Origin of the sequence: Paenibacillus sp. PvR098 (genome assembly GCF_017833255.1) — a bacterium.
GTDB lineage: Bacteria > Bacillota > Bacilli > Paenibacillales > NBRC-103111 > Paenibacillus_G.
In genome coordinates, this window is the sequence record NZ_JAFIBU010000001.1 from 2,635,001 (window position 1) to 2,750,343 (window position 115,343).

Consider the following 115,343-nt stretch of genomic DNA (forward strand, 5'->3'; position numbering starts at 1 on the left):
GATAATCGCGTCTTCCTTATTATCAGTATAATATCCCCGGCGAACACCTACGGAGCGGAATCCCTTCTTCTCGTACAGCCGTTGGGCAATCACATTGGACGGTCGCACCTCAAGCGTCATCCGGACCGCACCGTAGAAGCTCGCGGTTCTCTGCATTTCTGTCAGAAGCCGCTCTCCAAGCTTGCGTCCGCGGTACTTCTCCCGAATAGCAATATTAGTGACGTGCGCCTCTTCCAGAATAAGCCACATCCCGCCGTAACCGGCAATCTCCCCGTCATGCTCAATCACAAGATACTGAGCGAACTGATTGCTGGCAAGCTCGTTCTCAAACGCCCCGGCTGTCCAAGGCGTCGTAAACGACTCCCGTTCGATCTCACAGATGACCGGGATATCCTCATCCCGCATCGCTCTAAACTGCACGGCATTTTCAGGGATAGGTTCCGTTACATGCTTACGTTCCATGGCGGACTGTCCTCCTCTACGATCGTTTGGCGAGAAGCTTGGCTTCGGCCTCTGCCAGCTGCGTATAGTTCGGAACCAACCCGTGAACATCCTCGGTTTCCCCCCGCTCCCATCGAATACGACCGAGCTCGGCGATATGGCGGGCCCGCAAGCCGTGAACTGTTTCCTCCACACATCCCGTACTACGGGATGCGAACGATCGAATCGCCTCCGAATGCTGTTCCAGCTCTCCGGTAAACACGATCCTGCCCGGTTTGCGTTCAGCTGCAAGCTGCAGCAGTTCCTCCGTCCAAGCGGCAGTAAGCCGGATGCTGTCGGGAACCGCACAACTCCAACCGGAAGGCCCCGCTTCGTATAAAGCCGTGAACGCCTGACCCCTCCGCGCATCGATGAGCGGAATCAGCCACATCGTCTCCCCGGACTTAATCGTCTCGCCCAAAACGCGATCCATCCCGCCCAATCCGCCTTCATGGACCTCCACCGTTTCCTCGGCCAAGCCGAACGATACTCCGCTCACGGCTGCTTCCGCCCCTCCGAGCGCCATGGCTTCCAATGAAGACACTCCGAGCAGCCCCAGCTTATGCGTCCATGCAAACGTCTTGGCTACCGTCACCCCGATGCGTACCCCGGTGTAAGATCCCGGACCGACACCCACGGCAAACCCGTCAAGCTCCATCGGCCTTACACCGGCCTCCGCCATCAGACGCTGCAGCATGGGTACTAAGTACAGTGAATGATTTCTCTCCGCTCTCGACGTAATCTCTCCCACAAGCACATCACCACGGGTCAGTGCTGTTGTCATGCAAGCCGTAGATGTATCCACAGAAAGCATTAGCTTGGCATTTTGATATGTTTGATCCGTTCCCGTTCTAGTCATCATATATATCCGTTCTCCTTCAGCTTCAGGCACCATTCTTCGTAAGGAGCGCCATAGGGAATCAACTGGAATCGCCGACCCTCCGCTCCGTCATGCTCGATCCGCAGAGCCAGCCGCTCGGGCGGCAGCAGCTCCTCGATGATGGATGCCCATTCGATCAGCGTCACTCCCTGACCGTAAAAATAGTCGTCCAACCCGAGCTCGTCTGCCTCCTCTACAGTCAAGCGGTATACATCCATATGGTAAAAAGGGAGCCGCTCCCCTTCATATTCTTTAATGATAGTAAAGGTAGGACTGTTTACAATTCCCTTTACACCAAGCGATTTGGCCACCGATTGGGAGAACGTTGTTTTCCCTGCTCCCAAATCCCCGTCCAACGTCAGTACCGTGCCGGGAATAAACAACGAAGCCAAGTGTTCCGCAAGCTGAGACGTATCCCCCACGCCGCGAGAAATATATTCATATAAGGGCATGATTCAAACCTCCGTCTCTTTCAGCTGCCAAAATGATTGTACCCCCGTTTGCCCAGAGGTACCACACTGCCGCCGCTATGCACCAGTCGAACGCCTTGATGCTCTGCATTGACATAACCGATTAGATAAAGCGGCAGTCCCGCTGCCTGAAACGTCATCTGCAGCTCCAGGAAATGCTCGGCAGGGGCCGTTCCAACTAGTTGATAGTCTTCGCCACCGTACAAGATATAGTCCAGCGGGTCTTTGTTTACCCTCATAGCATACGTTAACAGTTCTTCCGCAACGGGAATTCGATCCTTGATCAGATCGATCCCGACGCCGGAGGCTTCGGCAATCTCCCAAGCTTCGCTGGCCAATCCATCGCTCACGTCATTCAGCGCATGACGAAGCCCCGACCGCCGGAGCAGCTCTCCAGCTTTTACTTGAGGCTCGGGTCGGCAGTGTGCTTGCACCAGCGACCGGTAGGTCTCCAATTCAGGCAAAGCCTCCCATGCGTCGGATGGTTGTCCGAGCCCGAGCAAATACTCCAATCCTGCGGCAGATCGGCCCAAATGACCTGTGGCAAAAACAACGTCGCCAGCGCGCGCCGCGGACCTCAGCAGCGCTTTGTCCGCTTCGGTTTCACCGATGACCGTAACCGTTAGAGTAACCCCTCCGGCACTTGAAGTGGTATCCCCTCCTACGATCGCAACGCCGTAGCGAGACGCGCAATCATATAATCCTTCATACATCGCATGAACCCGCTCTACCGGCGTACCCTTCGGCATGCTGAGAGCGATCAGCGCAAACCGCGGCGTTCCGCCCATGGCGGCAATATCACTTACAGATGATGCCATAGCCTTATACCCGACGTCCGTATCCCGCATCGTTACGCGCTTAAAATGGATTTCTTCCGTCATCGTATCGCAAGTCAGAATCAACCTGCTTCCATTCGAGACATGAACTACGGCCGCATCGTCGCCAATTCCCGTTTCTACGCCGCTCTCCTTCTGGAAAGCAGCCGATTGCTTACCGCCGGTCAGCAGTCGAATCAAGGCAAATTCCTCGATCGAGCTCAAAGCCATCCGCCTCCGCTTATGTTTTGACCATTATTATAGCCCTACCGTCTTTCCGTAGCAACAAAAAAGCTTTCCCTTGCGCCTCCTCCCCCCTGAAAAGGTGGCAGATGCTTAGGGAAAGCTCTTCCTTCACTTCACTTCCTGAAGCTCCTTCACCGGTACCACACGGGTATCAGCTGGTTGATGCTCCGCATGTACCTTTGCGGTTTCCTCCTCCGCATTGATACTGTCAATCCATACGGATACTCCGTTCAGCTCTACGTCAAATTTCTCATCCGCACTCAAAATTTGCTGCGCACGATACAGATTCATTTCGCATCACCACCGTCCATAACCGACTCCGGATGATCCATCGTATCGGTGGTGCTCTCCTCGATCAATCCGTTATGCGCACTGACCGTGCCGCCTCCCAGACCTTCGTTAATCATACGGTCGATATCCATAAAGCTGCTGTCCCGTCCTTCATGCGTTGTATCGCTCGTGTAATTCCCACCTGACGTATTAGCATCCGTCAACGTCGTTCCCTCCCATATCTATAGATAAGGTTGGCGCCTTTATGTCCGAACGCCACCCGTCTCCTATAGGATGTCCCAACCGCACAGGACTCCATACAACCAAGTCCAGGGCTTCATGAATCCCGCTCCATTTGCACATACTATGATAAAAGAGGACCCTAATCCCTTGGGAGGTATCCATCATGCATACAGTCTGGAAAGGCGCCATCAGCTTTGGTTTGGTACACGTACCTGTAAAGATGTTCTCCGCCACCGAAGACAAAGACATCTCCATGCGAATGATTCATAAAGAGTGCAATACCCCGCTAAATTTCGTGCGCAAATGCCTGCATTGCGAGCGTGATGTGGAATGGGCAGAAATTGCCCGAGGCTACGAATACGAGCCTGGCTCCTTTGTACTTTTTGAAAAGGATGAACTGGAGAATTTAACCGGCGAGGTGACGAAGGAAATCAAAATTCTTGACTTTGTCGATCTCTCCGACATTGATCCCATTTATTATCAGAAAACGTATTTTCTCTCCCCTAATGAAACTGGCGCCGGCGCATATAACCTGCTGCTCGAAGCGATGAGGCAAACCGGTAAAATCGGTATCGCCAAAGTGTCAATCCGTTCCAAAAGCAGTCTGGCCGCCATTCGGATCATCGACCGATGCATAGCGATGGAGACCATATTTTATCCTGATGAAATCCGTTCAGTTGAGCAGGTGCCCGGCTTGCCGGAGCAAATCAGCGTGAACGAGAAAGAGCTGGACATGGCCAAATTGCTCATTAACCAGCTTTCGACGGAATTCGAACCGGAAAAATATAAGGATGATTACCGCGCCGCAGTGCTGCAGGCGATCGAACAAAAAATATCCGGACAGCAGATACGGGTTGCGCCGGAGCAGCACAAAACCAATGTGATTGACCTGATGTCGGCGCTCCAGGCCAGCTTGGAGGCTGTAAAGCCGGTGACGACCGACCCCACGCCTGCTGCTGCAGCGGGCAAGCCTAAAGCGACCGGCAAAGGAAAAAGCAAAGCCAAAGCTAGGGTAAAAGAAACTGTCGGTTCCTAAATGAGCATTTCTTCAAACACCAAGGTTACTGTCGTGCGAAGTTACGCGGCGGTAGCCTTTTTAATGGATGAACTCTTGTTTATTCTATAGAGACCGCATTGCGCTCTTCGCAGGCCGCTTTTTTCATATGGCTAAGCTCATGCTCGAATTTTCCCTCAATCCTTTTCCTGCTTCCGTACAAAATGATCATATCCCCTTCATGAATAAACAAATTGCGAAGGCGGGGATTGCGAATTTTCTCATGTCCTCTTTGAATTAATAAAACCAAAATATCCTCTTCAGGCCCGATGATGTCATCCAGCTTTTGATCCGAAAACTTAGAATCCCTGCAAATCTCGACTTGGGTGATCCAATCATCGTCTCCCGTATATAAAACCTCTTGAAGCGGCAGTTCGTGTAATGCAAACTCCTCTTGGAGACGCCCATGAAACACACGGGTTAGTTTATGATGAATCGCTTTGATTTTAACCAATCCCAAGACCAATCCGAAGCAAAGCGAGACCCCCAGCAGCTGCGGAACACGGAAGCTTTCCGCCATCATATTGCTAATCGTTGAGATGATAACAGCCAAAGAAAAAACGCCGAACAAGATAAGAAACACAGCAATATTCCGACGAACGGGATGCCGCAGAATCAATTCCGATTCCTTGGTGGTGAAGCCGGTCGCTGTCAGCATAGAAACCGCCTGAAATCTGGCAATCTCCTTCTTGAGCCCGCTTATAACAAAAAGCTCTGCCGAGATTTCCAGCACGATAACAATAAATACGAAATAAATCAAAATAAAGAGGAAGCCCACATCTATGCCCCTCCTTTGTCAGAGATTTCTTGACCATATTTACCACTACTGCGCCGATATGAACCTTTTTAGCTGATTGGCACTCGCTCAAAAAGTGTATTAATAAGTAAAAAAGGAGATCTGTTCATGATTCAAGCCCTTGAAGAAAAGCAACTCCAATCCGCTATTTTCCAGTTCGTGTTCCCCTTCTCGCTCAACAGCAATTGCCAAAGCAAGCTAAAGCTTCAGCTCAACCAGGATGGCTATGAGTTTTTCCATCTTAAAAAGGAGCATCTCGAGGCCGCTTACTATGGACCGGGCCATCGTGTGTCACACCGCAATTTGGAACGCTACTATTTACCGTTTGCCAGCAACATCATGTTCCCGCATGAGGAGAACGACCAATCATTTCAGCGGTATTCCAAACGACTGGATTTGACTTGTAAGCTGGAAACCGTGCATACGTCCTCCATGTTTCAGGTTCATTCGGCGGATGTTTTACTTGCGCCCTTCGATCTCGGATTCATTACCATTCGAACGGAATTATCGGGTGAGGATTTAACGTATACACAAGCACTGGAATTTGCTAGCCGGTTCCGGACGCTCCAAAATTTAAAAGCGGTTGATGATAGCACAAGAATTGTGTGGGAAGAGCAAACCTTCGAGGAAACGGAGCCGTTTATTTTTAACGCCATTGTACCGGGCATGCTGCCATTCTTGGATACGGCCGATTTGAAAGAGACTTATTTTGAGAAGCTTCCGTTTTTCGTGGATGAAAGCATGTATGTACAAGCGTTTATTGCTTTTGCAGAGGAGACGGACATCCGTCCAGAGGATCAGTACCGCGCAGCTCGAATGGATGGGATGGATTCGGAAGGAAAGCCGTATATCAGCTCAACCAACCTTGAATATATCCAAAGGTACTGTCAAAAGCACATATATGACCGATGGGGACCTGATACTTATTACACTATTGACGAAACCTCTTTCGTCTGTTTGACGATACACCAATCCGATGTGGCCGTGAAGCTGGCTAACCACATGTATGGCGAATATTATTACGGACTGCTGATGAACTTATTTCAAAAAATCGTGCTGCTGCTGCTGTCCAAGCAATATTCTCATGTGCAGCTGGACCAAAATCCGAAGGAGATTGAGGACCTGATTCGCTCCATCACAACCTTTTCCGCCAAATATTACTTTCTGGAGGTCGTTTCACAGCCCCAAGGAAAAGAAATATTCAATAAATTGCGGGTACAATTGGAGATCGACGATTTGTACGAAGATGTCAAGCAAACGCTAGCCGATTTATTTAAATATCAAGGCAATTTCACATCCAAGCGGTCCAACTATTTGCTGCAGATTCTTACGATTTACACCGTGATCAGCGGTATCTATGGAATGAATCAAGTCATTGAAGACTTTAAAGCTCCCATCCAGTGGGAAAAAGTCGCAGAGTATTCCGTCTTCGAATACATCGCATTGACTGTCGGAGCAACGGGCATTGGCATCTCTTTCGTGCTAGGCGTCTTGGCGCTGATTCATTTGATCGGTGACCTGAAAAAGAAGATTCGGTCATGACAGGCGGTGCTGCGCCATCACAACGTTCCGTCAAACACGCACGCCTCAGGGGGCACATCGACAAAAGCCTGTATGGAGGGCTGCCTTAAGGTGCGTCCCTCTTGCCATCTCCATTCCGCAAACTGAAGCTTGACCGCAAGCCCAGGCTTCACCCAATAAGCCCCTTTCATTTCCGGATGCTCATTATTAAAGGGCTTATCCGTGATCGTGGCCGGCTTCAGCTTGGCCGTTAACTCAACCCAATCGGACTTCTTCAGCTTGCCGGTTCCGACATGACCGATATACAATAACTTTCCTTCAGGATTGTACACCCCGACTAGCACGGCATTCACGATGCCTCCGTTTAACGTATAACCCCCGATGACAGCTATGATGTCCCCATAATTTTTGACCTTAACCCATCGTCTGTCTTTCCCGTTAATGCTGTACGTGCTGTGAAGCTCCTTGCTGACAATTCCCTCCATCCCCTGCTGCTGCATCAATTGAAAAAGAGCTTCACCGTCCGGGTACGAAGGCACAATCTGAACCATGGGGCTCGGAGCAATCATTTGGCTCAGCAGCTCCAACCGGCTGCTTAGCGTTCTGTCCAAAACCCACTCACCGTCATAATACAACAAATCGAAGATCATATAGACTGCGGACACATGCTTCATAGCATATGGCACACGATCCAGTCTACGTATGCCGTCCCGCTTCATGACCTCATGAAACGAGGGCTTTCCGTCCGTGCCCAGAGCGATGATCTCCCCGTCCAAAATAACAGAATCCGCCCGGCAATACTCACGTATATCGGTAAGCTCAGGATACTGATAGGTTCTTTCATTCAATTTACGATTATATAAACGGCACTGCTGTCCATCGTAGTAAGTCAACATGCGGACGCCGTCCCATTTGACTTGATGAATCCACCGGTCCCCGGAAGGAACTTGGCTATCGGACACCGGCTCAAAAGGAATAACAGGTTTCATCGGGCACATCCCAGCCACCGCCTACCTTTCTTCAATGGATACAATGCCCCAATGCGCGAGAAGCTATGAATACTGCTCAAGAAGGAAGTGACGCCACCCATGCCCGTGACATCAAAGCATCAAAGAACAAAAGGAACCCTCGTCGTGGAGGGCCATGAATTGACCATTACCAATCCCGACAAGCCCCTTTGGCCGGAGAAAGGGATCACCAAAGCCATGTATTTGGAGAAGTTGGTACAACTCTCACCCTACTTGCTGACCTACTGCAGAAATCGTTATTTAACGACCATCCGTTTCCCTCATGGCTGGAACGATAAATCGTTTTACCAGAAAAATGCACCGGAGCCTACACCCGATTTTGTGAAAACCGCAGCACTCGAATCAATTCATTACGTGCATCTCGACTCTCTGCCGACGCTTCTGTGGCTTGGGAATTTAGCCGCTCTGGAGTTTCATCCCTCCTTCCACCGGATAGGAGAGACGCTGCCCGCCGAATGGCTGATCGATATTGATCCGAGCGTCGACCCTGAGCCGCGCATCATGGAGGCCGCGGAAATCATCGGAGACATTCTCCATGGCATGAACATCAAGTCCGTGCCCAAAACCTCTGGAGCCACCGGCGTGCAAATTTACGTTCCGATCCCTCCAGAGCGCGGGTATACGTTCGAGGAGCTGCGAAGTATCGGGCAGTTCGTCGCCTCTTATGCGGTACAGAAGCACCCGAAGCTGTTTACAGTGGAACGGCTGAAAAAGGATCGCGATACTTTGATATACATCGACTACCTGCAGCATTGGTACGGTAAAACACTCTCCGCTCCCTATACGCCCCGTGCCCGCAAGGATGCTACCGTCTCGACACCGCTTACCTGGGAGGAGGTGACCTTGCGCTGCGATCCGCGCGACTTCCACTTGCTGAACATCATCGAACGCCTGCAGCACAAAGGGGACCTGATAGCTCAGCTCCCCCCGCAAAATCTCGATCACGTGTTGTCGTTTATACGCAAATGAAGCACAGAAGACGAGCTCCTGCTCCAAAGCTTCTCCCCCTCTCAGCACGAACGGTTTCTTTAAAACAGTTCCACCTGAGCGAGGGAGATCATGGCCAAAGTGGCTTTGAACGCTAATCCTATACCCGTAAGGCGAGCGAGACCCTAAAACAGCGGCGACAGCATCCGCCCTATAACCTCCTTGGCTTTCTGCCAGCGGGACCGCTTCTCGAATGCATCCAGCTTCACCTCGCGGCAATCCTTCAGGTCAAGCAAGAAATCGGACTCCAGCCGCTGCAGCGTTTCCTTATCAAACACCACGGCGTTCAGCTCGAAATTATTGTAAAAGCTTCGCATGTCCATATTAGCCGTCCCCACGGTTCCAAGCAAATCGTCCATCAGCATCACCTTGGCGTGAACAAACCCTTTTTGATAAGCGTAAAATCGGACTCCAGCCTGCAATAATTCTTCAAAATAAGACATCGAAGCATAATTCACAATACGGGAGTCGGACTTCTGAGGGTAAATAATACGAACGTCAACTCCGCTGATCGCCGCCGTCTTGAGTCCCATACAGAGGCTGGCGTCCGGGATAAAATATGGCGTTGTGATATAGATCCTTTTTTTCGCCGCCGTGATCGCTCCAAAATACATTTCCAGAATAGCGTCCCAGTGCGCATCGGGTCCGCTGTCTATGATCTGCGCCGGCTTCCGGCCGCAGCAATCATGCTCGGGGAATAGGCTTGCGTCCGTAAGACGATGACCGCTGACAAACAACCAATCGATCGAAAACGTATGCTGCAGGGAATACACCGCATCGCCCTCCAGCTTTAAATGGGTGTCCCGCCAAAACCCAAGCTTTGGGTTGCCCCCCAAATATTCATCTCCGATATTGATACCGCCAAGGAACCCTGTGAGTCCATCGACCACCACGATTTTACGATGATTTCTGTAATTCATCCGCTTATTGAAGAATGCGATCATAGCCGGCAAAAAAAAGTACACTTCGCAGCCAGCCTGCTTCAGCTCTTCAACAAACATGCTGCTCAATTGGTAGCTGCCGATTCCGTCAAAAATACAGCGAACTTTTACACCCTCCCGCGCCTTGCGGATCAAGATATCTTGAAATTGTTTTCCCGTCTCGTCATCACGGATGGTATAAAATTCAAAATGAATGTGATCTCTTGCCTGCTCCATCGCCTCGAGCATCGCCGGGTAGGCCGCGCTGGCATTGGTCAGCACTTCGACCTCGTTGCGGTACGTGATTTGCGAGCCGGGAATATTGTTCAACAGCGTGAACAATCTTGGCTCATGCCTCCATCCTTTGAAGCTCTCTTCATCCCAATCCGGGTCTGACGCTTTTTGTTTTTTCCCTACATGACGAATATCGTTTATCGGGCGCAACCCTTTACGCCGCACCTTTCTTCTCCGGGTGTATTCTTTTGCCAGAAAATAGTACATGACAAAACCCACGACCGGAATAATAAACAAAATAATAAGCCAGGCCATCGCTTTGGACGGATGCCGAAACTCACTGATCAGAATGGTTAATATCTGCAGAATGAACAACAACAACGCAATGACAAGCCACAGCAAGCTAGCCCCCCCTTACCGATACGTTTCTATCTTTTACCTGTCTGTACGGACCTATTCCCCCTGATTGTAACCAGCTGAAACAAGATTGTCATAATTTTTCGCATTTGGAGAAAAATATACCGGACACCCCCCGGCAAAGCTTGGGTAGTATTCGGTGGGGAAGGGAGGTCGTTACGGTGATGATGAAAAGCAACCGTAAAAAAATAAAGGCAAAAGATGAGAACCGGCTGCAAAAACTGGATTTCCATTTTCTCGACGAGCTCCGCTCCGTGCCGGTGTTCCTGAATCTTGAGGAGAATAAGCAATATTTGAAAGAGCTGTTCAAGGACAGCTCCGATTTTGTTATTCGTGAATTTAAGCTCGAGCAAAGCTTGGATGCTATTCTATTCTTCGTTGACGGCATGACCAATACCGAGCTCGTCAATGAAGCCATGAAGTCGCTCATGATTCTAGAGGGTGATGAGCAGCTTATCGATAACATCTCGAAATCGGTGCTCCCGGTTTCACAAATCCAGAAAGCGAACAACTATGCGGATCTGCTGCTATCGGTGCTCGGCGGGGACACGGGACTGATCGTCGACCGGAATAATGAAGCTCTGCTGCTGGGCATTCGGGGGGCGGAGAAACGTTCGATCAACGAGCCGGAGACGGAGACCGTGGTGCGCGGGCCTAGAGAAGGCTTTGTTGAAAATTTACGGACCAACACCTCCATGATCCGCCGCAAGCTCAAAACACCGCACCTGAAGATGAAGCCGATGACGATCGGGCGCAAAAGCAATACTAGTGTCGTAATCACTTATTTGGAGGATCTGGCGGACCCTAAGATCGTCGAAGAGGTCATCGGACGCCTGGAGAAAATCGATATAGACGCCATCTTGGAATCGGGCTATATCGAGGAGCTGATTCAGGACTCAGCCTATTCACCGTTTCCACAAGTGCAGTATACGGAACGGCCGGACACGGTAGCGGCCGCTCTGCTCCAAGGGCGGGTAGGCATCATGATGGACGGAACACCATTCGTACTTATCGTACCGTTCGTGTTCGCGGAAATCATGCAAGCCGGCGAGGATTACTACGAACGGTTTCAAATCGCTACGCTGTTAAGGTGGCTGCGCTATTTTTTCATGATCCTCTCGCTGCTGACACCTGGCTTGTACGTAGCCATTACAACCTACCATCAGGATTTGCTGCCGACTACGCTTCTTCTCTCCGTCGCTGCGGCCCGCGAAGCCATTCCTTTTCCAGCTGTAGTAGAGGCTTTTATCATGGAGGTTACCTTCGAAGCGCTGCGAGAAGCCGGCATCCGTCTGCCGAAGGCGGTCGGCTCGGCCGTCAGTATCTTAGGAGCGTTAGTCGTCGGTCAAGCTGCCGTGCAGGCGGGGATCGTCTCCGCTCCAATGGTTATTGTGGTTTCCATTACAGGGATCGCCTCATTCACCATCCCGAGGTTTAACGGGGCGATCGCCATCCGGATGCTGCGGTTTCCTATCATTATCGCCGCTGCGCTGTTCGGCATGTACGGCATTATGATCTCCGTTCTTCTCATCATAGGTCACATGGCAAACTTGCGCTCATTCGGCGTTCCCTACTTGTCGCCGATCGGTCCATTGTCAGCAAGTGACCTGAAGGACGTTGTCATCCGCTCGCCTTGGTGGGCGATGAAGGAGCGATCGGCTTATATGCCACTGCAGGATCAAAAGAGAATGGGAGAAGCGCTGCCTCAGGAAATTATGGAACAGGCCGGTCAGAAAGGAAAAGAAATTGAACACGAGTCCACAGAGGTGAAAACGGAATGAGAAAAGCTCTAACCCGACTGCCTCTCCTGATGCTAGCGCTGCTTTCCCTTTCCGGCTGCTGGGATCGGACGGAAATCAACGACCTGGCTTTTATACTCACCACAGCCATTGATCTAGAAGAGGACGGCTCCATTCGTTACAGCGTGCTCGTCCCCCTCCCTGGCTCGATGGGAGGAGCTTCCGGCGGCGGAGGCGGTACGGCTGGCGATAAAAGGTATTACATCGATTCGGAGGTCGGGGATACATTCAGAGACGCACAGGCTAAGCTGCAGAAGAGAATGTCCAGACGAATGTTCCTAGCCCACCGCAGAACGCTCGTGGTTGGTGCAGAATACGCCAAAAAAGGGATTCGAGATCTATTTGACGCCTCGGCTCGTGCGGCTGAAAGCCGGATGTCCACTTATTTAATCGTCTCCAAGGGGAAAGCGTATGAGCTTCTGCAAGCGAATCCGCAGTTTGAAATGTTTCCTTCCGAGGCGATCCGGGAGCTAGTGAAAGCGAGAACCGTTATCGATATGAACATCAAGGACATTGCTTTATCGCTCAGCACCCCCGGCAGCGACCCGGTGGTTGTATATCTTGGCGTAAAAGAATCTGAAGAAAGCAGCAAGCGATCGAAAGAAGTCGAATTTATCGGTTATTCTCAGTTTAGGGATGACAAAATGGTCGGCACTCTGGAAGGGCGTTCCGCAGTCGGATTGGCTCTGCTAAAAAACGAATCCGTGACTTCATATGTCACCATCCCCTTAGAGGAGAAAAAGCAAATTACCGCCAGCATTTATGAGAGCCGCAGCAGGATAAAAACAAAACTTACAGGCGGCAAGCTCACCTATGACATTAAGGTGGAGACCAAATCCAAGGTTGTTGAGAGCACCGACTATTACGATCTTAGCCAAAAGAAAAAAATCGATAAGGTGGAGCAGTTGATTGCGGCCCATTTGAAAAATTCTATAGAAGAGACCTTGAAAAAAGAGATAAATAAAGAGGCCGATTCCGCAAATTTTGGATCACACTTATGGAGAACCTACCCGAGGGTGTGGAAGCAAACATACGAGAAAGATTGGCCGCAAGGGCTAAAAGAAGCCGAATTCCACATCCACGTCAAAAACACGCTTTCGGAGACTGGACTGATCTTTGAGAATGTGACAAAAGGGGGGAGCAGCAAATGAACAACCAATTTCTGGTTTGTTTTGCGCTGCTAATGCTGGTTCTTCTATTCCTGGATGTCAAACGCTGGCCGCATCAATCCAAAGATGTAAAACGAACATATGTTTTGCTCTATGCCGCTGTGTTTGCTCTCTATATTAGCGTGATGTTTGGCTATACCCCCCCGATGCCGACGCAGTATTTTGTTGAAACGGTGTCTCCATGGGTTTTCTCCATTATCCATCCGCAGTGAAAAAACGCGGCGAATGAAAGCGGGTGAATGAACAATGAAGTCCATTCAAGTCATTAATGAGCGACAATTTGCATGGTTGATCGGATCTTTGTTAGCCGGAGGAGGTCTGCTCAGCCTCCAGAATGAACTGGTCCGGACTGCACATATGGACGCTTGGTTTAGTTATCTGATCCCTACAATGTATGTTTTGCTTATCGGCTACGTGTTCGTACAGCTTAGCATGCGGTTTCCTAAAAAACATTTGTTTGAGATCATTTTCGTGCTGTTCGGGAGGCTCTTCGGCACGGTCATTAACTTGCTGCTTGTAGTGCACCTCTGGCTAATCCTAATGAGGGATTTGCGGTCTTTCGGCAAATTTATCGGTACGATTCTGCTCCCCAATACCCCGGAAGAAATACTGGTGCTGCTGCTTATGCTGGTGCTTATGTTCTACGGACGCACAAGCGTCGAAGTGATCGCCCGGGTGAATGATTTGTTTTTTCCTATTTTTTTCTTGTTGGTGCTCTTGCTGCCGTTCTTGTTATCCAACGAAGTGGACCTGCAATTAATTCAACCCATTTTATCGGTTCCGGCAATCAACTTCTGGTATGCCAACGTCCTTGGCATCGGTTGGTTCGGCGATATCTTAGTCGCAGGCGCTTTTCTGCATACGATCTGGAATGGCAAACAAGTCCAATCCGGCCTTCGACATGGGATCATGATGGCTACCCTGCTGCTGACGATCTTTCAATTTCTTCAGGTTCTCGTCCTTGGACCGAGCATTCCCGGCAATATGATCTATCCTAGTTATAGCTTGGTGCAGCAGATTCATATTACGGACTTTCTCGATCGGATCGACTTGTTCATCTTAAGCATCTGGTATCCGGTGATGGCTTGCAGGGTGATCTTAGTCTATCTGGCTTTCCTGATCGGTGTGGCCAGCCTGCTGAAGAAGAGGGATTATACGGTTCTGAACTCACCGGTTAGTCTCATTTTGCTCCTCACTACCATTCTCGCCTTTAAAAACACGACAGAGGTGTTCAGCTTCGGCAATTTCAGTTCGCCCGTCCTTGTTCTGGCCTATCAGCCTGTGCTGATGATTGCCCTCTGGATTAGGATGAGACGGTTCCCTATACGCAGCGCGGGAGAAAACCAAAACGGCTCAAAAAACGATGAGACGGGAGAAGAGCCTCGGAAGCCTCAGGACAGGCAGCGGGATCAAAGCCCAGGCAAGCATATATGGAGCCGGCTGACGAGGGCTTCCCTTCAGACGTTGGTACGGATCGGGAACCTCCTGTTTTGCCTATGTATCGGCTTCGTCATCTTAGGACTCGCCATCAGCTCGGATTACTCATTCGTCGGCATGCTCTGCGCGCTTGGCTATTGGATTTGTCTAATCGGGGTAGTCGTGACTTCGCATATGGAGATGCGACGATCCGCCCAACACTTGGTGAAGAAGCCTTCCGATTCTGTCTCCTAGCCGATTACAGCGTCTCAATGCCGATCATTTTGTTTAAGGGGACGAGTACGCAAAGCTCTTCTTCCTCTTCCGGTCTATTGACGGCCAGTTCGACAAAGTCCTGCCCGGTGCAGATCAATGCTGCTTCAAACCGATCTGCATAAAAGGTGCGAATATTCACTCTGGTTCCGGTTCCTTTACGCGGGACACCGAGCAGCACGATTTCTTGCATGGACGAAGGAACATAATAATGTTCGTCCACCCGTATGAATCGTTTGCCGACGTTATTCAGTACGCCAGGCTCGCCGTCAAAACCTGCAGCTTGCAGCGAGATTTCTTTCTTTAAGTGCAAAGCCAACCGTTCCATTACGTTCATCCGGACGGAATTTAACAATGACAAGTTCATCCCTCCACATTCAGATAAGTCTCCATACTACCTATGTGTATGAAGGAGAACGTCAAGAACAGAACCGAAAGGAGTCGTCATGAATTTCAAGTGGTTTCAAAACAAGCTGACGTTCGTTATCATTCCCGAAGCGAATGAAAGCGTGGTTCGGGTCAAGCTGTCCCGCGGCGCTCTATGGGGGGCCGCAGCCGCCTTGCTTTTGCTAGTGAGCACATCCTGCTCAATCTACCTGCATCACATGCACACCGCTGCTGCCTCGTATTTACAAAGGACGGCGCTGCACGGCAAAACGGCGAAACTCGAGCAAGACTTGCTGAGCAAAAACGCTGCGATCGAGCAGCTTCAAAATGAAATTTTTGAACTGTCCAAACAGGCGGCGGAAGTACATAACAAAATGGAAGAAATAAAGCGCCTTGAGCAGGATTTGCAGAAGCTCACGGCCGGGGCCGTCGGAAGCAGCGGATCTGCCGTTGAGACGGAAGCGCCTGTGACCAGTTCCATAGCTGCCTTTCATGGCTTAGGGGGGCCGGAATCCCCCGTCACCACCGCTGAAATCAGAGAGTTTGCAAGCGCCACAGGCGCCCGCTATACCGCGCTGCAGACGGAGATGAATGAGCTCCAGAACCGCTTTTCTACTTCCAAGAAGCTGCTGCAAGAAAAACTGGAGCGCCAGCGGCGAACGCCGAATATATGGCCTACGCATTCGCGGATCGTAACCTCTCCTTACGGCTATCGGAAAGATCCGTTTACGAAAAAGCTCAGTTTTCATCGCGGCATCGATATTGCCGGCAGGCTTGGCGATCCCGTGTATGCCGCAGCCGGGGGAATTGTGGATTCGGTAGGCTACGACAAGCTGCACGGTCACAATATTATTGTGGAGCATGCCCAAGGCTTGCGAACATGGTATATGCATTTGAACAGCTCCGATGTTCGCAAAGGGGAGCCTGTAGATAAAGGACAGCCGATCGGTAAGCTGGGAACGACCGGCCGAAGCACCGGCCCCCATCTGCACTACGAAGTGCTCATGGGTGGGAAGAGCTCGGATCCGGCACCTTACTTACCATCGTCTTCGTAGAAAGGAGATGTCTACTTCATGATTCGCTTATCCCGCAAAGGCTGTGTTCCCTCCAAATCTCACGGTGCCGTTTCGTTAATCGGAGCAGGCAGCGTCTTCGAAGGCGTTCTGCGCACTGAAGCCGATCTACGTATCGAAGGGGCGTTCAAGGGCGTCCTGCAAACATCGGGAGAAGTCGCTATCGGGGAGGAGGGCTGCGTCCGCTCTACCGAGCTTCGTGCCCGTGACGTGATTATTGCCGGCCATCTGGAAGGACGGGTTCAGGCCGACGGCTTCGTTCGCATCACCTCTACCGAAACCCTCATCGGCACGGTTCGGGCGGCCTCGCTGATGATCGAGCAGGGCGCTATTTTCCAAGGTCAGAGCGAAATGTGCGAGTCGCATCCACTGCAGGAGGAGGTGACGATCGCTATCGCCATGCTATAATGATAGGAAGCTAATAGAGAGAGTAGGAGATACATGTGAGAAAACAGACGATACTGTTTGATATGGACGATACGCTCATTTATTGCAATAAATTTTTTGATTTGGTAATCGACCAGTTTGCGGATCAGATGGAGACCTGGTTTAACGGATACCCGTTTTCCATTGAAGAAATGAAGAAAAAGCAGGCCGAAATCGATCTTGAGCGAGTGCTGGTAAGCGGCTTTTCGCCGGATCATTTTCCCCAATCGTTCATCGATACGTATGAATACTTCACAGATCTCACGGGACGTACCAAGAGCCAAGAGGAAGTCGAGCGTTTGCTTACGCTCGGCGCTTCCGTTTATGGACATAGTATTGAGCCTTATGCTTATATGGAAGAAACGCTAAGAGAACTTCAAGGGGACGGTCACGAGCTCCATCTCTACACAGGGGGCGATCCGGCGATACAAATGCGCAAAGTGACAGAGGCGGGGATTGAACGTTATTTTGCCGACCGGATTCATATTACGAGGCACAAGAACGCAGAATTCCTTAACGGATTAATCCGAGCTTACGGATTTGACCGAAGGGACACCTGGATGATTGGCAATTCCCTGCGCACCGATATCCTTCCTGCGCTGAAAAACGGCATTCACGCCATATTTATGCCTGTCGAAAGGGAATGGGCATATAATCTGGTAGAAATCGATGTTGAGCCGTCTGGCGCTTTTTTCACCTTAACATCATTAAGCCAAATTCCGGAAACGATTCGCGGGTACGCAATCTCGAAGTATGCATCAGGCTCTTAAGTCCCGGCACGATTACAAGCTCTTCCCCATACAATGTTTGGGGAGAGGAGTTGGGCGAATGAACAATACCGAAGCGGTAGAAACCGCCATGAATCGTTTGGCAAAAGGATTGCTGAAGCAGCAATCCCCGGACGGCTCGTGGCGTTTTTGCTTTGAAAACGGGATATTAACGGATGCTTATACGATCATATTATTAAGATCATTAAAGATTAACGATGAGCATCTTATACGGCGTTTAGCTTCCCGCATACTGGACAAACAAAGGCCCGAGGGCTATTGGACATGGTACCATGACGACGAAAATGGACATCTGTCGGCTACGGTCGAGGCTTATTACGCATTGCTGTTTTCGGGAGTGGCGGCTAAGACTGATGTGGTTATACAGAAGGCCAAAAGATATATCCTACGCAAAGGAGGGCTCGGGAATGTCAGCGGACTGCTCACCAAGGTGATGCTGGCCATGACCGGACAGGTTCCTTGGCCCCGGTTTAACAAAATCCCTATTGAAATCATGCTGCTCCCTTCTTCCCTCCCAATCAGCTTCCACGATTTATCCAGCTATGCTCGGGTCCATCTGGCCCCCGTTCTAGTGATGGCTGACCTCAAGTTTGCATTTCGCACCGAATCTTCACCCGATCTCTCTGACCTCTTGGTGAGCGGTCCGGGTGCTGTGATGCGGGAACCTGAGGAGGAGTCACGATGGTTTCCATTGGCTGAGGAAATTAAGGCGGGCATTCAGAAGTTCGCCCTGCTCCCTGAGGAGCTTCATCAACAGGCCTTGCAGCGCGCGGAACGCTACATGCTTGATCGGATCGAGCCGAACGGAACCCTATACAGCTATGCCTCCAGCACCTTATTGATGATCTATGCGCTGCTCGCGCTCCGATACGACACCGATCATCCTGTCATCCAGAATGCCGTACAAGGCTTGAAATCCTTAGCTTGTGAGACGGAAGGGCAGCTTCATATCCAGAATTCCCCATCCACTGTTTGGGATACAGCCCTGATCAGCCACTCGCTGCAGGAATCCGGATATTCCGCAGAACATCCGGCGATTGTCCGAGCGGATGCTTACCTTCTCTCCCGCCAGCACACAAAATCCGGAGATTGGAGCTTGAACCTCGAACACCCACTGCCGGGCGGCTGGGGCTTCTCTGATGTCAATACCATCATTCCGGATGTCGATGATACGACGGCAGCGCTAAGGGCCTTGCGTCAGACCGCTGCGCGTTCCGGCCCCCCGTTTCGTGAGGCTCGGGACCGTGGGCTGAGCTGGGTGCTGTCCATGCAGAACAAGGACGGCGGCTGGCCTGCTTTCGAGAAGGGGAAGGATCACCCCCTTCTCACCCGCCTGCCCGTCGACGGCGCCGATGCCGCGGCGATCGATCCGTCTACAGCAGACCTTACCGGGCGGACGCTGGAGTATTTAGGCAATGAAGCGGCACTTGATCTCACTCACCCGTTCGTTCTCCACGGCGCGGACTGGCTAATCCGTCATCAGAAGCCGGATGGTTCTTGGTACGGACGTTGGGGGATCTGTTATATTTACGGGACGTGGGCCGCTTTAACCGGGCTTATGGCTGTCGGCGTATCAGCGCAGCATGCCTCTGCCCAACAAGCGGCGAGCTGGCTAACCTCGATCCAAAATCCCGATGGCGGCTGGGGTGAATCGTGCCGCAGCGATCAGGTGAAGGCCTACGTCCCATTGAAGGCCAGTACCCTCTCGCAAACCGCATGGGCGCTAGATGCGCTCGTGGCCGTACACCCGGAACCCACGGACTGCATTCAGAAAGGAATTCTTGCTCTGGCGGACATGGCTCAGAGCGGGCATAACGGATGGACAGCCGAATACCCGACAGGGGCAGGACTGCCAGGCAATTTCTATACCCGCTATCACAGCTACAATTATATATGGCCGCTGCTGACGCTCGCGCATTACAAAAAAAAGTATGGTTGATCGAGAAGAACTAAGTCGGTTGATCCCGCTTATTTTACATCCAGCGCCTTGCGCGCCCTCCAAACGGATAAGTTGAACTCCGTCCACGATTCCGATTGACGATACTGGAGGCTGGCCCGAAAGCCCTCCAGAGCATCGTCCACCCCTTGTGCTTCGGGATGCCGGCGCTTAAGCTCGAGCAGATAGGGTACGGCCTCGTAGCTTAAGCTGCCCAGATAAGCCGCATCGATCTCTCCTGTTGCCTCATACCTTTGAATGTTATTGCGGGCGATCAACGCGTCGATATTAACGTAGTTCAAGGAGATATAGCTTGTCATTGCCGCAAACATATACCATTGGAACAGCGGCAAAATCTCTTTGCACGTCTGTACGATGACCAAAAGCGGTACTGCCAGCGAGTTGAGCACGAGAAGAAGAACGTTCGAATACCATACATAAGTAAGCGATAGCAGCAGCATTCCCTTTTTTGTTTCCTCTATTTTAAAAGGCTAAAAAAACACTCTACCATTCCTCCGTCCAAGGCATTGCACTTGACTCTCTCGACTGGGTGCAGTTCAAAAACATTTGGTTTAAGCCATAAATAGCCTCTTATATGAATAAGGTATAATCAGAAAGAGAGCGAAAGGAGATCGGTAAGACGTGAAGAAGCCGAACCAGTTCGTATATCGTAATGACAGATACGGATTTACGCTGCGGTTTCCCTCCTGGTGGAGAAATTATTGCGTCGTCGGTGCAAGAAAACAAGATCGCGATACCGAGTATGAGCTGCATTTTCGCTTCAAGTATAAGGGAAAGTTGTATGAAGATATTTTTACGATAATGGTGTACCGGATGACACGAGAGGAATGGGTGAAGCAGGGCTATATAGAGTCGCCCCTTGCGTTTATTGCGGAGGTGGAGGGCCGAGTGTTTGCCTATTTGACCCCAGGAGAGCTGCCATATACTTTCTACGACAGTAAAGCCGGGGATTATGACTACAAAAAGTACAGAGCCGCTATTGAGCTGCTGAAAAGGATGGTTAATCAGGATGTTCCGCGAATCGTGCAGTCGCTCCGCTTCCCCGGCCGGGCGATCACGATGACATCAACTCCTTATCGCGTAAAAAAAGTCTGCTTATGCCTTACCCACAAACGTGTAAAGCGCAGATAATATAGGCTAACCAGTCTGATGCCGCAAGGGCATGGACCGGTTTGTTTAATTCCTTGCGCGCTAAGAAAACCGTCCGGAAAGGCCATCGGACGGTCCATTGGCGTGCTAATCCCCCTCTGCTACGTTGATTTTCAGCTTAACAGATCACGCGTTCCCCGAGTTCCTACCTCACATGCTAGCTACTACGCTGAAAATCAGCCTTACGGCGCCGGGTCGAGCCTTGCTTGATCGTACTTACGCCGCATGCCCTTACGGCAGGTTTGTGGAACCCATCAGGTAGCGGTCCACCTCCCGGGCGGCTTCCCTGCCTTCATTGATCGCCCAAACGACAAGGCTCTGTCCTCGGCGCATATCGCCGGGGACGAAGGCTCCTTCCACACTCGTAGCGTAGCGTCCGTACTCCGCCTTGGCATTAGAGCGTTCATCCCTCTCCACGCCGAGCTGCTCCATCACAGGGCTCTCCGGTCCCATGAAACCCATAGCGAGCAGCACCAGCTGAGCAGGATACACCGTCTCGCTACCTGGCACCTCCACCGGCACGAACCGGCCTTGGTCGTCCTGCTTTTACTGTGACAATTCTATGAACTGAAGATAATATGTTTAATCTTAGCATTCCATTTTAGCAATTTAAAATAAAGAGATTTTTAGATTCGTTTTGACCCTTTTGGACCGATGGAAAGGAGGTTTATGTAGATTTTTGACGAATGTTATCAGCAACAGGAAAAAGGGAGGGAAGTCCTACCCATGAACGACGGAATCGTACCCGCAAACCTCTCCGAAAAGCTTCTTCTCGATGCGACAAAGGGGGAGACCCATCTGCTTGCCGATTTGGCTCTGAAAAGCTTCACTACCTCTCAATCCGGAACGATCCTGCTCGATGCAGACTGCAACCTGCTGTTCATAAACGACAGACTCGCCTCCAGACTCGGTTATACGGCGGGGCAGCTGACCAAAATGAATCTCCAGGCACTCGTGCATCCGGGCGAGCTTCTTCTCTGTATGCATCACTTAAGCCAGTTGATCTCGGGGGAGCTTCCCCGCTACGAAACAGACATGCGCTGGATTCGCACAGACGGGGAAATCGTATGGATGAACGTTCATGCTTTTGAAGTGAAGAGAGAGAATGGATCACCCCATTATATCTGTATGCATTCTCAAGAAATTAGCGCCCTGAAGCAAACGGAAGCCGCCTTGCGGGAATCGCAGCTGATCATGGCCTCTATGCTTGAAACGATCGCTGATGCCTATCTTATGCTTGATCGGAACGGCAGATTCATCTATGTGAACCGCAGTGCAGAAATGCTGCTCCAGCGAAGTCGTGCGGAGCTTCTTGGAAGAACATTGAGCATGGCCCTGCCGGAGTGGATCGGTTCCAGTCTTTATAAAGCTTGTCAGAGGGCCATGGAGGACGCTTCTCCCGTATTTGTGCAGGAATATTATGCTCATACCAACCGGTGGATTGAAGCGAACTGTTCTCCTTGCAAGCCTGGGGTGTCCGTCTTTATTCGGGACGTAACCCTGCTGAAGGAGCAGGAGGAAACACTAAGGACGACCAAGCAGCAGCTGGATTCGATGATCGAGCACACAGCCGACCACATCGCCATTCTCGACTCGGAGTTCAAATTAGTCAGAGTGAACCGCGCATTTATCCGCTCGTCCGGATTTTCCGAACAGGAGCTCATCGGACAGCGGTTGCCCACCATACCGGAGGAGCTGTGGATCGAAACGGAGCTTCTGTTCCGGCAAGCGTTCCAAGGTAAGCAAATCAGCCAATTCGAAACCGTCCGGCGGTGCAAGAACGGCTCGATTCTGGATATTAGCCTGACCCTTTCTCCGATTGTCGGACCGGAGCACGATATTACCGGAATCTGCATGATCGGGCGGGATATCAGTGAACACAAAAAAACCGAAGAGCATCTGCGCAATTCGGAGAAGCTTGCGGTTGCCGGCCAGCTTGCGGCAGGCGTCGCTCATGAAATCCGCAATCCGCTGACTTCATTGAAAGGGTTTACACAGTTTTTGAAATCGGGGGCGAAGTATAAAGACCAGTATCTGGACATCATGATCTCGGAGCTGGAGAGGATTGACGACATCATCGGGGAGCTGCTCATGCTGGCCAGACCCCCGTCGGCCGTCTTCCAGAACAATCCGATTAGCCCAATTCTCACCCATGTCATATCGCTGTTGGAGCCAGGGGCTCACTTGAATAACGTTCAATTCACTACATACCTCGCACCGGACCTGCCCATGATCTACTGTGAGGAAAATCAATTAAAGCAGGTATTCATCAACATCCTGAAAAATGCTATCGAAGCGATGCCGCGGGGAGGAAACGTCGACATCACCGCAGGCATAAACAGCCATGGGGAGCTGTCCCTCACATTCCGCGACGAAGGCGAAGGTATTCCTGCAGAATTGGTTAAGCGGCTGGGAGAACCTTTTTACACGACCAAAGCGGGCGGCTCCGGACTCGGGTTAATGGTCAGCCAAAAAATCATTACCGAGCATAACGGGCGTTTATCGATTGAGAGCACTCCGGGCCAAGGCACCATTGTCGCTATGACTATACCGACGGCCGCGGAGGACTTTTCAGAGCTGTAGCCCCCTGTACCTCACTGTTATCTTGTGCTATGATAGCTTCGTTACTTCTTGGAGAGGACGAGCATTCAACGTGGCCAAGCTATATTTTCGTTACGGTACCATGAATAGCGGCAAATCAATTGAAGTGCTGCGTGTAGCGCATAATTACGAGGAACAAGGAAAGAAAGTACTGCTCTTTACTCCTGCGGTAGATCACCGGGAAGGCGTTGGAACGGTAGCATCCCGCATCGGCATGCGAAAAGACGGCATCGTCATCGATGACCATCTCGACATGGTGGCACTAGCCGCCAAAGAAAGACCGAACTGCATTCTGATTGACGAAGCGCAGTTCCTGAACAAAGGGCAGGTGCTGCAGCTGACGGAAATTACCGATACGCTGGGAATTCCCGTAATTGCATACGGGCTTCGAGCAGACTTCATGGCCCAGCTGTTCGAAGGCAGCTATCATCTGCTAGCACTGGCGGATCAAATTGAGGAAATCAAGACGGTCTGCTGGTACTGCGACAGGAAGGCAACCATGAATATGCGCTGCGAGGACGGGCGGCCGGTATTCGAAGGCGAACAAATACAGATCGGCGGTAATGAAAGCTATTTGCCGGTCTGCCGTAAATGTTACTCATTAAAAAAGAAACAAGCTCATAACCTGTAACTAGGATATCCACATCCAAAGAACGGAGTGAAGAAGCGCGGACGGCTTCGCTCCGTTCTTTTTTTTGCGGGTTCGAGACGGCAGTCTAGCCCTACAGGGCCCAGTTGCCGTTCCTAATCAACGGCTCCCGATGACCGTCCGAAGTTATACCGTCTACATTTATTTCCCCGGAACCAATCATGAAATCGACATGGATCAGGCTCTTGTTGACACCGCTGTTTGCAAGCTCCTGTTCGTCCATTTCGGTTCCTCCTTGAAGGTTCACCTGATAGGCTTGCCCGAAAGCCAAATGACTGGAGGCGTTCTCGTCAAACAACGTATTGTAAAAAATCAGATTCGAGCTTGAGATCGGCGATTGATGCGGAACCAACGCAATTTCGCCCAGGCGCCCCGCTCCATCATCCGTTTCCAGCAACCGTTTCAGCGTATCGTAGCCTTTATCAGCCGAGAAGTCGACGACTTTGCCGTCTTTAAACGTAAGGGTAAAGCCGTCGATGATTTGTCCGGCGTAATTGAGCGGCTTCGTGCTGCGTACCACACCGTTCACGCCGTCCTTATGAGGCATGGTAAACACTTCCTCTGTCGGCATATTCGGATTAAACCAAATGCCCTTGTTGTTCTCTTTCGCTCCCCCCAGCCAAACATGCTTCTCCGGCAGGTCAACGGTCAGGTTCGTTCCGGGTCCTTCATATATTAGCTGCTTATACCGTTTGTTATTTAGCAGCTCAACGGTTTGAGCCAGTTGCGCATTGTGCTTAGTCCACGCTTCAATCGGGTTCTCCGTATCGACCCGGGTCGCCTCAAAAATACGATTCCATAACGCTTCCACAGCCGCATTCGACGGCAGATCCGGAAATACTTTTTGCGCCCATTCTTCGGTAGCGATCGAGATCAGCGACCACGCAACCTTGTGCGCCATGATATAGCCTCGGTAGGTCTGTAATGCCGAGGCATTGGTCTTCGTTGCTGTAGCGATCCGGTCCGGATCGACATCCTTCATGAGGTCCGGGCTTGGCGAATAGATCGAAAGAAATGCCGCACCGTTCTCTGCGAGCTCCGTCAAGCCTTGAGCCTTCCACATTGGATACTCCCGGAACGCATCCATTGGAGCCAGCTTATATTTGATATGCGCGAGCTTCTCGTCGCTCCACTCCACGTGGACATGCTTCGCTCCTGCTTCGTAGGCTTTGGTGGCAATGTGCCGTACCAACTCGACTGCTTGAAGCGGTGCGTTCACTACCAGTGTTTGCCCCTTCTGCACATTCACCCCGGCATGAACAGCCAACGCCGCATACTTCTCCAATTGCTCTAGTGTTGGAACCATAGCACCCTCCCTAATGGTGGTCGTTTTCTACAGTATAACCTTTTCGGACACCGGCACCAAATCTTTTCCAAAAAAGAAAACCGCCTTATCGGACGGTTTCTTCACGCTATCCTATAAATACAGTGACGCCTAAGATTTTCTAGGCTTGGCACCTGCCACTTCCGAGTCTTTGTTGTTGCCGGGCGCTTGTTTTTTGCCGTTGTTGTTGGCGTTATCTCGTGACATCGATGTCTTCCCCCTTTCCATTGAGGATCAGGGGTAGTGTTTCCTAAAGCGCGGTCAGGCATTCGATTAAAAAGTCATTTTCTACCTTCGTCTCCACCGTAACACGCATATGCTCCGGAAGCCCCCAAGCGCCTCCATAACGTACAATGACTCCAAGGCGAGTAATCGCTCGTATCGGTTTGCCGCGTCAACGTCGAAGACGGTGCGACCTTTAATGCGTTGCCAAAGTAAAGTGATATTATTGAAGACAACCCTTGCTTTCTAATGATTTTCTATAGGGGAAAAAAAGAAACTATTGTGCGGAGTAAAAAAAGTTATACTGCTGACAATAATAGACAACATTTTCAGACTCTCTGATATATTATGTAAGAGTTGATTCCATCTTATATATAGAATTCCCAAATTTAGGAGCTATGTGATTCTTATGATTAACCTTTCGGAACGCATATCGGCATCCAAAAAAAGATGCCAAACCCTCGGTTTGAACCCCATCCTGGTTCCAAAGCCGTCCAGTAGACTGACAACCATCGAGCTGCAAAACAGAAGGGTCAGATTTGACGAACTCCTATCGGTCATGAGCTTGTTTGCCGGTCGAATCATGCATCTGCTGAACAGCACCCCTCTTCTGTTGGTGCTTACCGACGAAAGAGGATATATTCTGGAGATGTACGGCGATCAATTAATCAAAAAAATTGTGTCGGAGCTGGGCATCGTTAAAGGAATCCATTACAGCGAAGAATCCATGGGAACCAATTCAATTCATATGGCCTTGACGGAACATTCTCCGGTTTCACTGGTCGGTCAAGAGCATTATCACGAGGCTTTGCATCAATCGGCTTGCTACAGCGTCCCCTTTCAATTCACCAGCATTCATAATCTTTCAGGCACCATATCCCTGCTAACTACGATCGAACATCAAAATCCGATCTTTATCGCTCTTCTATCCAATATCGTTGACTCCATCGAACGAGAGCTCCTACTTTCCAGGAACAACCACCAACTGGATTTTCTGAACCGGATTTTAATTAAAAACATGCGGCACGGCATTATCATTACCGACCCCTACGGAAGAGTTACCGAATGTAATCCTTTTGCCGAACAAATCACCAATTGCAAGAAGCAGGACCTGCTCGGAAGCTCCATCTTTGACATTCAACCGTTCGGAAAATATATGTACAAAGTACTGGAACACCGGAAATCTTACGAGAACGTGGAGCTAGCCTTCGGCAATCTTCAAAATGGAGGCATCGTATGCCAGTTTGACAGCTATGCGATCTACGACGATAAAAACAGGATCATCGGCGCCTATGCCCAGTTTCGCGACATAACGGAGCGTTTTTTATTGGAACGACAAGTGATCACAGCGGAGAAGTTCTCCGTGATCGGCAAGCTGGCCGCCGGCCTTGCACATGAGATTCGTAATCCGCTAACCTCCATTACCGGGTTTATCAAAATACTAAAAACCAGTGAACATCCGGCGGAAAAAGAACAAAAATATATTGAAATTGTATATAACGAGCTGCTTCATCTGAATAAACTGATTTCCCAATTTGTGCTGATGGCGAAGCCCAGTTTCCCCGACCGTAAACCATTCAATATCCAAGAGCTGGTTCAAGAAACGCTGCTTTTTATGGAGAGCCAGTTTATTATGAAGAACGTATCAGCACAATTACTCCACGATAACTGCCCCATTATGCTGTATGCCGACCCTCTCCAAATCAAACAAGTACTGATCAACATCCTGCAGAATGCGTTGGAAGCCGTTGACGAAAAAGGAAGGATTCAGGTTTCCCTTGAATCCGTTTCGTTCCATGTAAAAATCAAGATTGAGGATAACGGCATTGGCCTGGATAAGGACGAGCTCGCTCAAATCTTAAACCCTTTCTTCACAACGAAGGAAAACGGACTGGGGCTCGGCCTGTCGGTTAGCTACAGAATTATTGAAAATCACGGCGGCACGATTGACATTACTTCTAACAAGCATGCGGGAACCACCATGATAATAACGTTACCCTTATTACAGACTTGAAACTAAACAGGAGGTCGCTTTTTCAAGCGCCCTCCTGTATTGAACCTTCCATAAGCGCTGCCGCTGTGGGAGGTTTTCATATTTGAACTCCTCTTTCTTTGAAAATACGCATCACTACGCCCAGCGCAGCAATAGCTTTCGGGAAACCTACGTATGCCGAGCAATGAAGCACCAATTCCACGATCTCCGTTGGGCTTAATCCAACATTCAGAGCAGCATGAATATGAAAATCGAGTTGATCCGCAGCCCCCTGCGTGATCAACGAAGACAGGGTAACGAGCTCACGCTGCTTGACATCCAGTCCTGGACGGGTATATACATCTGCAAACCCGTTGCTCACGATAAAGTCGGCGAAAGCTGGATAAAAGCTCCGAATCGCTTCGAGCGGTGGAAAATCCTCCGAACCGTTCAATTCCTTTAACACCTTAAGCCCCTGCTCATACCTTCCGTTTGCCATATTCAATCTCCTTTCCATTGGAATAAAGTGTGTCCCGCTCAGGTTAATCCAGGGTTAGCAGTCTGGTGAGAATTGGAGGAATTTCCTCAGGGTCGACCATGATTTCAATGACGGTAGGCCCATTCGAATGCAGCGCTGTCTTCACCGCATCCTGAATGTCTTCCGCCGTTCGGCAGCATATTCCCTCCGCTCCCATGGAGCGTGCGAACATAGCGGCATCCAGTGGCGTTGCATATACGGCTCCTACGCTGCGTCCGGTATTGTAAGACATCCCCTTGTCGACCATGTCCAACCTTCCGTTATTCAAAACAACGAACAAGACAGGCAGTCGATGGTTTACGGCGGTGGCAATCTCCGTTCCGTGCATCATGGCGCATCCGTCCCCAGTAAGGCACACAATGGTGCGGTCCGGCAAGGCCGCTTTGGCTCCGATCGCGTAGCCGATGGCATGACCCATAGCTCCAAAAACATCGTCGAAATAAAAGGTGCCCGGTTGATGAATGTCAAAATGCCGGATCGCATAGAACGTATGACTACCATCATCCCCGAACAGGATCGCATCGTCCGGCAAAGAGGCGCGAAGCGCCAGAATCGCCACCTCTGCAGAAAGAACGCTCGCCTCCTTCGCTACCTCGGGTAACTCCTCCAGTTCCGTGGTCGCTGCCGCTTCATAGACCTGGCTTGTCGCTTGGGCCACATCGATCAGTCTGGCTAAATTCGTCTTGGCATCCCCAAGAATGACGCAGGTAGGAACCGGAAGCGCCTTGCCCACGAACGTCACATCATAATCGAAATGAATGACCTGCTTCGGCATCATCTGCGAAGTAAATCCGGACAAGGTCATATCGCTCAGCTTGGTTCCAACTGCAATCAGCAGGTCAACGCCTGATTTCATATATTCAAGCGCCTGCGCCGTCCCCCCGAGTCCGAAATTTCCCAGGCTGAGCGGATGGTTAGTGGGGAAAGCCCCCTTACCTCCAGGGGTCATAATCACCGGGATGTTCCAGTGTTCGGCCAATATCCGGACTTCATCGAAAGCTTCCGCCGCCATGACGCCTTTACCGATAAACAGTACGGGCCTTCTTGCGGCATTGAGCAGCGGAATGGCTTCCTCCACATTCGGCGAAATCATCTGAGGAATATGATCGGGCAGTTCAATGGTGAACGGCTCTACCTGCGACATCAGAACATCAAAAGGAATGCAGAGGTGCACTGGTCCTTTGGCACCTGTGTATGCCTTCTCTATTGCGTGTTGAAGGTAACGCTGTACAAGGTCTGGCCGCTCGATTCTTGCGCTGAACAGGGTAACCGGTTCAAACATTTTGACCAAATCGGTGCCAAAGCTGCTGGAATCTTGACCTAGCGCTTTACCCGAATCCGAAGCTGATGGCTGGCCGGTAATGATGAGCAGCGGCAAATTATAAGCCTTGGCTTGGCCGGCCGCGGTCAGCAGATTGGTGCCCCCGGGCCCGGATGTGCCTATGGCTACCCCCAGCTTCTTGTTTCCCAGCGCGTAGCCCGCCGCGGCAAAACCCGCACCTGCTTCGTGTCTGGTCAACACAAATTCCACCCCGGTGCTGTCAAAATCAAGCATCAAAGGGGATATCGATTTCCCAGGTATGCCGAATACGTGATTTATCCCCCATCGTTTCACATTGTCCGCCAATATTTGCGACAAGCGCATCGTCTCTCACCATCCTATTTCAAACTGTGATTCATTTAAAGTATAGGGTCTCCAATTCCTCAGCAGGCATTGGAGGACTGTAATAATAGCCTTGGACCTCATCGCACTGCTGCTCTTTCAAAAAAACCATCTGTTCTTGGGTCTCTACACCCTCTGCAATGACTTGCAAGCCCAAATGATGCGCCATCGAAATAATGGCCCCTACAATCCGCGCATTGCTGTCATCGCTTGCGATGTCCTTAATGAACGATTTGTCGATTTTCAGGCGATGAATCGAAAATTGCTTCAAATAATTCAAAGAACTGTAGCCTGTACCAAAGTCGTCGATGCTGATTTGGACACCGAGCTCGCTAAGTTCATCCAATATCGTACTCGCTTTATCCACATCCATGGTCATCGTTTCGGTAATCTCCAGCTCCAAATACTGAGGATCCAGTCCGGTTTCCTTAAGAATGCTCTCTACTGTTCGGCACAAATTTTTCTTCATGAATTGTGCGGTGGATAAATTGACGGCGACTCGGACCTTGGGGAAGCCAGCATCTTGCCAGAGCTTATTTTGCAAACAAGCTTCCTTCAGAACCCACTCCCCCATCGGGACAATCAATCCTGTTTCTTCCGCAAGGGGGATAAATTCGCTTGGAGGAATCAGCTTATATAAGGGGTGCTCCCAACGAATCAGAGCCTCTACACCGGTGATAAGGCCGGTATTTATATCGATCTGCGGCTGGTAGTGAAGAACCCACTCCTCACGCTCCACCGCTTTACGCAGTGCATTCTCAAGCGCCAGCTTCTCATGCGATGATTGATCCATCGAAGGCGCGTACAGCACATACGTGTTTCGTCCCGTTTCCTTAGCTTTATAAAGGGCAGTATCGGCGTGAATCATCAAGGTTTCCGCATCTTGGCCGTCATCCGGGTAGTATGAAATGCCGACGCTCGCCGAGATATGAAATTCCTGCCCATGGATGATAAAGCTGCGTTCAAAATTGTTCAGGATCGTCTCCGCTGCAATGACAGCCGCACCCGCTCCGGCGCTTTGAGGCACGATAATCGTAAATTCATCTCCGCCCATTCTCGACAGGAAACCGTCGGTGGGGAGTCTGTCCTTCAGCCGTTCAGCAGCCTCACACAGCAGCATATCCCCATTCTGATGGCCGAACGTATCATTCACCATTTTGAATCGGTCGAGATCAATGTACATAACAGCGAACGTGCTGTCGTTGTGTCTGGCTGTCTCAAACATTTCACCGAGCTGCTTATAAAACATTCTTCGGTTCGGCAATCCTGTCAAGTCATCATGATAAGCCAGGTGATTGTATTTTTCCTCGGCTTCGTAGAGACGTGTCACGTCCCTGAACTGCCCAATCGCACCGATGATTTGATAATGCTCGTCGTAAATCGGGAGCGCATCGAACAAACAGACAAAGTTAGATTTGGTCTTCTTTCTTTCGAAGATCAGTTGAATGTTCTCGTACTTGCTTCCTTTCTCGATAACATCCGAGATGTACTGTCCCATGGGTCTGAATATACGCACCACTTGATTTCGGTTCAGACCCTTGCTTAGGCCCGTAAGCTGCTCGGCAACTTCGTTCATCTCCACAATGGTGCCTTCTTTGTCCGTCATGATGATCCCGTTACGAGTGGTATTGATCATAATTTGGTTCAGTACGTTCAATCTTTGGTTCTGCTTGATAAGAAGCAGCTCGCGCTCAATGGAATCGACGGCCAAATCCAGCAGATTAAGATAAAAGGGGTTTGCCAAATCAATTGAGGTCATAATGGAAATCGTTCCGAGCAGATCATTATGATCTCTGTACTGAAAGGGCACCGCATAACATGCATTGGAAAATAAATAAGTATGATAATGATCTTCCCCGATCAGCTCTACCGGGTGCCGCTCAATCAGGCTCAAATTAATCACATTCGTACCGCAGGAGTCTTCGGTAAACCGTACTCCGATTTGAATCCCGAGCTGATTGACCGTTTGCTTGATCGTCTCATCCCCTTCCATATCCAGAATAACACCCGTTTCATCGGATATAACGATTAGGATGGGACTGCCTTTGGAAGACAGCAGCAGCTTCTTCACAAAGAATCGTACGACGGAAAGCACGTTCTCATACTCGCCTAATTTGCGGGTCAGCTCGGAAGGCGACAGTTTTTCTTTGAACACGGGCATGGTGTAAGGGCTGATTTGAGCTTCCTGACTTCTTCGCTTTGATTCCATGATATATTGCATCCTGGATATCTTCATGTCGTTCTCCCTTGTTACGCTTTTTCCCAAGCCTCCCGTTTCTTCGTTACTTTGACTATCCATCATCATAATCAACATCCCTTATGTAAAATAAGAACGAAAAATAGGTAAAATATGAGAATGGGCGTTACCTAATCTTCCACACGGACCCGAGGATATCCTGCACAAAATGACACAAAAAAACTGTAGAGTACCTACATTTTTTACACGTAGTACTTAAGAACTAATTGTAAACGTCTTCGCAATGTGCTGCACCTCTATTTTGTACGCCTATGAGCATGATCACCCATACCTTTTGGCCTCTTTTGGAATATGCTGTTCTACATCTGTAAGGGAGGGCGGTTTTGATGTTTCCCAAAGATCAATGGTACAAGCTCGGGGTGCTTACTTATTTATTGGTTTGGTTTACAGGCAGCTTCTGGATGGGAGGAATGATTAAAAGCGGCGCTGTCAGCCACTGGCTCGGCGTAGAGCTGCGAGTTGTAGAAGAGTATGCTTTCTACGCGCTTGCTGGGGCGATCGGAGGTACTCTGTACGCGATGCGGCTGTTCCATGAGTTCTATGATCAAATGTCGGACCGGTGGATTCTGTGGTATTTATTGAGGCCGATCAAATGCGCGGGAGCTTCGATGATGACGATCGTGCTGTTCCAAAGCGGTATCATGCTGCTGCAAACCGGGACCTCAATGGAAGCAAAAATAGGCATCGCTTTTTTGGTCGGCTTCGGCTACGGCAAGCTGATGGAAAAGCTGAAGACTTTAACGGAAGCGCTGTTCAACGGCAACGGGAATCACGAAAAAACGGAGGATCATTCGCCGAAATAGCCGTTCCGAACTCTCGGCGGCGAATTCGACATGAGATGCGGGAAGTACCTACGGATCGAATGCTGGCCAGAAGAAAAAATACGGACATATGCACAAAAAAGACCATTTGATACTTCCAAATGGTCTGGTTGCCCATTCACGGTCGAGGCTCCGCTTCGCACCTATGGCTAGATATGCGTTTCTTCTTGTTCGGCAACCGGCAGCATCGCTTCTGCCAAGTGCGGCAATTCCATATCCGGCCTTAGGGAGCGGTTGTGGGAGATCCCCTCCTGCTGCCGGGTAACCCACATGCGAATGATATCATTCATGCGCTTCGCTTCCTTCGTCGGAATCTGATGTGTTGCGTTCCCCAGAATATAAAGCGAGCTAATCGGCAAATGCTTCTGCAAAATACGGACATAACGTTTGAATCTCTTATCCTTTTGCCCGTATAACAGCAGGATGGGAGCACGGATCTCCTTCAGATGCTTCGTACAATTATATTTCGAGCTAAAGCGGTAGTATTGATGCAGGTTCCGAATATCTCCTTGTATGGAGGACCGATACAGCTGTTTAAACGTCTGCAGGCTGTCGGCATTACCCGCTGTAATGGCAGCCGCAAGCAATCGCTTAGCTCCTGCTGCCGAAAGGGCGGAGGCTAGCCAGATTTCCGTCTTGAGTACGGGGCTGCTAACCTCCGACAAAGCACTGACGAGGATCCCCCCCAGGAAGCGTTCCGGGTAATTCAGCATCGCCTCCAGTGCTATCGATCCGCCGGTGGAGTACCCGCAAAGGTACGCTTTTCGAATGCCCAAGACATCCAACAACTGCCGTATGTCTTCGGCTATAAGCGGGTACGTAATAGGCTCTTTGGAATAAGGACTTTGGCCATGGCCGCGGATGTCGAACGTGATCACTTGATAATGATCCGCTAGCTGATGCTGTTGATAAGCAAATGTGTGTCCCGTCATCAAAGGCGGATGCAAGAACAGGATAGGCACACCCTGCCCCTTGAGCTGGTAATATAGCTTGGTTCCGTTGATGTCGGCATAAGGCATGTCGGCCATCCCCTTTTAGTATCGTCCTGAACTGAATCGCATTTATCCTTTCCAAGACTTGGGGAAGTTATGCAAATATGGCTGACCTCATGACCATCCTCTTACGGACTGCCTATTCCTCCAAGATCAAAGTAAGACCGCATGATGGGCATTCCCGGTCCGCTGCACGCACCCTCGCCAGGCAGGCAGGACACTGTTCATCCATTCGGATAGCAGCGCCTTCACTTTTAAGGCTCGACTCTTCTTTCGCTAGCGGTTCATACAAACGATCTATACTTACTCCGTCCATCTCCAGCACCTGCAGCTCTTCCGTCTCAAACCATCGAATGTGGCCCTGCGCGTCGCAAACGGCGGCCGCCATGATTTCTCCCGCTTCTTCATGCGGAAATAAATCACCGCCAAGAACGCTGGCTCTCGTCGCTTTGTACGCACCAAAGCCCGTACCCAGGAAAATGTATTTCTCCCCGCTGGGCTTATGCAGCACGATTGTTGCCATTCGGGCATCCCCCTTAAACATAATGGCCGAACACTTAATGATCATGGCTCCCTGACAGCGGTTCTATGAATGAGAATCACGGTCCAGGCACAGCTGTGTGAACCTTCCATTCTCCAACAATTTCTTTCACCAGGTTGCCAATCGTAATATCCATATGTTCGGACGAATCAATAAACGTACGATCCACGAACATGCCGAACGTTCGCCCTCCGCTTCCCCTCTGACCAAAGCGCCCGGGTTCTCCCCGTTCGTTAACCGCCGTCACAAGCATTGGCAGCCTTTCGTCATTACTCGCTTGTGAAGGAGAATTGGGCGTATGTGCCAGAAGGCGGATGAACGGTTTTTTCGGCCATTTCTTCTCCTCATACACGATCGTAAAATGGATGCCCCGCTGGTCGTAATACAAGCCTTTCAAATAAACATGCGTGTTCTCCAGCGCAGCCAGCTTGCTGTGCTTCTCCTGATCGTACGTATCATCCTGCTTCCGGATATAATCCTTGAACTCTCTGGCATTCAGCTGAAATTGCAGCCGATTGTTGCGATCCATCAGACGGACCGTTTCCAGAATAATACTCACTCCTGCAGGATGGCTGTCAAACGGAGGAAATGCAGCAGAGAGCCTTCCTCCCCCATCCGTCTCAGGACCGTATTCCCCATAAAATCTCCGCTCCTCACCTCCATCCGTGAGGACCCTTCCGGATACACCCAACAGGGTCTCGCTGTCGCCGACCGTAAGGAAGCGAAAATAAAGGTGGTTCATGGATGTCCCGAGATCCAGCCGTTCGTAATGGATTCTTCTCTCTAATATCGAGTGCGAATGATTCAAAGAGACTTTCACGATCTGCTCGCTGTTCATGTCTACATTCATTGGCAGCCGCAGCTCCGGGACAGGATACGTATGTTCACCCCACCGCACCGATACTTGCCTAAGTACAATCTCTTTAATTCTGGAAACGAGAGCTTTACGATCCTTCTCAAGAAAGGGAGAGATTGCAGAACGTTGATGGTATTTCCCTTGATGCTGTGCTCCTTCCCATGGTGGCCAGTTTAACGAGTAAGACTCTTGATCTGGGGCATTCTCCGTATTCCCGGGCAACGTCGCTTGAAAAGACAAAACGGGCGCCTCCCGATCCTTCAGATGTTTACCGAAGCTTCCCTCGGTCCGCTCGAAGCTGTAGAAAAAATAAACGTGCTCTTGGTTATACCAGACTTCGTAAAGGGACAAAAAAAGGTCGGTTTCGGGTACAGGCACCTTGATGTGGAAGCTTCGGGTTAATCCCAGCTCCTCCGCACGTTTAAGTCCAGGTGTTTTCCCATATTGATATGCCTTTACCCGATCCCAACTGGTCGCGTGCACGATTTGAGCGCCGTCCTTCCTGAATCCTACCCCGATGACCGTGAGGAACAAAACAAGGGTGACCACGACAGCGATCAGGAGCGGTTTGGGAAGTAACATAGAGTTCATCTCATCACCTACGTTTCCAGAAAAGAAATGAATACCTTTTTATACCAAAAAAGCGCTTACAAGTTGCGGTGTAGGTTAATTTTTACGCAAAAAAGCTGCCGACACTTACGCATCGACAGCCTTCCATGTGCATTAATGATTAAAATGCGTCTGATACACCTGCTGCTGCTGCTGGGACGGCTGAACGGCCTCGATCATGGTGCGCATCGTGTGATCTGCGAGCTGAGGCGCTTGGTAGTAGCCTTTGTAATTCATGTATTGGAACATCTCCCAGGCCATCTCCTGACATATATTGGACGATGTGGCGTGGTATTGACGGATTTGCGGATCAACGCACTCACAAGCCCACAGCATACTTATTGCTGAGCCGGTTTTATGCATGTTCAAGGCGATCGTGGCAATGGAGAAGTCCGAGAGCTGCGAGGCGTTCGGGTTCGGAGCCGGTATCGCCGGCTGCTGCAGGCCGGTTTGCGGTCTTTCGTAGATGCGCAGCTCCGGGGTGTGCGGCGGCATCATGTTCATGCCCCGGCCTTGGAGAAGCTGAACGCCGAAGTTGTAGCCATCAAGCATTCTTCTTTGCTGATTGAACAAGATGTCTTTCAAATGCGTATCCTGCGCCATCGAAAAAAGAACACCATACAACTCGAGATGTGCAGCCTTAGTACGCACCGCTTCTTGGGTTTCCAAAAATTCATGGGCGGCAAAACGTTGTTCCATGTACATTAGAACCTCCTGATATCGTTTAAAGGATGGATGTAACATGGATAGGATATCCAAACTTCATATCCCTATGTATTGGAGCTGATTCATAATCAACAGCCGGCTCCGATAGGATGCCGGCTGTTATCATTATTCCGCAGACAATACTTCACTTGTAGAGCCGTCGGGATAAACGATATAGCTGGATACGTTACTGGTACCGTTACCGGCGTTAGTGGAACTCCACATTTCATACCGGTCGACTTGACCGTTAGAGTTCCAGTTGATGAACAGCTGTGCCTTAAGGTCGCCGCGGCGTATCCCTTCCACATCCGCGTTCAATCCTCCGTTTTGGTAATCCTCCTTAGCCCCAAAATCATAACGCCAGACTTGCTGCTTCGAGCTTTCGATCAGTGTCAGGAAGGACGGGTCACCTAACTCCGCTTTGACTTCCTTCTGATGCATGCCCCGCTCCAAACGATACTTGGCAGCCCAGATGCTGCGCTGCACATCGCCCGCGTCCTTCGGCTCAGAAACGACGGAGACCGTACGTGTTTTCGCATCATAGACAGCCCCTGCACCGAGGTTCTCAGCCATGAACCTGAGTGGTACGTAAGTATGGCCTTCGTAATTCAACACAGAGAAGCGCGAGCCTACTTCCTGGCTCGCGCCGTTAAATTGAAATTTTACAGGAAACAGCAGCGCCTGGATTTCATCAGATGCATAAATCGTAGTGGAAGCGGTCAGTACTGCGCCGCAAAACAGCCCCACAATGAACCTTTTCATGATAGTCCCTCCTCGGATGCTCTTCAGCCTATGACTCTATCATACTAGGTTTCAAGCTGATGGGGCGTTGAAATATTATCCACTGCTACCTAATAGAAAGACCTCCCTAGCAGGGAGGCCTCCATTCCTTGTCTAATCATCCGCCGATTGAGCCAGAAAATCGACGAGATGCATCGCTTTATCGTATCGCTGCGGCGGCGGTGCTTCTTTATTACAGGTCTACGGAAGCGCCTCTTTCCTGTCATTCAACCACTCGCAGGTGTCCGCACATGCACACAACGCTTTTTTGACGGAACACCACGACCGCTTGGCATAGTAAATCGGCACTTCCTGCTCTTTGGCCTGCTGCTTGATCGCTTTCGTCAAATTATGATTGACATAGTCGGTGAGCACCAGCACCGCATCGACCTTGTCTGGAATGCCCTTTCTTACCATTTGACACTTCCGACCTGACATATGCATGACTTCGTCAAACCCAATATCCGCTAAATGTTCGGGCATATTGCCCAAGTGATCGGCTCCTACAACCAAGATCGATGCCATATGAACGTTCTCCTTTATAATATAGTTTTATGTCTATGAGATATGTGTTCAGCCAATAATCGAGTATGCCCTCTGTCCGGGACATCCCCATCGTTTTCAACTATGTATGGAGCATGCATTAGTAAACGCACGACCAAGATAAGATGTAGGGTAACGAATAATATTATGATAATGATTCTCAATTTCATCTATAATGTTAATGATAATGTTTCTCATTCTTATTGTCAACTTTTTTGATATATACTTCTTTTCATAAAAGAGGGCTTTATTGAATCATCCACTATTTGCCGACCGGGTGCTTACAAATGAGCTGAAAACTGAATACCGCACTGTAAAATCATAGCTGAGAAGCTCGCAACACCGTAGGCTCAAAAACAAAGCCGGCCACCCTTAGGAGAACCGACTTTGCTTCACCTTCCTTTTTCATTGATGCACGCCAAAGAAACCGCCAGCTCGTCAGAGCTTCACGAGGCAGCGGCGGGGAAATACTTATTGTTAGAGCATTGTATCCAGTCTTGTGCGTTCATTGAAGCCCATGTTACCGGTGGAGTCTGTCTGGCGAATTCTTACTTCGGGCGGCTACCCTGTACCGGTTACAGTACGATTTGCGGCATAGATAAGAGCCGCGGCCTCCGAGACGAAAAGGTGAAATACGAACGACCAGCCAAATTGCTCAGCTTCGATCACCTAGCCGGTTGCCGTCAATCTCTCTAGATCTACTTTTTGAGTTGGACGATAAGCAGCATCACAAATGAAATGACGATAATGGAACCTGTCCACCACCAGGCCAACTCCAGACGACCCGATTCCACCGCCATGTAAATCGCAGTGGGTACCGTCTGTGTCTTGTTCGGGATATTCCCTGCAATCATTAAAGTTGCTCCAAACTCACCAAGCGCCCGTGCAAATCCAAGAACGTAAGCAATCATCAGTGCGCGCCAAGCAAGCGGGAGCGTAATGAAACGAAGCACCTGCCATTCGCTTGCTCCCATCGACCGGCCGGCATCCTCCAAATCCCGATCCACGGATGTAAAGCCTACTTTCATCGTTTGATATACCAAAGGAAAGGCGACAACGACCGAGGCGATGACAGCGGCCCACCAAGTAAAAATAATCGTCTGTGCAAACCAGCTTTCGAAAAAAAGGCCAAGCCAGCTTTTCTTGCCCAGCATCATCAGCAGTATAAAACCAACAACGGTCGGCGGGAGCACCATCGGAAGCATCAGGACGGTTTCCAGCACTGTTTTCCCCTTGAAGGTTCTCCGAGAAAGCGCCCAAGCCCCAGCGATACCAAGCAAAAACACGATTAAGCTTGCTGTCAATGATACCTTCACCGAAAGCAGGATGGGTGCCGCGAACTCACTCCATGAAATGGTAAGCATAAATTCCTATTTCCCCCCAGGAACGGAAAAGCCGTATTTGATGAAGACATCCGCTGCTTCCCTGCTTTGTAAATATTGATAAAAATCCTCGGCTTCCTTGCTGTGCTTGGTCATTTTGATAATTCCCACAGGGTATTCGATCGGCGGATAGCTTTGGGGATCAATGACAGAGGCAATGTTAACCTGTTGGGAAGTTAACGCATCTGTTTTATAGGCGAAACCTGCCTCCGCATTGCCGGATTCCACATAAGTGAGCACTTGTCTTACATCCTTGGAGAACACGAATTTCGGCTCAAGGGCATCCCATAGCTTGGCATGGATGAGCGCTTCTTTGGCATAGCCCCCCGCCGGTACGCTTTGTGGCTCGCCTATAGCGATATGATGGATCTCCTGGCTTGTAAGGTCCTCCGGCTTGGTGAACTTCGCTGCTCCTTCAACTGAAGCCGGCACTACTAAAACCAGCTCGTTCATCAACAAAACCGTGTGCTCCTCCGCATCGATAAGCTGCTGTTGCACAAGCGCTTTCATATTTTCCGCGGCCGCGGAGATGAACACATCCACAGGAGCCCCTTGCTCGATCTGCTGCTGTAGTGAACCGGATGCGCCAAAATTTAAATTCAGCTTGACGCTGCTGTTATGCGTCTCGTACCCGGCTTGAATTTCTTTCAGCACGTCCGTTAAGCTAGCGGCCGCCGACACTGTAAGATCAATCTTAGCGCCGTTTTCCGAGGTATTCGATACTTCGCCGCAGCCCGTCATGGCCAGCATCGCTCCTATGAGCATAAGCAGAGACCATAACGGACGATATTTGATTCTTCTCCTCATCCAATCACCTATTTACATTTGTTATGCTCTATTATATCGAGCTTAAGATCTATAAAGCAAAGCATTTGTCCTACATCTCTCCATATACCGTCCACCATCGAACAAAAAAAGCCTCGGGCAAGGTTGGTTATTCCCTGCCCAAGGCATTGTTACATATTCACTGATTCTTCCCGGCTTTCGTTTGAGTCAGTTTCCGCATCTGGCGTGCCGTGCTTCACGACCTCCAATTTGCGGATACGATGCTCTTCTTTTTCACGTATAACGAAGGTGAGGTTCTCGTACTGCCATTTTTGACCTTCCTCCAAATCCGGATTCTGCCGGTACAACCAGCCGCCAATCGTATCCAGCTCCTCACTGGTAATATCCGTATTCAAAAGGTCATTTAAGTGGGTCAATGTCACCTTGCCGTCTACGATCAGATGGCCCTCACCCAACTTTTCCACTTCGATCGGCTCCTCGGCGTCGAACTCGTCTCGGATTTCACCGACGATTTCCTCCAGTACGTCTTCGATGGATACCATACCGGACGTACCGCCAAATTCATCAACCAGGATGGCAATATGGGCTCGCTCCTGCTGCAACTTCTTCAGCAGTGTTTTGACCGGCATGGCTTCCGAGACGGTCATCACCGGATGGATCAGCTCGGATAGCTCGATGCCAGGTTCGTCATCTTGACGCAGAAAATACTGTTTTGTATTAATCATCCCGACCACGTGGTCCTTACTTTCTTTCACCACCGGAAATCGGGTGTATTGTTCTTCTTTAATAATACGAAGGTTCTCTTCCGGCGTATTGTTGAGATACAGGCAAACCATATCCGTCCGGGGAACCATGATTTCTCTAGCTAGCAGATCGTCAAACGCGAAGATCCGGTTCACATACCCGTACTCCGTCACGTTGATATTACCGCTAGTGTAGCTTTCGGTCAGAATGATGCGCAGCTCTTCCTCCGTATGCGCTTCTTCATGCTCCTTGGCCGGCCTCAAACCGAAGAGCCTCACTAATGCGTTCGCCGATCCATTCAAAACCCAGATAAACGGATACATCACTTTATAAAAGAAAATAATCGGCTTCGCTGTCATTATGCTAACCCACTCAGCCTTTTGAATGGCTACCGATTTCGGGGCAAGCTCACCGAGCACCACATGCAAATAAGTGATGGAAATGAAGGCGATTGCGAAAGAAAGAAGAGAAGTAATCTCTCCCGGCAGCTCGAAACGTTCAAACACCGGATGGAGTATTTTCTCCACCGTCGGCTCTCCTAACCAACCGAGTCCTAGCGCGGTAATGGTAATCCCTAACTGACAAGCGGACAAATATCCGTCCAAATTGCTGGTGACCTTTTTCACGGCAAGCGCATTTTTGCGGCCCTCCATCACCATTTGATCCACCCGACTGGATCGAAGTTTAACGATGGCGAATTCCGTAGCCACGAAAAAAGCCGTAGCCACGATGAGCACTGCTACCATAAACAAGTTTAAGGCGTACATTGGATTCTCCTCATTTATTAGGATGTAATATATATAACCACCAACATATAAAGTTCTTATGAACTTATCATAGACCTTAATGTACTGACACTGCAAAGTCCGTATTTCATCATTTTGGTTTATATTGAAGCAATTTATGCTTAAAATACACCTGTGCATGTGGTATTCTTTTCTTATTAGAAGCTTTGACTTTATTACGAAATAATCTTATGATAAGTTCATATGAACTTCAAATCGAGAAGGAAGAAATCCTATGGAACTGTTCTACTTGACGAGAAAGCAAATGGCAGCTCTTTTATTATCACTGCAGGGAATGAGCTGTAAGACACCGTTGGCCGTCCTTCAGGAAGCGTGGGCCAAATCACATAGGGCCGAGATTCAAGGTGGCAAATCGTTCGGCGCCTTCATCTCCACGTCACTCCCGCCGATTTTCGAAAAAATCATCAAGACAAAGTATCAAAGCGACGGCTTTTCCCTGACGGAAATCGTCTCGCTGGGCAATCAGATCGAATATACTCACTTCTCTATTACCACCGTGCAGAACTGGGTGAAACGGGACTTTAAAGATTTAGTTGGCCCCCCCCAACTTGGAAAAAAATATTCGATCAAGCAGACCGCCGTTCTATTCATCATTGAAGATTTGAAGGCCACTCTGGATTTCGAATCGATCCGTAAGCTGTTGACGCTTCTGTTTCAAAGCCCGGATGACGACACGGACGATTTGATCAGCCCGCTCCGGCTGTATTCGTTATATTCTTCGATCTTCGAGGAGATGGATCAAAACAACGACCAAGTATTGGACCTCTCCGGACATGACATTGGTATCCGAAACCACGACCACATGCTGGAACAGCTGATTAAGCAAAAAGCGGATGATTTTGCGGATTCGCTCGACGGGTTAAGCGAGGAGCAAAAGGAAGCCGTGAGTAATACGATCTTTATTGCGATGGTCTCGGTGCAAACCACGTATTTTCAATCGCTGGCCAGACGCTTCTTGAACGCAACCTTGTTCCTGCAGGATCTGCAATCGTAGATGAAAAGAAAAGCCGAAGGCTCTTCGAATCCGTTTCAGCAACGGCTTCCGGTAGCTTTCGGCTTGTTTTGTTTTACATAAACAAAATAAAGAAGAAAATGGCGGCCAAAGCAAAACGGTAGTAGGCAAACCATGACAGCTTCAGACGTTTGATCAGATTCAAAAAGGTAACTACCGCAATCATCGCGACGACGAACGCCGCAACCAAGCCTGCGATAAACATCCCTAGGTCATCCATTGCCAAGTGATCTCGGCTCTTATATAGATCAAGAATCGTGGCGGCAAACATGATCGGCACGGAGACAATAAATGTGAATTCCGCAGCAGCTTTCTGGCTCGTTCCGAGCAGCATGCCCCCGGAGATAGTAGAGCCTGATCTCGAAAAGCCGGGCCACAGCGCAAGGCATTGAAACACTCCGATCCCAAACGCCTGCTTATACGTAATGTCGTCCACGTTCTCTGCCGTTACCCTTCTCCTGGATTTTTCAGCCACGATCATCAGAATACCTCCGGCGACCAAGCCGATCAATACGGTTTCGGGTCCGAATAAATATTTCTTAATTAAGCTGTGCAGAGCGAGACCGATGACAACCGCTGGAGCCATCGCGAGGGCCACATGAACAATGTTGACACGACGTTCCTGCATGAAACCCGGTTTGATACGCAGCATGCCAAAAAAACGGCGCCAGTATAATACGAACACGGCCAGCACCGCTCCAAGCTGTATGACGATTTCGAACGTTTTGGCCTTCTCGCCCGTAAAGCCGAGCAAATGAGCCGTAAGAATCATATGCCCCGTTGACGATACGGGTAAAAATTCCGTTAAGCCTTCTACAATCCCCATAATGATGGCGATCAGTATATCACTCAATGTTCTCCCTCTCTCCTGTCTCTACTTCTTACAAACTCCATTATAGTTGATTCCCCTAGAAAGATAAAAGCGAACAAAGACGGATATTCGTGGAAAATACCGTGGCACTTCCGGGTGTTTGCCTAATGCAAAGGTAGGTCGGTGCGCATAAAGTATGTATGAATACCTATAAACTCTGTAAAAGGAGAATTGAGTTCATGGCCTACCGAATCATCGTCGACCTGTCAACCCGTCAGCTGCACTTGTTGAATGACAACATCGTCGTCCATTCCTATCCTGTTGCCATCGGAAAAATATTGACGCAATCTCCTGTCGGAGAATATACCATCATCAATAAGGCCCCGAACCCCGGCGGCCCTTTCGGAGCGTTCTGGATGGGCTTGTCGAGACCCCATTACGGGATTCACGGCACAAATAATCCGGCGTCTATCGGCCAAGCCGTCTCTCACGGCTGCATTCGTATGTACAACTCGGACGTTCTCGCTTTAGCCCGGCTCGTTCCGATCGGGACGCGGGTCACGATCAGGGTTTAACCTGCCTTGGCAGCCTGTCTGTTCATTTAATAGCCTTGCTTCGGATTCACCAAATTTATCGGCAGTCGGCAACCTTCTTCGATCATGGTCAGCGTATCGATGAAGCTCTGCATCGCTTCTTCCGGTGTGGTGACCGCAGAGATATGGGGCGTGATCACTATTCCCTGTTCGTTCCAGAGCGGCGATTCCGCGGGAAGAGGCTCCTCTGCGAACACATCGAGCACAGCGAGCCTAACGTGCCCTTCCTTCACTGCGGCTATCAAAGCATCTTCTCGTACCGAGGCCCCTCGGCCAACATTAATAAAGCCGCAGTGCCGCAGTGTGTAGAATAAGTCGGCATCGAACAAGCCTATCGTATCCATTGTGAGAGGCAGCGTGTTGATCACCCAGTCGGCTTCGGATAATACTTCACTGTTCTCTTTCCAAGCCACATTTTGCGCAAAAAACGGCTGCTTGGTTCCGCTTCGGGATACTCCGCTTACGATCACTCCAAACGCGCTTAAGGTTCGAGCGATTTCTTGACCAATCTCCCCTGTGCCGCAAATGACAACCTTTTGCCCGCTCAGAGGCTTGGGCGTCAACGGGTTCCACTTCCTTTGTTCAGCGTTATGCCTAAGCTCCTTATGGACCTGCAGCTCCGATAGCATATAGCTCAAGCAGTACTCGCTGATTTTCCTTCCGAACGGACCTGTAGTTCGAGTGAGCAGCACATCCTCCTTCCACTCCCGCCCGTGCAGGAAGGCGTCCACCCCCGCACCCATCGCATGTACCCATTGCAAATGGCCGAACCGAAAGTTCACGGTCGGTTTGAACGCCACATAGGCATCCGCCCAAACGAAGTCGGCTTCGCTCACTTCATGATCAGGTAGAAATCGGAATTCCTTGTCGCTGCGGCCAGCCATCAAGCGCTTCATCTCTTCGTACAGACGACCGGTTACTAAAATCTTGTGTATTTTCATATCGTTGTTCACCCATATTGTTTTTTTGTCATCATGCTGTCCTCTGATTAGCAACATAATCACAAACTGCGGCCCCTGTCAACCGAGTTGACAGTAAAGAGTAATGCGAGTGAACAACCCAAAGGGCTTGACCTCTCCATAAGAGGTAACAAGCCCTTTGGTTTTTACCGCCTGCGTCGGTTCTTGGCCGCGAGCAACCGGTTCATCGTTTCCGTGCTGCGGTCCGTTTCCTTTGGGGCAGACGACGTAGGCTTACCGGCTTCTACCGATGGTATCTCTGTCGCTTCGACCGTCACCGTCACTGCATCCTGCTCCAGCAGCGATAAGCCGCCGGGGGACCGAACGGCAGCTGGCTCGCTTGCGTCTGTTCCCCGGTAGAACGCGCCGACCTTGCGCTTGCGATCCCGCAGACGTTCCATCGCAGCTTCCGCGGCAGGCACCTTCGGCGGAGCACTCCCGCGCCGCAGTACATTCGGCAGTGCGGCAAGGCGCTCCAACGGCAGGGACAGACGGCGCACGGCGATGTCCAGCACCCAGAGAAGCACAGCTAAGATCAGCAGTGAGCGCGTCAGATCGTGCAGCTGCTTCTTCTGCACGACCTCCCTTTGGAACACTTCTTCGGGGCGATCCATGCTGAGTATTCTGCCGCCTGTCATGTCGGCCAACTGCTGCAATTTGGCCGTCGGGTCGCCCGAGCTAGTGCCGATGCGGTACTCCGGCGAATAGGGCAGCACGAAGCCCGTGGTAAAGCTGCCGATGGTGCGGCTTGGATCCTGCTCATCCAGCATGTCGATATTCATCAGGAAGACGCCCGGCTTGGAGATGTCCATCCTTGCCTCGTACTTTCCCGGAGCGGTCGGCGTTACCTGCAGCGACTCGGTTTGCAGCGTTTCATCTGTTACGGATGCGCGAAGCTCGCCTTTGAAATCGGCTGCATGACTTTTCATGTCTATCTTCACTTCACTGCCGTTCAACTGAGTCGTCAGCTCGAGCGGCATGTCTTGAAACTGCGGAAACGTCCATTTGACGATCTGGCTAAATACCTGCGGGAATGCATCCCACGCTACCCAATCGCGCGACCATTTACCCGTGACATCGCTCGTCCAAGCGACCGTACGCCCCGATCCATACTGCCAACGGGCGAGCAGAGGATCCGGCTCCGGACTCACCAGAGCCACCTCTGCCGTTTGCTTCGCCGTCGCGGCTACGTAAGCGTTGATTTGAGGCACTCCTCTTCCGAATAGCGCCCCCCAATCCCCCGGCTGGCCTAATGAGGGCACAAACGGCTGATCCACGATATACGTTCGCGACATCATGACTGCCTCCCGGCTGAAAATCGCCGGTATCGTACTCTGATCGTTCGTGTAGTAAAACCGTCCCTTGGCCAGCTTGGCGATCGTCTCAAGAAGCGCCACGTCCGCCCCTTCTCCAACGGCTACAGAAGACAGCGTCATGTTGTTTTCGACCATGCTCGCTGCAAGCTGCTCATAACTTTGGTTCGTAGAAGACTGACCGTCCGTAAGCAGTATGATATGCTTGCGCTGTGCCTCTACCTTGAGCAGCTGCTGGTAAGCGTCCTGCACGGCCGTATAAACTTCCGTCCCTCCGGCCGGTTGTATGGATTGAATTTGGTTCAGCACTTTTTTCTTATCCGTTAGCTTCTGCGGCTCCACGACCCACCAAGGCGTGGAATCGAAGGCGACAACTCCCACGCTGTCCTTCTCCCGCATCAGCTCGACCGTCCGCATAGCGGCCTCCTTGGCAAGCTCCATTTTGCCGCCGTCCATACTCCCGGACCGGTCGATGACAAGAATAAGACCAAGCGAAGGGATTTCCCGTTTGCCCTCCAGCTCCATCGACACGGGAAGCGCTCGTTCGATCGGTGTTTTGAAATAGCCTCCCATGCCGTAACTGTCCTCGCCGCCAGCCATCACCATACCGATGCCGTGATCTTTGACCGCTTTCTCGATCATCTCCATTTGTAAACCCGACATCCGCGTAGCGGAGACGTTATTCAAAATGATGCTGTCATACCCGGTATAATCCGCCATCTCGAGCGGAAGCATCTCGGGCGCAATCGTTTCGTAACCGATCAGGCCGGAAGCCATGACCGATTCCAGGTTGCCGGAGGAACCCGTCGCTCCTTCCACGATCAGCACCTTCGGAGGGCCGCTCACCCGACTGAACGCATAGCCGGCATTGTTCACCGCCTGCTCATCGCCCTCAAAATAGATCTCAGCCCGATACCGATGAAAGCCCGGTTCCTTGGCCAAGCCCTGCAACGCAAAACGGTTGTCTCCCCGTTCTACAGACACGCTTTGCCTCGTCAGCTCCCGGTTATCCTCGTATACCCGCAGCTCACCTGTGCCGGCAAAGGTACTGGAAAGCTGTACTTCCAACGCATACTTTTCCGCTTGATACAGCTTCTCCGGCAGCTTGAGGCTTTCGATGGCCACATCTTTGCGCGCGGGTGCCGGAATGGGCAGTACATCGACGGCAATCCCCTTATCCTTCAATAGCTCCCCTTGGCGCAGCAGGTCGCCGGCATTCTCCCGTCCGTCCGTAATCAAAACGATGCGCGACGCTGCTTCCTCAGGCAGCAACCCTGCCGCCAGCTGCATGCCCTGCGCCATGTTCGTAAACTGCCGGTTCACTTCGCTGGAGAACGAGAACTGCCTCAAATCTTGTAAAGAGAGGGTACGCTCAACAGCGGCGTTACCGCCGGCAGAGATGACGCCGACTTGATCTTGATCCTCTCTGGCTTCGGCAGATGCCTGCAGCCATTGCTCATAAGACTGGCTTCCTGCAGGCATACTGTCCGAGCGGTCCACGAGGTAAAACACGGCTTGCCGATCCAGCGTCACGAACCACTGCATACCGGATAGCGCGGCAACAAGCAGCAGAAGGAGAAGCGTCCGCAGACCTACCGCCAGCCGCTTACGGCCGCCTTCCATACGAAGCTTGGAGCGCCAGGCCCATACGGCAAAGCCCGCGAGCGGAATCAGCAGCAGCAAAAACCAAGGCTCACGAAACTGAATTCCCACGGTGATACACCCCCCATTCTGCCACAACGATCAGCGTAACCAATGCAATAATCCATGGAAGCAGCGGATAGGGCGACTCTCCCTCACGTTCTTCAAGCTGAACCTGGGACCCGGAATCTCCTGAGCCCAGTGGCTTCAGATTTCCCGCAGTAGGTCTGGCAAACTCCAGTTCCTTACGCTCTGTTATCGCTGACTCTCTTGGATCAGCCGATACCTCCAAATACGTTTTCCGCTCGCCCCCGTCTTCGTCTTTCTCTACAAATTGATACAGCCCCGGCCGATTCGGCACGGTTTGACCGCTGAGGACAGCTCCTTCTGCCTCTTCGGCTGGAACCGGAGATTGCCCTGCAGCTTGCACCTTACCTGTAACCGATCCTGAGGATGCCCCCGTCCCTGCGAGTTCTATCGGCAACCACTGAGCCGATACGGTTTGGGCAGAAACCGGTATGTCCGTCTTCTCCCCCGCAATGACACGTCCTAAGCTTGCACGTTGAGTGCTTCCCAGCCAATCGACCGCATTTTGCACCAGAATCGGAAATTCCGGACGCAGAGGCAGGTCGGACTGCTGCAGATCAAAGGTAAATAGCAAACGCGGCTGCCCATTCTCCAATCCTGCAAAAATTAACGGCTGCAAACCGGCCGATACGATCGGCTCACCCCAAGCCGCTTGATCCTTAGGCTCCACGTGTAAGATTTTGGCGATATGCGTATCCTGAAAACGAATATACTTGGTTACGGGATGCTCGCTGATTTGGTAATCGGCCTGAGGCGGATTTGTTTCCGTCCCTTGATAACCGCTGCGAATGGACCAGACCGGCTTCTCGCGAAGCAGCCGCTGCCAAGCCTCTCCGGTAATGGCGCCGCTTTGCAGCCGATCCAGAACGACCAGGTCGAACTCGCCTTGGGGTGGCGCTGTCATCCCTTCCGCCTGTACTTTAATAACCTCTGCCCGTGCGAGCTGCAGCGCTTTTTCCAGAAACAAATTCCCTTCAGTCAGCAGAAGCACCTTGCGGTTTTGGTCACCGGACAAGAAAGCAAACGCTTCGTTATCTGCCGCATAATCGTCTTTGGCTTCCATCGACAGCTTGTAAACATCCGAGCTTCGTATATTGTCAAAATGGAGCGTTCTCTGCTCGCCCGGTTCGAGCCGGATCCGTGCCGTTTCCGCTGCAGCGCTATCCGCATACAGCGTAACGTCAGTTTCCAGGATCGAGTTTCCCGTGTTTTTTAAAGCGGCAACACCGTTAGCAACTGAGCCTGCGGCTGCTCCGTTCCTGACGCCGAACTGTACGATCGCAATATTGTTCAACGGGGCATCCCCAACAGGTTCCACCCGGACTGGCACACGGAATGTCAGCCCTTCCGTTCCATCACTCCATCCTGCATCCGTTAGCACGCGAATTTCCGCGTCCGTATCGTCCTGCGTCAAAGCCGCCGCCAGGGACATCGTTTCCTTGTAAGCGGTTCTTCCATAGGAAGGCTCCACACTCTGTAAAGCAGCCAATACCGAATCCGTCTTTCTTTCCCGCGATACCAGCACCTCCGGCTGTCCGCCCATCGAGATGACCGTGACAGCACTGCCGGACGCTTCGCCCTGGACTACATCGGCCGCCATGCGCTTGGCCAGTTCGAGTCTTGTCAGCTTCTGCTGCGAGTCCTCTGGATCGGGGGTGAGCGCATCCATGCTGGCCGACCGGTCCAGCACGAGCACGAGGTGCCCTTTCACGCCGCTTTTGGCCCATACCCACGGCTGCATCAGCGCAAGCACCAGCAGCACTGCAATGAGAAGCTGCAGAATCAGCAGCAGCTGATTGCGCAGCCGCTGCCAAGGACGGTTCGCTTCAAGGTTACGCAGCACCCGGTTCCACAGAAGATGGCTCGGCACCTCGGTATCGACATATTTGCGTTTAAGTAAATACATCAGAACGATAGCAGGCAGCGTCAAGCCAAACCATAGGCTGACAAGCGATTGAAACTGCATCTGGTTGTCACCTCCATTCGCGATGTTGATCTTTATGGGTATAAAGCGTCACTGGGAGCCGCCTGCTCTGAACAATTTACAGCAACAGTCCGTTCACCCGAAGCGAGCGCTGAACGGTATCGGCTACCGGGACGTCGGTCGTCGCAAGCAGGTAGATCATCCCCCGCTCATGGCAAAATCGCCGCAAGCTCTGCGTATACTGTCTGACCGCTGAACGGTACGCTTCGATCACCCTGCCGGTGACGGCCACCTCTTTGCCCGTACCGAACTCACTGTCAATCAGCCTTAGATCCCCGGACAACACGGGTCGTACTTCTTCCTCCGAGAGCACCTGAACGACGACAACCTCTTGACGGGCCGCGAGCAGGAAGCTTAACGTCTCTTCAATCCCGGTTTCATACAAAAAATCGGAGAATATCCACGTCATCCCTGGCTGCCGGGGAATGGCTCCCGACTTCATTACAGCATCAGCTATATCTCCTCCAGATACCGCTTCCGCCTCTGACAAAAACTGGAATAGACGATGTGCGGAGCCTTTGCCCCTCAGCATCGGGAGCTCCCGTTCGACCCGGTCACTGAACAGGCGCGCGCTCACCCGGTCATAGCCGGACAACGCAATGAAGCCCACACAAGCCGCCAGCTGCTGAGCATACAACAGCTTGTTCCTCGCAGCATCATCCTTCGGAAAGCCCATCGAACGCGAGACGTCGATATACAAGTTCACCTGCAGCTCCTGTTCATCCATGAACTGCTTGATGAACGGCTTGCCTGTACGGGCGTATGCGCCCCAATCGAACCGGCGGATGTCGTCGCCCGGCGCGTACATGCGGTAATCGGCAAACTCCAGCGAGGCGCCGAGCTGCTTGGAGCCCCGTTTGCCCTGCATCGTACCTCGGATGCGCCGCTTGGCTGCTAGCGACATCTGCTCGAGCCGCAGCAGCAGCTTCGGATCGAGCCCTAAATTCGGCGCGCTCATCTTCGTTTCTCCATTGCGGTCAAGATATCCTCAATCACCGCATCGGTCCCCACACCCAACGCCTGTCCTTCAAAGTTCAGGAAGATCCGGTGGCGAAGCGCCGGAACGGCCACCTTCTGAATATCGTTGACCGACACGTGCAGCCTCCCCGCAATCAGCGCCCTTACCTTCGCCACAGAAATGATCGACTGCAGACCACGCGGTCCGGAGCCGAAACGCACATATTGTTTGACCGAATCCGGTACGTCCTGCTCTCCCGGATGTGTCATCATCATCAGTTGAACGGCGTAATCCAGCACATCCTCAGCTAACAATATTTCTTTGGCGCCCTGCTGTATGGCAGACAAGGCAGCGGCATCCGCCGTTTTCTCCGCCGTGGTTTCCTGCGAAGCCGTTGTACGCCGAACGATTTCCTTCAGCTCGTCCCGGGAAGGGTATGAGACGTTGATCTTCAGCAGAAACCGGTCGAGCTGCGCTTCAGGCAAAGGATAAGTGCCTTCGTTCTCCAGCGGATTCTGTGTCGCCAGCACGAAGAACGGCTTCGGAAGCCGATGCGTCTCCGTTCCGATCGTCACGGTCTTCTCCTGCATCGCTTCCAGCAGCGCGCTCTGCGTCTTGGGGGTCGCCCGGTTAATCTCGTCAGCCAGAACCAGATTGCCGAAAATCGGACCCGGCTGGAACTGGTAAGATGTCTCCCCCTTCAAACCAAACTGGATCACATTCGTTCCGGTAATGTCGGACGGCATCAGATCCGGCGTAAACTGAATGCGCGAAAAACTCATATCGAGCGCATCGGCAACGGTACGGACCAGCATCGTTTTGCCGAGTCCCGGTATCCCTTCGAGCAAAGCGTGCCCCCCTGCAAAAATGCACCACAGCAGCTGCTCCACCACATCCTGCTGACCGACGATCACGCGGCCGATCTGTTCCTTCACCGCAGCGATCGCAGCCCCCCACTCTTCGACTTGCTCTCTCGTTTCTATCATGAACGGTTCCTCCCCTTGCCTGTGCCCCTTTCATCCATCAAGGGTTCGGCTGAATCTCCGTAAAATAATCCCGAACTAAATTTTGCATATTCTGAGGCAGCGGATGGCGATCTAAAGCACTCTTCGCCTCTGTCGCATAGTCGGAATACACTTCCTCGTAAGGCCTTGACGTTCCGTCGATCATCGGCGAAGGGCCTCCCTTCTGCAGCTCTCCTCCGCCACCTGTCGTAGGGCCTTGGTCGGACTGTACGTTGCCCGAGCCTTCCAAACCGCGGGGCGTTGCCACCAGGTTGCGGTGCCCATTGCCGACACCGCCCTGCAGGCCGCCCGTGCCGCCTCCACTGCCACCACCGGCTCCTGCTCCTGCACCGGCTCCCGCACCTGCACCTGCGCCAGCACCTGGGCCTGGACCAGCTACAGCACCTGCACCTGGCTGCGCACCGCTTGGGCTCGCGGGTGCTCCGGCTGCGGTCAGCGCGCTTGCGAGGCCGCCCGGCGCCCATGCCCCAGGCAGCGCTGCCCCCTGCGCCGCGAGCTGCCCCGCCATCGGCAGGCCGAGCTGCGCGATGCCGGCCGCCTGCTGCGCCGATGCAGCGAGCTGCGCTGCATTCTGCTGCAGCTGCTTCATCGCCTCGGCGAGCTGCTGCTCCAGCTGCTTCAGCTGCTCTTCCAGCAGCTTCGGATCCACCGCCGCGCCTTCAGCTGACGCTTTCGCATTCGCCTTTAGCTCGGCTGCCGCCCGCTCCATTGCTTCCCGCAGCTGCTTCTCCGTCTCCACATCCGGATTCGACGCCAAAGAGGCCAACTTCTCCAGCTGCTCCGCAAGCGCCTCCTTCTGCTCAGGCGTGAGCTTCAACATCTGGCTCTGCAGCTGCTCTATGGATTTGCTCAGCGCATTCTCATCCATCTGCCGCAGGCTCTCGCCGATATCCTGCAGCATCGGCTCCTGCTTCATCCGCTCCGCCCACTCCTCGGCCTGCGCCTGCTGTTTTTCGAGCTCCTGCGCTTCAACATCCGCTTCCTTCATCGCTTTCTCCATCTCTTCAAGCGCTTCCGAAGCCGTCTTGCTTTGCTCAAGTCCCTCCTCCAGCCGTTTCAGGCTATCCCCCAGCGCTTCCTTGCCTTCGGGAGAAAGCTCCTCGGGAATGTCCGCCTTCAGCTCCTCCACCTTTTGCTCCTGCTCATCTACCCACTGGGCTTCCTCTTGTCTCTGGGCCACAACACTGTCCATCGGACTGGGCATAGCAACCGCAATGACCATCGCAGCCACGCTCCCCGCCGCAATCCACAGCCTTCTCCGAAGCAGGGGGCTAAGCTCCCATTTCGGTACTTGCGATGCATACGCTTCCGCGTACCGAATCGCGCCTTCGCGCTGCATCCGTACGATCGGCTTATCTTCGTGCAGGTATTCCAGCGCGGTTCGCACCGCGTCGTCCCCGCCCGAAGCGTCCACCGCCTCGGCCGCGATCTCCGGCGTTACTCTGCGCAGCAGGAGCACGTAGACGACGCCTGCCGCCATCCCTACCGGTACCATCGCTGCCGCGATCACCCGGTAGTAAGCTACCGGCAGCATCCAAGCGGCCACCGCCAGCAGAAGGCCCGCCACGGCGCCGACAATCGCCCCGAGCAAGCCCGTCTCGGCTGTACGCAGCCACTGCAAGCGAAGCCTGACCGGCCTCAGCAGCTCCAACAAACGCCTTCCGTCCATCCTGCCGCCTCCTTACTTTCCTCGTTTTTTGAGCACCGGACGAATATACCGGATGCTGATCAAAAGCGCCGCTGCCGCCAGCACGGCATAGACCAAAACAAACTCTTGCCAGAGCTCGATCGGAGGGTTCTGATTCACTGAATGGTTATTCCGCGTATTAAACGCCTCCCGTGAAATGTCCGGTTCAAACAAGCTGAGGAGCGCCGCCACCGGATTTAATCCAAGCACGTAGCCGATCCAGGAATAAGCGTACGTGCTTCCTTGATAAACCTGTCTCATCACGCCTTGAAGAAACAGGAACAGCAGCCCCGTAGCCCCGAAAATAAACATCGTAAAACCATACGTTACGATAACGGAAACCATCGTCCGCTTGAAAAGCGTGGAGAACATCACACCAAATGCCCCAAGCACGAACATCATGAACACATAGAACAAAAAGACAAGCGCCAGCTGTTTCGGCGAAATGCCTCCAAACAGGAAAACGATGCTGTACACCGGCAGCGTCGCCAGAATGACAAGCAGCATAAAGCTGAGCGAGGAGACCAGCTTGCTTAAAATGATCGTAGCCGAACTTTGCTGTGTCGTGAGCAGAATACTCAGCGTCTGCTTCTCCCTCTCCCCGCTGATCACGCCTGCGGTTAAGCCCGGTGTCATGAAAGCGATAAGGACAAGCTGCGCCACGCTCAATACATAGAACATCTCCCGGCTCTGGTTCGGATTGAACCCGACAGGTCCGCCGTTAAAGCCGCCCACATTCAAATAAATGAAACCCAGCGCCACGAGTCCGATCGTCAGCAGGTAAAACATAAGCGCGAGCGGCGAACGAAACGTTCTCATCCGTAAACGAAATTCTTTGTCCAATACAGGGTTGATCAGCTTGCTCTGCCAAGACATCCGTTCCATCATGTCGCGCCCCCTCCCTTGGTAATTTCCAGGAACACATCTTCCAGATTCGTTTTCGCCTCACTGAACGACACGATACGAAAGCCCTTCGCCATCAAAGTACCAAGGAGCTTCGCCTGCTCTTCATCCTGTCCGCCGAAATGCGCGTGTACGCCTTGTTCATCCTCCAGCACCATAGAGACATGCGGTTGGTCACGCAAAAATTCTGCGGCTTCCTTCTCTCCGTCCATGAGCCGGATATGCAGCATCCGCTTGGCCCGCATCCGGTTCTGGATGTCCTGCACCTTGCCCTTGGCTATCAGCTCGCCGTGCTCGATGACGCCAATCTCGTCAACCATCTCCGCAAGCTCCGGTAAAATGTGCGACGAGATCAGGATCGTTTTGCCCATCGATTTCAGCTCTTTTAAAATCTCCCTCATCTCAATACGAGCCCGGGGGTCCAGCCCCGATGCCGGCTCGTCAAGGATCAGCAGCTCCGGGTCATGAACGAGGCACCGCGCCAGACACAGCCTCTGCTTCATCCCTCTGGACAACGTATCGACGTAAAAATCCGCTTTGTCCGTCAAATTCACGAGTTCGAGCAGCTGCGGAATCATTCTTTCCCGCTCCGCTCGGGGAATCCCGTAGCTTGCACCGTAAAAATGTAAATACTCGGTCGTCTTAAATTGATCGTACACGCCGAAGAAATCCGGCATATAGCCGATCAGCTTACGCACTTCCTTAGGATGCTGCGTGACCTCGTAGCCTCCGACCTTCGCCGTCCCGGATGTTGGTGCCAGCAGCGTCGCCAGGATCGACATCGTCGTCGATTTACCCGCGCCGTTCGGTCCGACAAATCCAAACACCGATCCTTTGGCAACCGTCATGTTCATCGATTTCAATGCTGTGAAGCTGCCATAGGTTTTGATTAAGTTCTCAATCTCGATCATTGGGGCCGTCATCGTTTCACCTTTCCTTCCAAAGCCACTTGCGGATAGCGGAAGCCTAGATCCTGCATCACCGTTGCCTTCAGCCGAATTGTCCGGCCTCCGATGAGCACATCGTTCTGCCGGCCGTCCTGGAGCACGAACACGGCGCGCAAATCAAGAGGATCCCAATCTTTCTTTGTTTCGTTCCATATTTGAAGCGATAAAAAAGGCGGTAAAGCTCCTACGCTCTGTATGCGAAGCGTATCGTATTCCGCTCCTTGAATGACAGGCAGCTTGTATTCAAACGTGAAATCACCGCTGCTGACATACATGTTGCCATCCGGCTCGGTATGCATCTGCTGCAGATTGTTCTGTACCATGGAAGGATTCAAGTATCCGTAAGGAATAGAAATTTGATCTCCCTGTACGACTTGAAACTCCACTTCCTGCACCCACATATTCAGTTGATCGGATTGTGTCTTTTTCCCATTGACCTGGTATAACGACTCTTCGTCCTTACTCCAGCCGATCACCATCGCTTCGCCGCCTTTCCCGGCATTCCCTAGTCTGTTCATGTAGGAGTTAACCATTTGCCGCTCCCGGTTAAATTCATCCTGTCTTGCATGATGCGTGAAGGGAAACATGATTTGGCCATAATCCACATAGCCTTGAGGCATCGTATTGACACTCCCGCTAATCGCTCGTTTCTCCCCCGCCTTCAAATCGCCTATGGCAAACAGCTGACGGTTATAGAATACATTGACGTTCGTTAGGTCCGATTTCGTTTGGTTCGTTACCTCGCCCTTGATCCCGTTATTGTTGATGCTTGCCACTACTTCAAATTTGCCTAGCGGCTCGCTTTCCGCATGCTCAATCAGCGCCTTCCGGACAGACCAGTAAGGAACATCCGTCCATGCTAAACGCGTGGCTTCCGGCTCCATGAATAAATATTGATCGGTTGTTCCAGCCAATTGGCCATTCTGATTCATCGATCCCCTACGATCATTGAAAGACACCACTTGGGCCGATTTCGGCAGTTGCAGCTCGTAAGTCCCGCCGCTCGGAACGAATACCGCCGTTGCCGCACTCCGCGTGCCTTGGCCGCTCCCGCTAAGCTCCAGCGTATTGAGCGTATGAGTCATGATCGAGCTTTTGTCTGAGGCGCCTGCGGCAAAAATACCAAGGCTGGACACGATCGAAAGGACGGGAATAACGACCCAGGCCCATTCCCGTTTATCCATTTTTTTCAGCAATATATATAGCAGCGGGGCCGCCAACAAGACGTATACCAGGAATAGAGTCAGCAATAAAAAGAACGATGGCGGGTTCATGGACGGGAAAAAATCTAGAATATACTGCAGATCCCAATACCGGTTCATCATATGGTTTTGGCCACCATTCTTGGGATTCGAGGCCACCAGTTGAGGCTGAAGCACCTGCTCCCAGAGCACCGCATTGCCTGTCCACGAAGCCAGCGGCTGCAAGGCTAAATCATAGCCCACATACCAAACTCGGCCTTTCTCCACTTCTCTCTGAACAAGAAGCGGAACCTGGCCTTCCTGTGCCAGCACATCCCCGGACTTCACTGCGGCCGAGGACACGGTGAACGGTTCGGTCAGTTTCAACTCTTTGGCCGCCAAGCTCTCAAAGGAGGTCAGCTGGCTCAAAGAGGCCGTACCTTGATAAGTGACCGGCGAGAGGCTTTCGAACGCTTTGGCGGTCTTGGAGTATCCCGCACCTCCGGCCAAAATTAAGCTTCCTCCTCTAGCTACCCAGCCATGAATGGCCTGTACCTGCTCCGGTCCAAGCTGATCTGAAGCAACGTCGTTCATTGCAATCACGTCAAGACTGTCAAGCATCATCGTTTCCGTCGGCAGGTCCGCGATATCCAAGTGGGATACACTCACGTCATAGCCCTGCGTATTCAAAAGAGATAAAAAATTCAGCGTATCCGGGTCGCGTGCCAGTACCCCTACCTGAGTGGAACGCATGACGGTTGTTTCAATATAATCATTGCCTTTCGCAATCGGCACTAATGTCCCGCCGTCAGACGAGCCCTGGTAGAGCTTCACCACATTATTGCGGTTGTTCAGCGCCATGCCCGGCAGCGACATCCATACCGACTTCGTGCTTTGCTTCGGCAGCTCGATATGCTTCACATAGGTGATATCCTTGCCTCCGGATGGATTTACCATTTGCACGACTAAATCACCGCTGATATCCTCCGAAGGACTGGTCAGCGTGAATTTTACAGGAAACCATCGTCCTTCTTTGGTCTTTCCGTCGATGCCTGCCTGAATTTGCAGCTCCACACCGGAAGACACCGGCGCTGCGCCGACCGTGCCTGCCAAGGCTTGAATGGCAACGCAGAGCGCAAGCAGCAGGGGGAGCAGCCATCGGACCACCCTCGTTCTTTCTATCTGAAACCCTTCCATTGTGAGATCCTCCTAAGCGTTGTAATATCCACATAAATCTTATGACGAAAATGCTCTTTTAAAGGTTGCTCTTATAAAGGGGAAATTGGAATCTTGCTGGTAATCCCTCCTTTTTTTCAATACTATGGATTTGAGGAGTGAGGTCATGAGTGTAAGATACTTGTTTCATCTATTGACGAGCATACGGAACGGTACCCCTGCAGCTGCAAAAGATTACCACATGCCGGAGAAGCAATTTCGCGATACGTTAAGCTTTTTTGAAAAGCAAGGTTACCTGGAGCCTAACCGCAGGCATCCGTTAAGCCCTATAAGTAATGGCCATATCCTTACGTCCAAAGGCATGAAATTCCTGGAGGAACATAAGCATCTGGAGAGCGAGATGCCCTTGGAGAAAGGACAGATTCCTCACTGGGTCCGGTTCCAGGGGAGAACTTACATCGCACCGGGAAAAGCCGTAAAGGTGACGGCACCGGTAACAGGTGCCCACAGTTATGCGGATTGGGCCCGTTCACTGACGGCATGCTACGAAGCATGCCTTGCCCAAGGCAGACAAAGCCAGCTGATGATCGGGAACAGAGCAACAAATAATCAAATTCGCGCCGTTGAATCCAAGCTCGGCAAACGGCTTCCGGAATCGCTCCGCAGCGTGATTAGCGGCTTCTCGAAACAGGTGAATTTTCATTGGTTCCTGCATGAGTCAGAAAAGCCCCTTGTCTTGCGAACCCATGCCCAAACCTATCGAAGCGACAACGAAAACGTACCTGAATTCAAGGAACGGCACATCGACAGCGGCGGCTATTTGGATGGCGGGCTGTGGGATCTGGATCAACTGGAGGCCTTGGAGCATATCAGAGAGGACCTCGACTACCTTGACGAAGAAGGCGGAAGAACCTACTGGGCTGACTCGCTGCTGTTCTGCAGACATGGAAACGGAAGCTATTTTGGGATTGACCATACGAGCGGAGAGGTGCTTTACTTGTCTATGGACGGGATCATGCACGGCTGGCGGCTCGGTTACGACTTTGCGGCTTTTATGCACCACTGGATTCACGTGGGCTGTGCCGGGCATTGGGGACAGGACTTTATGTTATTCTCTTCCGCTAGCGCACCATTTGTCGATCATACCAGCGATAACGCTCTGATCGTAAAGCAGCGTCTCGGGCTGCAGCATCTCAAACCGCAATAATTTTGCTAAAATAAATGAAGAGGATTTCCGCTTGCACTGCGGGGCAATTGATGAATTTCGATTTCAATAAGGAGGAAATAACGTTGAAGCAACCAAAAATCGCTATCGTAGGCAGCCTGAACATGGATATTATCGTTTCGATGGAACGTATGCCTCATGCCGGGGAAACCGTAACGGCGCAGCATGTAAGCTATTTACCAGGAGGAAAGGGCGCTAATCAAGCGGTAGGCTGCGCCAAGCTTGGAGCTGATGTATCGATGATTGGAGCGGTAGGCCAAGATGTGTTCGGCAAGCAAATTGTAGGGAAGTTTCAAGAGCTCGGCATCGCAACCAACCGCTTGGAGCAGCTGGAGGATGCTCCCACGGGTATCGCTAGCATCTACCATACTCGCGAGGATAACTGCATTGCTGTCGTGCCCGGTGCCAACGCCTTATGTACGCCGGACCTTGTCTTTGCACATGCACAGGCGATTCGGGAGGCCCGACTGCTCTTGGTACAGTTGGAGGTGCCGCTCCCAACCGTTCAGCATGCTCTTGAGCTTGCTCGTGAGACAGGCATCACTACCGTGCTCAATCCCGCTCCGGCGCGAGTGCTGCCGTCCGAGCTGCTTGCGCTCGCGGATTGGATCACCCCCAACGAATCGGAGTTTGCCCTCTTGTCAGGCGGGAATCCAGGGAGCGAGGCTGAATGGGAAACCGCCCTGCGTGATTTTCAAACCGCAGCCGGCCCCGCCGTTATCGTCACCCGGGGACAAGCTGGCTGCTCTTATTTAGACGATAGCGGACGGATCCGAACGGTACCCGCTCCTACGGTACAGGTGGTGGATACGACCGGCGCCGGAGACGCATTCAACGCGGCATTATGCTGCGGGCTGGCATCAGGCTGGGCATTCGACGAGACCGTCTCGTTTGCCATTCACGCCGCTTCGCTCTCGGTTACGAGGTTCGGCGCCCAAGACGGCATGCCGACCATGGAAGAGGTAAGAAGCAGCATGGAAACTGAAGGTTGAATCGATAGATGAATGACCCTTCTTCTTTTCATCTATCTATCAATCCATCGAGGTATAAAAAATGCTAGATTAGGTCATCCTAAGAGTACATTGAAACGCTCTAAGGAGGCCCGGCATGATGAGAAACAGAGGGTTGATCATGATCATGATCATTGCGACATTGGTGATTTGGAAAGGATTCGATGTCAGCGCGAAGGAAGATTCTGATGCACAATGGCTGCTTTCGTTATCCAATCAAGTCATGGAAGGTAATCAAAAGGTGCTCATCAAGCAATTTAGCCCTTATTCCATTTTTACGAATGAAGACGATTTTGTTAAGACAGCCGCTGAGTTAAGCACAGCTTTCGCTCTGCCCGTAAACGGCCAAATTACCCATGCGGAGGATCATCTGGCATATAAAACGGAGGCATCGATTCATGATGTACGGTTTTCTCTACTCTATATAGGAATGATGCAGGACCGGTCCTCAAGCCTTGTTCTCAGCTTGAAAACAGATAACGACACGGGACTGGCGCATATACTGGAACTTCAGGAAGAGTTAGAGCATACAATGGCAGCCCTCGGCATACCGATCCACTGGAACGTGATGGTGCAGGGGGAGTTACAAGGCGATCATTCTGAAGGCAACAAGTTTCTAGAGTGGCTTCCGGATACGTTGGATGCCAAGGAAGTGGAGCGTTATGCAGATCATGGAACGGTCAGCGTTTCTTATTTTTCGCGTGATCTCCAGACGAGACTACTTACTGGAGACCGACAAATGAACATCCAAGCGGCCGTTCATGAGGATTCGGTCACGGGCAAGCAGAGAGTAACCTTGGGCATCCCCGTCATCACAACGGAATATTAGGCAGTGCGGCTGTATCCAGCATACGGCGGCTGATAAGCGAAAATCGTCTATCCGCTGCCGCCGCCGGCAATCTGGCTCACGTCACGCTGATTTCCAGCTCACAAAGCGTGAACCGACCGCCAACTGTACCCTTCCACGGTTGCTCTAGCAGCCGTGGATTTTAGTATGCTGAAAGACCGCCCCCTATAGGAACGGTCTGCTTCGTCATTCTCTCTAGAGAGCCGGATTATTGCTGTTGATTGGATGAATTCGACGACTTCGACAGAAGATCCATCGACCAGTCTATCATTCCGTTCATCATCGTTAAGATGAGATTGACGGCATCTTCGTCGCTCATCGGTTTGTTGGAGGATTGTTCGGCAATATAATTACTCATCTTTTCTTCCAACTGGCTCGTTAAATCCTTCAGCTTAGAGAAATCTTTGGCCAGTTCAGATATGCCTGAAGCACTAGAACCACCAGAGCCATTGGAGCCATTGGATCTGCCTCCATTAGAACCACTGGAACCACTGCTCTGCGAATGGCCTCCGCCGGCGTTCTGGGAATTTTGGTTTGAGGAATTCTGTCCTTGATTCCTCATTTGCTGCTTCAACATTGCCTTGATTTGTTCCAGTTCTTCCGTCAAATACTGGTTTTGCTCGGTTAATTGATCCATCTGACCTTTTAGCTCGCGGTTACTGATCATCGTCAGGCTCCTAACGTAATTGATGATGCTCTTAACGTAACCAAAATATTATATATTATCCATTTCCTCGGCTTGATTTTCCCGCTGCATCCGTTCAAGCCTCGTACGCACAGGGGCTAAAAAACAGAACGTAATCGCTTAACCGATTACGTCCCCTAATGTCTATCCCATCTACACACGCCTGCGGAGATTCATGATGTTCATAATGGATACGGCAATCCCGCCAATCCGGGTAACGAAGCCTACTACTGGAATCCAACTGACCAATGACAGAACGACATTGATGATCGTCATCATGAGCGTTCCATTAGAGGTCAGTACCGCAATAATCAAGCTGATAACCGCTAGTGGTACGACCCAAGCCCCGGACCAAGCGTATACGAACGGAATCATGCCGATCAAATAACCTACAGCAATGCCGATCTCGGAGATCAGCTGAATGAGGTTTAACGTTCTAGCCGTTTGCGGACTCATAGAACTCACCCTTTCTTTCCATATAGATACAGCCATATTATACAATCTCTATGCCTTACCCGCTACCAGTGTGCATAAAACATCTGTGAAGAGATGCTTATCCGCATCTAGCCAACCGCACCCGACGGTAAAAAGAATAACGAATAACAAAAATTCATATCCTTCCCTTCTTCACATTCATTGAGGTTATTATGCTTCATTCCGGATTTTGTAATGACTCCGTTCCTGACTTCATGATATGAATTCCTGCAAGAAAGGTATCGATCAAGAGCAGGAGACTCACATTGAGGTCGAGCGGGAGCCCGAATCCTCCCCGCTGCTCGAGTGAAGCGAAGCCGTGGAGAATGCTTCGCAGTCCGCGCACGGCATGAAGCGCCGCTTCGTCTTCCAAATCGTAGGCGCTCAGCACGCGGACGGCTAGTTCCACGATCTCCGCTCCCGCCCGCTGAATGTCCGGGTCCTGCGGATCAGGCGCGCGAAGAGTAGCTTCGTACAAGCCGGGATGCGCGCGGGCAAAAGAGATATAGGCTTCTGCCAGCGCACGCACCGCATCATCTCCTGCCCTCCCCACCGCAGCGCGGGTCATGACAGAGTGAAGCTGTTCGAGACCGTGGATGGCAAGCTTTTTGCGCAAGCCGTGCAGTCCGTTCACATGATTGTAAAGCGATGGCGAACGAATCTCCAATTTGCCGGCAAGCGAGGCAAGAGTCACTTCATCGATTCCATGTGTATCGGCAAGCTCCACAGCGGCTTGTATAATGGTTTGCAAATCAAGACCCATTCTAGGGGACATAGGGTATGCTCCTTTAGTTCATAGTCTGTTCTAAATTTCGCCGGGCGTCGGCGAGGGCTCGATCCATAGCGGCTTCCGGCTGCTTCAGCATTCGTCCGTGTCCCACCGCCAGCAGCGAAGGACTGTACTCTCTTAGCTTGCGTACACTCTCCAGCGCCACTTGCTTATTCCACGTGGCCATGGCAGGGAATGGGAACCAGGGTCGAAGCTGCCCTGACACCGCGATACCGCCCCTGGTTTGCAAGGCATCGCCTGCGATCAAAGAGCGGGTACGCGTGTCTAGGAAAGCCATCGAGCCCGGCGTATGGCCTGGGGCCGCCACAGCAAGCAGCGAACCGATTCGCTCTCCGTCCTGGAGCTGGACATCCGCCCGCGTTCGGAGTTTACGGGGTACGCCGCCGCGAATCGGGGTATCCGGTTCGTCCGGGTCTAGCGTACGGTCTCCGCCGAGCAGTCGCGCATCCCTCGCCGAAATATACACGGGAACCTCGGGAAGTACTTCTTTGAGCGCGTCGAGTGCACCTACGTGATCCTCATGCGCATGGGTTAATACGATCCGTGTAATCGGCTTACCGATCTGAGCGGCCGCCTGCAAAATTCCCTTCGAGCTGTAAGGCAGTGCAGCATCCACCAACGTCAAGCCTTCATCTTCCTCAACTAAATAACAATTTACCGGAAACCAACGCGGTAGAAAAGTCAATTGGTATATGCTATTTTCCTGAATGATTCGCATGAAAACATCCCTTTTTCACAAAAAAACTAATAACATTAGTTTTAATATAACTAATGTTATTAGTTTTTGCAAGTGCTAATTTTCCAATATCAGGGTTGTTTCATATTAAAAATAAAAAAGAGGCTGCGTCTCACGGACGATAAGCAGCCCCTTCGTCCATCACTCTGTTACTGTTCTTCATCCCACAACCCTGAAACCTCAGGATGCTGCCGGTCCATCATACAGTTCGCACAAACATGAAGATGTTCGTTTAGAGCACTTAATTCCACAGAGTCTTCAACACTTCCGCAAACTTCACAGATCATAGGCATTCCCTTTTCCTCCTGCCATAATTCCAGTATCAGCCATCCAAGCTAGGGTCCGCAGCGGCATTCTCTGTCTTGACTTCAAATCCCAGTTCATGAACAGCTTGCTCAAAATCACGAAAGGATGCCGCTGTTTCGTCATAGAATAATATCGCCTCTTTGCTGCTCAAGCTAATCTCCACCTTTTGTATGCCCCAAACCTCATGAAGGGCCTGAATGACTTTATGGACATCCTCCTGGTCATCCATTCCTTGAATGACAATCGTTCTTGCAATCATCTCGACACCCCGTTCAGCACAGTTAATGAGATTTGTTCAAGCCTTTACCCATCCCCTGCAAAAACTTGGTCATCATGGATAAAGAGGCGCTGGCTTCCCGCCCGCGCAATGTTCTGAGGATATCCCATAATCCTTGTTTTTTGGCGGGTTCATCTTGGGCGGCATGCTCTACCCCTGAGGCCACGCCTTGCAGGATCGTTTGAAGCTTGGCCGGATCGATTTGGCTCAACATTTGCACAGCTCCCATACCATTCTTAATTATCCGGTGAGCACCGGGTTTATTCAACTGATGGATCCCGATCAAAGCGATTTGCTCGCTGTTTTTCAACATTCCCTGCAGCGCGTCCAGCACTCCTTGCCGGTTCAATTCATGTAGTATATCCAAAAATTTAATCAGCGGTACAGAATGGTTCGCAGCGGCTTGTAACAGCTGCTGAATCGCTTGTGAATCTTCTTCTACCTGATTGGGGATGTTCTTTTCAATGTTGGTAATTGCCTTCGCCATGGCTTGCCCCCCCATCAATGATCTCCGAAATCGGTATATAATCGGAACGCTCCCACTTCTCTTCTACCTTAACGCCGAGCTGCGGCACACGATTTCCGAAACGATGATTCACACGCGGCAGCGGCCGCTCTCCCTTTGCTTCCAACACTTCCATCTTTACACCCATTTCTTTATAATTCGGCGTGTGCGTAATCCGGTCATGATAACTGCTCGTCAAACGATTCACCGCAGACAAGTCTTCTGCTGAATTCATCGTTAAATACAATTCATTCCCCTTCACCCGATCCGTCACCTCTACTCGTACCTCCACTACTCCATAAGGCGAGGTGAGACGAACCAATGCGCCATTATCGATGCCGCGTTCTTTGGCCAGTTCGGGTGACACCTCTAGCCATTCACTTGGCACCTTATGTGTAATCCCTTTGGATTTGTAGGTCATATTTCCCTCGTGGAAGTGCTCGAGCAATCGACCGTTGTTTAAATGCAAATCGTATCCTTCTCCTGCTTCATACGGCGGTGTCCATTGAACCGGGAACAATTTGGCCTTTCCATCGGGAAATCCAAACTTCTCTAGATAAAGCAGAGGTGTATCTACTCCGTTGGCAGCGACAGGCCATACCAGGCTTTTCCACCCTTCCAGTCGTTCATAACTGACCCCCGCAAAAATAGGAGCAAGGCTTGCCGCTTCATCCATAAGCTCACTCGGATGCTTGTAGTTCCAATTAGCCCCAAAACGATTAGCTATCTCTTGGATGATTTCCCAATCCGGCTTGGAATCTCCGAGAGGCTCGAACACCTTGTAAAAACGCTGAATCCGTCTCTCTGTATTGGTGAAAGTCCCGTCTTTCTCAAGACTAGGCGCCGCGGGCAGCACCACATCGGCAAACTGGGCGGTTTTTGAAAAGAAAATATCTTGAACAACGAAGAACTCGAGTTTTTCAAAGGCGGCTTGCACGTGATTCGAATTGGAATCAACAAGCGCCATATCCTCCCCAAACAAATACATGGCTTTCAGTTTTCCGTCATGAATGCCCTCAACCATCTGGTGGTTATTCATGCCCGGTTTTTCCGGGAGCTTAACCCCCCAAGCCCGCTCATATCGGGCACGAACTTTCTCGTCCTGAATCGCTTCATAACCCGGGAACCAGGCTGGCATCGTCCCAAAATCACAAGCCCCTTGCACATTGTTATGTCCCCGCAATGGATAGGCTCCTGTTCCTGGACGTCCATAGTTACCTGTGATTAACAATAAATTGGATATTGCCGTGCTGGTGTCCGTTGCTCCAATATGCTGGGTGACCCCCATGGCCCATAAAATACAAGTCGATTTGGATTCATGAATCATCGTCGCAATCTGAATTATATTTTCTTTCGTGAGTCCTGTCCGTTCTTCCGCATATTCCAATGTGTAGGGTTCCAGGGATTGAACGTATTCTTCATAGCCGTTCACCCGCTGTTTCAAGAACTCTCTATCTTCCCACCCTTGTTCAAGGATGTACTTGGTCACGGCGGACAGCCAAATCAAATCGCTGCCCGGTTTCGGACGAAGGAAGAGGTCTGCCCTTTCCCCCAGTTCATGCTTTCTAAGATCGACGACCACCAATTTCTGACCGTGGAGCTTATGAGCACGCTTGACCCGCGTTGCCAATACCGGATGAGATTCCGCAGGGTTCGCTCCGACCACTAGCACCAATTCCGCACTGGCGATATCCACAATGGTTCCTGAATCTCCCCCAATCCCTACCGTACGCATAAGCCCTGCTGTTGCCGGAGACTGGCAATAACGGGAGCAATTATCCAGATTGTTAGATCCCATCACAGCGCGGGCAAACTTTTGGAAGATGAAGTTCTCTTCATTACTGCATTTGGAGGAAGCAATATAGCCGATCGAATCGGGGCCATATGTCTCCTTCATTTCTTTCAATTTGGTTGCGATCAAATTCAAAGCCTCGTCCCATGTGGCCTCTACAAACACATCGCCTTTACGAATTAATGGCTTGGTTAATCTCTCCTCGCTGTTTACAAAATCCCATCCAAACTTTCCTTTGATGCACGTCGAAATCCCGTTTACCGGCGCTTCCACCTGGGGTTCGATCTTGAGAATTTCACGATCTTTGGTCCACACTTCAAAGCTGCAGCCGACGCCGCAATAGGTACACACCGTCTTGGTACGCTCGATCCGGGACTTTCTCATCGCCGCTTCGACTTCGGATATGGCGAAGATTTCCTGATAACTAGGCTCGACTTCTTTGGTCAGATCAATCATAGGTAAAAGCAGACTATTGGGAATACCCGTCAAATACCCCGCTTCTCCGAGCATCGTTTTTTCCATTAGCGCATTGCATGGACATACGGTTATACAGTGTCCGCAGGATACACAAGAGGATTGATCAATCGGAACTCCATTATCCCAAAGGACCCGCGGCCTCTCCAGACTCCAATCGATCGTTAGCGTTTCATTCACCTGAAGATCCTGGCAGGCTTCAACACACCGCCCGCAAAGGATGCACTGATCAGGCTCATAGCGATAAAATGGATGCGTGTTGTCCGGAGGATACGGCTTCGGCGCAAATTCATACTTTTGATGCTCGACTTGCAAGTATTCCGCCGTATTATGTACGGTACAGTTCCCATTGTTATTGTCACAAACGGTGCAATAGAGCTCGTGATTTTGCAAAAGCCGCTGCATGGCCTCCATTTGGGCATCCTTCGCCCGCTTCGACTTGCTATCGACTCTCATTCCGGGTATCGCCGCGGTGGCGCAGGCCCGTTTTAACTCACCGTCTACCTCCACCATACAAGTATCACAAGATTGAATAGCGCCCAAGTTCTCATGATAACAGACATGTGGGATGTAATATTTGTGAGCCTTGGCTACCTCCAAAATACTTTGGTTAGGAGTATATGCGTACTCCTCATTGTTAATTTGAATAGAAAATGTTTGTTCCTTCATGTTTACACCACCTAGTATAGCTATCCTAATGCCCATATGGTTTCCAATTAAAGAAAATCTAAACTCAAGAGCGAACAAAATGGAAGCTAATCACTCAATGATGTAGTATAATGCTTAGAAAATACCTGCAATTCGGGGAGGATTTATGTGCGGCAGATATACGCTTACCGTGACGCTAGAAGAATTGATGCTCCACTTTTACTCCAACGTATCCAGCTCGGTTGCCTATCAGCCCCGATTCAATATAAGCCCTTCTCAGATGGTTTTGGCTGTAATCCATGACGGACACGAAAACAGGATCGGACCGTTAAAGTGGGGACTCCTTCCCTCTTGGGCAAAGGATGAAAAAACGATGATGACGAATGCCCGTGCTGAAACCTTGAAGGATAAGCCGGCATTTAAAGTCCCCTTTGCTCGCAAAAGATGCCTGATTCCCGCAGATAGTTTTTATGAGTGGAAACAGACGAACGAAGGCAAACAACCGATGAGGGTCCTGTTAAAGTCCGAAAAGATGTTTAGCATGGCCGGCCTGTACGACACATGGATTGCACCGGACGGCCGGAAGGTTAGCAGCTGCACCATTATTACGACAATGCCGAATTCGCTTGTTGCCGATATTCATAACCGCATGCCGGTGATATTAACCCCACAGAACGAAGCTGTTTGGTTAAACAGGGAGATCCAAGACATGGAATCGCTCCTGCCTCTTCTTAAACCTTTCCCTACGGAAGAAATGAAGGCTTACCCCGTATCTCCAATGGTGGGAAATGCAAAGAATGATGTTCCCGAGTGTATACAAGAGGTCATGGCTGGCGGCTAATGAATGCTTTAAAAAACCACTCCATGGCTTTGGAGTGGTTTTAGTGATGCTCTTACATATGATTTGGTGTGAAATTATCATTCCGTAATAGATCCATTTATTGCTATAATTGTCTTCATATAAAATATTCTAAAAGGGTGTCTATCAAATGAAAAAAATCGAGAGAGTGTCTGTTATCGGACTTGGAGCCATTGGTGCCGCCTATACGAGCAGATTGCAGGATATGAACCCCGCATGCGTTCAAGTGATTGCGGATCAGGAACGAATTCAACGTTACGAAGCTAGTGAATTGACGGTCAATGGGAAAGGTTACACTTTCCGGTATGTATCACCCGATGCCGAAACCGAACCTGCAGATTTAGTCATCGTTGCCGTCAAGTATGAAGGACTTCAACAAGCCATCCGTGATATGAGGCTTCATGTTGGTCCCCATACGATCATCCTATCGCTTTTAAATGGAATATCGAGTGAAGAAATTCTTGCCTCGGCCTATGGCACCGATAATTTGTTATACGCCATGTGCGTAGCTATCGATGCCGTACGGGATGGATTATCCATTCACTTCTCCAAAATTGGAAAGATTTGCTTTGGGGAAAAGATGAATACAACCTATTCACCTAACGTGCAGCGCGTAAAGGAACTATTCGAAGAAGCGAATATTCCATATGAAATCCCAGAAAATATGCTGCATACGATGTGGTGGAAGTTTATGATTAATGTCGGGGTCAATCAATGTTCAGCGGTTCTCAAAGCACCCTATCGGGTTTTTCAGGAAATACCGGAGGCACAGCAATGGATGGCTGATGCGATGCAGGAAGTGATAATCTTGTCGGAGAAGGCTGGAGTTCATCTATCCCAAGGGGACATGGATAACTTTATCGACATATTACATCAGTTATCGCCAGAAGGTAAGACATCTATGCTTCAAGATATAGAAGCAGGCCGTAAAACAGAAGTGGAATATTTAGCGGGTAAGGTTCGTGAGCTTGGACAAAAATATGGCACTCCCACCCCTATCAATGACATGCTGTACAAAATGATTCGTATCCTTGAGGAAGCCGCATTACTACAGCAAAGGGCATAAAATAACCCACAAGCCGCGGCTTGTGGGTTTCTTCTTATTTGGAGGAAGGTTGAACGACAGGGAACCATCCCGGCGTGTTCATAATCGCCTGCCAGAGCGGATCTGGAACGACTAGACGCTGCTGATCATCCTTGGTTAAGGTAGTCGCAATTTCGCTTTCACGGCCTTGCTGCACTTTCTCTACCCAATCCGGTTCTACAATGAGTTCACGTCCGAGTGCAACGAGAGGCACGATGCCCAAAGCCTTCGAAGCGTCATCTGCAGTATGAATCGACCCTACCCCAATGATAGGCACTCGATCTCCGGCACGCTCTTTAATGATTTCAATACGGGATCTTGTGTCCTCCACTCCGCGTCTTGGTTTCGACCAGAAATCCATCAAGGAAACATGGAGATAATCAAGCTCTTGATCCACCAAGGCATCCACTAATACTAAGGTGTCCGCCATGGTAATCCCAGTGGTTTCCTCTTCTTCCGGCGAAAAACGGTAGCCCACAAGGAACGGCTCTTTAGCATGTAACGCCACGGCTTGCTTTACTTCCTTAACAACCGCCAGAGGGAAGCTTAGGCGCTGCTCCACATTGCCGCCCCAACGGTCGGTCCGGCGATTGGTATGCGGAGAGAAAAATTGCTGGATCAAATAACCGTTAGCTCCATGGATCTCAACCCCGTCAAATCCAGCTTCAATCGCTCTTCTTGTGGTTTCTCCAAAAGCCTTAACAATCGACTCCACTTCCGAATCTGTGAGCGGTCTAGGAGCTTTGGCTCCTTCCTCCTTAGCGGCTACATCGCTTGCGCTGACGATATCCCCATTAGGCACTAATTCTGGTGGACATGCCCGGCCACCGTGGAAGATTTGCAATACGGCTTTGGCCCCTTGTTCTTTGATTGCAGTAGCCAGACGCCGTAAGCTTGGGATCATCTCATCCGTGTCCGCACCAAACTCTCCCGGAAACCCTTTACCGTTTGCCGTTACATAAGTACACGCCGTGATGACCATGCCTACTCCTGACGATCTGCGGACGTAATACTTCAATTCCTCGTCTGTCACCGTGCCGTCTGGATTGGAGGAAAAATTGGTCATCGGTGCCATAACCACACGATTTTTCAGCTCAATTCCGCTTCTTACAGAGAACGTATCAAATAATGGCTTCATTTTTTCATTCATAATTTTTAAATGCCTCCTCAACGTCTAGACCCGAGTCTAGTGCTATTTTTTGTTGTTTTAACGAAACCTATTCCGGCCCGTCTTACATTGGGCCATGGATTAGCAGCCATCCACTCCGCAAGCCATGCCTTCACCAAAATCCAACAGCTTCGGCTTCTTGGCGAGCTCCTCTTCTATGATCCGTTCGATCGATTCCTTGGAACGAACCCCTTGAACGACCGTTTCTCCAATCTTAAACGTGGGAACTGCCGTAATTTTAGCCTCTTCAACTGCATGCTCCAAAGCCTTCCGGTGAATATCTTGGTATTTACGGGTTTCTAAAGCGTGGCGGAACTCTGATTCATTAAGGCCCAGCTCGCCGGCTATTCGGGTAAGCACATCGATTTGACCGATGTCCTGCTCCTCCTGGAAAAAGGCCCCGAACATACGATGCGTATACTCATTCCCCTTGCCATGTTCCTTAGCGTATTGAAACCCTTCAAATGCCAAATGGGTATGCGGCTGCGGCGATACGTTAGGCAGCACCATGTTCAAACCGTATTGGGCTGCCATCGGATATACAGATTGATTCCACACTCTAGGTAAGTATTCGTCTTCCGGACGAAGAGTTTCGTTAGGATAAGGACGAAGCTCATAAGGCATCCATTCGACCTCTACATCCTTGCCTTTCACGGCTTCCTCCAGCGGAACCTCCGCTATATAACAAAACGGACATACATAATCGGAATAAACCTTGATCTTGAGAGTCATCATCCTACCTCCTTCACTTCACAAAGAGTCGAAAAAGCCGCTGCCTCCTCATGAATCATATTTTTAATTTGTTACTAATTATTTATTAGTTCATGCTAAATAATAATAAATGTTCCGGATGCCCATGTCAAGAAATGGACAACTGGACTCATCCTGCTGTAAAAAAGAAAAGGCCTTGGCCATGGGGCAAGAACCTCCGCCTACATCTATTTTCTTCATGCATTGTTCTTTGTATTCGATCCGAACAAACTTCCAAGCGAATACAATTTACTGCCGCTAATGGCAAGATGAATGGAAATAGCGAGCAAAACCAAATCAAGTTCATACCCTGCCATTTGGCCATTACCGGCAAAACCTGCAGCTAATTTTACTTTTAGGATAGCCCCAACCATGATCAAACCAAACAACACGGATACAACCCTGGTTCCAATTCCTGCAATCAGTGCAATACCGCCCGCAACCTCAATGATAGCAATGGCGTATGCCGCAAATCCGGGTAAGCCGATGCTTGTAAACCAACCGGCAATGTTATCTATACCGCTCTGAAACTTAATCAATCCATGAACCAAGAAAGTAATACCTACTACCAATCTCAAAATAAGTGAGCCTACCTCGTATTTCGTGTTCATTATTCATTCTCTCCCATGATTTATATTTTCATTTAGAATTGATAACTCAAATAACTTAAGGTTCCAAGATCATAGCTCCGATGGATGATCTTTGGCGCCGATTCCAGATTTCCGCTGCCCATTGCAATAAAAAACGGCACGAAATGCTCTGGTCTCGGTACAGCCTGACGCGCGTACGGCGCCAGCTTTTCATAGTTGAAAAGCGATTCCAGATCTCTTTTTTCCACCTTATCAATAAGCCAGTCGTCAAAAGCAACCGACCAAGGCTCCGGCGTGGATTGTCCCCAATGAATCATACCCAAATTATGAACGGTTACCCCGCTGCCGATCACCAAGATATCTTTTTCTCCCAACCCTTGAAGGCACTCGCCAATCTCAAACTGTTTCTCAGGTGACAAATAAGGATGAACAGAAATTTGTACCACAGGAATGTCAGCTTTGGGATACATCCGATATAATAGAGTCCAGGCTCCGTGATCAAGTCCCCTGATTGTATCCTTCTTAACCGGGATGCCTCGCTGTTTGAATCTTTCTTCTACCATCGAAGCTATTTCCGTTGAGCCTTTGGCCGGATATTTAATCTGATACAGCTCATCAGGAAATCCGCCAAAATCATAAATAGTATCGTACGCACCGTCCAAAGACGAAATCGTAAGAACTTCGCTTTCCCAATGCGCGGTAAAAATGACGATCGCTTTGGGCTTCACCTGCTGCTGAGATAAGGTGTTCAGAAAATCGCTGTAAACCGTATCTTCAATGGCAAGCATCGGGGAACCGTGCGCTAAAAATAAAGACGGAACCATAACTCAACCTCCTCATCATTAAGTCAACTAGTTACTTTATGTAAGTTAATTTATATTAATAATAAGTTTCTGTCAAGTAATTAATTTTTAAAGTGTAACTATATTATTTAAAATGAATTTAAGCTATAATATGGTTATAGTGAGGTGACAATAATGAACCACTCTTCATTGTGCCCTAGGTTTGAAAAAGGAATGCAAATGGTAAGTAAACGCTGGGTTGGATTGATCATTCATCAGCTTCTTTCAGGCCCCCAACGCTTCTGCACCATTGAATCGGCACTTCCGATCAGCGGCAGACTCCTGTCAGAGCGATTGAAGGAATTGGAACAGGAAGGCATTATCCAGCGCGATGTCTTTCCCGAAACGCCCGTTCGAATTGAATACTCTTTAACGGAAAAAGGGCTTGCATTAGAACCTGTCATTAGAGGAATCGAGGGCTGGTCCTTAACCTGGGTTGAGCCTGTCGAGCTTTAAATAAAACAAAAAAGACGCTCGTTTGGGTAGAAATGTATCTTCTGCCTAAACGAGCGTTCTCTTATGTCATAGACCGTATTTATTGCTTAATCCAATAAGACTCGCCAATGGCCATGACATTTAATATATCTTTCTTTAATTGCAGTCGATCCCACTCTTTATACAGCCTTTCTAAAGCTTCCGGTCCCGTATCATCGGCAAGCCTGTACGCTCCGTAATGCATAGGAATAAACATTCTCCCTTTCAATTCCAGGAATGCTTTGATCGAATCTTCCGGATTAATGTGAGAAGTGGCCATAAACCACTCAGGTTCATAAGCGCCAATCGGCATGAGGACGATATCGATTTCATACCGATCCGCTATATCTTTAAAGCCTCTAAAATAGCCGGTATCCCCCACGAAATAAACCGATTTGGCCGTCTTCGGATCTTCTACAATCCACCCGCCCCAATGAGAAGTATTGATATCGGATACGGTCCTCCTTGTCCAATGCTGCGCAGGTACGAAAGAGATGGTAATCTCTTCATGCGTAAACCGATCCCACCAATTGGCTTCAATTACGTTCTGGTAGCCTCTCCGGATAAAGGCCGATTTCAACCCGACCGGAACATAGAATACGGGAGATCCTTTGAGCTTCCTGATCGAGCCGAAATCCAGATGGTCATAGTGGCCGTGGGATATCAATACGATGTCGATTTCCGGAAGAGCGTCCATGGGAAGTCCCGGCTCCGTCAATCTACGACCGAAACCCATCCGCTTAGCCCATACCGGATCCGTTAAGATATTCAGACCATTCATTTGGATCAAAAAAGTAGAGTGCCCGATCCAAGTCATGGAAAACAATGTGCGATTTTCTTGAAGTCTCCGGATTTCCTTCTGGGCTGCGTGAGGAATGGAGTTTGATAAATCTTTCTTTTTTGCCTTTCTTTCTTTGTACCAACGAATCATGTCAGAATACGTATGTGTATTTTGTGTACCATCATAGTTTTGATAACGGCTTCTTTTCATAAGTCCCCCTATCCGCGTTTGCAATAATGTTGCTATGTTCATTATATCTGTTCAGAACGAAAAACTTAAATGCATAAATTGAACTCCAAAGGCAAAAAATGACTTCGTAAATAATGCCGATCTTGGAGGATAAATGATGGAACACAACATGACAAATGGAACCCATGTAGAGGGATCAGGCGGGCCTGGCGACCAAAGGATGGGCACGAATGAGAACGAAATGACTTTAACGAATCGTCAAGGTCACCCCATAGCCGATAATCAGAATGTACGAACCGTAGGCAGCCGGGGTCCGGTGACACTGGAGAACTACCACCTCCTCGAGAAAATTTCGCATTTTGACCGGGAAAAGATTCCGGAAAGAGTCGTCCATGCGCGCGGAGCGGGCGCCCATGGTTATTTTGAAGCCTACGGTAAGGTGGGCGATGAGCCGATTGCGAAATACACCCGTGCGAAGCTTTTTCAACAAGCCGGAACACAGACGCCCGTGTTCGTCAGGTTCTCAACCGTAGTACACGGAGGACACTCGCCGGAAACACTGCGTGATCCTCGCGGATTTGCTGTCAAGTTCTATACCGAGGATGGAAACTGGGATTTGGTTGGAAATAATCTGAAAATATTTTTCATCCGCGATCCCTTGAAGTTTCCAGATATGGTGCATTCCTTCCGCCCGGACCCTGTCAGTCAAATATCAAATCCCGAGAGAATGTTCGATTTTGTGTCGAATTCGCCGGAAGCGACCCACATGATCACCTTTCTTTTCTCTCCGTGGGGAATCCCGGCGAATTACAGAGAAATGCAGGGGTCCGGAGTCAATACATACAAATGGGTAAATGCAGAAGGACAAGCGGTTCTGATTAAGTATCACTGGGAGCCGATAAAGCTTGGCATCCGCAACCTGACTCAAAAGGAAGCCGATGAAATCCAGGCAAAAAATTACAGCCATGCGACTCAGGACCTTTACGAAGCGATCGAGCGCGGCGATTATCCGGAGTGGGAGCTGTCCGTTCAAATCATGAGTGATGATGAACATCCGGAGCTTGATTACGACCCACTCGATCCGACCAAAATTTGGGATCGCGAACAATTTCCTTTCCTGCCGGTTGGTAAAATGGTGCTCAATAAAAATCCAGAAAACTACTTTGCTGAAGTGGAGCAGGTGGCTTTCGGCACAGGCGTCTTGGTCGATGGGCTTGATTTCTCCGATGACAAATTGCTTCAAGGACGCACGTTCTCTTATTCCGACACGCAGCGTTATCGTGTGGGCACCAATTATTTGCAGCTGCCCATCAATGCGCCCAAAAAACGGGTTGCTACAAACCAGCGGGACGGTCAAATGACTTATTTCGTCGATCGTGCACCCGGACAAACCCCTCACGTCAACTATGAGCCTTCCTCCTTAGGAGGCTTGGAGGAAGCGGCCCGATCCGGTAAAGACCACGAGCCGTCCTATAACGCCAAGCTGGTTCGGCAGCCTATTGAACGAACCAATAATTTTAAACAAGCGGGAGAAACGTACAGAAAATTCGAGCAGTGGGAACGCGATGAATTGGTTGACAACCTGGTTGACGCCTTGAAGGTTTGCCACCCCCATATCCAACAGAAGATGATAGAGCATTTTACCCAAGCCGATCCGGAGTATGGCAGCCGTGTTGCAGATGGCCTAGCCAAAGCAAAAGTAAACACGTCGCATATGGGATCCGACACAGCCAGAACGTCCATGGAGATGGCAGACGAGTTGGGTAAACAAACGGACGGGTATTGACCCGCTTGAAGAAAAAGTTTGAATTGCAGCCGTAACCGCAGTTAATATCGTTTCATAATAAAAAGGCGATCACTATTCGGTAAACTACCGAATAGTGATCGCCTTAGTCATCATCTTTTAATGATAACTTAGCTTACTTGTCTTTCTTTGCGTGAGAACCGTCGCAGTTTCCTTCTGCGTTTTGAGTGTTGCCGCATGCGCATTTACCCATTGTAATAACCTCCATATGTATAATGTTTATTGATTAATTACAGTATAATACAATCGCTTACTATTGTAAAGCGATTTACTATAAATAAGTATTTGAAAATGATTCTCTTTCTCATTGGGATTAACCGGTTGCGAAGGCATATATTTTCCCTTGCACACAGAAGGATGCTTTCCCGGTTTCCTCGGATACTACGATCACAAGGGCGTCACATTGTTCTGTTAACCCTAAAGCGGCGCGGTGCCGGGTTCCAAGCTTACGGTCTGTTATCCGGCCTGTTAACGGAAGCACGTTAGCAGCTGAAGCTATTTTATTGCTTTTCAACAGAACCGCTCCATCATGCAAAGGACTGCCGGGAACAAAAACCGATTCCAATAAAGAGTATGTTAAATTGGCATCAATGGAAACTCCCGGGGTAATCAGACCATCTAACGAATCCTCTCGCTGCACTACTATCAACGCCCCGTGCCGCCGTTGGGAGAGGTTACGGACGGAGCGGGATATTTCCGAATACTGGTCGGTATAAGTGGATAAATAACACTTTAAATAAAACGAAGCAGCAAGCGATTCAATGGTGTTGATCTCTTCGCCGATTTGACCAAAATCATTCAATATACATGTGGTTTCTTCATCCAACTCATGTAACGTTTGCTGCATTTTATCTATAAGGGCTTGAATTTGTTCTTTAAGCTCCAATTTCAATGGGGAAAAATCACAATGTTGATCCATACAAGTCACTTATCCTTTGGTTACAAACGGATTTGGTCTTAAAGCTAGGTTCTCCAGGTCCATCATTTCTATGCGGGCGATTAAGAGAAGCGATCCTGCTCTGCAGTTATTACAGAGAGGATCGCCTGTTATTCATATAGTTAACCCTCCGCTGCTTACTCCAAATTGGCATGTCTGCCAAACATCGTACCGGAGTCCAATCCCTTCTTTTCCATCAGCTTTAATATGACAGCATCGTAAAATAATAACAGGGTTTGCTCGAATAATGCTCCCATCGGCTGTATGGTTTCATATCCACTGTCCGTTTTGTCCTTAGGTGCTCCAGGGAGCTTGACCGTGATATCCGATATAGTCCCAAGGGTTGATTCAGGGAAAATCGTCACCGCCGCAACGATTCCATGTAAAGCCTTCGCTTTCTCAGCCATGGGCACCAAGCTTTTCGTCTCCCCTGAGCCCGATCCGATGATGAACAGATCCTCTTTTTCAAGGTTAGGCGTTACCGTTTCACCAACGACATAAGCTTCAAAGCCCATTTGCATCAGCCTCATAGCAAAGGCCCGTCCCATCAATCCGGTCCGTCCTGCACCAGCCACAAATATTTTCTTGGAGTGAAGAATATGGTTTACTAAGGCTTCAGCCTGATCTTCGACGATTTGTTCTACCGTATGTTGCAGTTCATTTACAATTTCAGCTGTGTATTGTATAGTCTGCATAATGGCGTTAACCTTGTTTGATTAATTTTTGCATTTCCGCGGCTGCCGCCTTCTTATCCTCTTGTCCGGTAATCCCGCCGCCGACAATGACCAGATCCGGTTTGGCTTTTATTACTTCCGGCAAGGTGCTTAGCTTGATGCCCCCTGCGATCGCCGTCTTAGCCCTTTTCACTACACCTTTAATTTTCTTAAGGTCTTCAAACGAGTTTTGTCCTACTGCTTGAAGGTCATAGCCCGTGTGCACACAAATGTAGTCTACGCCGAGCTCATCAAGCTCCTTGGCCCGTCCTTCAATATCCTTAATGCCAATCATGTCCACCAAAATTTGCTTCTTTTGCTTTTTGGCCTCTTCCACCGCCCCCTTGATGCTCATGTCCTCAGCCGCTGCCAGGACCGTGATGATATCCGCACCAGCCTCGGATGCCTTCATCACCTCATATCCGGCTGCATCCATGATTTTCAGATCGGCCAGTACAGTCAAAGAAGGGAATGCTTCTTTGATTTCTTTGACTGCTCGCAGACCTTCGTTAATCACAACCGGCGTACCGATTTCTACGATATCGATATGCTCTTCCACTTCTTTCACCAGCTGTTTGGCTCCAGGAATGTCTACAAGATCCAAAGCTAACTGAAGCTTCATGATGGGGTTCGCTCCTCATAAATATATTTGTTCATTTGGTATTATGGTGAATTCGCACGAAGGTATTCCGTTTGTCTGATGGGAATTTTACATAACAAATAAAAAAAGCATTCCCAAATGGGATGCTTTATCCTGTCCTGAACTATGTTCGCTTACCTGCTCTTGATCAGCAGTTCCACAGCCTCCTGAACCAGCTTGCTGGTGTCTTTACCGGCTTCTTTCTCTTCATGAATGCATTGTTCCAGATTAACCGCAACGATGTAAGCCATGGCTTTATCCACTGCGCTGCGCACCGCCGATAATTGACTGACGACATCCTTACAGTTTTTTTCTTCTTCTATCATCTTCAATACACCGCGAACCTGTCCTTCTACCCGGCGCAGGCGTCTTTTTATGTCATCATCGTAATTCATGATCGTCATCCCCTCATACATATATAGGTACATTATACCCGAACTGGGGAGAACACGCTTTAAATAAATAGGTGGTTTATTAGCACATTAACTTCCCATCTGCATAATGCCTCTCCTATACAGGCCTCATTTTTTATCCGGAATGTTAAGCATTTGAGAGATAGTTACGAAATGTACCCCTTCTTTCTTCAGCTGGGGTATAATCGTATCCAATGATTGGACCATACCGGACAAATTCTGGGTCCAGTGCCCGCCGCTGTGCATGAGAACAATCGCCCCCGGGTGCATATTGCTCATTACGTTTTTATGGACGGTGGCAGCATCAATTAGAGTCCAATCCATCCTTTATATTGAAAAAATGATGGAGAAGCATTTTGACGAGGAAATCCAGTAATTCATTTCATTTCTTCAAAAGAAACATATAGATCCCCTTGGACTTGGAGATAGGGTTAGAGCAAAGTCAAGAAATTGGGACGATGCGCATTTCCAGGAAATATATCCTCATCTGAACGTGACAGTCAAAACAAAGATAAACATCATTCAAACCGGCGTTTGGGAGTAAAGCTTTTATTTTTTCGAGGGAGGAATAAGGTGAAACCATCCATTAACGAACGATTTGTAGGTTCTCCTTTTTTCGTTTTCTTTCTTATTCACTCTAGTCAAGTGGGCGTAAGCCATTACTGACGGGGAGCCCACAGCATAATGGAAACGCCGATGACGCAAACGATGGCTCCAATCCAGTCATAGAGGTCAGGTGTCTTCTTATCGATCCACCAGCCCCAGAGAACGGCGAGAACGACAAACACCCCGCCATAAGCTGCATAGACTCGCCCAAAGCTTGGGAAGCTTTGCAGCGTGGGAATGACTCCGTAAGCAACTAGCACCAAGCTCCCAACAACACCATACCATAATGGTTTGGATTCCCTCAGCCATAGCCATACCAAGTAACCGCCGCCGATTTCAGCCAATCCGGCAAGAATGAAAAGCATAATTGCGCTAATCAACCGATAACACTCCTATCTTATGAAAACTTCCGCCTCGACGTAAGAAACAACACCGCTCGGAACCCTAGTTCATCCCATGCTCAAGGCATGTGTTATTCTTTCGACTTGGAAGATTCATTTCCTCCTTGAAGATAGAACCTGATGGTCAAATTCACCTGATTACATCCGGAACAAAAAATCTACCAGGTATGAAAAAAATCCCGAACCACTATGGAACTGTGGAACGGGATTTTTTTCATGCCTGCTTTAAGCCTGCTTCTTCATCTATTGGAACGACAGCATCATGCAAATGCTTCTCCAGCTCTTCCGTATAATATCTTTCCAACTCCCCGCTCCAGCCCAGCTTTTCAGCCATATAAGCTATAACCGAAGCTTTATGCTGCTGCACCCAAGCCATATCAAATAACAAAGCGCCGGTGCGTCTAATAAAGAAATCCTCGGGCTTGACCGTCATTTCTTCTTCGATGGCGTACTCCAGCATGGCGAATACATCCAGTGGCATTTGAGAAGCTGCGGCATGCTTAGCATTCCGGGCAGCCAGTGTATATAGTTTGTCGATATTCGAGCCGTATCTTCTGACCAGCCGCTCCGATTGTTCCGGAGTAAAGCCGAGAGCGGTTCCCTCTCTGGCCTTCTTTTTACAATACTCCGCGAAGCTGGCTGAGCCTCCTACTTGTCCCCCCGAGATCGGCATGTTTTTAGTGCTGCTGGAGGGGAAAGACCTGCTGTCCTCTTGTTTCAACAAATCAACGACCAGATCGACAACCATCTCCGCCATTTTCCGGTATCCCGTTAATTTACCGCCTGCAATGGTAATTAAACCGGATGGCGATTGCCATACTTCGTCTTTCCGGGATATTTCCGATGCGTTTTTCCCTTCCTCAAAAATCAAAGGGCGAAGACCGGTCCAGCTGGATTCGATATCCTCGATCGTAATATTCACGGAAGGAAACATGTAATTGATCGCATCAATGACATATTGACGGTCCGCGGAGGTCATCCGCGGGTGCGCCGGGTCCCCTTTATACACCGTATCCGTCGTTCCCACGTACGTTTTGCCGTCACGAGGGATAGCGAAGGTCATACGGCCGTCCGGGGTATCAAAGTAAATGGCCTGCCGGAGCGGAAACCGGCGCTGATCTATGACCAAATGAATACCTTTGGTTAATTGAAGATGCTTCTTCTCTTTCGATTTATCCTTCTCCCGAAGGGTATCCACCCATGGCCCGGCGGCATTCACGATCTTCTTGGCGTAGATCTCAATGACTCCGCCTCCGATGCGATCCTTCACTTGAACGCCGGATACTTTGCCTTCGGTGTAGAGGAAGCCTACAACCTCCAAATAATTGACTGCCGAGGCCCCGCGGTGAACCGCTTCTTTCAACACCTCTATCGTTAGTCGCGCATCATCCGTGCGATACTCCACGTAAACCCCGCTGCCTTTTAACCCTTCCTGTTTCACTAAGGGTTCTCTTTTCACGGTTTCCTCGACATTTAACATGGTACGGCGCTCACTTCTTTTTACACCGGCCAAGTAATCATATACTCTTAAGCCCAGCGAAGTGCTGAATTTGCCGAACGTGCCCCCTTGATGCAGCGGCAGCAGCATCCATTCCGGAGTGGTCACATGGGGCCCGTTCTCATATACGACAGCCCGCTCTTTACCGACCTCCGCCACCATCTTGACTTCCAGCTGTTTAAGGTAGCGCAAGCCCCCATGAACAAGCTTCGTCGACCGGCTCGACGTGCCGGCGGCAAAATCCTGCATTTCGACTAGCACGGTCTTCATCCCGCGGGTGACCGCATCCAAAGCAATTCCAGACCCCGTAATGCCTCCGCCAATGACCAGCAGATCAAAGGTCTGCTGGGCTAACTTTTTTAACAGCGCTTCTCGTTGCACGCCCGAAAACGAATTTTCCATGGCCGTATCTCCTCTATTGAATCCTTCCGGTGTGGTTATATCGAAATCAAATCTTTCACATCAAACTTGATGATCAAATCGTAATCTTCTTTCACATAGTCATGCTTGATTCTAGCGGTTTTTTGTTCCATATCGTAATACCAGCCTGCCGCACTTGCCTCCCACTCTGCCGGGTCCAAAAACATCGGCAGCTTGTTCCCCTGCAGAATCACCTGTACCGGAGCAACCTCTTTACAAATGACATCGACAACAGCCTTTTTCAATGACGTTACATACCGGCCTTCTTTGACAAAGGAAATTTTCGTTTCTTTATCGTTGCGGATGCTGATGGTTGTTTTCAGATAATCACCGGTTTGGTAGTTGTTCGTTTTTCCGTCATCTTCATAGTATACAAAGTTGGATTCCTCGGACGGTTCGATGAGCAGGTGAAGCTCTTCTACCACATCGTTATGAATATTCTTGAGTCCATGTGCCATCGGGATAATCGCTCCGCTTCGGATAAACATCGGAATGGAACCCAAAGAAACCTTCTGTTCAATCGTTTGTCCTCCACGGTACCGCTCTTTGGTGTACCAGTCGAACCAATCCGTACCTTCCGGCAAGTAAACGCTTCTGGTTTCCACACCCTTCTCAAGGACATTTGCGACCAGCAGGGAGCGGCCGAGCATAAAATCAAAGCTTTCTTCCCATACCTTGACGTCCTGCTGAAACTCATATACTAAAGGACGCATCACAGGAGATCCCTCTGTAGAAGCTTCAAACAATAGAGAATAGAAGTAAGGCACCAGTTGATACCTAAGCTCAATGGCTTCCCGGATATATCGGGTGTAGCCCGGATACATCCAAGGCTCCGTTACGGTATTATCCGTGTTACAGGAGTGGATGGAGAACCTCGGTTGGAAGATTCCGTTCTGCACCCATCTTACGAACAACTCCGGCTCCGGGGCAGGCCCGTAAAAGCCGCCTATATCGCAGCCTTGGTTCGCCACACCGGAAAGCCCCATTCCAAGAATGACCGGGATATTGAACTTCAGGCTTTTCCAGCTGGTATTGTTATCTCCGGCCCAGGTTTGGGCATAACGCTGTATGCCTGCAAACCCCGCTCTATTCACGATATAAGGCCTCACATTGGGATCGACCTCAGCTATCGCTTGCTTGGCCATCAATGCCATCAGGTTAGGCATAATCGGTCTTAATGCGCCTATCTCTTTTCCGGAGCCCTCAAAATCACACTGCGCATCCAAATTATTCAATTCGTATTCGTTATTATCGTTCCAGATCGACGTGATGCCTAAGGAGATATAAGAGGCCTTCAGATGCTTCTTCCAAAGCTCCCTGCCTTTCGGATTGGTAAAATCCACGAATGAGGCCGCTCCTCCCCAGTATCGGTCTATCTCGGGCTGGTCACCCTGCTGGTCTTTGATATAGGCCCCGGATTCGGCAAATTCAGCATACAAAGGATGAGTTTTCAACATGCCCGGTTTAATGTTTGGCGCCAAGGAAGAACCTTTGTGCTCCATTTGCTCCACAAAGCCCTTCGGATCGCGGAACCTATCTCGGTTCCAGTTAAACACATACCGCTTTCCGTCCTGTCTGGTTGTATATCCGGAAGACAAAAAGAAACCGTCGCAGGGAATCCCTTCCTGCTCGCATTTTTCCACAAATTTCAAAATGGCCTTATCCGAATCCTTCTCCAACTCCGTATAATACATCGTTGAGCCCATATAACCGAGGGAATACTTGGTAGGCAATATCGTCTTTCCGGTCAAGTCGGTATAATTTCGGATGACGTCCTTGATTTCCGGACCCAGGATAAAGAAGACATCCAGTTCTCCCCCATCCGCACAGAAGTAGGAGTACTTGTTCCAATAGCCGCTGCGTTCACAGCCCATATCGAATACCGAATCATAGGAGTTATGATAAAACAGACCTGAAGCGACTTTGCTTTTACCGTTTAATTTAATATAAAAAGGAATATGCTTGTATAAAGGATCCGTAAGCTCTGAATCGTACCCGAGCGTATCCACATTGTGCATCCGCATTCTTCGTTTATTTTTGTTTAAATATCCCGATTTTTCCCCAAATCCGTAGAAATAATCGTGATCATCCATACACGAATAGTGATACAGTCTGCCCAAGCCATCCTTGACATAGCTTTTTTCTTTCAGATCCGAATGCAGCACCTGACCGTTTAGGTCGGTAATCTCAATGGCGAACGGTTCTTTATACACACGTACCTTCAATTTGGACGTCTGCAAAAGCAAATGTGTATCTAAGTCCTCATAAGGGATTGGAAGGGCCGCTACCCGGATTCTCTCTTCCAACAGGTTATCCATTTTATCTTCCCAAGCAGTCATGGTCAGCGCATACGAAGCTTCCTCAGGAAACTGATCATCAAACGTACAGCGGATTCTCACGATCTCATCGTTTAGAAGCACTACTCTGTACTTAGCCGCGTTGGTCTCCAGCTCCAGAAAGTTAGCGCCGGAGTTTATACTTACAATTTTATGGCTTATTTTCATGATAACATCTCCCCTTCTTCCTGAAGATAATAAACACAAATCGGATAACAGCCCCGATTCCAACAACAATATTCATCAAAAATAAATAAGACCGGGAATAAAAAAAGTAAAACAAAATCCGTTCACAAAAGGATTCTTACTTATATGATATCATTAATGATTTACATTGCTTTACCATTATTGCTGTATATTTTACCGATCTTGTCTGATTTCTGATGGCTTATGACTACTTAAAAGCTCTGGCCGCATGAACCGCTTTCTTCCACCCGCCATACAGCTCTTCTCTCTGGGTTTCCTCCATACTTGAGCGGAACGTACGATCCACACTCCATTGGGAGTTAATCTCCGCTTGGTCTTTCCAATATCCAATCGCTAATCCAGCTAAATAAGCAGCCCCTAAGGCTGTCGTTTCGTTGACCACCGGACGGTCTACCGGCACACTCAGCATATCGCTTTGAAACTGCATCAGAAAATTGTTTTTGACTGCACCGCCATCTACACGTAACGCTTTTAACGAAAGCCCCGAGTCTCCCTCCATGGCTGCAAGCACATCCTTAGTTTGGTACGCCAGGGCTTCCAACGTAGCACGAATAAAATGCTCCTTGGTTGTCCCGCGCGTTAGTCCAAAGACAGCCCCCCGTACGTCGCTATCCCAATAGGGAGTACCTAATCCCACAAAAGCCGGGACGACGTATACCCCGTCGGTCGATCCTGCAGACAGGGCAAACTCTTCGCTCTCCCTTGCGTCGGCGATCATCCGAAGTCCGTCCCTTAACCACTGAATGGCCGAACCCGCCACGAAGATACTGCCTTCTAAAGCGTACTGAATTTTCCCGCCGATCCCCCAAGCGATCGTCGTCAGCAAGCCATGCTCGGAATTCACCGCTTTTTCACCGGTATTCATCAGCATAAAACAGCCCGTACCATACGTGTTTTTTGCCATTCCCTCTTCAAAGCAGGCCTGACCGAAAAGTGCCGCCTGCTGATCCCCCGCAGCCCCGGCAATCGGTATGGACTGTCCCGAAAATAGATCAACCGAAGTATAACCGTAGATGCAAGAAGAAGGCCTGACTTCCGGCAGCATGGCACGAGGAATATGAAGCAGGCTGAGCAGCTCGTCATCCCAAGTTAATTCGTGGATATTGTACAGCATCGTTCGGGAAGCATTCGAATAATCCGTGACATGAACGCTTCCCCCTGTGAGCTTCCAAATCAGCCAGGAATCCATCGTCCCAAACAGAAGCTCACCTTTTTCCGCTCTTGGCCTTGCGTCTGGGGTCCGATCCAATATCCATGCCAGCTTTGTGCCCGAGAAGTACGGATCGATCAGCAGCCCTGTTTTGCTCCGGACCGTTGCTTCCAGCCCTTGAGTGTGTAATTGCTCACAAATGTCCGCCGTTTGCCGGGACTGCCAAACGATGGCGCGATAAACCGGCTCGCCCGTTTGCTTGTCCCATACAACCGTTGTTTCACGTTGATTGGTGATGCCGATGGCTGAAATTTGACTCGGCCGGATTCCCGATTGGGCCAAACAACTGGATATCACCGATCGGATCGATTCCCAGATTTCCTCCGCATCCTGTTCCACCCACCCCGGTTGGGGATACATTTGTGTAATTTCTTGCTGAGCTGAATGGATGATTTCACTTTTGCCATTAAATAATATCGCCCTTGAACTCGTGGTGCCTTGATCCAAAGCTAATATATAGGTTTCCATATCGATCCCCCCATCGGTCTGACCCGCAGCAAACGGTATTGACAAAAAATTCCCTTAAGTAACAGCACCTACTTGCGTCACTGTTACTTATAGGGAATCAGAAGTATACTAACGAGCTTTAGCCTTTCATACCCGAAGTGACCATTCCTTTGACGAAGTAGCGTTGGAACATCATAAACACCACTAAAACAGGAACCATCGTGATAATAGACATTGCCAACAAGCTGCCCCAATCCACGTTGTACTCACCAATAAAGTTAGAAAGAGCCAATTGGATCGTATACAGGGACGGATCGCTAATTCCGATCAACGGCCACAAGAAATCATCCCAACGCCACATGAAGGAGAAAATCGCCAGTACGGCTAATATTGGTTTGGCAATAGGAAGAATAATGCTCCAATAAATTTTCCACTCCGAGGCTCCATCCATCCGGGCCGCTTCGAGCAGCTCATCCGGTACCGTCAGCAAATACTGCCGCATCAGGAAAACGCCTGTCGGCGTAGCTGCCGGAGGGATAATAATACTTAGCAGATTGTTGTAAAGTCCCAGGAAGCTGATCACCGTGAAGATCGGAATCATGATGACCTCCAAAGGAATCATCAGCGTCGAAATAAATCCGACCAACAGCACGGTATCCCCTTTAAACCGGTACTTTGCCAAAGCAAAGCCGGCCATCGAGTTAATTAACAGCAGCAACACAGTAGAACTGACTGTAACGATCGCACTGTTTAAGAAATAAACGCCGAAATTACCCTTCTCAAAAGCGTTGAAATAATGTTCAAAGGTTAACGGCTCAGGCCAGAACTTCGGCGGAAAGCTGTACAAATCCGGCGTTGTTTTTAAAGACGAGAGCAAAACCCAAATCACCGGGAATATCCACAGCAGGCTGAGCGCAAACAGAAACACATACACGATCCATTTGGCCGAAGACTTCATTTCCATGTTATACGGCGCCTCCTTTCGCAAGGCGGAATTGCAGAATCGTAAACAGCGAGATAATCACAAAAAGTACAACGGACATCGCACTGGCTACTCCCAATTCTTGTCTCATAAAGCCTACCTCGTATATATATTGCACGATAAAGGTCGTCTCTCTTCCCGGACCCCCGCCCGTCAAAGCAAACATCAACGGATAGGACTTGAACGCATCAATCAGAGAAATCATAATCACCAGAAAGCTTGTCGGCTTAAGCAGCGGGAGCGTAATGCTCCAAAAGGAACGCAGTTTAGAAGCACCATCCAGATGAGCCGCTTCATAGTAATCCCCTGGAATGGCTTGCAAGCCGGCCATGAAAATAACCATAAAGAAACCAAGCCGCGACCACACGGTAGCGATGATAACAGATAAATTCGCGTAAAATGGAGAGGATAAAAACGGAATCGTATCCGCTCCGAACAGGCTAAGAATATAGTTAAGAATACCCAAATCGCCAAAAATCCATTTCCATGTTAATCCGACAATAATAAACGAGATCATGGTCGGCCAATAGAAGATGGCCCGAAAAAAACCCTTGAGCCGAATCTCCTGAATCAGCAGCATAGCCACGGCCAAAGACAAACAGTAAATCAGCGGCACCACAATGGCGGCGTATAATGCGGTTTTACCAAGCGCCGACCAGAACATTTCGTTTGTAAATACGTTCATATAATTCTCAATCCCTATAAATTCCATAGGATTTAAGCCGTCATACTCATTAAATGAATAAATAAAGCCCATGATGGTTGGGACGATGATAAAAATACTAAAAATCAAGAAGTTCGGAAGCACAAATAAATAGGGAGTTAATTGAAATTTCTTCTTCCGTTTACCCGGCTTCATCGTTGCCGTACCTGTAGCCATCACCGTTCCCCCTTCTCTTTAGGAAATAAACGGCTGTCGCCAACTTTCAGCGCAGCCGTATGATCATTACTTCTTGTCATCGGCAATGGCTTTATCAATGGCTTGCGCCGTTTTATCCATTGCTTCTTTGGCCGTCGTTTTACCGGCAATGACTTCCACCAGGTTGTTCTTCAAATCATTGCTGAATTTAGGAACAATCGTCTGTTTGGACCAATCTTCCGCTGCTGCTGCACTCGTGTTGTTCAATTCATCGGAGAAGATTTGAAACATTTCCTTACCAAAAGCATAATCAAGATTTGCGCTGTCTTTGCGCGGACTCATGAACAAGGATTCTTGGTTATACTTCGAATTTACTTCTTTCGTAGACAAGTATTGGACGAAATCAGCCGCTTCCTTTTCAACTTTCGAACCGTTGAAGGCCATTACGAATTTACCGCCCGGTACGGAAGAACGCTGTGTAGCTTTAGGCATATAGGTTACGCCCCACTCAAAATTGGTAATATCCTTATAGTTGCTGACCATCCAGTTTCCGGCTAAGTGTGCTGCAACCGTACCGGAACGGAATAGGTTATTCGGATTTTCTCCTCCGAACCATACGGAAGTCGGCATCGAACCATCCGTATGAAGCTTCTTGAAATACTCGACTGCTTGTACGCCTGCTTCATTATTGATTGTCGCCTTCGTACCGTCGGAGCTGATCATGCTGCCGCCATATTGATACAGAAGCGTCGACCAGCGGTGAGGCGTGAAATCCCATACCAAACCGTATTTGGCTCCGCCTTGGTCCATAACTTGCTTCAGAGCCGCTTGGAACTCTTCCCAAGTCCAAACATCATCCGGAGAAGACGGCACTTTCACTCCAGCTTTATCAAATAGGGTTTTGTTATAGATCAAACCGTTCGCCGTCACATCCATCGGTGCGGCTATAACCTTATCGTTCACAACATAGTAAGGCTTGATGGAATCCATGAACTGCGCTGTAAATTGGTCGGCTCCGCCCACATAAGTGCTCAGATCCAAAGCCCGACCGGAGAACGCGCCGATTTCCGTTGTACTGATTCGTGCCAGCGCAGGCGGTTGGCCGCCGGTAATCATCGTTCTCAGTTTCGTCGCTAAATCCTTGTAAGCAATTTCGATCAGATTGACCTTCACATTCGGATTTTGGGCCTCATAATCTTTAATAATGCCCTTCATGACTGCGCCTTCATTACCATCGGAGAACCATACAAAGTCAAGCGATACATTTTTGCCGCCTGCCGCTCCTTCGGAACCGGCATCATCATTCTTGGCACAAGCCATCGACATCAATGCCAAAAGAACAAACACCATCAAAATCGATACGATTTTAAAGTTTTTCTTCAATTTTGACCTCTCCCTATCTTCTTAAACTTAATTTATGAATAGCATTTGCTTTAAAACCTACGTTGTTAAACTGAGCTTCCGGAAATTTTGAGGAGATACTCCTGCATATTGTTTGAAGGATCGGCTAAAATGGACGGCTGTGTTAAAGCCCAATTTCTCCGATATGCCCCCGACCGGTTCATCGGTGGTCCGCAATAATTTCTTCGCCTCTTCGATCCGTTTACTCATCAAATAATTATTAATCGTGTAACCTGTGACTTCCTTGAAGCAATGACACATATAGTACTTATTTAAGTGAAGCGCTGCGGAAAGATCAGCAAGATTAATGCTTTCTGTGAAATTTTGATTAATATACTGCAAGATCCGTCGTACGTTGGCCTGACTATGCGATTGTTGCTGTGAAGGAAGCATTTCAATCAAGTGCTTAGACTTACGGTAAATTTTGATCAATAATTGAATTAACAGCGTTCTCAAAACGACCTCGTGACCGAAAGATTCCCTTTCATTTTCCTGGTAAATCGATCGATAAGCGCTTTCAATTTCCCCGCGTTCTTCCACATTCCACCGAATCAATAAACCGCTTGGAGCATCAAATAACGACATCAGCTTCTCAAGCATCGCTTCTTGTAAATGCCCTTGCAGGAACGATGCGGTAAAGTTAAGATAGCTGCGCAGATAGGGAACATCCTTCTGAGGATTTACACGATGTATTGTGCCTCCATTAAAGAGCAGCATATCTCCGGGTAAAAGATCGTATATATCTTCCCCTACGACGTAATTGGCATTCCCACGAATAAAATAGTAGATCTCAAAGCCTTCGTGAGTATGCACAGGCCAGTTATACTGCCAATCGTCCGCACCCGCACGAACATAAATCCCATTTCTTTTGAGCGCAAGATTGGTGGGAGTATGAATCATCAATCCAAATCAACCCCCTTTCCGGATAGCAAGATTGTGCAAGACCAGGTGTTTTTTCGACAAAATTCGTACGCTTACAACTGAATATTAACATAGATTAATCAAAAACACATAACGGATATTGCTGTTAATTTGATCATAGTTGCTGAAAACATGATAGGCGTTTTCATATCATCCTCGATCTTCACAAGAAGGCGGACGTCCCTATCTCCAGCATTCCAATAAAAAAAAGCTACGTCAGACCGCACCGCGGTTAGCTGACATAGCACTTTTACGCATCATATTTATTTTTGGTTAGCTTGGATAAGTTCCTTGATCATGGGGTTGGCCACCGGTTTGCAATGAAGTGTACACTTCAGGCAATGTCATCGGAGTTGGACCTGCCCCTACTGCAGACCAAAAATCTTGAATGGCCGGGCTGCCGACAATACGAATCTTTCCGGCCTTCCCATAATTATTACATGATGATCTACAGATGAATCATGACGTTCACTGTCTTATTTTGAGTATAGCTGTACAATTCCTCAATACCTTCTTCGGAATCAATTCCGCTGTTTTTCTGCCCGGTATAGGGCACCCCGATGAAATGACGGGAAGTTCCATTAATCCAGGTAAATCCGGCCTCCAATTGATCGATCATTCTGAACGCTTTGTTGATATCCTTCGTCCAGACCGCTCCCGTTAACCCATAGCTGGCATCATTGGCCTGACGAATTACCTCCTGTTCATCCTCCCAGCGAATAACGCTTAACACCGGGCCGAAAATTTCTTCCTGTGCAATGCTCATATCGTTCGTAACCTCAATAAATACCGTAGGCCGGATATAATATCCTTTTTCAAATTCATCCCCGCGGGGACTCTCTCCACCCGTCAAGCAGATAGCTCCCTGCTCTTTACCCATCTTGATATAATGATGTACTTTGTCGTACTGGTTCTTCGATATGATACAGCCCATCTGTGTATCCGGATCCAACGGATGACCCACACGAATTTGTTCGATGGATTCCTTCAGCTTTAGAACAAACTCGTCATGAATGTCCTTGTGAAGAAACAATCTGCTTGTCGAGCCGCAGGACTGCCCCTGCCAGGTGAAATTCATTCCGCTCACCGCGCCTTGTACGGCTTTCTCGATATCCGCATCGGGAAAAACAATCATCGGGTTTTTGCCGCCGAGCTCCAGGCTCACATGTTTAATGGCTACTTCCGCTGCCGACATTTGAATGCGCCGCCCGGTTTCGAAGCTGCCAATTAAGGCTATCCGCTTGACTTTCGGATGACGCACCAAGGCATTACCGGTCGTTGCGCCATCACCGCTGACGATGTTAACGACACCCTTCGGAAAAATATCCTTGATTAGCTCGGCCATGAACAATGGGGCTAGCGGGGCTTGATCAGGGACTTTCAGAACCAGAGTATTGCCGGTCAGAATAGGCGCTCCAATTTTGGATGCCGCAAACATGATCGGATGATTGAAAGGGATGATCCGGCCAACCACCCCGTAGGGTTCCCTGCGGGTGATATGCCAGTTATCTACGGTAGAGGGTATGGTAACTCCTTTCATTTCCATAGCCGCTCCACACTGGTAATTCAGCATATTACAGGCCAAATGTACATCAGGAACCATGTTTGCAATCGGATTGCCTGAATTAATGGAATCCATTAATGCCAGATCCTTCGCGTTTGCTTCCAAAACGGAGATGAATTTTCTTATGAGGGCAATTCTTTCCGTCAGAGGAGTTTTGCGCCATGCCGGAAATGCTTCTGACGCCGCCTTGACAGCCCGTTCCATATCACTTTCTTGCGCAAAAGGAACTTTAGCCAAATGCTCTTTCGTCGCCGGACAGTAGGTGTCATAGGTTTCTCCCCCCAGAGCATCTACCAATTCTCCACCGATCAGCATCTTCCAAGGACGCTGCAACAGCTCTCTTGCGCGGCTTTCATTTAAATCTCTCTGTTCTCTGGACAATGATTGCCCCTCCTTCTAGTGCATACTTGACCCGCCGTCCACGTTGAGCATTTGTCCAGATACAAACTTCGCTTGATCGGACACCAGGAAAAGAATGACCCCGCTCATATCTTCAGACACTCCCGAGCGGCGAATCGATTGCCTCGATATAGCCCCTTTAATGGCAGCATCGTTAATCGTTGTGCGAGGCACATCCGTTAAAGTTAATCCTGGTGAAAGTGTGTTTACATTGATCCCAAATTCACCGATTTCTCTGGCAAGCGCACGGGTAAATCCAATGATACCTGCTTTAGACGTTACATAATGAAGGTAATAAGGCCTTCCTTCCAGTACAGTTGCCGAAGTTACATTAACAATGGTTCCCGAGCGCCGCTGCTTCATATGCGGCACAATCGCCCTACAGGATAAGAATGCGCCTCTTAAATTAATGGCCATGGCCCGATCCCATTCCTCGATAGAAATTTCTTCGAATGGCTTCATTTGTATGGTTGAGAAATAGGCCGCATTATTAATGAGAATATCGACCTTGCCCCATTGTTTAATCACTTCGTCTGCCATTCTTTTCGTGCTTTCTTCATTAGAAACATCGACTTGAACCGAGATTGCCTCGAGATGTTGATCTCTTAATTCTTGGGCAACGCTTTCAGCTTTCTCAGCATTGATCTCTGCGATGACAACTTTGGCCCCATGCTCAGCCAGTGTTTTTGCATATGCCTTTCCCAGTCCTTGTCCGCTGCCCGTAATTACAGCGACCCTGTCTTTTAAGATCATACTGAAGCAGCCCCCTATTGTATTTTTGCGATGTCATAATTTCTTTTCGTCTGCAACCCCTTCATCTCGTCAGAAATAATCTTCAAAAACAGTTTTGAACACTCAATCCCTTCACGGACCGCCTGCTGCGCCTCCAGTGTGGTGGCATGCTTCTTTAAAATCATTTCCGGTAAATTAATGGTATGAAATATCTCATCTTTACGAATTTTGTCTCCGTATAATTCAGCTACTTCCTCATCATAGCCAGCGATATTCTCCGCAAAGACGGCGGTGGCTCTTAAACCAAACAAACGTTCATTCACCAACTGCGTAGTAGCTACGACATTTAAAAAATTAAAAGGATCTTTTACATTTGAGGCTCTGCTTAAACGCCCCAGCAAGTAATCCCAGAACATAGCGTAGCCTCTGGAAGGAGTCCTTCCCAAACTTTTCGGATCATAACCGCGTTTATTCAATAGATTATTAATCCACATGGCATGGTTGTGCTCATCCTGAACCTGCTGCAATAACGCCTGCTGCGTTTTGACATCCGGCGCAATCTCCAAAGTGTGCATGACCGAGTCTCTGATGTAAATCTCGTTATAATAACCGACGAATAAACGGTTTAAAACCGACGCCTTCACTTCCTCCGGGTCTTTCTCTTCTTCATCCTTAGAAAGCCACATTTCCGTATACCCTTCGGTATCAAAATATTGATCAACTTCCTTCGTAATGTGATCAATAAAATCATCCGGATGATAAAGAAGTACATCTTGATTCGTGGTTGTCATATAAAAAACTCCCTTCATCAGTCGGTTAATGTTATGTGCTATTTTTAATCTGGAATATCCGAGCTTTTCGTGCCGCCGAAAGCAGGGATTAACTGCCCGTCGCCGCGATATCTGGATCGGCGGACCAAGTCCATTCTTGCATAGAACTGTTCGTCGTCCAGCCATCGGCTGCGGTCATAGGTTCCCTCATGAACGATCATCTCTTTGTCATGCCGATATCGCGTTTGCTGATAATTTACTGGATAGCCGATCGGCAGCGTACACGGGATATCGAAGCCGTCGGGTATGTCGAACAATTCTTTTAATCTGTCGCGATGAAATTGAAATGTCGACGCCGATGTTGTAGCGAGCCCAAAGGTTGTTGCCGCCAACCAAACAAGCAAGAGAGCCCCGCCAACGGAATGATGCAGAATTTCCTCGCATGTCCTATCTTCAATTTGCGGATAGGCCCTCTTTAGCCGGGGATCAACGAGCGGAATAAGATAAACCGGTACATTCAACATCCACCGCTTTGAGTCTACGGGAAAGCCCGGATCTGTGTTCAAATACTGCCGGTCATAGTAATCCACGTAAATTTCTCCGATTTTTCGGGTCATTTCCGGATCCTTTACGACAATGAACTCCCAAGGCTGGCTATTCGCTCCTGACGGCCCCCATCTGGCTGATTCCAAAAGACTGTTGATAATCTCGTCTGATACCGGTTTCGTCTGATAGCCCCGAACCGCACGGCGATGCTTGACAACATCCATAAAATCCGAATACAGTCCATCCTTCACATACATGCATAACCCTCCTTACAAGTTGTTTGATTTTTCTGAAAATAAAAGAGAGGCCTAGGATACAGCCTCCATAGATCGAACGTAAAATGAACTTGATCTAAGGCATACCCAGCGGACCATGCTTTAGTCGGAGAAGAAACCATAAATGCTTCATAAGATTATTGTAGCTGGGGGAATCAACCAAAGTAAAATGAGAATTTTTAATAACATGATGCAATTTATCAATACTTGAAAGAGTAGAACACCTAATCCGCAAAAGTTTCGTTAAGAATACTTTTCCTTTGGTTAGCGCTTTCTTTTAAAAGATTATAAAATAGGGAAAACAGTTCTTTATGCGGACTTGCCCGGTAAAAAAAGTAAATACTGCTTGATAGGTCCTTCGACAGATGGCATGGGATTTCCACCATTTGACCCGATTGTATTTCTTCTTCCACACAAAGATAAGGAAGAAACGTTATGATATTGCCCTGCTTGACCAACTGCTTAGCCAGCTCCAGGTTATCAATTACCATTTGGGGCTTTAATTCAATCTGTTCCTCTTTACATAGCTCTATCAATTGATGGCTGTAGTGATAAACATCCTTTTCCGGGCTGAGCAGGGCCAAAGGGTATCGGGTGAGATCATGGGCCTTAACATTACCGACCATGGCTCTCTCCGGACTTGATACCAGAACGGTCGGCTCCTTCCAGAGCAATTCTACATGATTTGCTTTTGCAATGTTGTAAGCGGAGAGCAGAACCACATCTATAATTCCTTTAGAGAACATCTCAATTAATTGATAAGGTTGGCTTACGGTTCTGATGTTCAATGGTATATATCCATAATGCTTCTGAAGGCCGGGAATAATATCCGACAGTAAATACCGTGCGCATAGGGGGGTAACACCTATTGAAAACTCGGAGTACGACGAAAATTCCAGAAGCGTCTTTGTCGCTTCATCCGAAGCAGCTATGATTTTTTTGGATTGCTCAAAAAAATATTCACCCGCCGGTGTCAATTGTATGATTTTACCTTGCCGGTGCAGCAATTTTTGCTTGAGTTCTTCTTCCAATGCGCGGATACGTGTGCTTACCGTCGGTTGGGATATATGCAAGCTCAATGCCGCTTTGGAATAGCTTTTTAATTCCACGATCTGTACGAATGTTTTGAGTTGATCGATATCCATTGCCACCACACCTGACCGATTTAATAATAAATCATACCAGCAACCACCATACACTTGTAAGCTCTATTGTAACAGTCTTTAACTGCATTCATCCACAAAAAATACAGGGGGTAACAGTTTTAGACATACAGATGAACCTATTCAAAGAGCACAACATAACAAGCTGTCCGCCGCGGCAGACAGCTTGTGCGTTATTCATGATCCGAGCAAGTGCTATTGGCCTGCCTACACTGTGTTTTTGCCCTGACTCCAGCTTCTCTATGTGTAGAGAGACTGGACGTACGCGTCACCTAAAGTTATTTCAGAACACAACGGGAACAAATATGTAAAAAGCAGCTTGCCTTATTTTGTAAGCGAGCTGCTTTTTGTAGTTTAGCTCTGGGTTCATCCAGCTTTTTCAAAGTATGCGTGAAGGCAGAGGTCTTTTATTATTCTTTATCACCAGGTAAAGATTTTGGTTTTTCATTAAACCATTTCATATAAATCCGCTCATACGTTCCGTTTTTGGAAAGCGTACGTAAAGCGTTACTGATCCGGCCGGTATAGCGGCTCCTTTTGGTTAAAGCAATAGCATATTGTTCGTTGGTCAGCGTTTTACCCACCATTTTTATTTTTCCTTTCCCGCTATGTTGAACAAAATATTTGGCATTCGGTTCATCGAAAATCACGGCATCTACCTTCTTATCCATTAACGCCTGATAGGCTTGAGATATATCCGGGTATGCCTGCACTTCCTTGATCCCTTTTTGTTTACTCAAGAAATCATATCCGGTTGTTCCGATTCGGGTGGCGACCACTTTCTTTTCTAAATCCTTGGCACTTTGGATATTTTGATTATCCGCCGCTGTAACCAAAACAAGGCCTGTGTCATAATAAGGGGTAGTAAAATCTATTTTTTTCATGCGATTGCTTTTAAGGGTGATCCCAGCGATGCCGGCATCGATTTTTCCTGATTCCACCGCCTTCACCATTTCACCCATCCCCATGGGTTTGAGTTCATATTTGAATCCGGCTTCCTTGGCAATCGCGTCCCATAATTCGATTTCAAAGCCCTTTTTTTCCTCATTCTCAACATAACTCAGCGGCTTGAGATTGTTTTCTATACCCACTTGCAACGTTTTTTTCGTTCCGCATGAGGCTAAAAGGATGACTAAGATCAAAAGCTTGAAGATCAGCAAGGCTCTCGGACACCAGTATTTCAACCTAATTCCCCTCCTTAGCGTGTTCAGGGATATTTTATCTCAGCTCATAAGTTCCTATACGAGTAACAACCTTACCGAATGAGTAATGGTTTTACGTCAGCAATGATGTGTTCAAGCTGGTTTGAGCATTGCATATACATTTGTTTTACAGCCTCATTATCCGTTGAGAGCCCGAACATCTCCATGTCCGCTTCGCATTTCTTTAATTGCGCCAATAATGAAGCCTTCTGCTGCGGCGCGGGAACTTTAAGCTGATCATCATATAAATCGACATACAGCTGCCCGTATGAATCGACTTGCCCCAGAAACACGTTCTCGATGGTTACACCCACCTTCCCCAGCTCGGTATAAAGCCATTCCCGACTTAATCCCATTGTTGCGAGAGGCTCATCCATCATTTTGCCGTCCATAATCACCGTCTGAGGTTCCTGCTCCGGTCCGACTGTAATACCCAAATGAGAGGGGGTTAAGGGCTGGTGTTCTTTTTTGACAAGAACGTTGATTTCTCCGCTAGGTTCAATGACCGCAAATTCGACGTCAGCTGTTTTGAACACATTCTTTTTTCGAAGCTGCTGGAGCAGTTCATCCGTTGACAGGCGTTCTTTCTTTATGTTATCTTCGAGAACTTTACCGTCCTTGATGAGTACGGTCGCTTTGCTGTCAATGAAATCGCGTAACCTTTTACTTTTCATTTGTAAGAATTCTATTCCTAAAGAAACCATTACCCAAACAAATAAAGATACCAATCCCAAATACCAAGTAGCTTCCATATCTAATGAAATGTATGCGGCAAGGCTGCCGATGGTAATGCCGGTAATGTACTCGAAAAAAGAAAGCTGGGAAATTTGCCGCTTCCCCAAGAGCCTTGTCATCAAGAAAAGAATTACCACAGCGAACAAGGTTCGCAAACCGACCTCTAACCAATCGGGCATGTTCCCCAACCTCCATGAATTCAACCTTCATATATCAACACATAGATTATTTGCTCCGAAGCTCGTTTTTAATGATGATAAATAATGGAATAAATATAAAACCCCACCCTTTCTTCGCTGACCATAGGGTCCGCAGCAGACTGTTGGATCGCCTGTGTAATCATTTCTTTAGCAAGCGATGCCGCAGCTTCCGCTTTTTTATATGTGTTTGCGTCAATTTGTTGTTGTGCCATGTTCAGTTAATCCTCCTGTAAGTGGTTTGTAGAACACGTCTATTGTCTTCACATGAACATTTAATATGCATGATCAGGCATCCAACAATGTTATCCACAATGTTATCCACAATGAACAAAAGCATATTTCACCTTATACCTATTGGAATGATTTTTTATTCACATATCCACATCTGCACTTATGCACAACGTTGACATCATAAGATTAAGCATATTAATATGTTTATATCGCATAGTACTTACTACCCATATCAACTCCGTTCGAACATCAGGGGCACAAAGGCCCAGAGGTTCTATTCTTGATACATACTTCTTTGGGCAGGAGCTGATGCATTGCATAACAGAAACTTTTTAATCTCAAGTTCATTCCTTGGTTTGATGCTGCTGTTTACATTAGCTTACTTGGGTAACTTTGTTAACCTGTCTCTCTTTTATGGAGTCGACTTTTTGTTTGGAAGTATCTTTATCTTGATTCTATTGAAATGGTATGGATTGAAGTGGGCGCTGATCGGATCGGTCATTGCCAGCAGTTATACTTTCCTTTTGTGGAATCACCCGTACGCCATGATTGTTTTTATCTGCGAAACGATATTCATTGGCGTTCTATATCGGCAAAAAACAAGCAATCTTGTTCTATTAGTCGCTTTGTTTTGGGTTTTTCTCGGTATGCCGATGGTTTGGTTATCGTATCATTATGTATTGGATATGAACGCCACCGCCACTTTAACGGTGATGCTCAAGGATGCGGTTAACGGTATTTTTAATGCATTAATCGCAAGCCTGATTCTTACTTTTTGGCCAACTCCCAATGGGTCTGGGCTTCATTCGAAAAAGGCTTCCATTTCTTTTTATGATACCCTCTTTAATATCTTCGTCGCCTTAATCATTTTCCCCATACTGCTGATTACCGTCATGGTTGGTCAAGAAAGAGTGAGTACCATCCATAGCGATATTCAACAAGTGACCGAGGCTCAATCTGAAATCATTCTAAACGACATCAGTCATTGGAGAAATCACCATCTTCATGCGGTAGAACAATTATCCACATTGGCTTCTGTAACAGATCTGGAGGATGTCGGCAATCTACAACTGCTTACGACTCATTTTACCCGTCAATTCCCAGATTTTCATAATATGTATATTGCTGATGCTAAAGGGACAACGATTGCTATTGAGCCCTTATATAATCAAGACGGAGACTCTACTTTAGGCTTGAATTTCTCAGATCGACCTTACTTTCAACAATTGATAGAGAAGACACGGCCCGTCATATCCGGTGTATTTTGGGAAAGGGGAGCCGTTTCGGAACCCATCGTGAATATAAGCGTTCCCATCCTGATCGAACACCAATTCCAGGGCGCTGCCGTAGGAGCTCTAAACCTTAATTATATCAATGAAAAAATCAAAACCATGACTGGGCAAACGAACCTTCACGTCACCATCCTGGATCACCACCAGAACGTCATAACAAGCACACGCCCTGCTGCTGTCGTGTTGACGCCATACAATTGGCAGCAGGGCGGGGAAATACGTTCTTTGACAAGTGATTTATATCATTGGTTCCCAGAAGAAATAAAAAATCCAATGCATCGTTGGGAAAAATCTTCGTATGTCAAGATTATGAAGATGAAAGAGCATGCCGAATGGACTATCATCGTGGAGTCTCCCATGGCCCTCTACAGGGATAGTTTGTATGTCTTTTATAACAAGATTCTAGCTATCCTGCTGCTTTTCGGACTGGTTGCTATTTTTACATCAACCATCATTAGCCGCTCGATTGTAAACCCTATTACTCAGTTAGCAGATACCACAACGGACTTACCTGACAAGATCATGGGAAAAAACTCGGTTCATTGGCCGGTTAGTTTCATGTCAGAAATTGTTATTCTAATTCACAATTTTAAGATGATGGCTGAAAAGCTTCAAAAGATGTTTCATGAAATTCAGTATTTGGCTTATTACGATAGCTTAACCGCTCTGCCTAACCGTCTTCTCTTTAAGCAGCAGACAGAGGCTATATTAAAACAAACAAAAATAGAGGGGCAGACAGCCGCTATTCTATTTTTCGATTTGGATCGGTTTAAGGTCATTAATGATACGCTTGGCCATTCGACCGGTGATCTACTGCTTCAAAAGGTTGCTGAAAGATTGAGAAATTGCTTTAGACATGATGACGTCCTTTCTCGCATGGGCGGGGACGAATTCACTGCTGTTTTGCCGAACATCACTCGTGAGCAAACAGCAGAAGTGGCTCGGCGCATTCTGGATGCCGTGTCCCAACCGATCCATATTAAAGGTCATGAATTATTTATTACCGCAAGTATTGGAATCGGCATGTACCCGGACGATGGACTGGATCATCAGGCACTTGTTAAGAACGCCGATCAAGCCATGTATTCAGCTAAAGATAAAGGCAAAAACACGTATTCATTCTATACGGAAGAAATGGATGAAGCCTCCTCGAATCAAATAATTCTTGAAACCATGATGCATAAAGCATTGGACCAGCAGGAATTTTTGCTTTACTATCAGCCTAAAATGAACGCGATGTCTGGAGCTTTAACCGGACTGGAGGCTTTGATTCGTTGGCCGCATCCGGAAAAAGGGTGGATTTCCCCGGCAGACTTTATTCCTGCCGCTGAAGAAACGGGCCTGATCCATCCCATTGGAGAGTGGGTATTGCGCTGCGCCTGCGCCCAAAATAAAGCTTGGCAGGACGCCGGGTATCCGGCGGTTTCCGTTTCCGTTAATCTGTCTGTAAGACAATTTAGAGAGCAAAGCCTGGTTCATCTCATCTCTGAAGTGCTGCAGGAGACCGGGCTGGATCCACAATATCTGGAACTCGAAATCACGGAGAACATCAGCGTTCATAATATGGAATATGTGCTTTCTGTTCTGCATCAAATCAAAAGGTTAGGAGTCAAAATTTCAATAGATGATTTCGGGACGGGCTACTCTTCACTTAGCTATCTCAAAAAGTTTCCGATCGATCAGTTGAAAATTGATCAGTCCTTCATTCGGGATATCCAGCATCAACGGGAAGACTATGCCATTGTTAAAGCGATTATTTCCATGGCGCACAGTCTCGGGCTTAACGTTGTTGCTGAAGGCGTGGAGACAGAGGGTCAATTCTCTCTATTACGCAAAATGAATTGTAATGAAATTCAAGGTTTCTTCGTCAGCGAGCCCTTTCCGCCTGAACAGATTGAGAAGGTTTTAACAACAAAATAATTTGAAACGAATTACCGCAAGTAATAAGAAAACCCCAAAAATCAGCTTAGAAGGGCTGACTTTTGGGGTTTTATACCATTATCGTTTTCTTAGAAGTTCACTTTCTCGCCTTTAAATGCAGCGATGTAAAGACGCTTCATATCTTCCGCAGTCACATCCCGCGGGTTGGAAGGCGTGCAAGGATCATGAATTGCATTGGCTGACATAGAGTCCAGATGCTTCTCGAATTCGGCTTCATTGACGCCAAACTCCTTCAGCGTTAACGGAAGCCCCATTTTTTTGTTAAGGCCCTGAAGCAACTCGGTTAAGGAATCCACCAGCTCGTCATCGCTGTTTCCGCTTAATCCAAGCATTCTTGCAATATCGGCAAAACGGGAAGCATCGGCTTTTTTATTGAAATCAATCACGTAAGGCAAGTAAATGGCATTGGCGCAGCCATGCGGAATATTCAGGATGGCGCCACTTTTATGAGCCAAGCTGTGTACAATTCCTAGAAAGCCGTTAGAGAAGGCGATGCCAGCCATAGCTTGAGCATAATGCATGGCCTCTCTTGCTTTTTTGTCACCCGCAAACGATTTTTCAATGTTGTCCACGGACATTTTGATGGACTGCATGGCCATGGGGTCAGTAAACGGATTGTTCGCTCTGGACACGTAAGCCTCAATCCCGTGGGTTAAAGCATCCATACCCGTGTAGGCCACAATCAGAGGCGGCATGGAATACGTGAGCTCCGGATCTAAAATCGAGATATCCGGAGTGATGTCATAGGTAAACACAGGATATTTCGTCCCTGTTTCATGATCCGTTATGACGGAGAAAGGCGATACATCCGTCCCGGTACCGCTTGTCGTTGAGACGGCCACAAAACGTGCCTTTTTCCTCAGCTCAGGAATCGGATTAGGAGCTTTAATTTGATTAAAATTCAGTTCAGGGTATTCGTACATGATCCACATCAGCTTGGCTGCATCGATCGGAGAACCGCCGCCAACAGAAATAATCCAGTCAGGCTCAAATTCCAGCATCTTTTGGGCGCCTTCTTGAGCGGCTTTGATGGTCGGATCGGGTTCAATCCCTTCAATTAACTGGGTTTCAAAGCCCGCTTCCCGCAAATAGGATTCGGTTTTTTCGAGATACCCCGATTTCTTAATCGACTGGCCTCCGATAACGATCGTTGCTTTTTTTCCTTTAATTGTCTTCAAAATTTCTAGGGAACCTTCCCCATAGTATATATCTCTAGGAATGGTATAACGGTTCATTGTGCAATTCTCCTTCGCTTGCGAAATGGTAGGGAAGCTTTAGGGATACAAAAATAAAGTTCTTGCTTAGGCTCCCCTCGGAATTTTAAATTTATTTATGACCTGCATGATCAATCATATATAATAAACTTACAAAATGTAAGAATGCACTTTTTTGTCCGATAGTACCCAAAACCATACTATTGTGCAGGGACAGAGATTGAAAACCGCCGTATTGGATCCCCGGCATTCACGGTCACGCTGAAGGTGTACTGAAAAACAACGGGCCCGCTGCCAGGATTCAGCCTAGGCTCAGGCCGCATTCAGGGAATATTCAGCTTTGTAGCGGATAATTCAATTCATACGGAAGACTTACACGGGAGGCCATTCGGATGAAAAGCATGAAAGGTATCAAAATACTGCTGGTCGATGACGAACCGCACATCTTGCAATTTCTGGAGCTGGGATTGACGAATGAAGGTTTCGAGGTCCGAACTGCGCCCGACGGCATGAACGCCGTCAATCTGGCACAAGAGTTCGGACCGCATGTCGTCATATTGGACGTAATGATGCCGGGCATGGACGGTTTCGAAGTGTGCCGGCTGCTGAAGAAAAGCGGGAGCAATGTTGCTGTCATTATGTTGACCGCAAAAGACGAAGTGGATGATCGGGTCAAAGGATTGACCCTGGGAGCGGACGATTATGTTGTCAAACCATTCAGCTTTGAAGAGCTGCTCGCACGCATTGGCGCACGGCTGCGCAATCAATTTCCTAGCCTCTTCGGCGAAGTAGCGTTCGGCCCCTTTCGGATTGATGACCGCAGAAAAGAGATTATTTATCAGGAGCAAGCGCTGGAGCTCTCTCCAACGGAATACGAGCTGCTTAAATTTCTGGTGATCAACCACGGCATCGTACTGAGCAAAACGAAAATTTTAGATAAGGTTTGGGGATACGACTTCGGAGGGGAAGAGAATATCGTCGAGGTATACATTCGTTCCTTGCGGGATAAATTGGCTGACAAAGAGCACCGGTTGATCCGGACGCTCAGGGGTGCCGGTTACCGGGTCGATTTGCCATGATCAGGAGCCACCTCAAGCCTGTAAAACGGTGGTTGGCTCCCCACTCGCTGCGTTTCCAGCTGCTTACCCGCTCCTTATTCATTTTGGCAGCCCTTCTCGTGCTGATCGGGGCGCTGCAATATGTGTTAATGAAAAATTTTTTATACCAGAACAAGGCGGAAACGATGACAGCCCAAATGAGGACATTCCCACGGGATGTGTTAACCCGGCCCAATCTGCTTTCAGACCGACCGGCCGGAGAAAACGCACCTGGGATGAAGCCTGAACCCAGCCGTTCAAGGGGGCCTGTTCTGTTCCTTCCAGATACGTCGCTTGCCTATATCGGTCATAACGGAAGCTTTACCGATTTAACCGAGGAGAATGGGGCGCCCTCGCCCCGTTTATCCGATGAGGAATACCATGCCTTGCAGGAGCAGGATCACCGGGGGCGGACCGCTTACCGGGTTGTACGAAACGAGGAAGGGACCGAGCAGTTGATTGTGTTCCGGCCCATCGGCGGACAGGATGGCGGAGTGCTTCAAATGGGGACGGCCACGAGTCCGATCCAGGACGTGGTCATGCGGCAGCTTCTGACGTTCGGCGCGCTGGCCTTTCTTGCTTTAGCAGGCGGCTTGGCGCTCTATTTGCCGGTTCTTCGCCGCACGCTGAATCCGCTTAATAAGATGGTAAGAGCTGTCGAGCGAACGGATGCCGGAAATTTGGCCGAAAGGTTCCCCACTGGGCAAGGGCAGCTCGAGATCGACCGCTTAGCCGAGTCCTTTAACAGCATGCTTGAGCGGCTGGAAACGTCCTTCAAGGCTGAACGGGAAGCGAAGGAGCAAATGCGGCGGTTCATTGCCGACGCCTCCCATGAATTGCGTACACCTTTGACGTCCATTCACGGCTTTCTGGAGGTGCTGCTGCGCGGGGCTGCCGACAGGCCGGAGCAGCTGTATCCCGCCTTGAACAGCATGCACGGAGAATCGAAACGGATCAAGAAGCTCGTAGAGGATCTGTTGATGCTGGCCAAGCTCGATCGTTCCCCCCAGCTTCTATTGAAGGAAACACGGCTGGATGGACTGATCCAGGAAATGGAGCCGCAACTGCGGATGCTTGCTGGAAGCCGGGCCGTTCGATTCGAACTGACAGCAGGCATCCGCGGGATATACGATTCAGATAAAATCAAACAAGTCATCTTAAACCTGTTTCACAATGCAGTTCAGCATACTGACCCGGAGAATGGGGTGATTACGGTCATCTTGTCGTCCAGTCGGAACCAGGCCGAGCTGAAGCTGTGCGATAACGGTCCCGGTATCACCGAAGAGCACGTTCCCCATGTGTTTGAACGGTTCTACCGCAGCGATGCTTCGCGAACGCGCAAATACGGCGGCGCAGGGCTCGGGCTGTCGATCACCAAATCGATTGTGGAAGCCCATAACGGTATCATCGCTGTTGAGAGCAACCCCGGTGAAGGCTGCCTGTTTTCCGTTCGTCTGCCCGCTCTTTGAACTATAGTATTTAGTTATAGGATCTGGTATCAAAACAACCCATCCCACACGGCAGCTCTCTCAAGCATACCGCAGCAGGACGGGTTATTTGGTCTCTCACAATCGTTTGTACACGGATCGCGTTATCTTAACGCTTCCCCGCAGGAACGGCGGACAATGAGCGTCGGTTCCAGCAGTATCGTTTCCAATGCAGAGTCCGTTTTGTTATTAACTCTGCGGATCAGGCGCTCAGCGGACACCTTACCCATCTCGTAAGCAGGTTGTTCAATGGTTGTCATGGGCGGATCGAGATGCTTTGCCCATGCGGTTTCATCGTAGCCCAGCACAGCGATGTCTTTGGGTACCGAAAGCCCCAGCTCCTTCAAGGCATCCAAAATCTCCAGCGTGAGGATGCTGCTCGTGGCAAATATCGCATCCGGGAGCCCCGTTTCCAATAGCTTTCCGATTTCGGTTTGGCATTCCTCTTTGTTTCGGACGATTTTGATCCAATCCGGTTGGACCGGCAAACCGTTTTCTTCCATGGCTATTCGGTATCCCTCGATCCGCTCGAGACGTGGACTGATCCCGTTGGGCGGATAAAGAAAAATGGCAATTTTCCGCTTATGGAGACGAACGAGATGCTCCACGGCCATGCGCGAGCCTTTGATGTTGTCTACAACGACCGTATCGGCTGTCACGCCCTCCACTTTACGGTTGAGAAACACCAACGGGAATTGCTTTTGGGACAAGGTCTGGAATAATGGGTTCAACCCCGTTGTAGGGTTCACGATGATGCCGTCCACCTTGCGTAAGCCGAAGCCCCTGATATGCTCCTCTTCCGATTCCAGACTGTCACGGGAATTGGCGATCATCAGGTTGTATCCGTAATGTTTGCAAACGTCCTCTATACCCTCCAGTACTTGCGACCAGAACGGGTTCCGCAGATTCGAGAGTACAAGTCCCATTACGTTTGTCTTCATCGACTTCAAGCCTTTGGCCAGCGCGTTCGGCCGATAATCCAGCTGTTCAATCGCTTTCAGCACGCGTTCTTTCGTATCTTCTGCAATGTATTGATAGTTTTTATTCAACACGCGCGAAACCGTCGCCTTGGATACCCCTGCCTTAAGCGCTACATCATCGATGGTTACCTTCATCCATATTCTCCCATTCGCAAAAAAAGTTATACCTCTATTGTATAGAATGAAAATCACCACATGTCAATAAACGATGGGATTTGTCAGGCTAAATTCCAGCGCAGGGCTGCCTGATGGACCTGCTTTGCTCTTTCAATGACCGGTCGGTCTACCATTTTGCCGTCGACCGTAAAAACACCGAGTCCCTTCGCTTCATTCTCCAGAGCATGGATGACCCGCTTAGCCCAGTCGATTTCCTGCGCAGCCGGTGTATATACTTCAGTGATGACCGGAATTTGCACGGGATGGACACACATTTGGCCTGTAAATCCTGTTGTTTTCGTCAGCCCGGCGCGGATGCGCAGGCTATCCGAGTTGTTAAAATCAGGAAACACGGAATCATAAATGCCCTGGATGCCAGCGGCCCGGGCCAGCGTCACGATACGGGATTTGAAGTAAAGCAGCTCCAAACCGGAATCCGTCAGCGTCAAATTCAGATCCACTGCCAAATCAACGGCGCCTAAAGCGACACCGGTGATCAGCGGCGATTCCAGAATGCCCTCCAGGTCGCGAACGCCCACTGCCGTTTCGATAAGGACGATCAGCTCCCCCTTGCGGTCCATAAGCTTCCATGCCTGTTCCACTTGGGCCGCACTCTCCGTCTTGGGCAGGAGCATACCCCGAACGAGCGGGTGTCCCGCCAGACGGGCGTCGTCCTCAAACCACGGCGTGCCTACTTGGTTAACACGGATGAAAATAGGCTTGGGGGGTGCCTTGTCCATAGAATCCAGCACGTCCCGAATGACGGTGCGGGCTGCCGCTTTTTCATCCGGGTGAACTGCATCCTCAACGTCCCAAATCAGGGCGTCCGCCGTACTTTGGAGGGATTTAAACAGCCGGTCGGGCCGGTTCCCCGGCGTAAACATCAAAGTTCTATATAACAAAGGTATCAACCCCTATCCATAATGTTCTATCCAACGACGAAAGGATCTCTCATTTTCTCTTCTGTCTCCACCCATACGCTTTTGACCTGCGTGTAGTCCTTCAATACCTCAAGTCCGTTCTCACGGCCATAGCCGCTCGCTTTGTAACCGCCGAACGGAGAAGCGTAGTTGGCGTTGCGGAAGGTGTTGACCCATACCGTGCCGCTGCGGATCGCGCGCGCCATCCGGTGTCCGCGGGAAATGTGGTTCGTCCACACGCCAGCCACCAGACCGTAATCGGAATCGTTGGCGATACGAATGGCTTCCTCCTCTGTATCGAACGGAATAACCGATAATACCGGCCCGAAGATTTCTTCGCGTGCTACGCGCATGTCGTTGGTGACATTGGTCAGGATGGTCGGTTCAAAGAACAGTCCCTGCTGCAGGTCCGCTGCTTCCGGACGTTTGCCGCCCAGCAGCACCTCGGCGCCTTCCTGCTTGGCAATATCCACGTAATACGCCACCTTCTCCAGCTGCGAACGGTTAGCAAGCGGGCCGACTTCCGTATTCCAGTCGCTCGGATCGCCCAGCTTGATTTGACGGGAGCGTTCTGCCAGCTTGTTCAGAAACTCGTCGTAGATCGAACGCTGAAGCAGCAGTCTGGACCCGGCGCTGCACGTCTGGCCGCAGGCAGCGTATATCCCTGCCATAACGCCCATGACCGCGTTGTCGAGGTTCGCATCTTCAAACACGATGTTCGGAGATTTGCCGCCCAGCTCGAGCGTGATCCGCTTAATGTGGTTGCCGGCCAGGGAGGCCAGTGATCGCCCTGTATCGGTCCCGCCGGTGAACGAAATTTTGTCAACGCCCGGATGCTGAACGAGATAATTGCCGATGCGGCTGCCAGGTCCGGTAACGATGTTGAACACCCCTGCAGGAAACCCTGCTTCCTCTACCAGCTTGGCGAATTCCAGGATGGAGCATGGCGTTGTGGAGGAAGGCTTAATCACCATAACGTTCCCTGCAGCCAGTGCAGGTGCCGCTTTCCACGTTGTGAGCAGGAGCGGCGAATTCCACGGTGTGATTGCTCCGACAACGCCGATCGGTTCCCGCAGCGTATAGTTCAGCACCGACGTTTTGTTGAGCGGAATGACATCTCCGTGAATTTTATCGGCCATGCCCCCGAAATAGATGTAGTAATCGACCAGTGATTTCAGGTGCGCCGTGGTCTCCCGGATCAGCTTGCCGTTGTCCCGGGTTTCGATTTGTGCCAGACGGTCGATGTTTTGTTCGATCAGATGCGCTAGACGGATGAGAAGACGTCCTCTTTCGCTATTGGACATTTTGGACCACGGACCTTCGTCGAACGCCTTGCGCGCCGCTTGCACGGCCAGATCAATATCCGCTTCCCCGCCGATGGGTACGCTGGCCCAAGCTTCGTTCGTATAAGGATTAATCGATTCGGAGCGCTCTCCGGACTGCGACTCTAACCACTGCCCGCCGATGTAAAGTTTATACTTTTCCATAGTCATCCTCCCGGTTATACGTTATATGATTTCATTTTTCTTCAATTCATTCATTGCGGCTTTGCTTAAGCCGAGCTTGCTGTACACTTCATCGTTACATGCCCCTTTATCCAATCCGCTGTGCCGAATTCGCCCCGGAGTCCGGGATAGCTTCGGCGCCGTGTTCAGCATTTTGATCTTTCCGAAATCACCGTCAGGCACTTCGACGATATTGCCCCTCTCCTGGAAATGGGGGTCTTTAAAAATATCTTCCACTGTATAGGTCGGCGCAATCGTTGCATCGCACTCGTGGAAACGTGCCAGCACTTCCGTCTGCGTGTGGCGTGATATCCATTCGGCGATAACGCCTTCGATTTCTTCGGCGTGCTGCAGCCGGGTTTGGTTGTCTTTAAATTTCGGGTCGGCAATCAGATCTTCTCTCTCGACCGCTTTCAGAATGCGTTCGACAATCGGCTGCGAGCTGCCCGAGATGGCCACCCATTTGCCGTCCGACGTCTGATACAAATTCCGTGGGACTGTCCACTGAGTACGATTTCCCATTCGCTTCGGCAGGATGCCGAGCTGGTCGAACTCCATCACTTGATTGCCAAGCATGCCCATGAGCGCCTCATAAATCGGCAGATCGATAAACTGTCCTTTGCCGTTCTCGGAATGATCGCGTTCGTATACTGCCACCATCGTGGCATAGGCTCCAAGCAGCGCTGTCGCCTGATCGGCGAGCGCAAGGTTGGGCAGCAGCGGCCCCCGATCGGGATACCCGTTGATTTCGGCAAATCCGCTGAGCGCTTCAGCCAATGTGCCGAAACCGGGCCTGTCGCTATAAGGGCCTTCCACACCGAAACCAGACACCTGGACAAGAATGAGGCCAGGATTGCGGGCACTCAATGTTTCGTAGCTGATACCCCATTTTTTCAGGGTTTGCGGCCGAAAGTTGGTGATGACGACGTCTGCTGTTTCCGTCAGCTTCATAAACAGCTCCTGTCCTTCCGGTTTACCCAAATTCAAGGTGACCGGCTTTTTGTTGCGTGAAACAAGCTTCCACTCCAGCGATTTGCCTTCTTTCTGCCGACCGGCGTTACGCAGAGGATCACCCGTTGGATGTTCAACCTTGATCACTTCGGCACCAAAATCTCCTAAATAGGTGGCCAGCATAGGCCCTGCCAAAATGGTCGAGGCATCAACCACCCGTAGTCCCGCAAGAGGCAATCCGCCCCGCTTCTGATCGTTCATCCTCATCACCTCGTCTTTTCGTATATGTTACTTCCAGGGATAAAGCACAGGCTTGATCTCTTGGAACGACTGCATTCGTTTTAATGCTACGTTAACGTCTTTTAGCGAATATTCGTTGGAAATTAGCTTGCTGAATGGCAGGTCCTGCTGATGCTTGTCAATGAACTGCAGCGCCTTCCAATAATGGCTGATATCACCGGAAAAAGATCCAAACACCTTCAGATTTTTCTTCGTAATCATGGAAGGCTGGATCGTCACCTTCCCTTCGCCAAGTTGGCCGACGACCATATATCGTGCGCCTTTGGCGACAATCTCCAGCCCTTCAACAAAAGCTCCGGGATGACCGGAAAACTCGAATGCCATGGTAGGCCCGCGGCCTCCCGTTTCCTCCATTACGATAGCCTTTCTGGCTTCGGGGTCATGCTGCTCTACGGAGATAATGCAGTCGGCACCGAACTCCTTCGCCAGCTTCAGACGGCTGTCCGGGGCACCGATGGCTATAATCTTTTTCGCACCCGACACTTTAGCTACCCCGATGGCCAATAAGCCTAGGGGTCCCGTACCCTGTACAAGCACGGTGTCCGTCGGACGAATCGTACCGACCTGATCAAACGCGTTAATCACCGAGCGGAAGGCGCAGCTGCTCAGGCTTGCCAATTTGTCCTCGACACTGTCCGGTACTTTAATTCGTCCCGATTCCGGTACGACATATCCGTATTGCGAGAACCCTCCCATCAGAAAAGGAGGCTTTTCCATCGTTTCATACATATAAGCACGGCGATGGTGGCAAAGCGTTGGCTGCCTTTCTACAGTGCAGTAGTAACAGGAGCCGCAGCTTGTGTGGGACCAAATGATCCGGTCTCCGACCTGGAGAGGCTGTCCGACCGAATCTTGATCGGCGTTCGGACCCATCGCCACGATCCTGCCCACCATTTCGTGTCCAAGAATGACGGGTAAATCGACTTTCAGGGAAAGCGCACCTTCCCACAGATGCACGTCCGTGCCGCAGATCGAGCAGCAGTCGATTTGCACCAGCAGCGCTTGAGGCTCTAGTTGCTGCGGCACCGGGACCTCCTCAATTCCGATTTCCTTGCCAAATTCTCGTACGACCGCCGCTTGAGACGTTTTGGGTAGCTGCATGTCAGTCCATAAGCTCCTCTCATAGTTCGATTTACTTGAATTCGTTATTTAAACCAAAGGCTTAATCCCGGCATAAATGTGATTAGGCCCAGGATGACCACTGCTGCTATGAAAAAACAAGCAACATAGGGCATCATCTCCACTAGCGAGCTGTTATTTGTTTTTGCAGCCACGAACAAGTTAGCCGCCATCGGAGGGGTAATCAGTCCAAGCTCGATGTTGGTCACGAGCATGATACCGAAGTGGATCGGATCCATCCCGAATTGCATAGCCGCCGGATAAAGAAGCGGGGCCATCAGCAGTACGGCGGCGTTTGTTTCCATGAACATGCCTACCAAAAACAAAATCAGATTGACAATGATCAAGAACATGATCTTGTTCTCCGTGATGTTGTGTATCGCGTCCGTAAGGGTCTGAGGAACCTGCTCCAAGATCATGTAATTATTGAAAATGGACGTAAAGGCGATGATACATAAAATCGAAATAGAGGTGAGTGCCGCTTTATAAAACACTCCGGACAGCTCGCGCATTTTGATCGTTTTGCCCACTAGCGCCAACACTAGGCCGTACACACAAGCCACCGCAGCTGCTTCTGTCGGCGTAAAGATGCCCCCGTATATTCCGCCAAGTACGATCACGGGCATGATCAGTACAGGAATCGACTGGACAAACGTAAATCTCTTGCTCTGCTGGAAAACTGGGGTTTCACCGCTCCCCTGTTCCCCTTTCGGGTTCTTCAACACCCGGTTAACAAGCAGAAAATGCACGATGGAAAAGGCAATCACCATGAGAACGCCAGGTACCAACGTTGCAAGGAACAAATCGGAGATCGAAGCGCCTACTGCCGCACCATACACGATCAACGGAATAGAAGGCGGAATCAAAACGCCAAGCAGCCCGCAGGATCCCATCAAAGCCGCCACATATCCCCGTTCGTATCCTTTGTCGACCATCCGGTTGCCGATGATGCTGCTGATGGCGGCCACAGTAGCTACCGAAGAACCCGTGATAGCACCGATGAACGCACTGGCCAGAATCGTCACATATCCGAGCATGCCCTTAAGCCAGTACAGGAACATTTCGGCGAGTTCGATCAGCCGGCCAATCAGCTTGCCTTGATTCATGATTTGTCCGGTCAAGATGAAGAACGGTATGGACAGAAGAAGAAAGGAGTTGATCGTCTGATACGGCAGAGATGCAAAGGTATCGAGCGGCAGCCCGTTCATCTTCGCTCCGAGAAAAGCCGATAACGCAAATGCCGCGCCGATCGGTACGGCAATAATCAATAGAATGAAGACACTAACGATAACCAGGGTCATAAAGAACTCACCTCACTTCTTCTGTAGGACGCATATCGCGGATCATCAGAAGCAATTGGATCACCGCATGAAAAATGGCAAGGCCTGCACCAATCACTAGTGCACCAATTGGCAGCATGATCGGAATCCCTAGCTCGATGGTTTTCTCACCGGACTTGACGATATAGGTAAAGAACGGATACACAATCGTAATGAGCACAATACTGAAGGTCAGCATGAGAATCTCAGACAAAAAATGAACCACCTTCCGCAGCTTGGGCGCCCGCAGCAGATCCATCACTTCAATCGTGATATGGTCTTTCGTATAAACGGCCAAACCGAATCCGATAAAGGTCAGAACACAAATACTGAGCAAACCGATGTCTACCGTCCCCATTAAAGGCAAGCCAAGGGCTCGAAAACAAACCTGCAGAAAGATGGAAATCAGCATGACCACAAAAGCAATGATGACGATCGCTTTTTCGACCCGTGCAATTGTATTTTCGATACGCTCCAACACATTAACCACCACCGTATCATAAAATGTGTCCGCAGCTACATGGATTCGCTTACCCGGCTGCGCCCGATGTTTTTATTTCAACGCTGCAATTTCTTCTCTCAGCTTATTCATTCGGTTTGCACCGTAGACGTCGGCGAATTTATCCCATAAGGATTGGCCGAGGTCTTTGAAAGCTGCTATTTCCTCCGGCGACAAATCGATGACCTCAATGTTTTCGTCCTTCAACTTTTGCACGTAGGAATCGATCAGCTTGCGGTTCTCCGAAATTTGCCACTGCTGTGTTTCCGCTGCGGCTTCTTCCAATGCCTTTTGCTGTTCAGGCGTCAAGCTGTCCCACGTCTTCTGGCTGATGCTCATCGTCCCGGATGCATAAACGTGATTGAGACGGGTAATGTATTTGTTTGTCTCATGCAGCTTGTTGTCGTAAGTAATAATCAGGCCGTTGTCTTGTCCGTCGACGACGCCTTGCTGTAAGGAGGTATACAGTTCCGGCATCGGGATGGATACCGCTTGGGATTCAACCGCTTCAAAGAATCCTTTGATCGCGCGGGAGCCCGGCACCCTCAGCTTGAGCCCCTTCATATCCGCAGGTGTTTTGACAAGATGCTTCGAGTTCGTCAATCCGCGAAACTCCAGCTCGTAGAAGCCCAGAGCATGAATATTATGCTTTTTCAGCGTTTCTTTGATTGTCGTCGGAATGATGCCGCTGCCGTAGAAGAGCTTATCCGCCTGCTCGTTGTTCTCCGCAATGTAAGGCAAATAGCTGAAATCCAGCAATGGATCCATCCCTGCGAGCGATCCTTGATTCAAGAAGGCCATATCGAGTGTGCCACGGGAAAGATTCTGCCCAAGCGCTTCGTCACCTCCGATTTGGCTTGCCGGGAAAACGCTGATTTTCACCGCACCGCTTGTTTTCTGCTCGACCAGCTCGGCTAATTTTTTGGAGGCTTGATCCGTGACGCTGTTCGCGGCAAACACATGACCCAAACGCATATTGACCGTCTTGGTCTCTCCCGAAGGAGCAGCCGAACCACCGGAAGAAGATGAAGAGCAACCAGCTGCAATCAAAGAAACGGCGGTAGTCAAAGCAATGCATATCATGAACGGTTTAGATTTTCTGAACATATTTGCAACTCCCCTCAGTATTTGTAAACTTTGACGGCTTCCGCTGACTGAACTTGATGTGATTGTTTTCTTGCTGCAAACCTAAACTTGACGAATTGTACACCTCCTTCAATTTCCGAAACCGTTTTCTGAAATCGGTTTCGGAAACGACCAAAAAAATAATCCAGCAGAGAACCTTCTTGTAACCGTTTTCTGAAATCGATTTCGAGAATTATATTACCAATTTTATTTTTCTATTGTCAATATTATTCTTCGCTTTCAAAAAAAATTTCTGCACCCTTTTGACCCTTCATGTTTTAAATAAAGCTCGATGGACTTCATACAGATTGTTGCTCTTGCGATATTGCGTAGGCGACACTCCAATATGCTTCAGAAACACTTTTCCAAAATAGTTGGCGCATGAAAATCCCACCTGTTTCGCAATGCTCTCCAAATTATCCATTGATGAGACCAACAGCTTAGCAGAATGCTCAAGACGCACCTCCGTTAAATAACGGGTTGGGGTCACCCCCAATTTTTTCTCGAATTCTCTAGTCAAATGAAATTTCGATAAGCCTACGGCTTCCCCCATCTCCTTCAATCCGATAGGGTCCTGATAACGAGTGTCGATAAACTGTTTACATAACTCGATCTTGGAAGGCAGCGGTTTGGCCTTTTGATTCTGGTAAGTGTAACTCATCAGCTCCATAATGAACCGGTAGGCGTATTGGGAACATTGGTACATATCGTGAATTTGATCCTTGACGGCCAGCTCATAGGTATTCCATGCCATTTGAATTAATCCTGAACCTGCCGGGATGGCCATGACAGGGCTTGTCAAAGTAAGCAGTTGACGCCAAAAGGGCAGCGCCTCTTTCGAAAATTCAATATAGAGCACTTCCCATTCCGAAGAATCCGGCGGAAGGCGGTAACAATGGTCTCCGGGAATTTCAACAATGAAGGCTGTCTCCGGCTCTAGTCTATACGTTGTCCCCTTGATTTCGATTTCCCCATGTCCGCTGAGCGTGTACTGGAACAAGCAGTGCTCATCCCCGCGCTTTTTCCCGTCCCAAATATAGGAATGCACAGAAATTGACTGCCAGCCAATCCCTTTCAGCATGAGCATCGGCATCGGCCTGACAAACTGAAGACCAATGGATGTGCGAGGTAAATGATACAGCAATATATTACCCTCCTGTTGCTCTTTTTTACTCTTGTATTACGAGAAGCATCGGCCTATTCTTGAGTATAGTATATAGAAAAATGCTTCATAATAATAGTGATAGGTTCTGCTTCTTCAACCGCAATAATTTATTCGTTAGGTACTTACAGGAGGTCTATGATGTTCATTCATTTCGATGCCGAGCAAAAGGTATTTCATTTGCAAGGCAAAAATACAAGCTATGTTATTCAGGTGCTGCGTGACGGATACTTAACTCACTTGTATTGGGGAAAAAAGATTCAAAAATACCGGCAAAGCAATCCCCTTCTGT

At 49.4% G+C, this 115,343-nt stretch carries 108 protein-coding genes and 2 pseudogenes (2 of these 110 running past the window's edge); 31 read left to right on the forward strand and 79 right to left on the reverse strand.

What is annotated here, in order from left to right; all coding sequences use genetic code 11:
* The 6 genes from rimI to JOE45_RS13085 form a co-directional block, all read right to left on the reverse strand.
* Positions 1-462, reverse strand: partial view of a ribosomal protein S18-alanine N-acetyltransferase gene (rimI, locus tag JOE45_RS13060; RefSeq protein WP_210019797.1) — the 5' portion only. 42 nt of this gene lie to the left of the window's left edge; 462 of the gene's 504 nt are visible here — the first part of the coding sequence; it begins with the start codon at positions 460-462; the stop codon falls past the left edge of the window.
* Positions 463-478: 16 nt separating this feature from the next.
* On the reverse strand, positions 479-1,342 hold the full coding sequence (tsaB, locus tag JOE45_RS13065) for a tRNA (adenosine(37)-N6)-threonylcarbamoyltransferase complex dimerization subunit type 1 TsaB (protein ID WP_245246943.1): 864 nt from the start codon (positions 1,340-1,342) through the stop codon (positions 479-481).
* Positions 1,339-1,812 carry a tRNA (adenosine(37)-N6)-threonylcarbamoyltransferase complex ATPase subunit type 1 TsaE gene (tsaE, locus tag JOE45_RS13070; protein ID WP_210019796.1) on the reverse strand — a complete coding sequence of 158 codons (474 nt, stop codon included), beginning with the start codon at positions 1,810-1,812 and terminating at the stop codon, positions 1,339-1,341. The genes tsaB and tsaE overlap by 4 nt, the downstream gene beginning before the upstream one ends.
* Positions 1,813-1,832: 20 nt before the next feature.
* Positions 1,833-2,876 carry a thiamine-phosphate kinase gene (gene thiL / locus JOE45_RS13075; protein ID WP_210019795.1) on the reverse strand — a complete coding sequence of 348 codons (1,044 nt, stop codon included), beginning with the start codon at positions 2,874-2,876 and terminating at the stop codon, positions 1,833-1,835.
* A 123-nt stretch (positions 2,877-2,999) separates the two neighbouring features.
* Positions 3,000-3,182, reverse strand: a complete 183-nt coding sequence (locus JOE45_RS13080) for an H-type small acid-soluble spore protein (protein WP_210019794.1) — start codon at positions 3,180-3,182, stop codon at positions 3,000-3,002.
* Entirely contained in the window at positions 3,179-3,385 is a 207-nt protein-coding gene (locus JOE45_RS13085; protein WP_210023618.1) for a hypothetical protein, read from the reverse strand. The genes JOE45_RS13080 and JOE45_RS13085 overlap by 4 nt, the downstream gene beginning before the upstream one ends.
* A 182-nt stretch (positions 3,386-3,567) precedes the next feature.
* On the opposite strand from JOE45_RS13085, the gene ku reads away from it, so the two are divergent.
* Positions 3,568-4,440: a non-homologous end joining protein Ku gene (gene ku / locus JOE45_RS13090; RefSeq protein WP_210019793.1), complete on the forward strand. Its 873-nt coding sequence runs from the start codon at positions 3,568-3,570 to the stop codon at positions 4,438-4,440.
* Positions 4,441-4,519: 79 nt separating this feature from the next.
* On the opposite strand, the gene JOE45_RS13095 is transcribed toward ku, so the two are convergent.
* Positions 4,520-5,236, reverse strand: coding sequence for a hypothetical protein (locus JOE45_RS13095; RefSeq protein WP_210019792.1), 717 nt, complete (start codon positions 5,234-5,236; stop codon positions 4,520-4,522).
* A gap of 126 nt (positions 5,237-5,362) precedes the next feature.
* On the opposite strand from JOE45_RS13095, the gene JOE45_RS13100 reads away from it, so the two are divergent.
* Positions 5,363-6,796: a hypothetical protein gene (locus tag JOE45_RS13100; RefSeq protein WP_210019791.1), complete on the forward strand. Its 1,434-nt coding sequence runs from the start codon at positions 5,363-5,365 to the stop codon at positions 6,794-6,796.
* Between the two features lie 17 nt (positions 6,797-6,813).
* Here the strand turns inward: JOE45_RS13100 and JOE45_RS13105 are convergent, their stop codons facing one another.
* Positions 6,814-7,764 (reverse strand): ATP-dependent DNA ligase, encoded by a 951-nt coding sequence (locus JOE45_RS13105; RefSeq protein WP_210019790.1) that lies wholly within the window; start codon positions 7,762-7,764, stop codon positions 6,814-6,816.
* A gap of 99 nt (positions 7,765-7,863) precedes the next feature.
* Between JOE45_RS13105 and ligD the strand changes: the two genes are divergently transcribed.
* Complete coding sequence (ligD, locus tag JOE45_RS13110) at positions 7,864-8,772, forward strand: non-homologous end-joining DNA ligase (RefSeq protein ID WP_210019789.1); 909 nt, start codon at positions 7,864-7,866, stop codon at positions 8,770-8,772.
* A 143-nt stretch (positions 8,773-8,915) separates the two neighbouring features.
* Here the strand turns inward: ligD and cls are convergent, their stop codons facing one another.
* Positions 8,916-10,346 (reverse strand): cardiolipin synthase, encoded by a 1,431-nt coding sequence (gene cls, locus JOE45_RS13115; RefSeq protein ID WP_210019788.1) that lies wholly within the window; start codon positions 10,344-10,346, stop codon positions 8,916-8,918.
* 182 nt (positions 10,347-10,528) lie between these two features.
* Here cls and JOE45_RS13120 point away from each other — a divergent pair, with 182 nt between their 5' ends.
* From JOE45_RS13120 to JOE45_RS13135, 4 genes are read left to right on the forward strand one after another with little or no spacing between them, the layout of a single operon-like run.
* A complete protein-coding gene (locus JOE45_RS13120; RefSeq protein WP_210023310.1) occupies positions 10,529-12,142 on the forward strand; it encodes a spore germination protein in 1,614 nt (537 codons plus the stop codon).
* Positions 12,139-13,311, forward strand: coding sequence for a Ger(x)C family spore germination protein (locus JOE45_RS13125; protein WP_210019787.1), 1,173 nt, complete (start codon positions 12,139-12,141; stop codon positions 13,309-13,311). The genes JOE45_RS13120 and JOE45_RS13125 overlap by 4 nt, the downstream gene beginning before the upstream one ends.
* On the forward strand, positions 13,308-13,541 hold the full coding sequence (locus JOE45_RS13130; protein WP_210019786.1) for a hypothetical protein: 234 nt from the start codon (positions 13,308-13,310) through the stop codon (positions 13,539-13,541). The genes JOE45_RS13125 and JOE45_RS13130 overlap by 4 nt, the downstream gene beginning before the upstream one ends.
* A gap of 34 nt (positions 13,542-13,575) precedes the next feature.
* Complete coding sequence (locus JOE45_RS13135) at positions 13,576-15,000, forward strand: GerAB/ArcD/ProY family transporter (RefSeq protein ID WP_210019785.1); 1,425 nt, start codon at positions 13,576-13,578, stop codon at positions 14,998-15,000.
* Between the two features lie 4 nt (positions 15,001-15,004).
* Here JOE45_RS13135 and JOE45_RS13140 read toward each other — a convergent pair whose 3' ends face one another.
* Complete coding sequence (locus tag JOE45_RS13140; RefSeq protein ID WP_245246950.1) at positions 15,005-15,385, reverse strand: hypothetical protein; 381 nt, start codon at positions 15,383-15,385, stop codon at positions 15,005-15,007.
* Positions 15,386-15,464: 79 nt separating this feature from the next.
* Between JOE45_RS13140 and JOE45_RS13145 the strand changes: the two genes are divergently transcribed.
* The 4 genes from JOE45_RS13145 to shc are packed head-to-tail and all read left to right on the forward strand — an operon-like array spanning position 15,465 to position 19,631.
* The gene (locus JOE45_RS13145; protein WP_210019784.1) at positions 15,465-16,460 is read left to right on the forward strand and encodes a M23 family metallopeptidase; all 996 of its coding nucleotides are present in this window, start codon (positions 15,465-15,467) and stop codon (positions 16,458-16,460) included.
* Positions 16,461-16,478: 18 nt separating this feature from the next.
* Positions 16,479-16,886, forward strand: coding sequence for a bactofilin family protein (locus tag JOE45_RS13150; protein WP_210019783.1), 408 nt, complete (start codon positions 16,479-16,481; stop codon positions 16,884-16,886).
* 35 nt (positions 16,887-16,921) lie between these two features.
* Entirely contained in the window at positions 16,922-17,674 is a 753-nt protein-coding gene (locus JOE45_RS13155; RefSeq protein ID WP_210019782.1) for an HAD family hydrolase, read from the forward strand.
* Positions 17,675-17,732: 58 nt separating this feature from the next.
* Positions 17,733-19,631 carry a squalene--hopene cyclase gene (gene shc, locus JOE45_RS13160; protein WP_210019781.1) on the forward strand — a complete coding sequence of 633 codons (1,899 nt, stop codon included), beginning with the start codon at positions 17,733-17,735 and terminating at the stop codon, positions 19,629-19,631.
* Positions 19,632-19,660: 29 nt separating this feature from the next.
* On the opposite strand, the gene JOE45_RS13165 is transcribed toward shc, so the two are convergent.
* Positions 19,661-20,089: a DUF4153 domain-containing protein gene (locus tag JOE45_RS13165; protein ID WP_210019780.1), complete on the reverse strand. Its 429-nt coding sequence runs from the start codon at positions 20,087-20,089 to the stop codon at positions 19,661-19,663.
* Positions 20,090-20,270: 181 nt separating this feature from the next.
* Between JOE45_RS13165 and JOE45_RS13170 the strand changes: the two genes are divergently transcribed.
* On the forward strand, positions 20,271-20,780 hold the full coding sequence (locus tag JOE45_RS13170) for a hypothetical protein (RefSeq protein ID WP_210019779.1): 510 nt from the start codon (positions 20,271-20,273) through the stop codon (positions 20,778-20,780).
* 249 nt (positions 20,781-21,029) lie between these two features.
* Here JOE45_RS13170 and JOE45_RS13175 read toward each other — a convergent pair.
* Positions 21,030-21,338, reverse strand: a pseudogene (locus JOE45_RS13175) (glutamate synthase); the annotation flags it as partial.
* A 186-nt stretch (positions 21,339-21,524) separates the two neighbouring features.
* Here JOE45_RS13175 and JOE45_RS13180 point away from each other — a divergent pair.
* On the forward strand, positions 21,525-23,381 hold the full coding sequence (locus JOE45_RS13180; protein WP_210019778.1) for a PAS domain-containing sensor histidine kinase: 1,857 nt from the start codon (positions 21,525-21,527) through the stop codon (positions 23,379-23,381).
* A 70-nt stretch (positions 23,382-23,451) separates the two neighbouring features.
* Positions 23,452-24,030 carry a thymidine kinase gene (locus JOE45_RS13185; protein ID WP_210019777.1) on the forward strand — a complete coding sequence of 193 codons (579 nt, stop codon included), beginning with the start codon at positions 23,452-23,454 and terminating at the stop codon, positions 24,028-24,030.
* Between the two features lie 91 nt (positions 24,031-24,121).
* On the opposite strand, the gene JOE45_RS13190 is transcribed toward JOE45_RS13185, so the two are convergent.
* Positions 24,122-25,354, reverse strand: a complete 1,233-nt coding sequence (locus tag JOE45_RS13190; RefSeq protein WP_210019776.1) for an aminopeptidase — start codon at positions 25,352-25,354, stop codon at positions 24,122-24,124.
* Positions 25,355-26,003: 649 nt separating this feature from the next.
* Here JOE45_RS13190 and JOE45_RS13195 point away from each other — a divergent pair.
* Positions 26,004-27,608: an ATP-binding protein gene (locus JOE45_RS13195; protein ID WP_210019775.1), complete on the forward strand. Its 1,605-nt coding sequence runs from the start codon at positions 26,004-26,006 to the stop codon at positions 27,606-27,608.
* Between the two features lie 76 nt (positions 27,609-27,684).
* Here JOE45_RS13195 and JOE45_RS13200 read toward each other — a convergent pair whose 3' ends face one another.
* Genes JOE45_RS13200 through JOE45_RS13210 form a run of 3 tightly spaced genes read right to left on the reverse strand, consistent with a single transcriptional unit; the run spans position 27,685 to position 31,976 of the window.
* On the reverse strand, positions 27,685-28,065 hold the full coding sequence (locus JOE45_RS13200; RefSeq protein WP_245246952.1) for a carboxymuconolactone decarboxylase family protein: 381 nt from the start codon (positions 28,063-28,065) through the stop codon (positions 27,685-27,687).
* Between the two features lie 43 nt (positions 28,066-28,108).
* Entirely contained in the window at positions 28,109-29,749 is a 1,641-nt protein-coding gene (locus tag JOE45_RS13205) for a thiamine pyrophosphate-binding protein (RefSeq protein WP_210019773.1), read from the reverse strand.
* Positions 29,750-29,780: 31 nt separating this feature from the next.
* On the reverse strand, positions 29,781-31,976 hold the full coding sequence (locus tag JOE45_RS13210; RefSeq protein WP_245246954.1) for a putative bifunctional diguanylate cyclase/phosphodiesterase: 2,196 nt from the start codon (positions 31,974-31,976) through the stop codon (positions 29,781-29,783).
* 374 nt (positions 31,977-32,350) lie between these two features.
* On the opposite strand from JOE45_RS13210, the gene JOE45_RS13215 reads away from it, so the two are divergent.
* Positions 32,351-32,827, forward strand: coding sequence for a hypothetical protein (locus tag JOE45_RS13215; protein WP_210019772.1), 477 nt, complete (start codon positions 32,351-32,353; stop codon positions 32,825-32,827).
* A 167-nt stretch (positions 32,828-32,994) separates the two neighbouring features.
* On the opposite strand, the gene JOE45_RS13220 is transcribed toward JOE45_RS13215, so the two are convergent.
* The 6 genes from JOE45_RS13220 to JOE45_RS13245 form a co-directional block, all read right to left on the reverse strand.
* Complete coding sequence (locus tag JOE45_RS13220; protein ID WP_210019771.1) at positions 32,995-33,864, reverse strand: alpha/beta fold hydrolase; 870 nt, start codon at positions 33,862-33,864, stop codon at positions 32,995-32,997.
* Between the two features lie 112 nt (positions 33,865-33,976).
* Complete coding sequence (locus tag JOE45_RS13225) at positions 33,977-34,360, reverse strand: hypothetical protein (protein WP_210019770.1); 384 nt, start codon at positions 34,358-34,360, stop codon at positions 33,977-33,979.
* Between the two features lie 76 nt (positions 34,361-34,436).
* Complete coding sequence (locus JOE45_RS13230; protein WP_210019769.1) at positions 34,437-35,816, reverse strand: hypothetical protein; 1,380 nt, start codon at positions 35,814-35,816, stop codon at positions 34,437-34,439.
* 141 nt (positions 35,817-35,957) lie between these two features.
* Positions 35,958-36,542, reverse strand: a complete 585-nt coding sequence (locus JOE45_RS13235) for a spore coat protein (RefSeq protein WP_245246956.1) — start codon at positions 36,540-36,542, stop codon at positions 35,958-35,960.
* A gap of 132 nt (positions 36,543-36,674) precedes the next feature.
* Positions 36,675-37,310, reverse strand: coding sequence for a stalk domain-containing protein (locus JOE45_RS13240; RefSeq protein ID WP_210019767.1), 636 nt, complete (start codon positions 37,308-37,310; stop codon positions 36,675-36,677).
* Between the two features lie 219 nt (positions 37,311-37,529).
* On the reverse strand, positions 37,530-37,853 hold the full coding sequence (locus tag JOE45_RS13245; RefSeq protein WP_210019766.1) for a DUF2325 domain-containing protein: 324 nt from the start codon (positions 37,851-37,853) through the stop codon (positions 37,530-37,532).
* A gap of 405 nt (positions 37,854-38,258) precedes the next feature.
* Here JOE45_RS13245 and JOE45_RS13250 point away from each other — a divergent pair, with 405 nt between their 5' ends.
* Positions 38,259-38,567, forward strand: coding sequence for a hypothetical protein (locus tag JOE45_RS13250; RefSeq protein WP_210019765.1), 309 nt, complete (start codon positions 38,259-38,261; stop codon positions 38,565-38,567).
* Between the two features lie 2 nt (positions 38,568-38,569).
* On the opposite strand, the gene modB is transcribed toward JOE45_RS13250, so the two are convergent.
* From modB to JOE45_RS13265, 3 genes are all read right to left on the reverse strand, one after another.
* Complete coding sequence (gene modB, locus JOE45_RS13255) at positions 38,570-39,235, reverse strand: molybdate ABC transporter permease subunit (protein WP_210019764.1); 666 nt, start codon at positions 39,233-39,235, stop codon at positions 38,570-38,572.
* Between the two features lie 6 nt (positions 39,236-39,241).
* On the reverse strand, positions 39,242-40,060 hold the full coding sequence (gene modA / locus JOE45_RS13260; protein ID WP_210019763.1) for a molybdate ABC transporter substrate-binding protein: 819 nt from the start codon (positions 40,058-40,060) through the stop codon (positions 39,242-39,244).
* 149 nt (positions 40,061-40,209) lie between these two features.
* Positions 40,210-41,550, reverse strand: a complete 1,341-nt coding sequence (locus JOE45_RS13265) for a hemolysin family protein (protein ID WP_210019762.1) — start codon at positions 41,548-41,550, stop codon at positions 40,210-40,212.
* Positions 41,551-41,803: 253 nt separating this feature from the next.
* Between JOE45_RS13265 and JOE45_RS13270 the strand changes: the two genes are divergently transcribed.
* Positions 41,804-42,583 carry a DUF1836 domain-containing protein gene (locus JOE45_RS13270; protein WP_210019761.1) on the forward strand — a complete coding sequence of 260 codons (780 nt, stop codon included), beginning with the start codon at positions 41,804-41,806 and terminating at the stop codon, positions 42,581-42,583.
* Positions 42,584-42,656: 73 nt separating this feature from the next.
* Here the strand turns inward: JOE45_RS13270 and bacA are convergent, their stop codons facing one another.
* Entirely contained in the window at positions 42,657-43,454 is a 798-nt protein-coding gene (gene bacA / locus JOE45_RS13275) for an undecaprenyl-diphosphate phosphatase (protein ID WP_210019760.1), read from the reverse strand.
* Positions 43,455-43,651: 197 nt separating this feature from the next.
* Here bacA and JOE45_RS13280 point away from each other — a divergent pair, with 197 nt between their 5' ends.
* The gene (locus JOE45_RS13280) at positions 43,652-43,987 is read left to right on the forward strand and encodes a L,D-transpeptidase (protein WP_210019759.1); all 336 of its coding nucleotides are present in this window, start codon (positions 43,652-43,654) and stop codon (positions 43,985-43,987) included.
* 26 nt (positions 43,988-44,013) lie between these two features.
* Here the strand turns inward: JOE45_RS13280 and JOE45_RS13285 are convergent, their stop codons facing one another.
* The 9 genes from JOE45_RS13285 to JOE45_RS13325 all read right to left on the reverse strand — a co-directional run bounded on the left by JOE45_RS13285 (position 44,014) and on the right by JOE45_RS13325 (position 57,887).
* Positions 44,014-44,946 carry a D-2-hydroxyacid dehydrogenase gene (locus tag JOE45_RS13285; protein ID WP_210023307.1) on the reverse strand — a complete coding sequence of 311 codons (933 nt, stop codon included), beginning with the start codon at positions 44,944-44,946 and terminating at the stop codon, positions 44,014-44,016.
* Between the two features lie 164 nt (positions 44,947-45,110).
* Positions 45,111-47,990, reverse strand: a complete 2,880-nt coding sequence (locus tag JOE45_RS13290) for a VWA domain-containing protein (RefSeq protein ID WP_210019758.1) — start codon at positions 47,988-47,990, stop codon at positions 45,111-45,113.
* Entirely contained in the window at positions 47,971-49,971 is a 2,001-nt protein-coding gene (locus JOE45_RS13295) for a vWA domain-containing protein (protein WP_210019757.1), read from the reverse strand. Before JOE45_RS13295 ends, JOE45_RS13290 begins: the two co-directional genes overlap by 20 nt.
* Positions 49,972-50,047: 76 nt before the next feature.
* Positions 50,048-50,947, reverse strand: a complete 900-nt coding sequence (locus JOE45_RS13300) for a DUF58 domain-containing protein (protein WP_210019756.1) — start codon at positions 50,945-50,947, stop codon at positions 50,048-50,050.
* Positions 50,944-51,933: an AAA family ATPase gene (locus tag JOE45_RS13305; protein WP_210019755.1), complete on the reverse strand. Its 990-nt coding sequence runs from the start codon at positions 51,931-51,933 to the stop codon at positions 50,944-50,946. Before JOE45_RS13305 ends, JOE45_RS13300 begins: the two co-directional genes overlap by 4 nt.
* 37 nt (positions 51,934-51,970) lie before the next feature.
* Entirely contained in the window at positions 51,971-53,641 is a 1,671-nt protein-coding gene (locus JOE45_RS13310) for a hypothetical protein (RefSeq protein WP_210019754.1), read from the reverse strand.
* A 12-nt stretch (positions 53,642-53,653) separates the two neighbouring features.
* Entirely contained in the window at positions 53,654-54,535 is an 882-nt protein-coding gene (locus tag JOE45_RS13315; RefSeq protein ID WP_210023306.1) for an ABC transporter permease, read from the reverse strand.
* 8 nt (positions 54,536-54,543) lie between these two features.
* Complete coding sequence (locus tag JOE45_RS13320; RefSeq protein WP_210023305.1) at positions 54,544-55,473, reverse strand: ABC transporter ATP-binding protein; 930 nt, start codon at positions 55,471-55,473, stop codon at positions 54,544-54,546.
* A gap of 8 nt (positions 55,474-55,481) precedes the next feature.
* The gene (locus JOE45_RS13325) at positions 55,482-57,887 is read right to left on the reverse strand and encodes a DUF7408 domain-containing protein (RefSeq protein WP_210019753.1); all 2,406 of its coding nucleotides are present in this window, start codon (positions 57,885-57,887) and stop codon (positions 55,482-55,484) included.
* Between the two features lie 145 nt (positions 57,888-58,032).
* Between JOE45_RS13325 and JOE45_RS13330 the strand changes: the two genes are divergently transcribed.
* The 3 genes from JOE45_RS13330 to JOE45_RS13340 all read left to right on the forward strand — a co-directional run bounded on the left by JOE45_RS13330 (position 58,033) and on the right by JOE45_RS13340 (position 60,930).
* Positions 58,033-59,073, forward strand: a complete 1,041-nt coding sequence (locus JOE45_RS13330) for an SMI1/KNR4 family protein (protein WP_210019752.1) — start codon at positions 58,033-58,035, stop codon at positions 59,071-59,073.
* Positions 59,074-59,156: 83 nt separating this feature from the next.
* On the forward strand, positions 59,157-60,083 hold the full coding sequence (rbsK, locus tag JOE45_RS13335) for a ribokinase (RefSeq protein ID WP_245246959.1): 927 nt from the start codon (positions 59,157-59,159) through the stop codon (positions 60,081-60,083).
* Positions 60,084-60,198: 115 nt separating this feature from the next.
* A complete protein-coding gene (locus tag JOE45_RS13340) occupies positions 60,199-60,930 on the forward strand; it encodes a YwmB family TATA-box binding protein (RefSeq protein WP_210019750.1) in 732 nt (243 codons plus the stop codon).
* Positions 60,931-61,156: 226 nt separating this feature from the next.
* Here the strand turns inward: JOE45_RS13340 and JOE45_RS13345 are convergent, their stop codons facing one another.
* The 8 genes from JOE45_RS13345 to fdhF form a co-directional block, all read right to left on the reverse strand.
* Positions 61,157-61,615, reverse strand: coding sequence for a hypothetical protein (locus JOE45_RS13345; protein ID WP_210019749.1), 459 nt, complete (start codon positions 61,613-61,615; stop codon positions 61,157-61,159).
* A gap of 171 nt (positions 61,616-61,786) precedes the next feature.
* On the reverse strand, positions 61,787-62,089 hold the full coding sequence (locus JOE45_RS13350; RefSeq protein WP_210019748.1) for a hypothetical protein: 303 nt from the start codon (positions 62,087-62,089) through the stop codon (positions 61,787-61,789).
* A 196-nt stretch (positions 62,090-62,285) separates the two neighbouring features.
* Entirely contained in the window at positions 62,286-62,882 is a 597-nt protein-coding gene (locus JOE45_RS13355) for a TetR/AcrR family transcriptional regulator (RefSeq protein WP_210019747.1), read from the reverse strand.
* A gap of 13 nt (positions 62,883-62,895) precedes the next feature.
* Positions 62,896-63,615, reverse strand: coding sequence for an MBL fold metallo-hydrolase (locus JOE45_RS13360; RefSeq protein WP_210019746.1), 720 nt, complete (start codon positions 63,613-63,615; stop codon positions 62,896-62,898).
* Between the two features lie 167 nt (positions 63,616-63,782).
* The gene (locus tag JOE45_RS13365) at positions 63,783-63,926 is read right to left on the reverse strand and encodes a hypothetical protein (protein WP_210019745.1); all 144 of its coding nucleotides are present in this window, start codon (positions 63,924-63,926) and stop codon (positions 63,783-63,785) included.
* A gap of 29 nt (positions 63,927-63,955) precedes the next feature.
* Complete coding sequence (locus JOE45_RS13370; RefSeq protein WP_210019744.1) at positions 63,956-64,198, reverse strand: heavy-metal-associated domain-containing protein; 243 nt, start codon at positions 64,196-64,198, stop codon at positions 63,956-63,958.
* A gap of 22 nt (positions 64,199-64,220) precedes the next feature.
* Complete coding sequence (locus JOE45_RS13375; RefSeq protein ID WP_210019743.1) at positions 64,221-64,703, reverse strand: helical membrane plugin domain-containing protein; 483 nt, start codon at positions 64,701-64,703, stop codon at positions 64,221-64,223.
* Positions 64,678-67,656 (reverse strand): formate dehydrogenase subunit alpha, encoded by a 2,979-nt coding sequence (fdhF, locus tag JOE45_RS13380; RefSeq protein WP_210019742.1) that lies wholly within the window; start codon positions 67,654-67,656, stop codon positions 64,678-64,680. Before fdhF ends, JOE45_RS13375 begins: the two co-directional genes overlap by 26 nt.
* Before the next feature lie 145 nt (positions 67,657-67,801).
* Here fdhF and JOE45_RS13385 point away from each other — a divergent pair, with 145 nt between their 5' ends.
* Together JOE45_RS13385 and JOE45_RS13390 are read left to right on the forward strand one after the other, a co-directional pair.
* Positions 67,802-68,476, forward strand: coding sequence for an SOS response-associated peptidase (locus JOE45_RS13385; protein ID WP_210019741.1), 675 nt, complete (start codon positions 67,802-67,804; stop codon positions 68,474-68,476).
* A gap of 148 nt (positions 68,477-68,624) precedes the next feature.
* Complete coding sequence (locus JOE45_RS13390; RefSeq protein WP_210019740.1) at positions 68,625-69,560, forward strand: ketopantoate reductase family protein; 936 nt, start codon at positions 68,625-68,627, stop codon at positions 69,558-69,560.
* Between the two features lie 34 nt (positions 69,561-69,594).
* Here JOE45_RS13390 and JOE45_RS13395 read toward each other — a convergent pair whose 3' ends face one another.
* The 4 genes from JOE45_RS13395 to JOE45_RS13410 all read right to left on the reverse strand — a co-directional run bounded on the left by JOE45_RS13395 (position 69,595) and on the right by JOE45_RS13410 (position 72,910).
* Entirely contained in the window at positions 69,595-70,728 is a 1,134-nt protein-coding gene (locus JOE45_RS13395; protein ID WP_210019739.1) for an NADH-dependent flavin oxidoreductase, read from the reverse strand.
* 99 nt (positions 70,729-70,827) lie between these two features.
* Positions 70,828-71,478: a DsbA family oxidoreductase gene (locus tag JOE45_RS13400; protein ID WP_210019738.1), complete on the reverse strand. Its 651-nt coding sequence runs from the start codon at positions 71,476-71,478 to the stop codon at positions 70,828-70,830.
* Between the two features lie 215 nt (positions 71,479-71,693).
* Complete coding sequence (locus JOE45_RS13405) at positions 71,694-72,107, reverse strand: DoxX family protein (RefSeq protein ID WP_210019737.1); 414 nt, start codon at positions 72,105-72,107, stop codon at positions 71,694-71,696.
* A 32-nt stretch (positions 72,108-72,139) separates the two neighbouring features.
* A complete protein-coding gene (locus JOE45_RS13410; RefSeq protein WP_210019736.1) occupies positions 72,140-72,910 on the reverse strand; it encodes a DODA-type extradiol aromatic ring-opening family dioxygenase in 771 nt (256 codons plus the stop codon).
* Positions 72,911-73,063: 153 nt separating this feature from the next.
* On the opposite strand from JOE45_RS13410, the gene JOE45_RS13415 reads away from it, so the two are divergent.
* Entirely contained in the window at positions 73,064-73,384 is a 321-nt protein-coding gene (locus JOE45_RS13415) for a winged helix-turn-helix transcriptional regulator (RefSeq protein WP_210019735.1), read from the forward strand.
* Between the two features lie 79 nt (positions 73,385-73,463).
* On the opposite strand, the gene JOE45_RS13420 is transcribed toward JOE45_RS13415, so the two are convergent.
* The gene (locus JOE45_RS13420) at positions 73,464-74,393 is read right to left on the reverse strand and encodes an MBL fold metallo-hydrolase (RefSeq protein ID WP_210019734.1); all 930 of its coding nucleotides are present in this window, start codon (positions 74,391-74,393) and stop codon (positions 73,464-73,466) included.
* Positions 74,394-74,541: 148 nt separating this feature from the next.
* On the opposite strand from JOE45_RS13420, the pseudogene JOE45_RS13425 reads away from it, so the two are divergent.
* Positions 74,542-76,069, forward strand: a pseudogene (locus JOE45_RS13425) (catalase); the annotation flags it as partial.
* A 420-nt stretch (positions 76,070-76,489) separates the two neighbouring features.
* Here the strand turns inward: JOE45_RS13425 and cdaS are convergent.
* The 4 genes from cdaS to JOE45_RS13445 all read right to left on the reverse strand — a co-directional run bounded on the left by cdaS (position 76,490) and on the right by JOE45_RS13445 (position 78,861).
* A complete protein-coding gene (cdaS, locus tag JOE45_RS13430) occupies positions 76,490-77,095 on the reverse strand; it encodes a sporulation-specific diadenylate cyclase CdaS (protein ID WP_210019732.1) in 606 nt (201 codons plus the stop codon).
* Between the two features lie 155 nt (positions 77,096-77,250).
* Positions 77,251-77,808, reverse strand: coding sequence for a 6-phospho-3-hexuloisomerase (gene hxlB, locus JOE45_RS13435; protein ID WP_210019731.1), 558 nt, complete (start codon positions 77,806-77,808; stop codon positions 77,251-77,253).
* A 7-nt stretch (positions 77,809-77,815) separates the two neighbouring features.
* On the reverse strand, positions 77,816-78,448 hold the full coding sequence (gene hxlA, locus JOE45_RS13440) for a 3-hexulose-6-phosphate synthase (RefSeq protein ID WP_210019730.1): 633 nt from the start codon (positions 78,446-78,448) through the stop codon (positions 77,816-77,818).
* A gap of 152 nt (positions 78,449-78,600) precedes the next feature.
* Positions 78,601-78,861, reverse strand: a complete 261-nt coding sequence (locus JOE45_RS13445) for a metal-sensitive transcriptional regulator (protein WP_210019729.1) — start codon at positions 78,859-78,861, stop codon at positions 78,601-78,603.
* A gap of 397 nt (positions 78,862-79,258) precedes the next feature.
* Between JOE45_RS13445 and JOE45_RS24225 the strand changes: the two genes are divergently transcribed.
* Positions 79,259-79,423: a Ger(x)C family spore germination C-terminal domain-containing protein gene (locus JOE45_RS24225; protein ID WP_210023304.1), complete on the forward strand. Its 165-nt coding sequence runs from the start codon at positions 79,259-79,261 to the stop codon at positions 79,421-79,423.
* Between the two features lie 115 nt (positions 79,424-79,538).
* Here the strand turns inward: JOE45_RS24225 and JOE45_RS13455 are convergent, their stop codons facing one another.
* The 17 genes from JOE45_RS13455 to JOE45_RS13535 all read right to left on the reverse strand — a co-directional run bounded on the left by JOE45_RS13455 (position 79,539) and on the right by JOE45_RS13535 (position 97,965).
* Positions 79,539-79,865 carry a YnfA family protein gene (locus tag JOE45_RS13455; protein WP_210019728.1) on the reverse strand — a complete coding sequence of 109 codons (327 nt, stop codon included), beginning with the start codon at positions 79,863-79,865 and terminating at the stop codon, positions 79,539-79,541.
* Between the two features lie 235 nt (positions 79,866-80,100).
* A complete protein-coding gene (locus tag JOE45_RS13460; protein WP_210019727.1) occupies positions 80,101-81,786 on the reverse strand; it encodes a glycerol-3-phosphate dehydrogenase/oxidase in 1,686 nt (561 codons plus the stop codon).
* Between the two features lie 35 nt (positions 81,787-81,821).
* Positions 81,822-84,308 (reverse strand): glycoside hydrolase family 31 protein, encoded by a 2,487-nt coding sequence (locus tag JOE45_RS13465; RefSeq protein ID WP_210019726.1) that lies wholly within the window; start codon positions 84,306-84,308, stop codon positions 81,822-81,824.
* A gap of 226 nt (positions 84,309-84,534) precedes the next feature.
* Positions 84,535-86,025 carry a glycerol kinase GlpK gene (gene glpK, locus JOE45_RS13470; RefSeq protein WP_210019725.1) on the reverse strand — a complete coding sequence of 497 codons (1,491 nt, stop codon included), beginning with the start codon at positions 86,023-86,025 and terminating at the stop codon, positions 84,535-84,537.
* Between the two features lie 118 nt (positions 86,026-86,143).
* A complete protein-coding gene (locus tag JOE45_RS13475) occupies positions 86,144-86,968 on the reverse strand; it encodes a carbohydrate ABC transporter permease (RefSeq protein ID WP_210019724.1) in 825 nt (274 codons plus the stop codon).
* Position 86,969: 1 nt separating this feature from the next.
* Positions 86,970-87,866: a carbohydrate ABC transporter permease gene (locus tag JOE45_RS13480; protein ID WP_210019723.1), complete on the reverse strand. Its 897-nt coding sequence runs from the start codon at positions 87,864-87,866 to the stop codon at positions 86,970-86,972.
* A gap of 66 nt (positions 87,867-87,932) precedes the next feature.
* Complete coding sequence (locus JOE45_RS13485) at positions 87,933-89,171, reverse strand: ABC transporter substrate-binding protein (protein WP_461479673.1); 1,239 nt, start codon at positions 89,169-89,171, stop codon at positions 87,933-87,935.
* A gap of 114 nt (positions 89,172-89,285) precedes the next feature.
* Positions 89,286-90,149 (reverse strand): AraC family transcriptional regulator, encoded by an 864-nt coding sequence (locus JOE45_RS13490; RefSeq protein ID WP_210019722.1) that lies wholly within the window; start codon positions 90,147-90,149, stop codon positions 89,286-89,288.
* 291 nt (positions 90,150-90,440) lie between these two features.
* Positions 90,441-90,623, reverse strand: a complete 183-nt coding sequence (locus JOE45_RS23545) for a hypothetical protein (RefSeq protein WP_348632599.1) — start codon at positions 90,621-90,623, stop codon at positions 90,441-90,443.
* Positions 90,616-92,112, reverse strand: a complete 1,497-nt coding sequence (locus JOE45_RS13500; RefSeq protein WP_210019721.1) for an aldehyde dehydrogenase family protein — start codon at positions 92,110-92,112, stop codon at positions 90,616-90,618. Before JOE45_RS13500 ends, JOE45_RS23545 begins: the two co-directional genes overlap by 8 nt.
* Positions 92,113-92,127: 15 nt before the next feature.
* Positions 92,128-92,883, reverse strand: coding sequence for an SDR family NAD(P)-dependent oxidoreductase (locus tag JOE45_RS13505; RefSeq protein WP_210019720.1), 756 nt, complete (start codon positions 92,881-92,883; stop codon positions 92,128-92,130).
* Between the two features lie 14 nt (positions 92,884-92,897).
* Positions 92,898-93,653 (reverse strand): hypothetical protein, encoded by a 756-nt coding sequence (locus tag JOE45_RS13510; protein WP_210019719.1) that lies wholly within the window; start codon positions 93,651-93,653, stop codon positions 92,898-92,900.
* Positions 93,654-93,697: 44 nt separating this feature from the next.
* Positions 93,698-94,435, reverse strand: a complete 738-nt coding sequence (locus JOE45_RS13515; RefSeq protein WP_210019718.1) for a nitroreductase family protein — start codon at positions 94,433-94,435, stop codon at positions 93,698-93,700.
* 242 nt (positions 94,436-94,677) lie between these two features.
* Positions 94,678-95,598, reverse strand: coding sequence for a LysR family transcriptional regulator (locus tag JOE45_RS13520; RefSeq protein WP_210019717.1), 921 nt, complete (start codon positions 95,596-95,598; stop codon positions 94,678-94,680).
* 428 nt (positions 95,599-96,026) lie between these two features.
* Positions 96,027-96,800: a transporter substrate-binding domain-containing protein gene (locus JOE45_RS13525; RefSeq protein ID WP_210019716.1), complete on the reverse strand. Its 774-nt coding sequence runs from the start codon at positions 96,798-96,800 to the stop codon at positions 96,027-96,029.
* Positions 96,801-96,871: 71 nt separating this feature from the next.
* Entirely contained in the window at positions 96,872-97,732 is an 861-nt protein-coding gene (locus JOE45_RS13530) for a DUF421 domain-containing protein (RefSeq protein WP_210019715.1), read from the reverse strand.
* Between the two features lie 68 nt (positions 97,733-97,800).
* Entirely contained in the window at positions 97,801-97,965 is a 165-nt protein-coding gene (locus tag JOE45_RS13535; protein WP_210019714.1) for a hypothetical protein, read from the reverse strand.
* A gap of 333 nt (positions 97,966-98,298) precedes the next feature.
* On the opposite strand from JOE45_RS13535, the gene JOE45_RS13540 reads away from it, so the two are divergent.
* Complete coding sequence (locus JOE45_RS13540; protein ID WP_210019713.1) at positions 98,299-101,196, forward strand: EAL domain-containing protein; 2,898 nt, start codon at positions 98,299-98,301, stop codon at positions 101,194-101,196.
* An 89-nt stretch (positions 101,197-101,285) separates the two neighbouring features.
* Here the strand turns inward: JOE45_RS13540 and JOE45_RS13545 are convergent, their stop codons facing one another.
* Positions 101,286-102,452 (reverse strand): iron-containing alcohol dehydrogenase, encoded by a 1,167-nt coding sequence (locus JOE45_RS13545; protein ID WP_210019712.1) that lies wholly within the window; start codon positions 102,450-102,452, stop codon positions 101,286-101,288.
* 371 nt (positions 102,453-102,823) lie between these two features.
* On the opposite strand from JOE45_RS13545, the gene JOE45_RS13550 reads away from it, so the two are divergent.
* Together JOE45_RS13550 and JOE45_RS13555 are read left to right on the forward strand one after the other, a co-directional pair.
* Positions 102,824-103,510, forward strand: coding sequence for a response regulator transcription factor (locus JOE45_RS13550; protein WP_210019711.1), 687 nt, complete (start codon positions 102,824-102,826; stop codon positions 103,508-103,510).
* Entirely contained in the window at positions 103,507-104,997 is a 1,491-nt protein-coding gene (locus JOE45_RS13555) for a sensor histidine kinase (protein ID WP_210019710.1), read from the forward strand. Before JOE45_RS13550 ends, JOE45_RS13555 begins: the two co-directional genes overlap by 4 nt.
* Before the next feature lie 122 nt (positions 104,998-105,119).
* Here JOE45_RS13555 and JOE45_RS13560 read toward each other — a convergent pair whose 3' ends face one another.
* The 9 genes from JOE45_RS13560 to JOE45_RS13600 all read right to left on the reverse strand — a co-directional run bounded on the left by JOE45_RS13560 (position 105,120) and on the right by JOE45_RS13600 (position 115,033).
* Positions 105,120-106,130, reverse strand: coding sequence for a LacI family DNA-binding transcriptional regulator (locus JOE45_RS13560; protein WP_210019709.1), 1,011 nt, complete (start codon positions 106,128-106,130; stop codon positions 105,120-105,122).
* Between the two features lie 83 nt (positions 106,131-106,213).
* Positions 106,214-107,053 (reverse strand): HpcH/HpaI aldolase/citrate lyase family protein, encoded by an 840-nt coding sequence (locus JOE45_RS13565; RefSeq protein WP_210019708.1) that lies wholly within the window; start codon positions 107,051-107,053, stop codon positions 106,214-106,216.
* 26 nt (positions 107,054-107,079) lie between these two features.
* Entirely contained in the window at positions 107,080-108,558 is a 1,479-nt protein-coding gene (locus JOE45_RS13570; protein WP_210019707.1) for an aldehyde dehydrogenase, read from the reverse strand.
* Between the two features lie 21 nt (positions 108,559-108,579).
* Positions 108,580-109,788 carry a CaiB/BaiF CoA transferase family protein gene (locus tag JOE45_RS13575; RefSeq protein WP_210019706.1) on the reverse strand — a complete coding sequence of 403 codons (1,209 nt, stop codon included), beginning with the start codon at positions 109,786-109,788 and terminating at the stop codon, positions 108,580-108,582.
* Between the two features lie 27 nt (positions 109,789-109,815).
* Entirely contained in the window at positions 109,816-110,928 is a 1,113-nt protein-coding gene (locus JOE45_RS13580; RefSeq protein ID WP_210019705.1) for a zinc-binding dehydrogenase, read from the reverse strand.
* Between the two features lie 44 nt (positions 110,929-110,972).
* Positions 110,973-112,247, reverse strand: a complete 1,275-nt coding sequence (locus JOE45_RS13585) for a TRAP transporter large permease (RefSeq protein ID WP_210019704.1) — start codon at positions 112,245-112,247, stop codon at positions 110,973-110,975.
* 7 nt (positions 112,248-112,254) lie between these two features.
* Entirely contained in the window at positions 112,255-112,743 is a 489-nt protein-coding gene (locus tag JOE45_RS13590) for a TRAP transporter small permease (protein WP_210019703.1), read from the reverse strand.
* Positions 112,744-112,818: 75 nt separating this feature from the next.
* On the reverse strand, positions 112,819-113,871 hold the full coding sequence (locus JOE45_RS13595) for a TRAP transporter substrate-binding protein (RefSeq protein ID WP_210019702.1): 1,053 nt from the start codon (positions 113,869-113,871) through the stop codon (positions 112,819-112,821).
* Positions 113,872-114,160: 289 nt separating this feature from the next.
* Positions 114,161-115,033, reverse strand: coding sequence for a helix-turn-helix domain-containing protein (locus JOE45_RS13600; protein WP_210019701.1), 873 nt, complete (start codon positions 115,031-115,033; stop codon positions 114,161-114,163).
* A gap of 159 nt (positions 115,034-115,192) precedes the next feature.
* Here JOE45_RS13600 and JOE45_RS13605 point away from each other — a divergent pair, with 159 nt between their 5' ends.
* On the forward strand, positions 115,193-115,343 hold the start of the coding sequence (locus JOE45_RS13605) for an alpha-galactosidase (protein WP_210023302.1). It continues 2,042 nt past the right edge of the window; only the first 151 of its 2,193 coding nucleotides appear in the window; its start codon is at positions 115,193-115,195; its stop codon lies beyond the right edge, outside the window.

Excerpts from the sequence above, each read along its gene's own strand:
- JOE45_RS13370 (WP_210019744.1), bottom strand. The coding sequence starts at position 64,198 with ATGATTGCAAGAACGATTGTCATTCAAGGAATGGATGACCAGGAGGAT.
- JOE45_RS13215 (WP_210019772.1), top strand. The coding sequence starts at position 32,351 with ATGTTTCCCAAAGATCAATGGTACAAGCTCGGGGTGCTTACTTATTTA.
- JOE45_RS13285 (WP_210023307.1), bottom strand. The coding sequence starts at position 44,946 with ATGAAAATACACAAGATTTTAGTAACCGGTCGTCTGTACGAAGAGATG.
- JOE45_RS13485 (WP_461479673.1), bottom strand. The coding sequence starts at position 89,171 with ATGTCGATGGCTTGTGCCAAGAATGATGATGCCGGTTCCGAAGGAGCG.
- JOE45_RS13560 (WP_210019709.1), bottom strand. The coding sequence starts at position 106,130 with ATGAAGGTAACCATCGATGATGTAGCGCTTAAGGCAGGGGTATCCAAG.
- JOE45_RS13130 (WP_210019786.1), top strand. The coding sequence starts at position 13,308 with ATGAACAACCAATTTCTGGTTTGTTTTGCGCTGCTAATGCTGGTTCTT.
- JOE45_RS13555 (WP_210019710.1), top strand. The coding sequence starts at position 103,507 with ATGATCAGGAGCCACCTCAAGCCTGTAAAACGGTGGTTGGCTCCCCAC.
- JOE45_RS13420 (WP_210019734.1), bottom strand. The coding sequence starts at position 74,393 with ATGAAAAGAAGCCGTTATCAAAACTATGATGGTACACAAAATACACAT.
- JOE45_RS13375 (WP_210019743.1), bottom strand. The coding sequence starts at position 64,703 with ATGGCGAAGGCAATTACCAACATTGAAAAGAACATCCCCAATCAGGTA.
- JOE45_RS13505 (WP_210019720.1), bottom strand. The coding sequence starts at position 92,883 with ATGATCTTAAAAGACAGGGTCGCTGTAATTACGGGCAGCGGACAAGGA.
- JOE45_RS13230 (WP_210019769.1), bottom strand. The coding sequence starts at position 35,816 with ATGTTACTTCCCAAACCGCTCCTGATCGCTGTCGTGGTCACCCTTGTT.
- JOE45_RS13585 (WP_210019704.1), bottom strand. The coding sequence starts at position 112,247 with ATGACCCTGGTTATCGTTAGTGTCTTCATTCTATTGATTATTGCCGTA.
- shc (WP_210019781.1), top strand. The coding sequence starts at position 17,733 with ATGAACAATACCGAAGCGGTAGAAACCGCCATGAATCGTTTGGCAAAA.
- hxlB (WP_210019731.1), bottom strand. The coding sequence starts at position 77,808 with ATGCAGACTATACAATACACAGCTGAAATTGTAAATGAACTGCAACAT.
- JOE45_RS13135 (WP_210019785.1), top strand. The coding sequence starts at position 13,576 with ATGAAGTCCATTCAAGTCATTAATGAGCGACAATTTGCATGGTTGATC.
- JOE45_RS13190 (WP_210019776.1), bottom strand. The coding sequence starts at position 25,354 with ATGGTTCCAACACTAGAGCAATTGGAGAAGTATGCGGCGTTGGCTGTT.
- JOE45_RS13390 (WP_210019740.1), top strand. The coding sequence starts at position 68,625 with ATGAAAAAAATCGAGAGAGTGTCTGTTATCGGACTTGGAGCCATTGGT.
- JOE45_RS13350 (WP_210019748.1), bottom strand. The coding sequence starts at position 62,089 with ATGAGTCCGCAAACGGCTAGAACGTTAAACCTCATTCAGCTGATCTCC.
- hxlA (WP_210019730.1), bottom strand. The coding sequence starts at position 78,448 with ATGAAGCTTCAGTTAGCTTTGGATCTTGTAGACATTCCTGGAGCCAAA.
- JOE45_RS13245 (WP_210019766.1), bottom strand. The coding sequence starts at position 37,853 with ATGGCATCGATCTTGGTTGTAGGAGCCGATCACTTGGGCAATATGCCC.
- JOE45_RS13465 (WP_210019726.1), bottom strand. The coding sequence starts at position 84,308 with ATGAAAATAAGCCATAAAATTGTAAGTATAAACTCCGGCGCTAACTTT.
- JOE45_RS13295 (WP_210019757.1), bottom strand. The coding sequence starts at position 49,971 with ATGCAGTTTCAATCGCTTGTCAGCCTATGGTTTGGCTTGACGCTGCCT.
- JOE45_RS13530 (WP_210019715.1), bottom strand. The coding sequence starts at position 97,732 with ATGCCCGATTGGTTAGAGGTCGGTTTGCGAACCTTGTTCGCTGTGGTA.
- JOE45_RS13225 (WP_210019770.1), bottom strand. The coding sequence starts at position 34,360 with ATGGCAACAATCGTGCTGCATAAGCCCAGCGGGGAGAAATACATTTTC.
- JOE45_RS13100 (WP_210019791.1), top strand. The coding sequence starts at position 5,363 with ATGATTCAAGCCCTTGAAGAAAAGCAACTCCAATCCGCTATTTTCCAG.
- JOE45_RS13415 (WP_210019735.1), top strand. The coding sequence starts at position 73,064 with ATGAACCACTCTTCATTGTGCCCTAGGTTTGAAAAAGGAATGCAAATG.
- JOE45_RS13520 (WP_210019717.1), bottom strand. The coding sequence starts at position 95,598 with ATGGATATCGATCAACTCAAAACATTCGTACAGATCGTGGAATTAAAA.
- JOE45_RS13475 (WP_210019724.1), bottom strand. The coding sequence starts at position 86,968 with ATGGAAATGAAGTCTTCGGCCAAATGGATCGTGTATGTGTTTCTGTTT.
- JOE45_RS13140 (WP_245246950.1), bottom strand. The coding sequence starts at position 15,385 with ATGAACTTGTCATTGTTAAATTCCGTCCGGATGAACGTAATGGAACGG.
- tsaE (WP_210019796.1), bottom strand. The coding sequence starts at position 1,812 with ATGCCCTTATATGAATATATTTCTCGCGGCGTGGGGGATACGTCTCAG.
- cdaS (WP_210019732.1), bottom strand. The coding sequence starts at position 77,095 with ATGGATCAACATTGTGATTTTTCCCCATTGAAATTGGAGCTTAAAGAA.
- thiL (WP_210019795.1), bottom strand. The coding sequence starts at position 2,876 with ATGGCTTTGAGCTCGATCGAGGAATTTGCCTTGATTCGACTGCTGACC.
- JOE45_RS13195 (WP_210019775.1), top strand. The coding sequence starts at position 26,004 with ATGATTAACCTTTCGGAACGCATATCGGCATCCAAAAAAAGATGCCAA.
- JOE45_RS13400 (WP_210019738.1), bottom strand. The coding sequence starts at position 71,478 with ATGACTCTCAAGATCAAGGTTTATTCCGATTATGTATGTCCGTTTTGT.
- JOE45_RS13550 (WP_210019711.1), top strand. The coding sequence starts at position 102,824 with ATGAAAAGCATGAAAGGTATCAAAATACTGCTGGTCGATGACGAACCG.
- JOE45_RS13330 (WP_210019752.1), top strand. The coding sequence starts at position 58,033 with ATGAGTGTAAGATACTTGTTTCATCTATTGACGAGCATACGGAACGGT.
- JOE45_RS13310 (WP_210019754.1), bottom strand. The coding sequence starts at position 53,641 with ATGGACGGAAGGCGTTTGTTGGAGCTGCTGAGGCCGGTCAGGCTTCGC.
- JOE45_RS13535 (WP_210019714.1), bottom strand. The coding sequence starts at position 97,965 with ATGGCACAACAACAAATTGACGCAAACACATATAAAAAAGCGGAAGCT.
- JOE45_RS13395 (WP_210019739.1), bottom strand. The coding sequence starts at position 70,728 with ATGAATGAAAAAATGAAGCCATTATTTGATACGTTCTCTGTAAGAAGC.
- JOE45_RS13575 (WP_210019706.1), bottom strand. The coding sequence starts at position 109,788 with ATGAACGATCAGAAGCGGGGCGGATTGCCTCTTGCGGGACTACGGGTG.
- JOE45_RS13410 (WP_210019736.1), bottom strand. The coding sequence starts at position 72,910 with ATGGTTCCGTCTTTATTTTTAGCGCACGGTTCCCCGATGCTTGCCATT.
- JOE45_RS13165 (WP_210019780.1), bottom strand. The coding sequence starts at position 20,089 with ATGCTGCTGCTATCGCTTACTTATGTATGGTATTCGAACGTTCTTCTT.
- JOE45_RS13480 (WP_210019723.1), bottom strand. The coding sequence starts at position 87,866 with ATGGCTACAGGTACGGCAACGATGAAGCCGGGTAAACGGAAGAAGAAA.
- JOE45_RS13510 (WP_210019719.1), bottom strand. The coding sequence starts at position 93,653 with ATGACAACCACGAATCAAGATGTACTTCTTTATCATCCGGATGATTTT.
- JOE45_RS13320 (WP_210023305.1), bottom strand. The coding sequence starts at position 55,473 with ATGATCGAGATTGAGAACTTAATCAAAACCTATGGCAGCTTCACAGCA.
- ligD (WP_210019789.1), top strand. The coding sequence starts at position 7,864 with ATGCCCGTGACATCAAAGCATCAAAGAACAAAAGGAACCCTCGTCGTG.
- JOE45_RS13325 (WP_210019753.1), bottom strand. The coding sequence starts at position 57,887 with ATGGAAGGGTTTCAGATAGAAAGAACGAGGGTGGTCCGATGGCTGCTC.
- JOE45_RS13265 (WP_210019762.1), bottom strand. The coding sequence starts at position 41,550 with ATGTACGCCTTAAACTTGTTTATGGTAGCAGTGCTCATCGTGGCTACG.
- JOE45_RS13125 (WP_210019787.1), top strand. The coding sequence starts at position 12,139 with ATGAGAAAAGCTCTAACCCGACTGCCTCTCCTGATGCTAGCGCTGCTT.
- tsaB (WP_245246943.1), bottom strand. The coding sequence starts at position 1,342 with ATGATGACTAGAACGGGAACGGATCAAACATATCAAAATGCCAAGCTA.
- JOE45_RS13080 (WP_210019794.1), bottom strand. The coding sequence starts at position 3,182 with ATGAATCTGTATCGTGCGCAGCAAATTTTGAGTGCGGATGAGAAATTT.
- JOE45_RS13595 (WP_210019702.1), bottom strand. The coding sequence starts at position 113,871 with ATGTTCAGAAAATCTAAACCGTTCATGATATGCATTGCTTTGACTACC.
- JOE45_RS13515 (WP_210019718.1), bottom strand. The coding sequence starts at position 94,435 with ATGTATGTGAAGGATGGACTGTATTCGGATTTTATGGATGTTGTCAAG.
- ku (WP_210019793.1), top strand. The coding sequence starts at position 3,568 with ATGCATACAGTCTGGAAAGGCGCCATCAGCTTTGGTTTGGTACACGTA.
- JOE45_RS13240 (WP_210019767.1), bottom strand. The coding sequence starts at position 37,310 with ATGAAAAGGTTCATTGTGGGGCTGTTTTGCGGCGCAGTACTGACCGCT.
- glpK (WP_210019725.1), bottom strand. The coding sequence starts at position 86,025 with ATGGAAACCTATATATTAGCTTTGGATCAAGGCACCACGAGTTCAAGG.
- JOE45_RS13200 (WP_245246952.1), bottom strand. The coding sequence starts at position 28,065 with ATGGCAAACGGAAGGTATGAGCAGGGGCTTAAGGTGTTAAAGGAATTG.
- JOE45_RS13385 (WP_210019741.1), top strand. The coding sequence starts at position 67,802 with ATGTGCGGCAGATATACGCTTACCGTGACGCTAGAAGAATTGATGCTC.
- JOE45_RS13150 (WP_210019783.1), top strand. The coding sequence starts at position 16,479 with ATGATTCGCTTATCCCGCAAAGGCTGTGTTCCCTCCAAATCTCACGGT.
- JOE45_RS13305 (WP_210019755.1), bottom strand. The coding sequence starts at position 51,933 with ATGATAGAAACGAGAGAGCAAGTCGAAGAGTGGGGGGCTGCGATCGCT.
- modB (WP_210019764.1), bottom strand. The coding sequence starts at position 39,235 with ATGCTTACCATTTCATGGAGTGAGTTCGCGGCACCCATCCTGCTTTCG.
- JOE45_RS13365 (WP_210019745.1), bottom strand. The coding sequence starts at position 63,926 with ATGCCTATGATCTGTGAAGTTTGCGGAAGTGTTGAAGACTCTGTGGAA.
- JOE45_RS13205 (WP_210019773.1), bottom strand. The coding sequence starts at position 29,749 with ATGCGCTTGTCGCAAATATTGGCGGACAATGTGAAACGATGGGGGATA.
- modA (WP_210019763.1), bottom strand. The coding sequence starts at position 40,060 with ATGAGGAGAAGAATCAAATATCGTCCGTTATGGTCTCTGCTTATGCTC.
- JOE45_RS13235 (WP_245246956.1), bottom strand. The coding sequence starts at position 36,542 with ATGGAACAACGTTTTGCCGCCCATGAATTTTTGGAAACCCAAGAAGCG.
- JOE45_RS13580 (WP_210019705.1), bottom strand. The coding sequence starts at position 110,928 with ATGCAGCTACCCAAAACGTCTCAAGCGGCGGTCGTACGAGAATTTGGC.
- JOE45_RS13210 (WP_245246954.1), bottom strand. The coding sequence starts at position 31,976 with ATGGAATCAAAGCGAAGAAGTCAGGAAGCTCAAATCAGCCCTTACACC.
- JOE45_RS13355 (WP_210019747.1), bottom strand. The coding sequence starts at position 62,882 with ATGTCCCCTAGAATGGGTCTTGATTTGCAAACCATTATACAAGCCGCT.
- JOE45_RS13120 (WP_210023310.1), top strand. The coding sequence starts at position 10,529 with ATGAAAAGCAACCGTAAAAAAATAAAGGCAAAAGATGAGAACCGGCTG.
- JOE45_RS13340 (WP_210019750.1), top strand. The coding sequence starts at position 60,199 with ATGATGAGAAACAGAGGGTTGATCATGATCATGATCATTGCGACATTG.
- JOE45_RS13570 (WP_210019707.1), bottom strand. The coding sequence starts at position 108,558 with ATGGAAAAGTATAAACTTTACATCGGCGGGCAGTGGTTAGAGTCGCAG.
- JOE45_RS13445 (WP_210019729.1), bottom strand. The coding sequence starts at position 78,861 with ATGAATTACGATGATGACATAAAAAGACGCCTGCGCCGGGTAGAAGGA.
- JOE45_RS13345 (WP_210019749.1), bottom strand. The coding sequence starts at position 61,615 with ATGATCAGTAACCGCGAGCTAAAAGGTCAGATGGATCAATTAACCGAG.
- JOE45_RS13545 (WP_210019712.1), bottom strand. The coding sequence starts at position 102,452 with ATGAACCGTTATACCATTCCTAGAGATATATACTATGGGGAAGGTTCC.
- JOE45_RS13180 (WP_210019778.1), top strand. The coding sequence starts at position 21,525 with ATGAACGACGGAATCGTACCCGCAAACCTCTCCGAAAAGCTTCTTCTC.
- fdhF (WP_210019742.1), bottom strand. The coding sequence starts at position 67,656 with ATGAAGGAACAAACATTTTCTATTCAAATTAACAATGAGGAGTACGCA.
- JOE45_RS13280 (WP_210019759.1), top strand. The coding sequence starts at position 43,652 with ATGGCCTACCGAATCATCGTCGACCTGTCAACCCGTCAGCTGCACTTG.
- JOE45_RS13405 (WP_210019737.1), bottom strand. The coding sequence starts at position 72,107 with ATGAACACGAAATACGAGGTAGGCTCACTTATTTTGAGATTGGTAGTA.
- JOE45_RS13360 (WP_210019746.1), bottom strand. The coding sequence starts at position 63,615 with ATGCGAATCATTCAGGAAAATAGCATATACCAATTGACTTTTCTACCG.
- JOE45_RS13315 (WP_210023306.1), bottom strand. The coding sequence starts at position 54,535 with ATGTCTTGGCAGAGCAAGCTGATCAACCCTGTATTGGACAAAGAATTT.
- JOE45_RS13300 (WP_210019756.1), bottom strand. The coding sequence starts at position 50,947 with ATGAGCGCGCCGAATTTAGGGCTCGATCCGAAGCTGCTGCTGCGGCTC.
- JOE45_RS13270 (WP_210019761.1), top strand. The coding sequence starts at position 41,804 with ATGGAACTGTTCTACTTGACGAGAAAGCAAATGGCAGCTCTTTTATTA.
- JOE45_RS13220 (WP_210019771.1), bottom strand. The coding sequence starts at position 33,864 with ATGCCTTATGCCGACATCAACGGAACCAAGCTATATTACCAGCTCAAG.
- JOE45_RS13460 (WP_210019727.1), bottom strand. The coding sequence starts at position 81,786 with ATGGAAAATTCGTTTTCGGGCGTGCAACGAGAAGCGCTGTTAAAAAAG.
- JOE45_RS13105 (WP_210019790.1), bottom strand. The coding sequence starts at position 7,764 with ATGAAACCTGTTATTCCTTTTGAGCCGGTGTCCGATAGCCAAGTTCCT.
- JOE45_RS13145 (WP_210019784.1), top strand. The coding sequence starts at position 15,465 with ATGAATTTCAAGTGGTTTCAAAACAAGCTGACGTTCGTTATCATTCCC.